Below are 113,807 nucleotides of genomic sequence, written 5' to 3'. Positions count from 1 at the left end.
ACCGAGACGAAGACGTTGTCGGCCGCCGATGTCCGGCGGGCGTCGGCCGGGTCGTGCCCGTCAGCCTGGCGACCGAGGCCGTGGTCGGCGTCGTGCGTGGGGTGCTGTTCGCCGCTGGCTACGTGCTCAGCGCGCTGTCCGCGGTTGGCGACATGCGGTCGGAGGTTGCGATGCGCCGGATCGTCACGGTGATCCTGGCCGGGTTCCGGCTGCCGGGTGGAGCCCGGTGATGACGGTGGGTGCAGCTGGGGTGAGCTGGGGCCGGCTGGGTAGACCAATCGCCAGCTGCCCGGGGCGTCGCCGGCGGCGGCCCGTTGCCGCGCCGCCGGGTAGGCATCGGAGGATGCGATGACCGTCGCCGCGCAGATGCTCGACACCTACCCGAAGGACCTCGGCGGGATCGACAAGGCCAAGCTGACCGCCTGCATCGAGGCGTGCTTCGAGTGCGCGCAGGCCTGCACCGCGTGCGCCGATGCGTGCCTCAGCGAGGACATGGTCGCCGAGCTGACCAAGTGCATCCGCAGCAACGCCGACTGCGCCGACGTCTGCGACGCCACCGGTCGGGTGCTGTCACGGCACACCGGCTACGACGCCAACCTCACCCGCGCGGTGCTCGAGGCGTGCGCTGCGGCGTGCAAGGCCTGCGGGGACGAGTGCGCTCAGCACGCCGAGATGCACGAGCACTGCCGGATCTGCGCCGACGCGTGCCGCCGGTGCGAAGCCGCCTGCCGCGAGTTGATCGGCTCCCTCGGCTGACCGCGGACGCCACGGTCGGCCGCCCCCGAGGTCCACCGTGGCGTCCCGGGTGTCCGCTCACGGTGGCTGGGGAAGGATGCGGTCGTCCGGATCGTGCGGGTCGACGGCTACTGCGCTGTGGGTCACCGTTGCGCCCGGCTCCACTCCCGCCTCCTCCAGCCGCCAGATGAGTGCCCCGACCTGCCGCTGCAGCTGTTGCCAGTCCTCATCCGGGTGGGTGCTCCCACCATCGAGATGGCGGTGCTCCCCGAACGCGTGCAGGTAGGCCTTCAACGCTGCCCGGAGCGTCATCAGGTCGCGTCCCGACAGTTCCACGGAGTGGGTCGCATCGAGGTCCACCTCCCGACCGTAGGGACGCAGTCCACCTTGCAACTCCCCGCCACCGCGCGGTGAGGGGTCAGCCGCTGAAGGCTTCGGTGAACGTGCGGCCGCCGTCGACCGACTCCAGGACGACGTCGACGGTGACCGCGGCGATCCGCAGCCCGTCGCCGGTCGCGGCTGCGGCCACCGCCTGCGGCGGGGAGCCGAGCTGCGTCCCGGGCTGCCAGGTGTCGGCGGCGTCGACCGACGTCCACAGGGTGCCAGCCGGGTCGACGCCGACCGCCGTGGTCCTGTCGGCCCAGGTGACGACCTGCAGCAGCGGTGCATCGGCGTCGAGAACCCAGGTAGCGCCATCGTCGGTCGAGCGCAGCAGGCCCTGCTCGGTGGTCGCCAGCACCTGGCCGCCATCGGGGGCGGCGGCGAGCGTGTGCGGCTCGGCCGGAATGGCCAGCGGCGCCCAGGTCTGTCCGTCGGGACTGGCGACCAGCGTGCCGTCGTAGCCGAGGACGCCCGTGTCGCTGACGGTGAGGGCGTGGAAGTCCGACTGGCCCTGCCGGGACAGCGGCGTCCAGGTGTGCCCGCCGTCGGTGGTCTCGATCAACCCGACCGGCTGGGGTAGGTCGACGTGCAGGCCGGGATGGCCCGAGGCCAGGTAGTGGCCGGGGCCGGCGACGGTGAACCCCATCAGGTCGAGCACCGGTCCGACCGTGGTGAGCCCCTGCTCTCCGACGGTGAGCAGGCGTGGTGGGTCGGCAGCCGCAAGCCGCCGTCGCCGGGGTCGAACGCGGCGCCGTGCACATGGGTCAGCTCCAGCGCCGCCGCGGCGGAAGTCGACGGACCGGCCGCCGGTGCTGGACCGGCGCTCGAGCAGCCGGCGAGTGCGGCGGCCAGGACGGCGGCGATCAGGACGCGGATCGCAGGGGCGCCGGCTGCGGGGCTGTAGGGCGTGAGGCGGATGGAGCGGGGCGGGAACATGCAGGCCTCCGAGGCTGCGCGAAATGGGGGGCGGGGCAGCGGCCGCGACGGGGCGGGGTAGGTCGGCTCCCGCCCCGCCGGGGTCCGGTTCAGCCGCCGAACTCCGCCAGCAGCTGCTCCATCTCGGCGATCTCGGCCGTCTGGGTGTCGCGGATGTCCTCGGCCATCGCGAGTGCGTCGCGGTTCCGCCCGTCGGCCAGTTCCGCCTCGGCCATCGCCGTTGCGCCGCGGTGGTGCTCGACCATCATCTGCAGGAACATCCGGTCGAACTCGGCGCCGGAGGCGTTGGCCAGGGACTCCATGTCCTCGCTGGACATCATCCCGCCCATGTCGCCGTGTTCCATGCTGCCGTGGTCCATCCCGCTGGAGCTGCTGGTCTCGACGCCCCAGTCCTCCAGCCAGCCGGTCAGGGTCTCGATCTCCGGTCCCTGCGCGTCCTCGATGCGGGCGGCGAGGTCCTGCACCCGGGGGTCGGCGGCCCGCTCGCCGGCCAGCTGCGCCATCTCCACGGCCTGCTGGTGATGGGGCAGCATGCCCTGGGCGAAGGCGACGTCGGCGTCGCTGAACTCCGCCGAGGCATCGGCGGACGCCCCGGCCGAGGAGCTGGCTGAGGCGCTGTCGGACATACCGGACATGCCCTCGTGGGCGGAGTCGCTCGAGCAGCCGGCGAGGACGAGCGCGCCGGCGAGCAGAGCGCCGGTCAGGCCGGTGACGCGTGCGGTGGTGCGGTTCATGAGGGTGTTCTCCTGCGGTCGTTGCTGGATGGAGGCGTGCGCGGACCGCCGCCGCGGCAGCTGTGCTGGGGCGGGACGGTCGAGCGGTCGGCCTAGATCCGCAGGACGCAGAGTGAAGACAGCTCCGGCGGCCGCAGCGGCGTGGGCCAGCGAGCGCCTCGCAGTTCCGGCAGGGCCGTGAGGAGCGATGCCAGCCCGACCAGCCGGGGTGCGAGGACGGCGAGCAGGACGGCCAGGCCGGCGGCGAGCACCGCCAGGCAGACCATCCACAGATGACCGGGCAGGCCGTGCCAGTGCCCGGGTGTGCTGTCGGCGGTGGTGGCGGCTGTCGCCGCGGTGTGTGCGGCCGGCGCAGCCATCGCCGGGCTCTCGGCGGCGTGGGCGGTGGGGTCGGTCCGGTGGGCGTCGGTGGCCGTGAGCGCCACCGACACGGTGGGGGAGCCCTGGCCGTGGACGGCGTTCGTGGGGTGGCCGGCTGCCGGGCTGCACTGCAACCCGTGCCCGAGGAAGACCGAGGCCAGCAGCAGCACCGCCGCCCAGCCGTGCACCACCGTCCTCACGCGCTCGAGGCTACGACGACGACATCGCAGTGACGCGCGCCGCGACGACGAGGCGACGAGGGCAGGACGTGACCCTGGCCGGCCGCCTTCGGCCTCGGCGTAGCGGTGCAGGCGTGCGCGAGACGAGCGCCACAGCCCCTTGCGGGATGTACCCCATGGGGGTACATCTTGTACCGCATACCGCTAGGGGGTACTAACCCTCGAGAGGAGGACCACCGTGAGCACCACCGACTACGCCGTCCGGGGGATGACCTGCGGCCACTGCGCCAGCGCGGTGACCGAGGAGGTCTCGAAGATCCCCGGTGTCACCGGGGTGCAGGTCGACGTGTCTGCCGGCCGGGTGACCGTCGAGGCCGACCAGCCGGTGCCCGCCGACGCGGTCGCCGCGGCGGTCGACGAGGCCGGCTACGAGGTCGTACCGGCCTGACCCGGTCCGGAGCGGGGCGCCGGCTGCCCGACGGACCCGGCGCTCCGCTCCACTTCCCGCTTCCCCACCGCACCTGCTGACTGCACGAGGAGACCGACATGGCCAGCTACACCCACGCGAAGGACGAGCACCTCAAGCGGCTGCGCCGCATCGAGGGCCAGATCCGCGGGTTGCAGCGCATGGTCGAGGACGACAAGTACTGCATCGACATCCTCACCCAGGTGTCGGCGGCGACCCGCGCGCTGCAGTCGTTCTCCCTCGGCCTGCTCGACGAGCACTTGGCCGGCTGCGTGGTCGACGCCGCGCAGAAGGGCGGCCCCGAAGCCGAGGAGAAGGTCCGCGAGGCCTCCGAGGCGATCGCCCGCCTCGTCCGCTCCTGACTGCCCGCCGGCCCGGCCCGGCTTCTCCCGGCTCTCCGGACGCCACTTGCAGGAAGGACCACGATGAACACCCCCACCCGGCTCGGCGCCTACGCGCTCGGCCTGGTCGCCGTCTTCGGCGCCGCCGCCGGCATCGGCTCGGTGGCCGGCCCCGTCGGCGCGGCCGCCGACGACACCGCCACCCACGACACCGCCTCCTCCACCGGGTCGCACACGCAGTCCCCGATGGACACCAGTGCACCGCAGGCATCCGCCGTCGACCACGTGCCCGGCGGCCTGCAGATCTCGGAGGGTGGCTACACCCTCGACGTGGCCGGCCAGCTCCCGGCCGGAGAGGCCACCCCGGTGTCCTTCCGGATCCTCGGTCCCGACGGGCGCCCGGTGACCGCCTACGACACCGCCCACGACGAGGACCTGCACCTGATCGCCGTGCGCCGGGACCTGACCGGGTACCAGCACGTGCACCCCGACCTGGCCGCCGACGGCACCTGGTCGATCCCGCTGGAGCTGACCGCCGGCACCTGGCGGCTGTTCGCCGACTTCGACCCCGCCGGCGAGGACGCCGCGCTCGTCCTGGGCGCCGACGTCGCCGTCGCCGGCGACCTCGTCCCGCAGCCGCTGCCCGAGCCGTCGACCACGGCCGAGGTCGACGGGTACACCGTGACCCTCGACGGGCAGCTGACCCCCGGCGCCGAGTCCGAGCTGACCCTGTCGGTCAGCCGGGACGGCCGGCCGGTCACCGACCTGCAGCCCTACCTGGCCGCCTACGGGCACCTGGTCGCCCTCCGCGACGGCGACCTGGCCTACCTGCACGTGCACCCGGCCGGCGAGCCCGGCGACGGCACCACCGCGCCCGGCCCGGACATCACCTTCTCCGCCACCGCCCCCTCGGCGGGGGACTACCGGCTGTTCCTGGACTTCCAGCACGGCGACGTCGTCCGCACCGCCGAGTTCACCGTCCGCGCTGGTGATCCCGTCACGGCACCGACCGGCGGCGGGACCCCGGCCACCGGCGACGGGGGTGGGCACGGCGACGACGGCCACGCCCACGGCTGACGCCCACTCCCTCACCACCGCGAGCGCGCTCCGAGGAGGAAGACGATGAGCTCCGCGACACAGAACACGACCCCCTCGGCCCGGGCCGGCGACGACCACGTCGAGCTGGCGATCGGCGGGATGACCTGCGCCTCCTGCGCGGCGCGCATCGAGAAGAAGCTCAACCGGCTCGACGGCGTCACCGCCACGGTCAACTACGCCACCGAGAAGGCGAGGGTCACCGTCACCGGCGACGTCACGCCCGCCGACCTCATCGCGACGGTGGAGAGGACCGGCTACACCGCCCACCTGCCCGAACCCCCGAAGGCCCAGACCGACGGCGGGCAGCCGGACGCCTCGGAGGGCGACGACCACGTCCGCACCCTGCGGCAGCGGCTGCTCATCTCGGCCGTCCTCACCGTCCCGGTGGTGACGACGGCGATGATCCCCGCGCTGCAGTTCACCTACTGGCAGTGGCTCTCGCTCACCCTCGCCGCGCCGGTGGTGGTGTGGGGGGCGTGGCCGTTCCACAAGGCAGCCTGGACCAACCTCCGCCACGGCGCGGCCACGATGGACACGCTCATCTCGATGGGCACCCTCGCCGCGCTGGCCTGGTCGGTGTACGCGCTCTTCTGGGGCACCGCCGGCGAGCCCGGCATGACCCACCCGTTCGAGCTGACCATCGCCCGCACCGACGGATCGGGGAACATCTACCTCGAGGTCGCCGCCGGGGTCACCACGTTCATCCTCGCCGGGCGCTACTTCGAGGCCCGCTCCAAGCGTCGCGCCGGCGCCGCTCTGCGTGCGCTGCTCGAGCTGGGCGCGAAGGAGGTCTCGGCCCTGCGCGGCGGGCGTGAGCAGCGGATCCCCGTCGACCAGCTGGCCGTGGGTGACCTGTTCGTCGTCCGCCCCGGCGAGAAGATCGGCACCGACGGCGTGATCACCGAGGGCTCCTCGGCGGTCGACGCCTCCATGCTCACCGGCGAGTCCGTGCCGGTCGAGGTCGGACCCGGCGACGCCCTCATCGGCGCCACCGTCAACGCCGGCGGCCGGCTCGTCGTCCGCGCCACCCGCATCGGCGCCGACACCCAGCTCGCCCAGACGGCCCGGCTGGTCGAGGACGCCCAGAACGGCAAGGCGCAGGTGCAGCGCCTCGCCGACCGCGTCTCGGGCGTCTTCGTCCCGATCGTCATCGCGCTCGCCGTCGGCACCCTCGGCTTCTGGCTCGGCACCGGCGGCGGACTGGCCGCCGCCTTCACCGCCGCGGTCGCCGTCCTGATCATCGCCTGCCCCTGCGCGCTGGGCCTGGCCACACCGACCGCACTCATGGTCGGCACCGGCCGCGGCGCCCAGCTCGGCATCCTCATCAAGGGCCCTGAGGTGCTGGAGAACACCCGCCGCGTGGACACCGTCGTCCTGGACAAGACCGGCACCGTCACCACCGGCCGGATGACCCTGCTCGACGTCGTCGCCGCTCCTGGCGAGGACCGCGCCCAGGTGCTGCGGCTGGCCGGTGCCCTGGAGGACGCCTCCGAGCACCCGATCGCCCGGGCCATCGCGACCGGCGCCGCCGAGGCCGTCGGCGACCTGCCGGCCGTGGAGGACTTCACCAACGTCGAGGGCCTCGGCGTACAGGGCATCGTCGACGGGCACGCGGTGCTCGTCGGACGCCCCCGGCTGCTGGCCGAGTGGTCCCAGCTCCTCGGCCCGGAACTGGAGCAGGCGAAGACCGCGGCCGAGGTCGAGGGCAGGACGGCCGTGGCCGTCGCCTGGGACGGCGCCGCCCGCGGCGTCCTCGTGGTCGCCGACGTCATCAAGGACACCTCCGCGGAGGCCATCCGCCAGTTCCGTGAGCTGGGCCTGACGCCGGTGCTGCTGACCGGTGACAACGCCACCGTCGCCCGGTCCGTCGCGGCTCAGGTGGGCATCGACGAGGTCATCGCCGAGGTGCTGCCCGCCGACAAGGTCGACGTCGTCCGCCGGCTGCAGGAGCAGGGCAAGGTCGTGGCGATGGTGGGCGACGGCGTCAACGACGCCGCCGCACTCGCCCAGGCCGACCTCGGCCTGGCGATGGGCACCGGCACCGACGTGGCCATCGAGGCCAGCGACCTCACGCTGGTCCGCGGCGACCTGCGCGCCGCTTCCGACGCCATCCGGCTGTCCCGCAGGACCCTGAGCACCATCAAGGGCAACCTGCTCTGGGCCTTCGCCTACAACGTCGCCGCACTCCCGCTGGCCGCCGCCGGGCTGCTCAACCCCATGCTCGCCGGCGCGGCGATGGCGTTCTCCTCGGTGTTCGTCGTCACCAACAGCCTGCGGCTGCGCCGCTTCCGCACCGCCAACGGTGCGGCCCCGGCCGGCGTGCGCCCGGAAGCGGCAGCCGACGCCACCAGTGACGCACCACGGGAGACCACCGCGGCACGCTGAGCGGCCGCACCCACAACCCACTCACCGACAGACCCGCGCGCCCACAGGCCCGCGGTGGACCGGGAGAGGAGAGGTCATGGCAGGAGACCAGACGACAACCGTGCTGGAGGTCGCCGGCGTGCACTGGGCGTCGGAGAAGGCGACCGTCGAGCGCGTGCTCGGCCGGCGCCCCGGCGTCCTGGGCGTCGAGGCCAACCCCGTGGGCCAGACCGCCACGGTCACCTACGACCCCACACGTACCTCGGTGGCCGACCTCACCGCGTGGATCCGCGACTGCGGCTACCACTGCGCCGGGCAGTCGGTACCCCGGCACGTGTGCGACCCCGCCGCAGAGCCGCACGCGCATGACCACCACGCCGGCCACCGGCCGACCGCGGACGCCGGGAGAGGCGACCACGGACAGGCTCCTCACGCCGGTCACGAGACGGGTCACGGCGGACACGGCGGGATGACGCCCCAGGACGCGATGGGCCACGGCGGCCACCACGCCGGCATGTCGATGGACGACATGGCCAGGGACATGCGCAACCGCTTCGTCGTCGCGGCGCTGCTGTCGGTACCGATCCTGCTGTGGTCGCCGATCGGCCGGGAGGTGCTCGGCTTCACCGCGCCGGCGCCGTTCGGCCTGCGCGACGACGTCTTCTCGCTCCTCCTGTCGCTGCCGGTGGTCTTCTGGTCAGCCTGGATCTTCTTCGACGGCGCCTGGCGGGCACTGCGCGCGAAGACGCTGGACATGATGGTGCTGGTCGCCGTCGCGGTCGGCGCGGGCTGGCTGTACAGCCTGGTCATCACGCTGACCGGGGGCGGGGAGGTCTTCTACGAGGCCGCCACGGTGCTCACCGCCTTCGTGCTGCTCGGCCACTGGTTCGAGATGCGCGCCCGCGGCGGCGCCAACGACGCCATCCGCACGCTGCTGGAACTGGCACCGCCGCGTGCCGTCGTGCTCCGCGACGGGCAGCCGGTGGAGGTGCCCACCGCCGAGGTCGTCGTCGGGGACCTGCTGCTCGTACGGCCGGGCGCGAAGATCCCGGTCGACGGGGTGGTCGAGGACGGCCACTCCGAGGTCGACGAGTCGATGGTCACCGGCGAGAGCCTGCCGGTGCACAAGGCGCCCGGCGACGCGGTCATCGGCGCCTCGGTCAACACCACCGGCACCCTGCGCGTCCGGGCGACGAAGGTCGGCGCCGACACCGCGTTGGCGCAGATCGTGCAGATGGTGCAGGAGGCGCAGAACTCGAAGGCCCCGGGCCAGCGGCTGGCCGACCGGGCGGCGTTCTGGCTGGTGCTCGTCGCGCTGATCGGTGGCGGCCTCACCCTCGCGGTCTGGCTGCTGGCCGGCGCCGCCCTCTCCATGGCCATGCTCTTCGCGATCACCGTCGTCGTGATCACCTGCCCGGACGCCCTGGGCCTGGCCACCCCGACGGCGATCATGGTCGGCACCGGTCTCGGCGCCCGGCGCGGCGTGCTGTTCAAGAACGCCACCGCGCTGGAGACCGCCGCCCGGATCGACACCGTGGTGATGGACAAGACCGGCACCCTGACGAAGGGGGAGCCCGAGGTCACCGACGTCGTCGTCGACGGGATGGCCGCCGAGGACGTCCTGGCGCTGGCCGCGGCGGTGGAGCGGGAGTCCGAGCACCCGCTGGCCGCCGCCGTCGCCGCGCACGCCGACGCCCTCGGCGTGCCGGCGCTGGCCGCCGGCGGCTTCCACAACGTCCCCGGCCGGGGCGCATCCGCCGAGGTCGCCGGCCACCGGGTGCTGGTGGGCAACGCCAAGCTCATGGCCGACGAGGGCGTCGACCTCGGCACGCTCGGCGCCCGCCGGGACGAGCTGGCCGGCAGCGGCCGCACCGCCGTCCTCGTCGCCGTCGACGGCCGTGCGGCCGGGGTGATCGCCCTGGCCGACGCCCCGCGGGAGACCTCGGCCGCCGCGGTGGCCGCGCTGCACGAGGCCGGTGTGGAGGTCGTCATGCTCAGCGGCGACAACGAGGCCACCGCCCGGCGGATCGCCGGCCAGCTGGGCATCGACACCGTGATCGCCGACGTCCTGCCCGGCGACAAGGCCGCCATGATCACCCAGCTGCAGCGGGCCGGCAAGCGGGTCGCGATGGTCGGTGACGGGGTGAACGACGCACCTGCCCTGGCGCAGGCCGACCTCGGCATCGCGATCGGTGCCGGCACCGACGTGGCCATCGAGACCGCCGACGTGGTCCTCATGCGCTCCGACCCGCTCGACGTCCCCACCGCGCTCACCATCGGCCGCGGCACGCTGCGCAAGATGCGGCAGAACCTCGGCTGGGCGATCGGCTACAACGCCATCGCCCTGCCGATCGCCGCCGGCGTGTTCGAACCGGCGTTCGGCCTGGTACTGCGGCCGGAGATCGCCGCCCTGTCGATGTCCGGGTCCAGCTTCCTCGTCGCGGTCAACGCCCTCCTGCTCAAGCGGCTCCGGTTGCCCGCCCCGGAGGCGCCTGCGGCGACCGCTGCCGCGGCGACCGCGCCGGAGCCGGTGTCCCGCTGACCGCGGCCGCGGCTGCAGTGCACCGTCGGTAGCGGATCCTGCCTGCTCACCGCCGAGTCCGGGTCCCGTCCTCGGCCAGCGAGGAGATCCGGGCCCGGCGGTGGCCGCACTCCCACGACCTGGGCGGGGTCGCTTCCGGGCAGGCTCGAGGAGCTCGCGGACCCGGATGTCGACTTGCGGATGATCCGACGCACGGTGCGTCAGCCCGGGGAAGCGGCGTCCCGGCCCGTACTGCCTGGACGACGTCGGCGATGGCGCGCACGGAGGTGCGACGCCGCGCTCCTCGTCCAGCAGGACGGGGTGCGTGGTGTCGGCGTGCCGGTGGCTGCTGTTGGTCGACAGCCCGGTCATGCGCTCCTGCGCGGACGACCAGGCCGGATCTGCCTCGTGCCCGGTGGCTCGATCCCGGTGCGCGGAGTGCCGGCCGGTGTCTCGGTGCGGCTGACCTTCTCGGGGTCAGCGGCGGACGCGGATGCGGTCGGGCGGCACGCTGGTGAGGTGCCGGCCCGCGGCCGTAGTCGTGCTCCCGGACCCAGGTGACTGCCGCACGCCGCCAAAGCCGTCGTCGCACAGTCGCCAGGCGCTCTGCTCACCGAGCCACCACTGGCCGTCGTTGTGGACCTACACATGGCGGGGTGGGTCGAAGCGGCGCTCGTCGAGCAGTCGGATGGAGACGGTCACCGCAGCGAGATGGCCGCTCAGCGGGCGGCGCCACGCACGGCAACCCACGGGAGTGACGCCGGTGATCACTGTGTTCCTGGGTGGGGAGCCGGGGGAGAGCATGGCGTGTGGCCCTCCATGAGGCGTCGACCGCGCCGCCGTTCGAGCAGCTGGCGCGGGCGACGGCCGGCCTGCGCGCCTAGCTGCGCCACGCGGTGCTCGACGCCAAGGGGGCTGGTGTGCTGCCTGATTGGTCGACCCTGCAGATCATCGGGGCCGACCGCGGATCCGGACGGGCGCCGGGTGTGGTCCCACTACACGGCCACCATCCGCACCGACGCCTCGACTGCGACGCGGAATGGCACCGGACAGCCCAGCGGCGAGCCGGTGCGCCGCTGGGAGCCCGGCCGACCCGGCGAGCGCCGCACATCGCCGCGAACGAGCCCGGGCGGCTGTGCGGGCGGCGGTCGGCGCACTCCAGGAGAGGCGCGCTTGCTCGGGACTCAGTGCCCTAGAGTCCGCCTGCCCGACTGCCTGCTCCCGGCCATCTGCAGAGGTGACGATGCCCATCGACCTGGAGGCGCTCGAGCCGGCGCCCGCGGGTCTCGACGCCTGCGCCTCGTGTGCCTACCGGGTGGCGGGGACCCCGGCGGTGTGCTTCGCGTGCACTGTCGCCGGCGGTGCGGCACCCGACAGGCCGGCCTGCGTGGTCTGCGGTCAGGTCGTCGATGACCACGGCTCGTGTCCCAACACGGTGTGCGGTGTCGACGACCGCTACTTCTCCCGCCTGTACACCGTGTCGGACAGGGCGGAGGAGATGTGGCGCGCCGTCTACCGGTTCAAGTACGGGGAGGAGCGCGACCTGGCCGAGGTGCTGGGGCGCATCCTCGTCGGCTTCCTCGAGGACAACCGGGAGGAGCTGGCCGGCTACGACCTGATCACGACCGGCGCCATCTACGTCGGTCCGCGGGCGCACCGGCTGTGGGACTACCTGCAGGTGATCGTCGAAGAGGCCCGGCGTCACGGGCCGGGGTGGCCGTTCGCCCCGGGCCTGATCGCGAAGTCGGGTCCCACCGGGCGGTTCCTCGGCATCAGCCCGGCGGAGCGCCGGAGGATCGCCGAGGGCGAGTTGCGATCCGCGCTGTCGGTTCCGGAGCCCGAGCGGGTCGTGGGACGGCGGATCCTGGTCTTCGACGACGTGTACTCGGAGGGATTCTCCCTGCGGGAGATGGCACGGGTGCTGCTGGAAGCCGGCGCCGCCGAGGTGGCCGGTGTGGTGTTCGCCCGCCGCAAGGGCGGCTGAAGGGCCCGGCCGCGGCAGTGCACCGCGCGGTGGGACACGCTGTCCCGGCGGAGCCGCGGGGGCTCCCGGGGGAGGTCCGGGTGGCGACGGAGTTGTACCTGGTGCGGCACGGCGAGGCCGTGGCGAACGTCGAGCCGGTGATCGGCGGGATGCACGGCGACGCGGGCCTCACTGCGCGAGGGCGCGAGCAGGCCCGCCTGCTACAGGAGCGACTGCTGGACCGGCCGGTGCACGCCGACCGGCTGGTCTCCAGCACCCTGCCGCGGGCGCTGGAGACCGCCGAGTACGTCGCGCGGGCGCTGGGACTGCCCGTGCAGCACGACGACGGGCTGCACGAGTTGCGTCCCGGGGAGGCAGACGGGCTGACGGTGGAGCAGTGGCGGACGCGGTACCGCGTCGGTGAGGAGCCGCCGGCGACGCGGGACCCCTACCGGGAGTTCTCCCCGGGCGGCGAGAGCTGGGCGACGTTCCTGGCCCGAGCGGGCGGCGCGCTGTCCCGGCTGGTCGCCCGGCACCGGGACGAGACGGTGGTGGCGGTGTGTCACGCGGGGGTCGTGGAGGCGTCGTTCGCGCTGGCGTTCGGCCTGGGCGCGAGCGGCAACCGGGTGGACTGCGCGCCGCGGAACACCAGCCTCACCCACTGGCGGCACCGGCCCTCCTCCGCCGGTGAGCCGGAGTGGACGCTGGTCTCGTTCAACGACGCCGAGCACCTGGCAGGCAGCGACCTCGCCGCGACGCCGCCGCACGACGCCGTGCCGCTCCCCGGCGAGGACCCGGCCGCGCAGACGTGAGCAGCCGCCCGCCGCGTGCGGCGCGTCCGGTCGGCCATCTGCTGTGATCGAGCGCGCGCTGTGATGGCCGGGGCGGGGGAGCGTCCCTAAACTGGTGTTCGTCGCTGGCGCGGGCCGTCGTGCACCGGCGGTGCCGCAGCGCCGGGGGGCTGAGCAGAGACCGTGGCCGGGTGATGGCAGTGCACGGCTCCCCGTGGGGCGGCGTCGAGGTCGTGGCCCATCGTGGGGCCTCCGCGGACGAACCGGAACACACCTTGGCGGCCTACCGGCACGCCGTCCGGCTCGGTGCGGACGCCGTGGAGTGCGACGTGCGGATGACTCGCGACGGCGAACTGGTGTGCGTTCACGACCGGCGCGTCGACCGCACCTCGACCGGCCGCGGCGTGATCTCGGCTCTGGACCTGGCCGAGCTGGAGAGGTTCGACTTCGGACGCGCTGCGGCGGCGTCCCGGCGGCGGCGGATCCGGCATGTCGCGGAGGAGTCCGACGAGGAGCCGTCGGTGGAGGACCCGGGGCGCCTGCTGACGCTGGAGCGGCTGCTGGAGTACGTGACGAGTACGCCCAGCGGTGTCCGGTTGGCCATCGAGACCAAGCACCCCACCCGGCACTCGATCCGGGTGGAGTCCGCGCTCGTGGCCGCGCTGCGCCGGTTCGGTCTGCTCGGCGGTGACCGGCCCGTCGAGTGGGCGGGCCGCCCGGCGGTGCGGGTCATGAGCTTCTCGCCGGCGGCGCTGCGCCGGGTGCGCGCCCTCGCCCGCGGCGTGCCCACCGTCCAGTTGGTGGGGCCGATGACGCCGTGGACGCGCTTCACCGGGCTGCCGCCGGCGAACACCGCGGTTGGACCCTCCGTGGGCCTGCTCCGCCGGGTGCCGTCCTACGTCGGCGCGGCGCACAGGGCAGGTGCGGAGGTCCACGTCTGGACGGTGAACCGGCCGCAGGACGTGGAGTTCGTGCTGTCGCTCGGGGTCGACGCGGTGATCACGGACCATCCGGGCACGCTCCTGGCTCGGCTGGGTCGTGGCCACCCCGGCCCTCGTGAGGAGTCCGGGTGACCGCGGTGGGTCAGGCCCGCCCGTCCGTGGGGCGCACCGGCGTCCCCTCCCAGGCGGAGCGGTCCGCGGCGCAGGCCAGGGCGTGCGAGCGCAGCGCCTCGGAGTACGGGACGCGGGTCCGCGGCGCCCGGCCGAGCAGGACGTCGACGAACTCGCGGTCCTCGGCGGCGATCGGGTCCTGCTCGGACCGCAGCACCTCCACGCCGTCCGCCGTCCCCACGTGCAGCTCGTGGTCGGTCAGGCCGCGCTCGGACACCTCGATCACGAGACCGTCCGCGACGACGTGCAGCGCGACCCGGTGCCGCCCGCCCAGGACGCGCGCCGAGGAGATGCTCCCGACCGCGCCGGAGACGAACCGCAGGAGCGACGACGAAGCCGTGGGCACGTCCTCCACGCCGTCGGGGGCGGCCCGCTCGGCCGCGGTCACCGTCTCGACCTCCCCGGCGAGGTGGCGGGCCAGGTCGAAGATGTGCGTCGTCTGCTCGACCACCTGCCCGCCGGAGTACTCCCGCCGGGGCCACCACGGCACGCGCGGTGTCCTGTCCCACCAGTAGCCGGTCACCAGCTGGGCGGGCGTCCCGGCGAGCAGCTCGCGCGCCCGCTCGACGACGTCGAGGTGCCGCCAGTGGTAGCCGACGGCGGTGGTCAGCCCGCTGCCGGCCAGCCGGTCGGCGATCCCCTGCGCCGTCGGCAGGTCCAGCGCCAGGGGCTTCTCCACGAAGAACGGCAGCCCGCGGGCGATCACGGCCGCCTCCAGGGCGCCGTGCGCGAACGGCGGCACGCACAGCCAGACCGCGTCGAGCTCTTCGGTCTCCAGCAGGGTCAGGCCGTCGTCGTAGGAGCGGGCGTCGTAGGAGCTCGCGACCTGCTCCGCGCGCTCGGGCTGCGTGTCGGCGACCGCCACGATCTCGACGTCGGTCATCCCGGAGAGCGCGCGGAGGTGCTGCCCGGCGATGAACCCGGTGCCCACGCAGGCCACCCGCAGCCGCGTCACGACCGGCTCCCGGTCAGCGCCGGCCGCAGCGCCGCCTCGAGCAGTTCCTCGTAGACCACCGCCGTCTCCCGCGCCATCCGGTCCCGGGTGAAACCGGCCAGGTACCGGCACCGCCCGGCGGCGCCCTGCCGGCGGCGCAGCCCCGGGTCGGCGAGCAGCCGCGCCAGCGCGGCGGCGAGCTCGGCCGGGCGTCCGAACCGCACGAGCGCTCCGGTCACGCCGTCCACGACCATCTCCTCACTGCCGACCACACGGGTGGCCACCACCGGCAGCCCGGCCTCCATCGCCTCCAGCGCGGCCAGGGACATCCCCTCGTACCTCGACGGCAGGACGAACACGTCGGCTGCGGCCAGCAGCAGCCGGGCGTCGGGACGGTGCCCGGCGAACCGCACGGCGGAGGCCACACCGAGTGCACCCGCCTGCTCGACGAGCGCCTCCCGCAGCGGCCCGTCGCCGAGCAGGACGACCGCCAGCCGCGGGAAGCGGGCGACCAGATCCGGCACCGCGTCGACCAGCTGCCATTGGGCCTTCATGTGGGTGAGCCTGCCCACGGTCAGCACCACCGGCTGCTCGGCGTCCAGCCCCAGGGCGCGCCGTGCCTCCGCCCGCGGCATCCGCCGGGCCAGCGGGGCGATCCCGTTCGCCACCGTGGTGAAGAGCTCAGCGGGCACCCCGATCCGCTCGTACGTCCGGCGCAGCCCGGCGGAGACCGCGACGAGCCGGTCCACCGGCGCGATCGCGGAGAAGTAGGCCTGCCGCCTGCGCGGGGAGGAGAGCGCGTAGGGCAGGTGCTGGGTCTGCACCACCACCGGGCACCCGGCGCTCCGGCCCAGCCGGACCCCGTCCCAGTTCTCACTGCCGGTCCCGACGTGGCAGTGGAAGACGTCGGCCGGGTGCGCCGCGAGGAACCCGGTGACCCGGGGCCCGAACCGCGGGTCGCGCGGAGACGGCAGCGACAGCGTCCTCGCGCCCAGTTCCTCGGCCCGGTCCAGCAGCCACTGCGTCCTGGGGACCGCGCGCGCCATCACCGACACATCCACCGTGCCGGCGAACGCGGCGACGAGGTCGAGCATGTGCGCCCCCATGCCCGAGGGGTCCATCGAGGGCGTGTAGAAGCAGATGGAACGAGGTTCGGCCATCCACGCCTCCATGACGTACCGCTGGAGGCGTGGAAACTATCGGCTGACCTCGTCGGACGCATGCCGGAGCGCCGACGGACCGCTCCCTCCGACTCCGCCGCCGCCCGGGTCGTGGACCGCGATCCCGGTGGCCACGGTCGCCGGACCGGACGCTGACGCGTGTCGTGCAGGCCTGCCCGGTCCGCGGTGAGCGGCGACCGCGCGAAGCCACGAGTGCCCGATCGTCCACCGATCGATTCGACGTCCACCACGTCGTCGTGGGGCCTCGCTCCTGTCGGCGGACTGCAGTTCAGGATCGTCGTCCACGGCGACGCGCTGCAGTCGTGTCAACGGACCGGCGCCCGTTGAGGTCATGCCTCAACCGTGCCACAGGCACCGGTCGAAGGTGACGTCTCACCCGGTGGTCAGCGGTCAACAGGGGTCGGCACCACTGACAAGACGTTGCGGAAGTAGGTCCTCACTCTCTGGTCGGGGCACTCCGGGGAGTCGGGGTCAGCGAAGGAGGGCACAGTCTCGGAGCCTCCTCGAGGCCAGGCATCGGACACGGTGCCCCCCTCGGGGACTGGGCGCGCCGACGACGCTTTGTGCCGCCCGTTACATCGGAAGCCAGTGAGACCGCCCAGGCGCGTATCGGTCGAGGATCAGGTCGCTGGCAAGGTGATGGGCGTCCCCTGTCAGCGGAGGTGGACCGTGGACACCCGGCAGCTGCGGTACTTCCTCGCCGTGGTCGACGCCGGCAGCGTGCACCGGGCGGCCGAGCAGCTCTACGTCGCCCAGCCCTCGGTCTCCCAGGCGCTGCGGGTGCTGGAGCGGGACCTGGGCAGCCAGCTGTTCCACCGCACCGGACGGCGTCTGGTGCTCACCGCTGCCGGACGGGCACTGATCGGTCCTGCCCGCGAGGTGATGCGCGGACTGGACCTGGGCCGGGCGACCGTGGAGGCCGTCGAGGGCCTGCTGGGCGGTGAGTTGATCATCGCGACGATGCCCTCGCAGTCGGTCAGCCCGCTCACCGGCATGATCGCCGCCTTCGCTGGCCGCCATCCGTTGGTGCAGCTCACCGTCCGCGGAGCGAGCACGCCCACCGACGTGCAGGAGATGCTCGCCACCGGCGCCGCCGAACTCGGGCTGGTGGCCACCGCTCCCTCCGCGCCGGCGTCGCCGGAGCTGAAGGTCCTGCACCTGGAGACCCAGCGCTTCGCCCTCCTGGCGAAGGACGCGGCGGCACTGCCGGCCGGGGACCCCGTGCGCCCGGCCGATCTCGCCGGCCGCGCGCTCATCGTCGGCCAGCAGGGGACCGGGATGCGCCGGGTGGCTGACACGGTGCGCCTGCAGGCCTCCGACATCCGGTTCGCGGTCGAGGTGGAGCACCGGGAGGCGGTGTTGCCGCTTGTGTTGACAGGGGTCGGGATCGCCATCGTCCCTGACTCGTGGCAGGCACTCGCCCGGTCGGCCGGTGCAGCCGTCCGCGCGCTGGACTGCCCCGACGTCCTGCAGGTGTCGCTGGTGTACCGGTCAGGCCGGCTCAGCCCGGCCGCCGCGGCCTTCCTCGAGCTGACGCAGGCGCTCGGCGACCCGTCCGGCTGATAGGCGCAGCCTGTCGAGGAGCGAAGATCCATGTCTTGGACCTGTGAAGCGGAGCCCGGTCCACTGGACCCATGACGCGCTACCGCATCGCCCTCATCCCCGGTGATGGCATCGGCGCCGAGGTGTTGCCGCCCGCTGAGGCGCTGCTCGACGCCGTCGGCCGCCGCCACGGCATCGAGTTCGCCTACGACTCCTGCGACTGGTCCTGCGAGCGGTACCTGGCCGAAGGCGCGATGGTGCCCGACGACGGCCTGGACCGGATCCGCCACCACGACGCGGTGCTGTTGGGTGCGGTCGGCTGGCCTGGCGTGCCCGACCACGTGTCCCCGTGGGGGCTGCTCATCCCGATCCGGCGCACCTTCCAGCAGTACGTCAACCTGCGCCCGGTCAAAGCGCTCGCCGGCGTACCCAGCCCGCTGCGCTCTGCCGGCGCGGGGGGCGTCGACCTCGTCGTGGTTCGGGGGAACGTCGAGGGCGAGTACTCCGAGATCGGCGGCCGGCTGGGCCGCGGCACCGCCGACGAACTGGCGGTGCAGGAGGCGGTCATCACCCGCAAGGGCGTCACCCGCGTCGTCGAGTACGCCTACGCGGTGGCCGGCAGCATCGGCGTCGCGCCGGCGGCCGACCTCGACCCCGAGCGCGAGTTCCCGTCGATGTTCGAGCCGGTCCACGGCTCGGCTCCCGACATCGCCGGGCGGGGCGAGGCCGACCCGCTGGGCGCCATCTGGTCGGCGGCCATGATGCTCGACCACCTGGGACACCCCGACGCCAGCGCCGAGCTGCTCGCCGCCGCCTTCGGCGCGCTGGCCGACGGCGTCAGCGCCGCCGACCTCGGCGGAACGGCGGACACCGCCGGCTACACGCGCGCGGTCCCGACCGGGTGGGCACCCCGGCCGGCGTGGGCGCATGAGCGGCGGAGCCGGACGTTCGGGCACTGGTCGCCACCGCCGACCGGGGCTGCAGCAGGTGTTCGCCCCGGCCGACATGGATGACGCCCACCCCAGCCGGAACCTCATCCTCTCGCGTCGTCTCGCTGAGGAGGCCGGTGCGCTCATCGGCCACCAGATGCTCGTCGAGACCTTGCGCGACCGCGAGGCTCACGAGTTGCAGGAGACGGTGGAGTGCCTCGCCGCCGAGCGGCCTACCGCAGCGCTCAGATCTCATCCCCGAACGGAGGACATGCAGTGAGGATCCAGTCAGTGCACGAAGGGGTCGTCCCCATCAGCTCCTCGATCCGCAACGCCTGGATCGACTTCAGCTCGATGGACTGCTCGATCGTGGCGATCGTCAGCGACGTGGTGCGCGACGGGAAGCCGGTGGTCGGCTACGGCTTCAACTCCAACGGCCGCTACAGCGCCGGGGAGATCCTCCGTCGGCGGATCCTGCCGCGTCTCACGGCGGCCGAACCGGACGCTCTGCTGGACGAGGCCGGGGAACTGGACCCCACCAGGGCCTGGTCGATCATGATGAACAACGAGAAGCCCGGTGGGCACGGTGAGCGTTCCGTCGCCGTCGGCGTCGTCGACATGGCTCTGTTCGACCTGGCCGCGAAGATCGCCGGCCAGCCGTTGTACCGGTACCTGTCGGACCGGTACGGCGACGGGCAGCCCGACGACAAGGTGTTCGTGTACGCCGCCGGTGGCTACTACGCCCCCGGCAAGGGTCTGAGCGACCTGCAGGACGAGATGCGCGCGTTCCTCGACCAGGGCTACCGCGTCGTGAAGATGAAGATCGGCGGCGCGGACCTGTCGGAGGACCTCAAGCGCATCGAGGCCGTCCTGGACGTCCTCGACGGCGACGGCTCCCGGCTGGCAGTCGACGTCAACGGCCGCTTCGACCTGGACAGCGCGCTGCGGTACGGCCGCGCGATCGAGCCCTACGGCCTCTTCTGGTACGAGGAGGTCGGCGACCCGCTGGACTACCGACTGAACGCGGTGTTGTCCGAGCACTACAGCGGCCCCATCGCGACCGGCGAGAACCTGTTCTCCGTCCAGGACGCACGCAACCTCATCCGCTACGGCGGCATGCGCCCGGACCGGGACTACCTGCAGTTCGACCCCGCCCTCAGCTACGGGCTCACCGAGTACCTGCGCACCCAGCAGATGCTCGCCCAGCACGGCTGGTCCTCCCGCCGGTGCATCCCGCACGGCGGCCACCAGTTCTCCCTGCACATCGCCGCCGCCCTCAAGCTCGGCGGTAACGAGTCCTATCCCGGGGAGTTCCAGCCCACCGGCGGCTTCGCCGACGATGCCGTGGTCCGCGACAGCCGAGTCGGACTCACCGAGATCCCGGGCATCGGCTTCGAGGGCAAGCAGGCCTTCTACGACGTGTTGCGCAGGCTCCACGAGTGACCGAGCCCTGTCCGCGGGTGCTGCCGCGCGTCGCCAGGTGGGGGCGAGGCGCCCGCGGACAGAGCAGCGTGCTCCGCGGCGAAGTCCCCCGCCGGGAGGGTCGCCGCGCTCGTGCCGCACCGTGCCTGCCGGTCGGATGACGTGGGGCCTGCGCGTTCCGGGTCACCACATCGTCGCTGGCTGCACCCCGGCGCGGTGACCCGCTCTTGGCGGACCGGTCTCGTCGTCGGGCAGCACTGCATCACCGCCTCGATCGTCCCGTCGAACTCCTCGGCCGCGAGGCCGAACATCTCCAGGAGTTGCTCGTCCCAGGAGAGCACTCCGGTCGTCAGGTCCCAGTCGAAGGTCCCGATGCCCGCAACGGAGATCGCGAGGTCGAGCAGGGCGGTCCGGGCTTCGTCCCCGTGCCGCAGATCCTGCTCGGCGTCGTCCACGGCCGACGTCCCCCTACTCGGTTCCACGCGCGGTGCCTCGCGCGCCTGCATTCTCGCCGACGCGTCCTGTCGGTGGTCACACGGCTTACGACGTAGAGCGCGAGTCGTGGATCGCGCTCAGCGCAGACGGGCGAGGAGACGTACATCGGTGAGGGAGCAGTCGGCGTCTTCGCCGTCGCCCCTCCCGAGGGAACCTGCTGGTCTTCCTCTCTCGCCTGCGGGCACCCGCGGCGGGCTGAGCCGGGTCCCGCGGACGGCGGCTCGACCCCAGTACGCCTGGCCCTCGACCTCCGAGCGAGGGAGTCCGCGGACAGCGGCGGGCCTCCACCCGCTGCCCTCATCGTGCAGGAGCTGCACTGCCGCGCGCTAGCCTCGCGGCAAGGGCCGAGTCCGAGGACCGGAGGTCCGGTATGCGCTTCGTGTTCAGCCCGCCCGCCGAGGCGGCGGCCGACCTGCTGACCCTGCCCTGGGGCACCCCGCTGTCGCAGTGGACCGACGACCGGATCGTCGAGATCCCGCAGCACGGGCGCTCGCGCCACGTCGTCCGGTTCGTGGCCGAGGCCGGGCGTGTGGTCGCGGTCAAGGAGCTGCCCGAGCAACCCGCCCGCCGCGAGTACGAGGTGCTGCGACGACTGCACGAGCTCGGCATCCCGGCGGTCGAGGTCATCGGCGTCGTCGTCGACCGGCCCGGTGGCCAGGAGGCGCTGCTGGTCACCCGCTTCCTGGACTACTCGGCGTCCTTCCTCGCGCTGTTCGCCAACCCGCGGGGCGCGCACCTGATCGACCGGGTGATGAACGCCCAGGTCGAGCTGCTGGTCCGCCTGCACCTGGCCGGCATCGTGTGGGGCGACTGCTCCCTGGCCAACACCCTGTTCCGGTTCGACGCCGGGACGCTGGCCGCCTACCTCGTGGACGCCGAGACGGGGGAGGTGCACGAGCGCCTGACGCAGAGTCAGCGGGACCACGACACCGACGTCGCCTATGCGCGGGTCGTCGGCGAACTGACCGACCTGCGGGAGAGGGGCTCCCTGGCCGAGGACCTCGACCCGGCCCTGGCGGCGGCCGACCTGGTGGCGCGGTACGAGCAGCTGTGGGCCGAGCTGACCAGCGAGGAGGTGATGCCGCGCGACCAGCAGCAGTTCCGCGTCGCCGAGCGCATCCGCAGGCTCCAGGACCTGGGGTTCGACGTCGGTGAGATGGAGCTCGTCGACGACCCCGCCGGTGGGACCCGGCTGCGCCTCACCACCCGCGTCGCCGAACCCGGCAACTGCCGGCGGGCGCTGTTCACCCGGACCGGGCTGGACGTGCAGGAGAAGCAGGCCCGCCGCCTCCTCGCCGACATCGCGAGCTACCGGGCCGGGCTCGAGCAGGTGGAGGGCGGCCCGGTCTCCGAGACCGCGGCCGCCATCCGCTGGCTGACCGACAGGTACCAGCCCACGATCGCCGCCATCCCCGCGCACCTGTGCAGCCGGCTGGACGCCGCCGAGATCTTCCACGAGATCCTCGAGCACCGGTGGTTCCTGTCCGAGGCGGCCGGGCGGGACGTGGGCATGCATGCCGCGGTGCGGGACTACGTCGACGGTGTGCTGTCGGCGGTGCCCGGCGACCTGGTGACGCCGACGCCACGGATCGCCGACCAGGGTCCCGCGCCCCTGTGAGCGACCGCTCGCAGGGCCTGCTCCCACCTGCCCTCCGAGCCACGTCTCGGCTGCCCTGACCCCAGCTGGGCTGCGGCCCGCCTCCGACCTCCGCCGCCGTGCCGACTCCCAGCGCAGGACTGCAGACTCCGGCACGCCCGAGTGCGGAGGAGAACGACGGCCCCCGGTGCGGCGGGCGAGAAGCCGGTCGTCATGACGGCGACCACCGAGGAGCTGCCGCCGTCTGGACCTCTCCCGACGCCGGGGAGCATCCCGCTCTCCTGGCGGACGCCTGCGCTGAACACCGGCGCCGCCGTCTTCGACGACATGCGCGTGGTCGTGCGCAGCCACACGCCGACCGGCGATGTCGCGGCGGCGGTGCCGTTCGCCTGGCACTCGACGATCGAGTGCGTTCTCGACTTCCTCCCGCAGGGCTGACGGGTTCCAGCGGCCCATGCGGTGCTCGAGGCGAGGGACCTGGTGTGCTGCCGGAGTGGTCGACGAGAGCTCTGACAACCCGCAGGTCCGCCGCTGTCTGCGCCACCGCGGGATCACCGCGCGGATCGCTCACATCGGCCGGGACTCCAGCGCTCGCCTGGGCCGGCACCGCTGGGTCGTCGAACGCACGCCGGGCTGGCTGCTGTCCTACGAACACCTCGCCCTGCGCTACGACCGCACCGCGGTCACGATCACTGCGCTGGCCCGCCTGGCGGTCACCCTCGTCTGCGCCCGCCACCTACCGACCGACTGATGCAACGTCTTCGTCAGTCGTCGATCGGCCGGGGTCAGGCACGACTTCGAGGCCAGGTCCCCTACGAGCGTGTCACCACCTGACACGACGCTCCCTGGTTCGGGCTCTGAGGGTCACGGCTGACGCCGTCGACGAGGCCTTGAGCGATGTCCCGCAGTTTCCGGTTGGACCGCTGCGAGGCGGCCGCAAGGAGGTTGAAGGCCTGAGCCGCATCGCAACGCCGCTGACTCATCAGGATGCCCTTGGCCTGCTCGATGACGGCCCGGGTCTGCATGGCGGTGTCCAGGTGCTGAGCCAGCTCCCGGGTGCTCTCGTAGAGGTGCATGTTGTGGACAGCGACAGCGGCGTAGGAGGCGAACGCCCGGGCGACGTCTCTGGCGTCGTCGTCGGGAGCATCGGGCTCGATTGCGTACAGGTTCACCGCCCCGTTGATGGTCTCCCGCACCGGGATAGGGACCGACAGGGAGCTCAGCGAGCCGCGTTCGACGCACGTCTCGGTGTAGCCGGGCCAGCGGGGCTCTGTACGGGCGTCGGTGATCTCCCGGATCTCCTCGCCGACAGCCGCGTCCAGGCACGGGCCGTAGCCGCGGCCGTACTGCGACTCGTCGAGATCGAGCGCCAGCTTGCCGGTGTAGGCGGCGGTGGTGGCCCTGTCGTTGACCACCAGGCTCACCGACGCCTCGGCCACGCCGGGGATGACCTGCTCGGCCAACTCAGCGACCCGCTGGAGCATGGCCTCCATCGAGATGTCGTCGAACGAGAGCCGGCCCAGCTCGGTGAACGCCGCGGTCACGTCCAGTGGCTCCGGAGACGTCTCTTCGGTGCTCATCGCGGTCCAGCCTCTGGGGTCCGGCTGACCGAGGGAGGCGCTCGGCCCCGAAGTGAGTCGCCCTGACAGGACCACCCGAGATCGACCAGGCCGCTGTATGACCCGTCGGAAGCCGCTGAGCGCGGCATGTACCCAACCTACTCGCCCCGGAGCCCGACGGAGAGCGCCTGCGGTCACCTACTGGCGGGCGGGGCGCATCCGGCCTGAGGGACAGCCGGTCCGGGGGCGGGCCTCCTCGGCGGCCACTGGTGCCCCGGGAAGCCGGCCGGGCGCGAGATGCTGGGCTCCTCGATCCAGGGGAGGCGTCACAGATGAGAACGGTCGCGATCGCCTGTCAGGGCGGCGGCAGTCACACCGCGTTCACCGGAGGAGCGCTGCAGCGTCTGCTGGCCGATCCCGACCACCGGGTCGTGGGCCTGTCCGGTACCTCGGGTGGCGCGGTCTGCGCTCTGCTGGCCTGGTACGGCCTGCTGACCGGTGGCGCGGCCGAGGCCGGCCGGCTGCTGGAGCGCTTCTGGGCAGCCAACGCGGCCACCACGCTGAGCGCGAAGGCGGCAAATGCCTGGCTGGTCGGTCTGGCCCGGCTCGAGGGGCGGGTGTCACTGCCGACGGTCAGCCCCTACGCCTATCCCGACATCGCCGGCGGCGCCTTCGTCGACCTGCTGACCCGCCACGTGGACGTCGATCGGCTGGCCCGGCTGCAGGAGTCCCCGCCGCAGGACCAGCCGCTGCTGCTCGTCGGCGCCGCCGACGTCCTCACCGGCGACTTCCAGGCCTTCTCCAGCCGGCGCGGGGAGATCACCGTCAACGCCCTGCTCGCCTCGGCCGCCGTTCCGCTGCTCTTCCGCGCCGTCGAGGAGCAGGGCCGGTACTACTGGGACGGGCTGTTCAGCCAGAACCCGCCGGTGCGCGAGCTGCCCGATGCCCGCCCGGAGGAGCTCTGGGTGATCCGGATCAACCCGCGCAGCCGGGCCACCGTGCCCAAGACGGTGGGCGACATCGCGGACCGGCGCAACGAGCTGGCCGGCAACCTCTCGCTGGAGCAGGAGCTCTACCTCATCGGCAAGGTCAACGAGTGGGCCGATCGGCTCGGGGACCCCTATCGGCGCATCGAGATCCGGGAGCTCACGCTCGATCTCGGCGTCGACCTCGACCTGGCCAGCAAGCTGGACCGCCGGCCGGCGTTCATCCGCCGGCTGTTCGACGGGGGGCGCGAGCAGGCGGAGGAGTTCCTGGCCGGGCTGCCCGACTGACAGCCGGGGCCAACGCCTCTGCGGTCCTGCGAAGGCCGCTCGTCCTCTCCGTTCACGAGGATCTCCAGACGTGCCGACAGAGCCGTGTGAAGAGCGTCTCGTCTCCGAGGCGACCCACGTGCGAGAGGCAGGAGATGGGGACTGCTGCACGGATCAGTGACAGGTCGGGTCAGGCCGCCTGAGCTGCAGGCGTGTGGGTGATGGTCTCGTACGCGTTGGGCGTCAGCCGACCGAGGGCGTCCTGTCGGCGTCGGCGGTGGTAGGTCCGTTGTGCGGTGCTCGGTGATGTCGGTCAGCCACAGCTGGTCGGGCGCGGCGGCGGTGAAGACGCGGTCGACCTGGTCGTCGTGGACCGGTGGGCCGGGACGCCCGCCCTCGCCCCGGCGGGGTCCGCCGAATGCGCTCCACCGGTGGTTGGCCGAGCAGATCGCCCAGGCGGTCCGGCCTGTCATCGGTTGCCCGTTCGCAGCGGCTTCATCGACGAGGAGCCGGTTACCGAACTCCGGGTCGTCGCGGTGGGCGTGGAACAGCGCGTCGGCCCGGTAGGCCCGGGTCAGTTCGCTGGCGGTGACTGTGCGGACCAGCCACCGGTAGTAGGGCTGGCGGGCGAGCTCGAGACCCCGGCACGTCACCGCGACGCCGCTCCGGGACCCGGGTGGCTGTCGCGCACCGGCTCAGGAAGACGTTGCGGACGTCGGCCTCCGGTCGCTGGCCGGTCGTGACCCGTTGTCGCACAGGGCAGTTCATGTCGTCGCCGCGGGGGAGGCGGGCGTGCTCACCGGGACCTCTGCTGGCCCCGGGCGATGAGGACGAGGCCGCCCACGACGACCACGATGGGCATCCACGACGGCAGCCCGAGCGGTCCGAGCAGCAGGCCCACGACGGGGAGCAGGAGCTGGAAGCCGAGGTAGAGGCCCAGCGCCACCAGCACCCAGAAGATGGCGGGCTGCTCGGCCCGCAGTCGGCGCAGGTGGTCCATGGCGTCTCCTCGGTCGTGTCAGTGGGCGCGGGTCGACGACACAGCCTGTCCGTGGACGGCCGGCTCGAGCTACCGGGGCACATCGGCAACCCGGGGTCGGGACTCGAGTCCACTGTGCACCGGAGACGTCCCTACACGAGGACGGCGTGGACTGTGGCCGCGGGCCGGAGGGTCAGGCGTCCGGGGCTCACCGAGGTCGCCAGCACCAGGCGCTCCGACTCCGGGCTGGGTCTCAGATCGGGTTGCGGCTGCTGTACCGGCGCGATCGAGGGTGCGCAGCGAAAGCAGCGGAGCGCCGAGGTCGCGGATCCGGGCGAGGACACCGTGCAGGTGCGCCTGGTCGACGACCGGCCCGGTCAGGCTGGTGGTGCCGTCGTCGAGGCGGACCAGGGCAAGGTCGTCGAGGGTGGCGGCCCAGTGATCGTCGAGGTGCCCCGCGACCCGGATCTCATGAGTCGCGGAGCCGGTCGCGGTCGGGCGGGTCCGGCCCGGGCCGGCGGGGCTCGTCGCGGGGCTGGTCATGTCGGTGCCCCCACTGGCGCGCCGTGGATCGTGGTGGCGCCGCGTGGGTGGCGGCGGGTGCGCCGGCGAGCGAGGCGGCGGATGGCCCATTCGGCGACGGCGAGGTTGACGACCCAACCGGCGCCCGTGGCCAGGTCCATGCGGAGCTCGCCGGAGCCGACGACGGCCTCGGCGATGCCCTCGGTGAACGCCTGGGTGCCGGCGGCCAGGCCGATCGCGTAGGCCCGGATCATCCAGGCCCGGTGGGCGCCGATGTCGCGGCGGCGGATCGCGCTGATCCCGAGCAGCAGGCTGGCGGCCATCGCGACGGCGAACACGAGCCGGAGGACGTGGAGCAGCTCCCCGGTGCCGGCCCGGGCCTCGTAGAAGAGGGTCAGCCACAGTGCCGACCCGGCGACCGCGAGCCCCGCCGCGATCACCAGACGGCCGGCGCGGCGGTGCCATGCAGGGTGGCGGCGCCGGATGCGGGGCACGAACTGGGACGCGCCCACCAGCGCGAACGCTGCGGCGCCGACGATGTGGACGACGAGGGCGGCCGGGAAGCCGGTGAGCCGGTCGTCGGCCGGCATCAGGTCGGTCCGCCGGCGAGCCGGACGAGCCGGAGCGAGCCGGCCGCGAGCGGGATGGCGGACAGCGCCACCAGCGCGGCCGGGGCCGGCCAGCCCCGAGGCTGGCCGGCCCGCTGGTCCCGCGGGAGCGGTGATCCCCCACCGGATGAGGTCAGGGAGGAGGTCGACCGGGCGGCACGTTGTCGCACGGTCATCGGACTGCGGGCTGCCCGGCCGGGCTGGCGGCCATGGTGGTCGAGGGGAACGTGGCGGGCCCGGTCCGACGTCCATCGCGGGGGTTGCGCCACAGGGACACGCCCAAGGCGATGAGCGCGATGCCCGCGGGGACGGCGAACGGCCGGTTGAACGACTCGGGCAGGACGGCGAGCGCGGCGGTGGCGGCGGCGCTGACGGCGAGCAGGGCGGCCGCCCACCGGGCGAGGACGCCGGTGCGGAGGAGGGCGATGCCGAAGACCAGACCGCCGACGATGTAACCGGCCCCGGCGACGTCGAGCAGGGTCTGCACTCCGCCGATGTCACCGTCCGGCGTTCCGCCGTTGGCGGCGACGACGACGTCGTCGACGAACCCGGGCTCGCTGTCGACCAGATTGGGCAGGACGGCGGCGGCGATGACCTCGACGGAGAGCAGGGCCAGGTACCCGACCGCGAACACGAGGTAGCCGACCAGGCCGAGGACGCCGGCCCTGCGGTGCTGGCGCAGGTACATGCCGGTGATGCCCGCGAGCGCCAGCGCCGCCATCGCGGACTTGGCGCCGCTGCGGGCCACCCACTGGGTGGTCTCGGTGGTGAAGGAGCCGGTGGAGGGGTGGCCGAGCTGGACGGTGACGAAGATGGCTCCGGCGACCGCGGCTGCGGCGCCCGCGGCCTTGGTGAGGCCGGTAGCGGTGATGGTCATGACGGAGCTCCTCGTCCCGGTGCCGGGCGGGTGTCCGGCGATGTCGGAGACGCTAGGAGCTCGGTGGGCGGGTCCACGTCACATGATCATGTGACTTCCTTGGTGATCTGGTCTCGGTGGCTCGACCTCGTGATCCCAGCTGCCGGGGCGGGCCTACAGCAGGCCGAGCTCACCTGCGCGGCTGACCGCAGCCCGCCGGGTGTTCACGTCGAGCTTGGTGAAGATGTGCCGGGTGTGGGTCCGGAACGTGTTGACCGACAGGAACAGCCGGTCGGCGATGTCGGGGCCGGTCAGGTCGGTCGCCAGCAGCCGGAGCACCTCGACCTCCCGCTCGCTCAGCGGCTCCCGGCTCCCGAGTGCCGGTGGGCGAGGACAGGAGGGGTCATCCTGCTGGCGCTCGGCCGCCTGGAGCAACGCCGCTGCCTCTGCCGAGCCGAGCAGGTCGGGGCGTCCCGCGGCCGCCCGGAGCAGCACGCCCATCGCGGGTCCTTCATCGAGGAACAGCCGGCAGTACCCGACCGGGACGCCGGCCCGCAGTGCGCGACCCAGGTCTGCCAGCGCGGCGTCCGGGTCGCTGTGGCGGTGCCCGAGGGACCGCACCAGCAGGGCCTCGATGAGGCTGCCGCCACGATCCGCTGCCTCGGCGGCGGCCACGATCCGGTCCAGCAGCGTGCGGGCGTCCTCGAGGGTCTTCGGTCGTGGGGCGGCGCGGTGCTGCGCGATGAGCAGACGGGCGAGCACGAGCTGGTCGTACTCGGCCGAGTAGTCCGACGGGCTGTCGGAGGTGACGTGGTGAGCGCGGGCCCACGTCGCCGCGTCCTCCAGCCGCCCCTGCGCGATGCGGACCCGCGCCCGGCTCGCGGGGATGGGACGCACGTCGGGGAAGTAGCCCGGCAGGTACAACGGCTGTGCCTGCTCCAGCATGCCGACGGCGCCGTCCAGGTCGCCGTGTGCCACCAGCAGTCCGGCCATGGCGGTGTACCAGCGGTGTCGGTTCTCCGGCAGCGACGCGCGTTCGCCGAGCTCTCTCGCCATCCGTAGGTGCTCGGCGGCGGCGTCGAGGTCGCCTTGTTCCCTCAGCACGTCCGCGAGGCCGACGTGCAGGTCCCCGGTCGTGGACAGCACCGGGCCCGGATGGGCCTCCGCCGTCCGGAGGGCGCGCTCGTAGAGTCGCCGCGCCTGGTCGGGCTGTCCGCGCGCGAGCCACATGGTGGCGAGGACGACGGTCGTGCCGAGCTCGTCGGTGACGTTGCCGGCGGCGTGCAAACTGCGCACGGCCTCGCCGAAGGTGTCCACCGCTGCGGGCAGGTCGCCGGCGGCCCATGCGGCCAGGCCGAGGAACCCGGCGCCGCCGGAGCGGGCGACGTGGTCGGCCGGCCCGGCCAGGTCCAGGGCGCGGCGGGCGTGCGCGATGGTCCCTGCGACGTCACCGCGGGCCTGGGCGACTGCGGCGCGGTACACGGCGGCCTGCGCCGGCAGGGCTCGCAGCTCCTTCTCCCGTGCGCGGGCTGCGTCAGCCAGGCGACCCGCGTGCGGCACGCCCGCCGCAGGTTCGCGCGTCGTCGTCCGGAGTGCCTCGTCGGCGTCGTCGAGCCAGCGCTCGGCCCCCTCCAGGTCGCCCACGGAGAGTCGCGCCGGCCCCATCTGCACGGCGAGGAGCGCGCGGCCGCGGAGGACGTCGTCGGGGAGGGCGTTGAGCCAGGCGCGCAGGGTCCGGTCCTGCCGCCGCTGGCGCGCCTCCGACAACGCCAGTTCCAGGAGGTCGGCTACGTGCTCGGCGTCGCCTGCGGCGAGGGCGTGGCTGATCGCGTCGCTCAGCGTCCCGTGTTCGGCGTGCCAGTCACTGGCTGCTCGGTGCAGGCTGCGGACCCGTCCGGGGCTCTCGGCCAGGAGCCGGGCGCGCAGCGCGTCGGCGAACAGGTGCTGGTAGCGGAACCACTGTCGCTGATCGTCGAGCGGGACCAGGAACAGGTTGCCGCGCTCCAGGGTCTCCAGCAGCCGTTGCCCGTCGCTGCCGCCGGTGAGCGCGTCGCACAGCGGCCCGGTGAGCTGATCGAGGACCGACGTGTCGAGGAGGAACGTGCGCACGTCCTCGGGGTGGGTGGCCAGGACCTCCTCGAGCAGGTAGTCGAGGACGAACCGATTGCTGCCGGTGAACGCCTCGACGAACGCGGCGATCCCATCGGATGCCGGGTCGCCGGAGCCGGCGGTGGTGTGGCCGCGGACCGAGAGGGCGGCGAGCTGGAGTCCGGCCGCCCAGCCCTCGGTCCGGTTCTCCAGGGCGGCCACCTGGGCGGGCTCGAGCCCGAGGCCCATGACCCGGTTGAGGAAGACATCGGCCTCCTCCGCGGTGAACCGCAGGTCGGCGGCGCGGACCTCGAGCAGCTCCCCACGGGCCCGCAGGCGGGACAGCGGCAGGGGCGGGTCCGCACGCGTCGTGATGACCACCGTGACCTGGGGCGGCAGGTGGTCGAGCAGGAAGGCGACCGCACGGTGGATCTCGGGGTCGTCGATGACGTGGTAGTCGTCGAGGGCGACGGCAGTGGAGCCGCCGAGTGCATCGAGGTCGTTGACGAGGCTGGCCACGACGTCCTCGACCGGGAGGGTGCGTTCGGTGTCCATCAGCGCCAGCGCCTCGGCCCCCACCTCGGGGCTGGCGGCCTGGAGTGCCGCCACGAGGTTGGTGAGGAAGACGTGCAGGTGCGCGTCGGTCGCGTCGAGGGACAGCCACGCCACCCGCAGGGCCTGCGGTCTCCGGCCCGCGTCGCGGTCCTCGGCCGGACCCGGCGACAGCCACTGGGTCAGCAGAGTCGTCTTCCCGTACCCGGCCGGGGCCGAGACGAGCACCAGCCGCGGCATCGTCGTCGAGTCCGCGCGGAACTCGACGTCCAGCCGCTCGCGGGGGACGAGCTGACGGCGCGGACTCGGGGCGCGCAGCTTGGTGCCCAGGAGCGGCATCGGGCCAGCGTAGGTGGGCGGTGTGCGGACGTCCCAGGCCCGCGGCCGGCCCACCGACCGCCCGGCTGGCGCTCCCGTGCGCTGAGCGGCACGGCCGCTGGGCGGCAGTCGGTCGGGCCGGTGTCCGGTCAGCTCGGAGACGACGCCCGACGTCTGCGCCGTGCGATCGGGACGGGGCGGCGGTGCCACACTGCGCCCATGCCGGATGAGGTCACCGAGACCAGCCGCCGGACGGTCACCGAGTTCGGCCGGCGTGTTGCGTCTGGTGACCTCAGCGCCTTCGACGATCTCGTGGCGCAGGACTTCGTCAACCACGCGGCGGGGCCTCAGGGGCGTGAGGGATGGCGGGCGACCTTCGCCCATCTCCGCCACGATCTCGGCGATTTCACCACCGAGGAACACCGCCTCCTCGCGGACGGCGACGAGGTGGCGGTCCACCTGACCATCCGCGGGCGGCACGTCGCGTCGACGATGCCCCTGCTCTTCGGCGTGCCGGTCACCGGAGCAGAGGTCGAGTGGACGTTCATGCACCGCTTCCGCATCGCGGACGGCCGGATCGCCGAGCACTGGGCGTGCCGGGACGACCTGGGCCTGCTCCGCCAGCTCGGGGCCTGGCCGCCGACCTGAGTGACACCTCGCGGCCCCGGCGTCCCCCACGAGCGATCGCGGCACGCGGCCCGACGCGGGTGTCGACGCCATCGGTACGCGCCCGTCCGGGAACTGGAGTCAGCGCCGGGCCAGCGCCGCCAGCGCGGCCTCGATGCGCAGCCGGGTGTCGTCGGAGGCCCAGCCGGCGAGGACGGCCGCGTCGTCCGGAGCGGTCTCCTCGATCGCCGCCTGCGCGGGGCGGTGCAGCTGGACCTTGGCGAGCCGGTAGGCCTCCGGTGACCGGGCGGCCAGCTCAGCCGCCAGGGTGAGCGCCCGGGGGAGCAGCTCGCCGGGCTCGGTGACTTCGTCGACCATCCCGAGGGTCAGTGCCTGCTCGCGGTCGACCGTCTGCGCGCCGAGGAGCACCTGGCCGGCCCGGGAGCCGAGCGCGTGCCGGACGATCTCCAGGGCGGCCGTCGGGAAGGGGACGCCGACCGTCAGCTCGGTCAACCCGATCCGTCCCCCCGACATCAGCCGCAGGTCGCAGGCCAGGGCCAGCACGCAGCCGCCGGCGATGGCGTGCCCGTTGACCGCCGCGACCGTCGGCCGCGGATGGTCGAACACGGCACGGAACGTGCGGGACAGTGCCGCCAGGAGCTCCTCGGTGTAGGGCCGGCCGCCGTCCAGGATCCGGCGCAGGTCCACCCCGGCGGAGAACGACGAGCCGCTGCCGGTGATGAGGAGCGCCCGGTCGGTCGCGGTGACGGCCTCGGTGAGGGCGTCGAGCAGTTCCACGTCGAGGGCGCCGACCCGGCCGTGCTCGATGCGCAGGACGGCGACGTCGTCTCGGTCCTCGGTGATCAGCATTGAGCCATCATCACGCGCCTGGCGTGACGCGACGGACCTGGTGCACAGCTGGTGGCTGCACGGGCAGTCGCCAGCTCGAGGTGGGCAGTACGGCGCGGGCGTGGTCGAAGAGGACGTGGTCGAAGAGGACGTGGGCAGCGGGGGTGAGGCACACGTTGCGGCCGACCCGCGTGTGCAGGCGCGTGCCGGCTTGGCGTTCCAGATGGCCGATCTGCTGGGAGACGGTGGAGCGACCACCGCGACCGTGCGTGTCTCGACGAATGACAGCACCGACGCCCCTCCCACGCCGGGGAGGTCCCAGTCCCCTGGCGGGCCGCCGAGCGGGTGAGCGCGACCTGACCGTCGACGATGATCTCCGGTCCGCCCTGCAGGGCGGACACCACCACGTCGGCTCCGGCGGTCGCCGCGTCCAATGACGTCGGGTCGGTGACGTCGCCGACGACCACCTCCGCGCCCTCGGCCACCAACGCGTCGACGGCACGAGCCCTGGCTGCGTCGGAGGGGGCGGCCTCCCGCAGCAGCAGTCGCACCGCGACGTCGGGCTGGTCGAGCAGGTGGGTGGCGATCCGGTTCCCGAGCATCCCGGTCGCACCGGCGAGCAGCACTGTGGTGGTCATGTGGCGTCCCTCTGTGGTGGGGGCCTGCTGATCGAGGAGGGCTTCGAGCGGCTGACGATGGACGCCGTCGCCAAGCGGTGCGGAGCGAGCAAGGCGACGATCTACCGGCGATGGCCTGGGAAGACCGCGCTGGTGGTCGCTGCGGCTGCGGCGCTGTTCGGCGCCCCGGAGGTGCCCGACACCGGCGACCTGCGCGAGGACCTGCTGGCCAGTGCGCGCGCCTACGTGCAGCAGGAGGGCCGCAACGCGCAGGTGCTCGCGAGCGTGGTCAGCGTCTCCCGGCACGACGCCGGGCTGCGGGAGGCCTCCCGGCGGGCACTCGGCGCGCCGTACGGCGGCCTGTTCGAGCGCGGGCTGTCCCGAGCCGTCGACCGCGGGCTCGTCCGGGAGGACGTGGACGTGGAGATTCTTGCCCAGGTGTTCCCCGCCTTCGCCTACCAGAAGGTCGCCGCACCGGGGCTGCTCGTCGGCGAGGACGACGTCCTGCGCGTGGTCGACGGTGTCCTGCTGCCCGCTCTGGGCAGGGCCTGAGTCGCAGGCGCCTCCCGCATCCTCCAGGCCCGGCGGTACGCCGACGCCGGAGGCGCGGTGATCCCGGTCCGAGCCCCTGAGCCGACCGTCGGGGTACAGCAGGCTGTACTCCCTGCCCGTTCCGGTGTCCCTGGTCCTCGCCGCGCCCCAGCGTCTGCAGTCGAGGAGGTGGCGGGTGCCGCACCGGGGGCAGGGGATGGTCCGGATCCGCGCCGTCGTGGCCGTGGTCGCCCTGGAGCTGCTGCCCGGCGCCCTCGGCACGGCGCCGTGGCGCTGCGTGACGACGATCCGGGCCGGCTGCTGGGCCGTCAGTATCGTCGAGGACGCGGCTTCGTGCGTCCGGGGAGTGCTCGACCTGTGGCAGCGCCGAACCACGTGGGCAGGTGGTCGATCAGGTCTCGCTGATCGCCGCCGACCCACGCCACGTGACCGTCCGGCCGCAGCAGCGCCGCAGGCACGTCCAGCTCCTCGCTGACGTCGACGACGTGGTCGACCCGGTCGGCCCAGCCGGCCACCGAGAGCCGGCCGGTCTGGTCCAGCAGGAGTCCGCGCCCCTCGTGCATCAGCGCGTAGAGCCGCCCGCGCTGCAGTCCCACGTCGCGCAGGCGCCGGCCGACGAGCCGGTGTCCCTCACCGACGTCGTAGCGGATCCCGATCGCGGTGGTCTTCTCGACCAGGAAGCGGTTGACCTCGTCGAAGTCCATGAGGTCCGAGACCAGCCGGCGCACCGCTCGGGGCCCCGGCTCGGTGGACAGCAGCTCGGCTACCGCCCGGGTGGTGTCCAGCACGTCGGCGGCCACCGGGTGCCGTTCGGTGTGGTAACTGTCCAGTAGTCCCTCCGGGGCCCAGCCGTTGACCTCGGCGGCCAGTTTCCAGCCCAGGTTGAACGCGTCCTGGAGCCCGAGGTCGAGGCCCTGGCCGCCGGTCGGCGGGTGGACGTGTGCGGCGTCGCCGGCCAGCAGCACCCGGCCGCTGCGGTACTGCTCGGCCTGCCGGGTGGCATCCCCGAAGCGGGTCAGCCAGCGCGGCGAGTGCACGCCGAAGTCGGTGCCCGCGACCACCTGCAGGCGCCGCCCGACCTCCTCGAGGGTCGGCGGGGTCGAGCGGTCCCCGGCCACCCCCCCGGCAGGCACGACGACGCGGTACAGGCCCTCTCCGGAGGGCCCGACACCGAACCCCTTCTGGGTCGTGCGGACCTCGGTCACCACGGCAGCCACCTCCTCCGGCGACGCGGTGAGCTCCACCTCGCCGGACAGCCACTCGCGCGTGGCCGGCTCGCCGGGGAAGCCGACGCCGAGCTGCTTGCGCACCGTGCTGCGGCCGCCGTCGCAGCCGACGAGGTAGCGCGAGCGCAGTCGTGTGCCGTCGGCCAGGTCGACGGTCACCCCGTGGTCGTCCTGGCTCAGCCCGACCAGTGCGCAGCCGCGCCGGATCTGGGCGCCCAGCTCGGTGGCGTGCTCGATGAGCAGCCGCTCAGTCGTGGGCTGCGGGATGCCGAGGACGTACGGATGTGCGGTGTCCAACCGGTCCGGCGCCGGCTTGCTGATGCCGGCGAAGCCACCGACCGGGTACTGCGTGCCGAAGGGGAGGAACCGGTCCAGCAGGCCCCGCTGGTCCAGCACCTCGATGCTGCGAGCGTGCAGGCCCAAGGCGCGGACGGCCCGGGTCGGCTCCGCGTCCCGCTCCAGCACGAGCACGCGCACGCCCTGCAGCCGCAACTCGCTGGCCAGCATCGCGCCGGTCGGCCCGCCACCGACGACGGTCACCTCGAAGTCCACAGCGGTGTCTCCTCGGTCGTTGCCCCCGGCCGGGGACTGTGCTGCACGACCCGGGGCTTGCCGCAAGCCCCCAGGTGCGTGAGAACCTGGGGTGGGAGGACCTCGCCGGGAACCGCCCCGGCCGGGAGCCGTGGGGTTCGACCCGGCGTCCGAGGGGCGACCCGGTCCGGCCGCACACGGCTCCGGCGCTGACGAGCGGGACCTCCCCTCAGCTGCTCGGGGCGCCTCGCCGGTCACCTCCGCGCATGCGCGGTCGGGCGGCGGCGACACGCGCGGTGTCATCGGCCGGAGGTGGGAAGGGGTTCACGACGCCGTCCTCCGAGGGTCCGGACCCAGCGGCGGTCTCGCCTGGTCGAGCACGGCCGCAGGGGACACCGTCCGGTGGAGGTCGGCCCGGAGCGTCCGATCTGCAGGTGCTGGGCTGTGGTGACCGTTTCGTGCTCGAGTCACTCCGTGAGCCGGCGAGCCTGGGTCGCCTCGCGGGCGACGGCCCAGGCGTCCGCCACCGGACCCAGGTGCCCGAGCTTGTCGGGGTTGATCAGCGAGTGGATCGTCTGGATCCGCCCGTCGAGTATGTCGAGCGTCCAGGTGTGGAGGACCTTGTCGTCCCGATCGCGGAAGATCGCGCCCGGCTGGCCGTTGATCTCGTGCGGCTCGAACGTCACGTGGATCCGGGCCATCGGCGGGACGATCGCGGCGAGCAGCCGGGCCACCTTCGCAGCGCCGACGACGGCCCTGGCCAGCTGTGGCGCCTTCCCGCCGCCGTCCCCGACCAGCTGGACGTCGGCGGCGAGCAGTTCCCGCAGCCGGTCGACGTCGCCGTCCCTGAAGGCGTCGAAGAACCGCTCGGCGAGCTGCTCGCGCTCCCTGCGGTCGGCCTCGAACCGAGGGCGCCCGGCGTCCATGTGGTGGCGCGCCCGCACCGCGAGCTGGCGGCACGCCGCCTCCGACCGGCCCACCGCCGATGCGACCTCGGGAAAGCCGAACCCGAACACCTCCCGCAGCACGAACACCGCCCGTTCCAGCGGGCTGAGCCGCTCGAGCAGCAACAGGGCCGCCATCGACACCGAGTCGGCCAGCTCCGCCGAGCGCGCCGGATCCTCATAGGGGTCGTCGAGCAGCGGCTCGGGGAGCCAGTGGCCGACGTACTCCTCCCGCCGCACGCGGGCCGAGCGCAGCACGTCGATCGAGATCCGGGTGACGACGGCCGAGAGGAAGGCCCTGGTCGACGTGGGTCGTGTCGGGGAGGCCTGGTAGCGCAGCCAGGTCTCCTGGACCGCGTCCTCGGCCTCGCTCACACTGCCGAGGATGCGATACGCGATCGCGAACAGCAGCGACCGCAGCTCCTCGAACTCCTCGGCCCGGGTCACGCCAACCCCTCCTCGAAGCCCTGCCGCCACGAGGGGTAGCGCAGCTCCCAGCCGAGCTCGCGCTTGGCCTTGGCGTTGGAGAAGCCGCGCCCCTCGGTCATCATCGTCACCGCCACGTCCCCGGCCAGCAGCCTGGCCAGCCACGTGGGGACCCGCACCGGCCGCTTCGCGCCCGTGCACGCAGCCAGGTGGGGCAGCCACTCGCTGGCCGGCGCCGGTTCGTCGTCGACGATGTTGAACACGCCCTTCGCCAGCTGCTCCACGGCCAGGACGGTCGCGCTCGCCGCGTCGTCGAGGTGTACCCACGAGCTGTAGCCGGTGCCGCCCCCGACCAGCGGGAACTGCCGCCTGCGCACCAGCCCGACCACGTCATCGGTGGCGCCCGGCCCGTAGAACCCGCCGTATCGCAGGACTGCGCCACCAGCCTCGACGACCACGTCCTCGATGTGGCGCATCGCCTCCATCCCCCTGCGCATGCTCGGCGGGCCCGGGTCCAGCGGGTCCTCCTCGGTCTTGACCCATCCGCCCTCGCGGATTCCGTTCCAACTGGCGTGGCCCTGGGCGACGACATGGGAGACGCCGGTCGCCTCGGCCGCTGCCAGCAGGTGGTCGGTCCCCTCGGTGCGCAGCCGGTTGGTGGCGGCGAAGAACCGATCCATGTGCTTCATGTCGGGCTTGCCGGCGTGCGCGGGGCTGATCGCGGTCATCTGGTGCATGATCGCGTCCGGCCGGGCGGCCGCCACTGCTCCACCGACCGACACCGCATCCAGCCCGTCCATCACGACACCGTCGGCGCCCAGCTGCTCCAGCAAGCCCAACTTGCCCGGGCCCGTCGTCGTAGCCGTCACCTGGTGGCCCCGGGCCACCAGCTGCGGCACCAGCCGCCGCCCCATGACCCCGGTGCCACCGGCCACGAACACCCGCATGATCGTCCCCTTCCTGATCCCAGGACTCGCTCCCAGTCCAGTGACGAGACAGCCCTGGCCATCTGTGACATCGAGGTCCCGGCGCACGTCTCCGCCGATGAGAACGCCCCTCAACCGTCAGGACGACCTCCTGCCGATCAAGGACGAGAGCTCGGGGCTGACCGTCCTCGGCGCGATCGGCCGCCCAGGCCCGTGCCTCCTGGACGAGGCGCTGCGCGGCCGCCCCGGTCTGCAGGGGCTCGATCAGCAGCGGCCGGTGCCCGACGCGAGCCCACGTCCGACACGGGGTTTCGCGTGCGCGGTGACCAGTACGAACGGACGTCGGCAGACGTGCGTGGACCCACGGCCGACGCCGGGGGTCAGGAGCGGGCGGAGCCGGCTCACCATCCTCGTGAGGCTGCGGGCGCTCGACGCACGGGCCGACGACCTCCGGGCCTCCCTCCGCCTGTCACAGACGGCGTAGCTGTCTCGTCCCAGGTGTGGAGACAGCCGCCGGGACCGAGAGGTGATGGTCGTGCGGATGTGGAGGCGTGAGGCGACGGCAGGGAGCGCAGCTCGAGGAAGAGCACCGCTGGTGGCACGCAGGGTCGCGGCGCCCGGGACCGGCGAGGCGGACGCGGAGATCGACGACCGGTCCGTCGCGTCGAACTGGCTGCGTCGGACGCTCAACAAGGTCTACCCCGACCACTGGTCGTTCCTGCTCGGGGAGATCGTCGTCTACTCGTTCATCGTCCTGCTGCTGTCGGGGATCTACCTGACGTTCTTCTTCGACGCCTCCATGCGCGAGGTCACGTACGAGGGGTCCTACGCGCCGCTGCGCGGCGTGGAGGTGTCGGCCGCCTACGACTCGGCGCTGCAGCTGTCGTTCGACGTCCGCGGCGGTCTGTTCGTGCGCCAGGTCCACCACTGGGCCGCGCTGCTGTTCATCGCCGCGATCGTCCTGCACCTGCTCCGGGTCTTCTTCACCGGCGCCTTCCGGCGGCCCCGGGAGACCAACTGGATCATCGGCGTCGGCCTGCTGGTCCTGGCGCTCCTCGACGGCGTGACCGGCTACACCGTGCTGGACGACCTGCTGTCCGGGAGCAGCCTCCGGATCATCAGCGCGATCATCCTGTCGATCCCCCTGATCGGGACGTGGGCGAACTTCGCGTTGTTCGGCGGCGAGTTCGCCGGGGAGCTCGTCATCGGCCGGCTGTACGTCCTCCACGTGCTGCTGATCCCGGGCATCCTGCTGGCCCTGATCGCGGTCCACCTGCTGATCCGGATCAAGCAGGAGCACACCCAGTTCCCCGGCTCGGGACGGACGGAGCACAACGTCGTCGGCACCCGACTCTTCCCGACGCACGCCGGCAAGGCCACCGGTCTGTGCTTCGTGGTGTCCGCCGTCTGCGCCGCCCTCGGCGGCCTGGTGCAGATCAACCCGGTGTGGCTGTGGGGCCCGTACGACCCGGCGCACGTATCGGCGGCCACCCAGCCCGACTGGTACACCGTGTTCCTGGAGGGAGCGAATCGGCTGTTCCCTGCCTGGGACATCGACCTCCCCGGCGGCTACACGATCCCCGCGATGTTCTGGCCCACCGTGGTCCTGCCCGGCGTCCTCTTCACCCTCCTCGCGCTGTACCCGGTCATCGAGCGGAGACTGACCGGCGACACCGCCTCGCACCACCTGCTGCAGCGCCCGCGGGACGTCCCCGTGCGGACCTCCCTGGGCATGGTGGCGATCGCGTTCTACGTCGTGCTCGTGCTCGCAGGCGCCGGCGACGTCATCGCGGACGAGTTCGACATCAGCCTGAACGCCATGATCTGGATCGGGCGCATCGGCTGCATCGTCCTGCCACCGATCGCCTACGTGACCACCTACCGGATCTGCCTGGGTCTCCAGCAGCACGACCGCGAGGTCCTCGAGCACGGCATCGGGACCGGCGTCATCCGACGGCGGCCGGACGGCGCGTTGATCGAGCTGCACCAGCCCCTCGGCCCGGTCGACGTGCACGGCCACGGTGTGCTGCAGTATGGCGGCGCCCCGGTGCCGAAGAAGACGAACCACGTCGGCGCCGCCCGCCGCGCCATCCGCGGGTTCTTCGCGCCGATCGAGACGGCGGCCCGGGTCGAGCTCGAGCAACACGCCGAGCGCCGTGGGCCGGCCGAGGCCCACGCCGTGGGAGGCCGCGAGCCCACCACCTGCGGACGGCCCTCGGAGGGCGGTCGCCCGTCCGACGGCGGCCGGCCGCAGGAGCCGCGCGACTGAGCCTTCCTGACGCGCAGAGCTCCCGGGTCGATCGAGTGACCGGACGACACCTCCACCCCCGCAAGAGGGCCCCAGTGCCTGAGACGCCGAAGATCACCACGGCCCCTGAGATCACTGACATCAGGCCGACCGTCGAGCCACGGCCGTTCACCCCGCCCGGCACGTTCGTGGTCGCAGTGGGCCTCCTCGTGGCGCTGTGGTGCGCCGGGTTCGCCGGGATCAGCGTCTGGTTCGAGCTCACGGAGCACTTCGCCACCGGGCAGTATGCCGACGACGCGACGGCGATCTCGGTGGTGAACCGGTTCGTCGCAGTTCTCAAGCTGGTGGGAGTGGCGGTGGCCCTCCTGGCGATCAGCCGTACACCCCGATTCCTGGCACCGCGGATCGTCGGCGCGTTGCTGTGGGCCGCCTTCGCCACTCTCGCGCTGTACGTCGTCGGCAGCATCATGCAGGCAGTGGTCGTGCTGACCGGCCTCGCCGGCGAGGCTGACCAGATCGACGCATCCGCTCTCGGCTACGGGCTCGCGTTCCTCCTGGCGGCCACCGGCTTCGGCATCCTGGCGGCCTCGTACGCCCGCCGGGCGAGGCTGAGCAGGCGCGGAATGTGGATCGGGGCCTGCGGCGCGCCCCTGGTACTGGGCAGCGTCCTCGTCATCCTGCCGGCGATCCTCAGAGCAGTGGGGCTGCTGTCCGTCTCCTGACCCGGACCGTCGGCGTCGAAGGCGGCGATGAGCACCGCGGCGAGGGGCGCGAGCAGAACGATGCCCGTCGCCGGACACCGGCCGGTCTCCGCGCCCGGGCCATCAGCCGGGGCAGGGAACCGTCGCGGGCCAGCAGCAGCTCGAGCACTCCAACGGTCCTGACGAAGCCGACACCGGCTCCGGAACCCGGTGAACGCTCGTCAGAGAACCGTGTCGGGGCCGAGGAGGGTGTGGCCGGGTCGGGGTGTGGTCACCGCTCACAGCCGTTCGGCTGCGTCGCCGGCGAGCACCAGCTTCGCGGCCGTCGTCGCCCCGTCGGTGCGGATCCCGCCGGCCACCGCGGTCGCTCGTGCGCGGGTCTCCGGGGTCAGCGCCGTCCTGAGCGCGGCTGACAGGGACTCGACGGTCGGCGTCGACCCGTCGTGAGCCGCGCCGATGCCGAGCTCGGTCACCCGACCGGCCCAGTAGACCTGGTCGCCCCCTTGGGGCACCACCACCTGCGGCGCGCCGGCGCGGGCTGCCGTGGTCGTGGTGCCCGCGCCACCGTGATGCACGACGGCAGCCACCCGGTCGAACAGTCTCTGCTGGTTGACCTCCCCGATGGCGAAGCAGTCAGCCCGGTCGTCGATCAGGGTCAGGCCCGCCCAGCCGCGACCGACGAGCACGCGGCGGCCATGCGCACGGATCGCCTCGATGACCGCCCGCGCGCTGTCCTCGTCGACGGTTCGCATGCTGCCGAACCCCGCGTACACCGGCTGTTCGCCGGCGTCGAGGAACGCTTGCAGCTCGGCCGGGAGTGGGCGTTCGTCGGTCAGGATCCGTGCACCGGTCTGCACGACGTCGAAGCCCTCCGGCCCACGCCACGGGCCCAGGGCCGGGTCGGCAGCCAGCAAGGGCCGGGCGGTGAACAGGAACTCACCGACGTCACCGACCGGGGGTAGACCGATCGAGGCCCGGTGGGAGTTGATCGGCTTCCCGAACAGCTCGTCGAAGCCCTGGCCATCCAGGCCGTCCAGCACGTCCGGGCAGAAGAGCACGTACCGGTACGGGATGCCCAGCTCCTCAGCCACCGACGGCCCGACGAACTGTGACATGGCGGTCGCGACGATCACGTCGCATCCTGCGGCGGTCTCGGCCACGGTCTCGTACTGCGCGGCGATGAAGTCGGCCACGCGCTGTTGGCGCTCCTCGGCAGTCGGCGGTCGCTCCCATGAGCGCCATGGTCTGTCGAACGGCACCAGTGGCACGCCTTCGCGGGTCAGCAGCTCCGTGAACTCCTCGTCCGGAGGTGCGCACATCCGCACCTCGGCGCCGAGTGCCTGCAACTGCACCGCGAGAGCCACGAGCGGTTCGACGTCCCCTCGTGACCCGTACGTCGACAACAACACGCGCATCCCGCACCTCCCTTCTCGTTCGTCTCGCTCAGGTCGGCGTTCCCGGGGCACGGGTCGGGCCGTGCTGCCTGGACTCGGCCGACCCCACACCGGGGGCGCAGCGCCAGGGCGGGAGGAGGACGCGGTGCAGCCAGTCCTGCGCCGGTTGCCGGAGCGCCGCTCTGACCACCGTCGTCCCCGTCCAGGGTGCTCCGACTCCGCCCGCGGTGGTATCGGCACGTCGACGCTCGCGGCCTGGCCCGTTCCACTGGGAGCAGTCGCCCACCCCGGGAAGCCGGTGGACGACCGCCTGGTCATTGCCTTGCGTCCACCGAGCGGCGTCGGTGGCCGGGAGACAGCCCGGGTGCGCCTCCGCGTCCGGCGAGGACGACGGCGCCCACCCTGGCGACCAGGAGACCGGCGATCACCTGCACGAGGTGCACACCGGCCACCAGCCCCGCGCCGGGGCTCGACGTCCCGGCTCCCGCCACCTCACCGATCCACAGGAGCAGGGGCCACCACCCACCGGCCCAGGTGGCGCCGCTGCCCACCCACGTGAGGGCGAGGGGCACCCACAGCGGAGTCCGCGCACGCCGTCGGCGCACCAGCACCAGCAGGCCTGCCGCCGCCATCAGCGCGAAGGCAGCGGCACCGGCGTCGGCGGCCCGCTCGGTGGTGCCGCGGGCGTCGGTGAGCCCGAACGAGGCTGCTGCCGCCGGATCGAGCGCCCAGAGCAGTCGGGCGGCCGCGACGGCCGCGAGCAGGACAGCGGCGATCCAGACAGCTGGGGTGAGGAGGGGGTGTGGTCCAGCGGATCGGCATCCTGCGCGACTCCGGAGCAACCGTGCCCAGCGAGCACGGGCGTAGAGGGCGAACGTCAGAGCGATGCCGAGGGCCTGCGCGCCGAAACTGGAGTAGACGACCGGGCCCACCCAGGGCTCGAACGAGCCGTCGCCGACCGGGGACGCCGCGGTCGCCACGGACAGCACGACCAGCGGACCGGCGACGACGAACGGCGCCAGCAGTCCCGTGCCCACCCACGCCGGCAGCAGCACCAGCCAGGCCGGAAGGCGCATGCCCCAGTCGTGTGTGAAGGCCAGCACCACCACGATCGCCACGAGTTCCATCCCCGCGGTCAGGATGTTGCCGCCGAGCAGGACGCCGGGATCCACCGACGACTCCGTGGCGAAGCCGATCGTGGAGCCGGCGATCCAGGCAGCCTTCAGCAGCAGATAGGGCAGGATCGCGGCCACCACGAGGTAGCCGATCACCACTCGGTGCCGCCCGCGGGGGCGGTGGGCACCGGACGGGTCGTCCTCGCCCCTGGCGTGGATGCCGTCCCGGTCGGCATCGGCGAGAGCGGACACGCTGAATTCCTCCCCGGAGTGTGACGGAGCCGGCATCTCCGGCTGCGTCGTCGGACGTGCCGGTGCGGCAGGCGCCGGCGGCTCGAGCGAACGCCCGAGTCGTGACCGGCACCTGCTGCTCACGTGGTGCTCGTCAGGCCACGAAGGGTTCAGGGCCGAAGCGGCCCCAGGCGATGAAGACCGCGAGCGCGAGGTAGACCGCGTTGAGCACCACGAGCTCGGATTGGCCGAGGCGGCCATGAGTGATCATCGCGCCGATCATCAGCAGGACCCAGCAGACGGCAGTCACCGGCACCATCACCGGTGCGATGCCGACGATCGCAGGCAGGATCAGGCCGACCGCAGCCAGCAGCTCGAGCACCCCGAGGGTCTTGACGAAGCCGACACTGGCGCCCGCGGTCCATTCCCCGCCATGCGCTGCAGCCAGCTTCGCCTTGGGCACGAACGTCTTGCTGATGCCGCCGGTCAGGGCGACTGCGGCCAGCAGTCCGGCAGCGATCCACAGGGCGAGGTCCATCGGTTCCCTCCTGTCGATGTCTCGGTGACTCGGTCGCCTCGCTCGGTGGGGGGACCGGGCCGAGACGTGTACGGCTCCAACCCCGGGACGAGCCGACCCGGTCCGTCTGTGACATCCGGGCGCCGGTGGACGGTTCGAAGGTGGCTCACGCACCGGACCTGAGGTCCTCCCTCCGGTCGGCGGAGCGCATGTCGCGTCGATGCACAGCGGCTGCCTCCCCCTCCTGATGTCACAGGCGGCCGGGGCGTCTCGTCTCCCTCTCGAGCGGAACGTCGCGGGGCGGGACGGTGAGCAGCGTGCGGGTGTTCGTGGCCGGCGGGTCAGGGGCTCCGGGCAGGCGGCTGGTGCTCGAGCACGTGGGTCCGCTCGGCGACGCCTGGAGAGCCAGACGCGAGATGAACCAGGCCCGCCGTCACTCCGGCGATCGGGACACGTTCGAGCGCTTCAGCCCACATCAGCACGCGGAGGGATCATGAGCACCCGGAACGGCAGCGAGCGGCGAACCCAGGTGGTGGTGATCGGGTCGGGTTTCGGCGGCCTGTTCGCCGCGCGGGCCCTGCGCAGGGCGGATGTCGATGTGACCCTGATCGCCAAGACCGGTCATCACCTGGTCCAGCCGCTGCTCCACCAGGTGGCGACCGGGATCCTGTCGGAGGGGGAGGTCGCCGCCCCCACGAGGGAGATCCTGCGCCGGCAGGAGAACGCACACGTGATCCTGGGCGAGGTCACCGACATCGACCTCGACTCCCGGATGGTCGTCTCGACCGTCCTCGGGCGGACCAGGGTGCACCTCTACGACGAACTGATCGTGGCCGCCGGTGCCGGCCAGTCGTACGTCGGCAACGACCGGTTCGCCGACTTCGCGCCCGGCCTCAAGAGCATCGACGACGCCCTCGAGCTGCGCGGCCGCATCTTCGGGGCCTTCGAGCAGGCCGAGCTGACGAGCGACCGAGCTGAGCTGGACCGGTTGCTGACCTTCGTCGTCGTCGGCGCCGGCCCGACCGGCGTGGAGATGGCCGGTCAGATCGCCGAACTCGCCCGGCGCACGCCGCGTCGTGACTTCCGCAGCATCGATCCGGCCACCGCCCGCGTCGTCCTGGTGGAAGCCGGCCCCGCGGTGTTGCCGTCCTTCGGCGAGGAGCTCGGCGGCTCGGCCCGCCAGCGGCTCGGCGAGGTCGGCGTGGAGGTGCAGCTGGGCGCCACGGTCACCGACGTGGACGCCGACGGCGTGGACATCGAGTACACCGACGGCCACGCGCAGCGCATCCCAGCCGCCACCAAGATCTGGGCCGCCGGCGTGCAGGCCAGCCCACTCGGCGGGGTGCTCGCCGGGCAGTCCGGTGCGGAGGTGGACCGCGCCGGCCGCGTGGCGGTGCTCCCCGACCTCACACTGCCCGGCCACCCGGAGGTGCACGTCGTCGGTGACATGGCGGCCCTCGACGACCTGCCGGGGGAGGCCCAGGTCGCCATCCAGGGGGGCAGGTACGCCGCAACGGCCATCAAGCGCCGGCTCGCCGGCAAGGCCCCCTGTGGGTTCTTCCGGTACGTCGACAAGGGCTCGATGGCGACCGTCTCGCGGTTCTCCGCGGTCGTCCGCATCGGCAGGCTCCGCTTCGAGGGTCTCATCGCCTGGACGATGTGCCTGGCCGTCCACCTGTACTACATCGTGGGCTTCTCCAGCCGGGTGACGACCGTGCTGCACTGGCTGCTCGGCTTCGTCGGCAGTGGTCGCGCGCAGCGGGTGGCCACCCAGCAGCAGGTGTACGGCCGACTGGCGCTGGCGCACCTGGACCCGCAGCTCGTGCCTTCCCTGACCGGCGGCCATCATGGCGCACCCCAGGAGGCTCGCGAGCTCCGGGAATCGCGGCCGATGCGGTGCAGCCCGCTGCTGGAGGCCCGCCAGATGACGTCTCAGACCGTTGATCGGGGTGAGTGACATGCCGTCGAGCGGGTCCCGACGAGTCCCCCTCCTGGACTCGCGCGCCGCCGCCACGGTGCAGTCGAGGTCACGTTGTCCTGGGACCGGAACACCTCCACGGCAACGGTCGTCGTCTGGAACTGGAGCACCGGCGCATGCCTCGCTCTGGACGCTGACGCCACCGAGGCCCAGTACGCCTTCGCCCATCCGTACGCACACGCCGCAGCCCGAGGTGTCCCCGACCGCGAGGTCCAGCGGGTCATCTGAGGGGCCACCGGCTGCCCGGCCGGAGGGACGAAACGCTCCCCGTCCCGTCCCTCACCGGGACGATCACCGACTGCACCGGGAGCTCGAGGAGACAGGCGATGAAGACCCATGACCCTCTCGGCGGGATCGTCTACGTCCACACGGTCCACGAGAGGGACCCCTACGCCATTCCGGCCACGAGCTCAGTCCGAGGGACGTCCGACGCAGCAGACCGCTGCGGGGCGAGCACGCGCCACGTCTCGAGCCGGACGACGCCACGCTGGGGACATCGCCGCGGTGGATGAAGGACCTCCCGACAAGCCGATGCTCACGAGACCGGATCAGAGAGGACGGCGTGCGATGCGGATCGCGGTGGTCGGCGCGACGGGTCTGGTCGGGACGCCGACGGTCAGTGCCTTGCAGCACGGAGGCCATGTCGTCGTCCCGGTGTCCCGCTCGACGGGCGTGGACCTCAGCACCGGAGAGGGCCTCGACGCAGCGCTGGACGGCATCGACGCAGTGGTGGACGTGACGAACACGGTCGCTGCCGACCCGACGGAGGCCGAGTCGTTCTTCGCGTCCGCCACCGGCAACCTCCTCGCGGCCGAGGAGCGTGCTGGGGTCCGACACCACGTGGTCGTGTCGATCGTGGGGCTCGACCGGATCCGAGGCAACGGCCACTACCACGGCAAGCGGCGCCAGGAGGCCCTGGTGGAGCGGGGGCCCGTGCCATGGACGATCCAGCGCGCCACGCAGTTCTTCGAGCTGCCGGCCATGGTCGTGGGCTGGACCGCCGCCCAGGGGGCCGCCACAATCCCGCCGCTGCTGGTGCAACCCGTCGCTGTCCAGGACGTCGCCGCCGTGCTCGCGGAGGTGGCCACGGGCCCGCCACGTGGCCGGACCCGGGATCTCGCGGGGCCGGAGCCGCACGACTTCGTCGACATGGCGCGGCGCATCCTCACCGCCCGGGGGGACCGCACCCGCCTGGTGCCGAGCTGGCGCGACGGTCCCTTCGGCGTGGAGGCTGCCGGCGAGGTGCTCCTCCCCGAGCCGACGGCGCGGCTGGGCGTCACGACGTTCGACTCCTGGCTCGCCGGCCAGTGACGGAGGAGATCGACATCGCCGACCACTCTCATCACCCCGCACGAGGCTCCACCGGCGACGTCGAAGCCGGCGTGCCCTTCGCCATCGTCGACGTGTTGAGCACCGATCCGCTCAGCGGCAACCCCGTGGCCGTCGTCGACATGGCCGGCGTCGACACCCCCGAGCCGCAGCAGGTGACGTGGATGCAGGCGGTCGCCCGAGAGTTCAACCAGGCCGAGACGACCTTCGTGCTCCTTCCCTACGGACGACCGCGCACCAGCGATCCGCACACGCAGGTTCCCGGTCGTCGGTGACGGCGGCGGGGTGTGGTCGTTCGTCCACATCGCCGACGCCGCCGAGGCCACGGTCGCAGCGGTGGAGAACGGCGGCCGCGGTGTCTACAACATCGTCGATGACGACCCCGCCCCGGTCGCCGAGTGGCTGCCGGCACTGGCAGCGATGCTGGGCGCCGAGAAGCCGATGCGCGTACCGCGGTCCATCGGACGGCTGGCCGCCGGACAGGCCGGCGTCGTGCTCATGACCGAACTGCGCGGCGCATCCAACGCCAAGGCAAAGCGCGAGCTGGGCCGGGTGTTGCGCTACCCGTCGTGGCGTCAAGGCTTCGAGGAAGCGCTGGCGTGACGGCGAAAGGGGGGATGTCGTGGGTCGCGCAACACGGACTGCGTCTCGGGTAGCAGCCCGAGGAACCGCGAGCAGCAGAGCCACCGACGGCGGCCCGGTGCTCGCTGCACGATGCTGTGCTACCACGGCGGTCGGGAACGGCCCGGTCCGCCTGCGCCCACCGTAAGGAGCCGGTCTTGGAGATCACTGCTGCGGTCGTCGAGGAACTGCACGGTCCCTTCGTGGTCCGGCCCGTCCAGATGGAGGAGCCCGGTCCGGGTGACGTGCTGGTCGAGGTCGCTGCGACCGGCTTCTGCCACACCGACGGGATCGCCCGCGACGGCGACCTGCCCTTCCCGCTGCCCGGGGTACTGGGCCACGAGGGTGCCGGCACGGTCGTCGCGGTCGGGGAGGGCGTCACGAGCGTCCGCGAGGGCCAGGACGTGGTGCTCGGCTGGCCGTACTGCGGGCACTGTCGCAACTGTTCGGCCGGTGAGCCGCGCTACTGCCTGAACCTGGGTGAACTCGTCGGCGCGGGGGAGCGCCCCGGCGGTCGCGGCTCGGCGCTGCGGACGCCCGACGGTGCCCCTCTGGGCAGTCACTTCTTCGGCCAGTCGTCGTTCGCCACCTACGCGATGACCTCGGCGTCGTCGCTCGTGCCCATCCCGGGAGGACTGCCGGTCGAGCTCATGGGCCCGCTGGCCTGTGGGTTCGCCACCGGCGCCGGCGCGGTCCTCAACACCCTCCGCCCCGAGCCCGGCTCCTCGATCGTGGTCTACGGCGTGGGCACGGTGGGGCTGGCCGCGGTGATGGCCGCCCGGTGCTCGCCGGCCACGACCATCATCGCCGTGGACCGGCACGCCTCGCGGCTGCGGCTGGCCACCGACCTGGGCGCCACTCACACGGTCGACGCCACGGCCACCGATCCGGTCGGCGCGGTCACCGACATCTGCGGTGGCCCTGCCGACGCCGCCCTCGACTGCACCGGGGTCATCCCGGTGGTGCGGCAGGCGATCGACTCGGTCGGCATGCTCGGGACCGCCCTGCTCATCGGCGGCGCGCCGGCGGGGGCGCAGTTCAGCGCCGATCACCTGAGCACGCTGTGGGGCAAGACCATCCGCGGCACGCTCGGCGGCAGTGGCCGTGGTCAGGCCCTGATCTCGGCGCTGATGGACCTGCACACGCAGGGCAGGTTCCCGTTCGACCGGCTGGTCCAGTACTTCCCGCTCGAGGAGATCGCGGACGCCGTCGAAGCCTCGCTCAGCGGGGAGGTCGTCAAGCCCATCATCCGCATGCCGCACTGATCGCCGGTGCCGGCACCGTGCCGAACCTGGGTCGCCGTGGTGACCGGTGTCGGTGCCCCGGCCGTCAGGGAGGTCGCGCTGCGCGCGAACCTCCCGTCCCGGCGGCGGGCTCGCCCGATGGTGGAACGGGCGGGGCCGCGGAGGCGGTCTCCCCGGCCTCGATCACCGGGCTCACCGGTGTCCGCACGCTCGCCGCCTCGGCCCCGGGTCCCTCCGAGCTCGGTCACGGCGGCTGCTCACCGACGACGAGGAGCCCGGGGCCGGTGAGCTGCTGCCGGTCGTCCTCTCCGAGAGCAGGGTCCTGGACCGGGCGTCCACACCGGCGAGCTGGGATCCCGCCGGTTCGGGCTGTCCCAGCCCGTCGGTCCGCGGCTCGTCGTCGCGTCCCGCCACACTGCGTGCCTGCGCACCGGAGGTCCCTCGCCGGTCCGGTCGTAGCCGAGGGAGGAGCCGTCGACGGGTGAGCTGCGCCCCGTCCGGTGCAGCGAGCCGTCCGCCTGGCACGGACACCGTCGGGGCCGGCGGGGGCGTGCCCGCCGGCCCCGACGGGGTGCGTCAGTGCGCGGCCTCGGCCGGCCTGGGGTGCGCGATCGAGCGGGTGTCCTGGAAGGCGCGGACGCCCTCGATGCCCTGCTCGCGGCCCATGCCCGAGTGCTTCATCCCACCGAAGGGGGCGCGCAGGTCGAGCCGCGCGGCGCCGTGGTCGTTGACCCAGACGTAGCCGCACTCCAGCTGCCCGCCGAGCCGGGTGGCGGAGTCGGGGTCCGCGGTCCAGACGGAGGCGCAGAGGCCGGCCCACGTGTCGTTCGCCAGCCGTACCGCCTCGACGTCGTCGTCGAACGGGATCACCGGGATCACCGGACCGAACTGCTCCTGGGTGACGACCCGGAGCGACGGGTCCGGGTCCACCACGATGGCCGGCCGCAGGAAGTTCCCCTCGGCGAACTCCCCGTCCGGCAGCTCGCCGAACTCCCGGACCTCGGCCCCGGAGTCCTTCGCCTCCTCGATGATCTCCGCGACGAAGGACTTCTGCGCGGGCTGGTGGAGGGGCCCCATCGTGGTGTCCTCGGCCAGCCCGTGGCCGAGGACGACCTTCTCCAGCCGCGCGGACAGCCCGGCCACGAGCTCGTCCATGCGCGACCGGTGCACGTACAGGCGCTTGGCGTTCATGCAGATCTGGCCCGTGGTGTCGTAGATCGCGCCGAACAGCCGGTCCAGGTGGTCGTCGTCGAGAACGGCGTCCTCGCGGATGATCGCGGGGTCGTTGCCGCCCAGCTCCAGGGTGACCCGGGTGAGGCTGCGGGAGGCCATCTCCATGATCCGCTTGCCGCCGTTGACGCTGCCGGTGAAGCAGACCTTCGCGACGTCGGGGTGGTCGATCAGACCGGCCATCTCGCTGTCCCGGCCGGTCACCACGTTGAGCACGCCCGGGGGGAGCTTCTCAGCGACCCGCTGCACCAGGCGCGTGGTCGCCAGCGGCGTCGACGGCGGCGGCTTGACGATCGCCGTGTCACCGGCCAGCAGGGCGTGCGGGAGCGACGCGGCGAGGATCGCGATCGGCCAGTTGAACGGCACGATCACGGTCACCACGCCGATCGGCTGGTAGGCGACCGTGGTCTCGACGGGGATCCCCGGAGCGGGGGCCAGCACCTTGCTCTGCTCCACCTCGTCGGCCAGCGAGAGGGCGAGCTGCCACCGGATCTCGAAGACCAGCGCGTCGATCCACGCCTCCATGCGGATCTTGCCGTTCTCCAGCGAGAGCACCCGCGCGTCCTCGTCGCGCTCATCGGCGATCCCCTCGATGGCGGCGGCCATCCGGGCGGCGCGCTCTGCGGCTGACAGAGCCGACCACGCCGGGTAGGCCGCCTTCGCTGCCGCGACGGCATCGGCCACGTCCTCCTTCGACGCCGCCGCCGCGTGCCCCACGACGACGCCCGGCCGAGCCGGGTCGACGACCTCGAGGACGTCATCCGTGGAACGCACTTCACCGCCGATGTACAGCCCCGTCGTCACCGGAGCCGTCGTGCCCAACGTGCTCGTCATGCGGATCGCCACCTCTCTGTGTGTCCGTTGCTGGTCGGGAGCCCGGCTGGTCTCCCGGTCCCGGTGCTCCGGGCGCCAGGTTCTCAGGTGCCGGTCAGGTCACGCATCGCCTCACCGCCCCGGGGCGGGGCGGGGACTTCGTGGCGACAGCGGCGACGACGCGGACCGTGTCGGCGCCACCGGCCACGTCGTGCACGCACTCGCACGCGCCTGCGCGTGCGGCCGGCCCCGAGGTGGTGAGGGGGGCGCTGTCGCGCTGGTGCGGTGGCCGTGGGTGCCCGTCCGCCGTCGCCGCCTCACCCGCGCGGCGGTCGTCGAACCGTGCCCACGGCCGGGTCATCAGTCCCCGATGCCCTGCTGGACCCTGGCCGTGGCGAGGACACGGTGGATGCCCACGTCGATGACGGTCGCCCCGGGCTCGACCGCGTCGGCGCCGACCAATCCGGCGATCCCGGCGGCGACGACCAGCACGGACCGGCCGACGACCACCGCCTCGGCGCCCGACAGAGGGACGTCGTACGCGTCCCGCAGCGCCACGACCCCGGCCGGCGTGCACGGCCGCAGCCCCGGCCGGCCCTGGGCGCGCAGACCGGCGTTCGCCGCGGTCAGCCCGTGGACGTCCTTCGCCGCCGGGATGCCGGCCATCAGGGCGTCGTAGTCCAGGTGGCGGGGCGCGGGCAGCTGCAGCAGGATGCCGGACACCGCGGGGTCGGTGGCGAGTTCGTCGACGAGCGCGGCCGCGGTCGCCTGATCGGCGTCACCCGGCAGGTGGCGGTGCAGGTCCTGCCCGTCCGCCTCGACGGAGAGACGGCGCTTGCTGCGGACGGGGACCTCCGACGCGGGGTCGTCGCCGATCAGCACCGTCGCCAGGCCCGGCGCGACCCCACCCGCGGCGACGAGCTCCTCCACGCCGCGGGGGACCTCCTCGCGCCCCCTCCGCGCCACGGCCGTGCCGTCGATCAGCCGTGCCGGCACGGCACGCTCCCCGGAGGACCCGGCCGGGCGGGGGCGCCGGCGCGGGCGGTGTCAGGCAAGGTCCCTCAGCATCCGCTGCCGCCAGGCCTCGGTCGGCCCGAGGTCGTTGAAGGTGAAGACGTGGAAGCCCTCGATGGTGTTGTCCGGCTTGCCGATGTGCGGGGCCAACCCCGTGATGATCTTGTTCGGGCTGTAGCCGCCCGGGACGAAGAACCGCCAGAACAGGCTCTGCTGCTTCTTGAGAAACTTCGCCGACTCGCCGATGCCGAGTCCTCCGGAGACCCGCAGGAGCTTCTGGCGGTGGACCGCGCCGGGGACGCCCACGTGCACCGGCAGGTCGATCCCGCGGTTCTTCACCTCTCGCGCCCACCTCAGGATGGCAGCCGGGTCGAAGACGATCTGGGTCGTGATGTGGGTGGCCAGGGGCGCCTTGTCCTTCAGCGCCTGGAAGAGCGTCTCCTCCGACGCGGTCGGATGGCCCTCCGGATGGCCTCCGATGCCGATGTCGGTGAAGCCGTGGTCGAGGTCGTGCAGTGCCACCAGCAGGTCGTGCGCGTGCCGGAACTCCGTGGGCTCGTCCGTCGGGTCGCCGCCCACCACGAAGACGTCGGTGATGCCGGCCTCGCGGCAGCGGGCCACGATGTCGGCCAGGTGGGCGCGGTCGCGGACCTGCTGGGCCGACAGGTGCGGGGTCACGGTGTAGCCGTGGCCGACGAGGGCGACGGTGAGGTCGATGGTGGCGTCCTGCCCCTTGGCCGGGGAGGCGGTCACCGTCAGGCGCACGTCCTTCGGCACGCACGACAGCACCGATCGCTCGGTCTTCTTGAACGGGATCACCTCGTAGCCGAGGTCGTCGAAGGCCTTCCTCAGTGAGCCCCGGGTGGCGGTGTCCCGGACGGTCAGCGCGCGCTTCACGTGGTGTCTCCCTCTGCACGGTCGGACGCGGGGTGCCCCCGCGGAGGAGGTCGTCGACGGTGGCGCCCCGGACGACCGCCCGGACGTGCCGGCTCCAGGCGGCTGTTCCCACTGCACCCCATGGTGACCTGTGCCACGCGTGGCCGGGACGGTGGTATGGCGGCACCTGGTGCGCCGGATCGGTCGTCGTCCGTACGTCAATCGTCGCGGTGGACCCGGGAACGGCCGTGGACGCGAGCCGGCCGTGTCAGGCTGCCGCCCATGACCTCCGCAGCCACCGGCACGATGCCCCGCCGGGATGCCGCGTCCGGGTGCGAGGAGGACTGACGTGCCCGCTGCGACGACCGGTGCGCCGGATGCCGTGCCGCCCGGCAGCAAGGAGCCGGCCGGCAGGCCGCTGCTCCCGACGGCGGTGTCCTCGGATCCGGGGGAGGGCGGGCAGTCCGCCTGGGCCCTGGCGCTCGCCGGCCCGGGGCGGCTCGTCAGGATCGGCGTCCCCCACCCCTCGCCCGATCGACTGCGTGCCGGTCAGGTGCTGCTCCGCGTGGCAGCGGGCGGCATCTGCGGCAGCGACGCCCCGTTCTTCCTCGGCGCCGCCAACCGGTGGGCGGCCGAGGGGGCCGGTCCTGGATCCGCACCGGGGTTCCCCCTGCACGAGGTGGTCGGGGAGGTCGTCGCGTCCACCGACCCGGACCTGGCCGTCGGCCAGATGGTCGTCGGCTGGGCCAGCTCCTTCGACGGCCTGGCCGAGTACGTGGTCACCGACTCGGCCGGCGTCTGGCCGTACGGTGGCCGGCTGCCGCCCGAGGAGGAGGTGCTCGTCCAGCCGCTGGCCTGCGTGCTGTCCGCGGTCGAACGTCTCGGCGACCTCGCCGGCGAGGACTGCGCGGTGATCGGCCAGGGCGCCATCGGGTTGCTGTTCGCCCACGCCCTCAAGACGCGGGGCGCCCGCTGGGTGACGACCGTCGACCGGGTCGACCGGTCGGCAGCGGCTGCGCACGTGGGCGTCGACGAGTTCGTGTGGGCCGGCAGCGGTGAGTGGTCGCGGACCGTGGCGGAGGACCGCCGTCCCGCCGTCGTCGTCGAGGCCGTCGGGCACCAGACCCAGACCCTGCAGCACGCGCTCGACGTCGTGAGGGAGTCCGGGCGGGTCTTCTACTTCGGGGTTCCGGACGACCCGGTGTACCCACTGGACATGGAGGCCATGATCCGCAAGAACCTCACGGTGATGTCGGGCGGCGCGGTGGAGCGTCGGCGGTTGCTCCTCGAGGCCGACGCCCACCTGCGCGCCCACCCGTGGCTGGTCGACGTCCTGATCAGCCACCGGTTCGCCGTGGCGCAGGCGCAGCAGGCCTTCGACCTCGCCTTCCGTTCGCCCGGTGACCGGCTGAAGGTCGTCCTCTCCATGTCCTGACCGCCCCGCCCGGGGATACCGGCTGGTCCGCTGCACGACGGGCGCCCCGGCATGCCAGCATCTCCCCAGGAGTGACCCGGACCACGGTCCACCTGGTCACCAGGGTGCGCGGAGAGGGGGTCGGGTGGAACTCGGAGGACGGGCCGCCGTGGCCACGTCGACCGCTCCGGCCACCTCGACGGACGAGGTGGTGCGGCACGCCCCGGACGGTCTGGCGGTCATCGACGCCGAGGGTCGCTTCGTCGACGCCAACCCCGCCGCCGTGGTCCTGTGCGGCCTGGATCCGGACGCCGTGGCGGGTGTTCCCTCCCCGTTCCCCGCACCGGGCGGCGCAGCCGGCGTCGCCAGGACGGGCGAGCTGACCGTCGTCTGGGAGCCGGTGACCGGTCAGCGGCGCGAGTTCGCCTACGTCCTCGCCCCGGTCCCCGGACGGCGGCGGTGGATCGTCTCCTTCCGCGACGTCACCCTGAGCCGGCTGCGCGAGCGGCGACTGGCCGCCATCGCCAAGGCCGCCTCCAACGTCGCGTCGAAGCGGTCGCTGGTCGGCACGCTCGAGGCGCTGGCCCGGGAGGTGGCGCGCACCGACGCCCTCGCCGGCGTCCAGGTCCTGACGGTGAACTCGTCGGGGGACCGGTTGCACGTGATGGGTGCCGCCGGCTTCGGACGCGAGGCGCACTTCTTCGACAAGCTCATGGAGTGCCGGGCCCGGGGGGCCCGCTTGATGATGCTGGAGGCTCTCGAGAGCCGGGAGCCGCTGGTCGTGCCGAGCCGGTACGAGGCAGTCATGCGGGACCCGGCGTGGGCCCCGCTGCACGAGGTCATGCGGCACCCTCGATGGGACTGGTTCGTCAGCGTGCCCCTCCTCGCCCGCGGGGAGCCGGTCGGCATCCTGAACGCGTTCTTCGCACCCGGTCAGGTCGTCGGGGACACCGAGCTGGAGTTCCTGCTGGCCATGGCCGAGCAGGCCGCGATGGCCGTGGACCAGGCCGCGGTCCTGGAGCGGGAACGGGACGTGGCCCGGCGGGAGGAGCGCCAGAAGCTGGCCCGCGACCTGCACGACTCGGTCGTGCAGCAGGTCTTCTCGATGATGATGCAGGCCCGGGCGCTCGGGGTGCTCGTCGCCCGTGGCCTGCCCCCCGCCCCCGACGAGGTGGCCCAGGTGGCGGACGACCTGAGCAGCAGCGCCGAGGCCGTCCTGGCGGACCTGCGGGGCATGGTGGTGGAGCTGCGGCCGGCGGCGACCACGGCGGGAGGGCTCGCCTCCGCGTTGCGGTCCCTGGTGGAGACGACCGCTGCCCGCACCGGCGTGGACGTGTCGCTCGCCATCGACGACCCCGCCGCCGAACTGCGCGCACTCGATGCCGACCTGCTCGAGGACGTCTACCGCGTCGTCGCGGAGGCGTTGCACAACAGCGTCAAGCACGCGGACGCGGCGAGGATCCACGTCCGGCTCGCGGTGACCTCCCACGGCCGTCGACGGCGGCTGGTCGCCGAGGTCACCGACGACGGCCGCGGGCTCAGCGCCGAGAGCGTCGCCCCTCGCGCCGGTGGCTCTGCGTCGAGCGGGTTCGGGATGACCGTGATGCGCGAGCGCGCGGCCCGGTGGGGCGGCGCCGTCCGGGTGCGGCAGCCGGCCACCGGCGGGACGAGCGTGCGTCTGAGCCTGCCGCTGCCGACCTCGCTGCCCGCGGCGCCGACGACGGACCTCGAGGTCGCGCCGTGACCGCGCCGGATCCGATCCGGGTCCTCGTCGTGGACGACCACGCGGTCGTGCGCCGTGGCGTGGTCGCCTACCTCGAGGCGCTCGAGGACGTCGCAGTGGCCGACGAGGCCGGCGACGGGCAGGAGGCACTGGACCGGCTGGCCCGGGCAGCCGCGCACGGCGAGCTGCCCGACGTCGTCCTGATGGACCTGCAGATGCCCGGGATGGACGGGGTGACGGCGACCGCGGAGGTGCTGCGCCGGTTCCCGCAGCTCAAGGTGGTCATCCTCACCAGCTTCGGGGAGGCCGAGCGGGTGCACGCGGCGCTGGAGAGCGGGGCCTCCGGGTACCTGCTCAAGGACGCCGGACCGGCCGAGGTGGACGCCGCGCTGCGGGCAGCGGTCCACGACGAGGTCTTCCTCGACGCGGCCGTGACCCGCCGACTCACCCAGGACATGCGTGCGCCGCGCACGGGTCTCGGTGTGCTCACCGCGCGGGAGAAGGAGGTGCTGATCCTCGTCGCGGAGGGCAGGTCGAACAAGGACATCGCCAACCACCTCCTCATCAGCGAGCGGACGGCCCGCTCGCACGTCAGCCACCTGCTCACCAAGATGGGCCTCACCTCCCGGACGCAGGCGGCCCTGCTGGCCGTCAAGGAAGGTCTCGTCCGGCCGCGGTGAGGGCGGGCGCCGTCATTTGTCGCACCCCCAGCGCGACAGGGGCGACGCCCACCTCGGTCAACCGGGCGATCCGCTGGTGCGCCCGTCCGCCTAGCGTGGTCGGCGTCCGGCACCGGCGCCCGCGTCCGGGGCCCGACCGCAGGACGGGAGGAGGGCCGTGGCCGCTCCTGATCGCGCCGGGGACGTCAGCCACCTCGAGGTCGTGTGCGCCGCCGCCGGGGTGACCCTCGTCGTCCCCGCGGACACCTCGATCCTGGATGCCGTGCGACGGGCGGGGCTCGAGGTCCCGGCCGCGTGCGCCGACGGCCGCTGCGGTGCCTGCGAGACGAGGGTCCTCGAGGGCGAGCCCGACCACCGGGACGGCGTCCTGACCGGGGAGGAGCGCGCGTTCGGCGAGACCATGATGATCTGCGTCTCCCGGGCGACGCCCCCGTGGCTGGTGCTGGACCTCTGACCGGGCGCCTCCCGCGGGACGGCCGGACGTGCGACGGATGACGTAGGCGGTTCGTGTCGCAGCGGTGGCCACGTCGTGACATCGGGCCGATCCGGTCCGTCGTCGCCGTACCTACCGTGAGGGGGTGGGTGGACCCACGTGCGTCCACCCGTTCCCGAGGTCGTCCGAGGAGTCGAGAGCATGACCACGTTCGTGCTCGTGCACGGGGCCTGGCACGGCGGGTGGTGCTGGGACCGCGTCGCCACCCGGTTGCGCGCGGTGGGCCACGAGGTCCACGCGCCCACCCTCACGGGACTGTCGGAGAGAGCGCACCTGCTCTCGCCGCTCGTCGGGCTGGACACGCACGTCGAGGACGTGGTCCGGGTGATCGACGTCATGGGCCTCACGGACGTCGTCCTGGTCGGACACAGCTACGCCGGGCAGATCGTGACCGCCGTCGCGGACCGCCGCCCCCGGGTCGTCGCCCTGCGCGTCTATCTCGACGCGTTCGTCGGCTCCGACGGCGAGGCGGCGCGCGATCTCCTGCCCGAGACGGTGGAGCACCACTGGGCGGAGTCGGCGGCCGAGCAGGGGTTCGGCTGGCTGGTGCCGGTGCGCACGCTGTCCGTGCTCGGCGTGACCGAGCGGGCCGACGTCGACTGGCTGAGCCCGAGGCTCACCCCCCACCCGTGGAAGACCTACACCGACCCGTTGCGGCTGACCGGTGCGGTCGACGACGTGCCCGCGACGTTCGTCGAGTGCGTCAGCTGGATGCGCGTCTTCGCCGGCCAGGCCGATCGCGCCCGTGCGCGGGGGTGGACGGTGCACGAGCTCGAGACCGGTCACGAGGCGATGGTCACCGCGCCCGAGCAGCTGGCCGCCGTGTTGATCGAGGTCGCCGACCGGCAGCCGACCTCGTCCGAGAGAGAGGGGGTCTGACGTGGAGTTCCTCGTCCGGTCCGAGAACCGGCTGCCGGCCGACACCCCGGCCGAGCAGCGGGAGGAGTTACGGGCAGCCGAGCGCGTGAGGGCGATGGAGTTGCGGGCCGCCGGGGTACTGAAGCGGCTGTGGCGGGTGCCCGGCCGCAACGCGACCATCGGCCTCTACGAGGCCGAGGACCCGGCCGCGCTGCACGACGCGCTGATGTCGCTCCCCATGGCCCGGTGGCTCGACGTCCACGTCGAGGCGCTCGCCACCCATCCCCAGGAACGCGTGTGAGCACGGGAGAGGAACACGACAGCCATGAGCACGGACACCGGGGCCGGCCGCCTGGACCTGCCGGGCACACCCGTCTTCGACGGGGACACCAGCCGGCGGGGACTGCGCATGAACAAGCTCTTCATGAGCCTGCGCGACGCCGGCAACCGCGAGCGGTTCCTCGCGGACGAGGCCGCCTACTGCCGGGAGTTCGGAGTGACCGCCGAGCAGGAGAAGGCCGTGCTGGACCGCGACTGGCAGGCGATGATCGACCTCGGGGGCAGCATCTTCTACGTTTACAAGCTGGCGATGCTGGACGGGCGGTCCATGCAGTACCTCGGCGGTGTGTTCACCGGCATGGGCGAGGAGGACTTCCTCGCGGCGATGCGGGCGGGAGGTCGCCGCGATGGCTGAGGTGATCTGGGGTCTGGCGACCTCGCACGTGCCGTCCATCGGCGCGGCGATGGACCGCGGCAAGACCGAGGACCCGGCGTGGAAGGCGCTCTTCGACGGCTACGCCCCGGCGCGGGCGTGGCTGGCCGAGCACCGGCCGGACGTGGCGATCGTCGTCTACAACGACCACGCCAACGGGATCGATCTCGACTTCGTCCCGACCTTCGGGCTGGGCACCGCCGAGCGCTACGAGATCGCCGACGAGGGTTTCGGCCGCCGACCGGTGCCCGACGTGATCGGTGACCCCGAGCTCTCCCTGCACCTGGTGGAGAGCCTGGTCGACGAGGACTTCGACCTGACCGTCTTCCAGGAGCTGCACGTCGACCACGGGTTCACCGTGCCGCTGTCGGTCTGGACCCCGGACCCCGGGGATGCGTGGCCCTGCCCCGTGATCCCGCTGCTCGTCAACGTCATCCAGTACCCCCAGCCCAGGGCGGCGCGGTGTTACGCGCTCGGCCAGGCCCTCGGCCGCGCCATCACGAGCTACCCGAAGGACATCACGGTCGGCGTGCTCGGCACCGGTGGTATGTCGCACCAGCTGGCCGGGGCCCGGGCGGGGTTCATCAACCCCGAGTTCGACGCGATGTGGATGCAGGCGATCGAGAACGACCCGGCCGAGCTCGCCGCGCTGTCCCGTGAGGAGCTGATCCGCCAGGCCGGCTCGGAGGGCATCGAGCTGATCATGTGGCTGGTCATGCGGGGGGCGATGAACGACCGGGTCACCAAGGTGCACTCGGACTACTTCGTGCCGGCGTCCAACACCGCGGCCGGTATCGCGTTGTTCGACAACCGGGTCGCGCGGCCCGCCTGAGCGCCACACCGGGGAGGCCTCCGGGGCGCCCCGCCCCCGAGGCCTCGACGTGCCGCCGCGGTCACGCACGTACCGCGACCCGTTGGGGAGCGTGGCGGGTCTGCGGCTGCGACCAGGGGAGCAGCCGCGGTTGGCCCGGCCGGGTGGAGGACCGCCCGGGCCACCGCGGTCGCCGTGTCACACGGTCGCCGCGCTGCGCCAGCCCGCGTGGTAGCTCTCCCGCGCGGTCGCCGCGTACGGGGCGGGACTCACCACGGCCCGCAGGGCGACCGGCTCGTGCGGCTCGACGGTGGTCTTGCGGGTACCGCCCTCCGGCTCACCCCACAGCACGCGCACCTCCGCGCCGAGCGGCACGTCGGCGTTCACCGTGGCCAGCGACAGACCCTTGCGCTCGTTGGCGCTGTAGCCGGTGAACAGGGACAGGCCGACGACGTTGTCATCGGCGTCCAGGACCGCGTCGAAGTTCGACGACCCGTAGTTCGCGTTCGGCAGGTCGAAGAACTGGTATCCGGGAGCGGGGGCCACGAGTGCGCCCAGGACCTTCGCCAGGTCCTCGTCGTCCCACGCCAGCGTCACCTTGCGGCGCTGCGTCGCCGGGTCGATGGCCTGCAGGGCGTCGCGCCCGATGAAGTCGTGGTCGAACTTCACGAACGACCCGTAGCCGAGCTCCCAGGGGTTGAGGTAGTAGTCCTCGATGTTGGGCGAGATGAAGCTGCCGGCCAGCGCGTTGGTCGCCTCGTAGCCGTCGGCCGGGAGGGACTCGCGGTAGGCGCGCAGGTCCTCGGCCGTGTAGACGGCCGGCAGCGGGGAGGGGATCCAGCCCGACTCGAGCGTGTTCGAGGAGTAGGCGCGCGAGCCGCACGGCTCGAGCCCGAACTCGCGGCCCACCTCGAGGATCGTGTCGCGGATCTTCTCGTAGGACTCGTACGGGCCCCAGATCTCCAGGCCCGGGGCGCCGGCCATGCCGTGCCGCAGCGTGCGCACCTGCTCGCCGGCGATGTTCATGGTCGCCATGCGGAAGAACTTCAGCTGCTCGACGTCACCGCCGTGGAGCTTCTCGATCACCTGCCACGCGTTCGGGCCCTGGATCTGGAACCGCCACAGGTCGCGGGTCACCGCCTTGCCGTACGGCCGCGACGGCGACCGGGGGTCGTTGCGGATGTCGACGTCGTAGCCCGAGGACCCCTTGAACTGCAGCCAGTTGGCCACCGGTGCGCGGCCGACGAAGACGTACTCCTCCTCGTCGAGGTGGAACAGGATGCCGTCACCGATGACGCCGCCCTCGGGGCCGACGGGCACGAACTGCTTGGCCATGTTCACCGGGAAGTTGGCCACGCTGTTGATGCCCGTGTCCGAGATCAGCTTCAGCGCGTCGGGTCCGGAGATGAACGTGTTGAACATGTGGTGTGACTGGTCGAACAGCACCGCGGTCTCCCGCCATGCCTTCTGCTCCCGCCGCCAGTTGGTGAACTCCGAGGGGACCACCGGGTAGATGTAGGCGCCGAGCTGGGAGTTGCGGAGCAGCCCGACGGTGTCACCGGTCTGGTCGAGCAGTTCCTGCAGGTTCTTCGCGGTCATGTGCATCCGTCCTCGTGTGATCTGTCGTGGCACCGCCCCCGTCGGGGACGGCTCGTGGCCGGGCAGCCGGCCGGCTGGTGGTTGTCCCGGGCGGGGATCCGTCGCTCCCCGGCGCCGTCGTCAGTGCGCCGGTTCGTCCCGGCCGGCGTCGTCTGCACGTTCGGTCGCGAAGGAGTGCGCGATCATCCAGGAGGCGAAGGACGTGATCCGCGCGTCGATCACGAGCGGCCGCCGGCGCGGCCCGTCCACCCAGTCCCGCACGGCCTTGAGGTCCTCCACGGTCCGCACGGTGACCGCCTCGCAGCCGTGACCGCGCGCGATCGCGGCGATGTCGGTCTCCGGGAACTCGACGATGCCCAGGGGATGACCCGCGGGACCGAAGTGGTGCACCTCGGCGCTGTAGGCGTGGTCGTTGTAGACGACCACCACCAGGGGGACCCCGACGCGGACGGCGGTGTCCAGCTCGACGTGGCTCATCATGAAGCCCCCGTCACCCACGCCGGCGACCGCGACCCGTCCCGGGGAGGCCAGCCCCGCACCGATCGCGGTGGACAGACCCAGGCCGATGGACTGGAACGCCAGGGTGAGGCAGAACCCGCTCGCGTCGGGGACGTCGAGGAACATCGCCGGGTAGCCGTTGAAGTTCCCGCCGTCGGGGGCGACCACCCGCTGCCCGGGCAGGATGTCGTCGAGCGCGGCGGTGAGCGTGCGCGGGTCGATCAGTTCGTCGGTGCTGGTGTCGGAGTACGGCTCGTCGCGCCAGCGCAGCCCGGCCCGGATCCGCTCCCGCACCTGCGGCGTCCGCCACGACGGGGCGGTCCGGGGCCGGGCGCGCAGGTCCTCGACGGCCGCCGCGGCGGTCGCGCGGACGTCGCCGACGACCCCGTGGTCGACCCGGACGTGCGTGCCGATCGCGGCGGGGTCCTCGTCCACCTGGACCACCGTGGCGCCGGGGTCCAGCAGCTCACCGGCCCGCAGGGTCCAGACGTTGAGCGACGCACCCCACGAGACGACGAGGTCGGCGGAGCTGATGAGGTCGGCGGCCATCGGGGTGGCGAAACCGCCGGAGACGTCCACGGACCACTCGAGCCCGGCGAACAGCCCGCGCGCCACGGCCGACGTCGCCAGGAGGGCCCCGCTGAGCTCGCCCAGCTCCGCGAGCACGTCGCGGGCACCGGACAGGCGAGCGCCGCGGCCGGCGATGAACACCGGTCGCGCGGCGGAGCGCAGCAGGTCGGCCAGCTGCTCGACCGACCGGGGACCGGCGACGGCTGCCTCGAGCACCGGGGGCGCCAGCGGCGGGAGGGCGTCGGCAGGGACCTCGGCCTCCTGGACGTCCAGGGGCAGGTTGAGCACGACGGTCCGGCGGTCCACCGCTGCGCGGCGGAAGGCCCGCACGGCCTCCTGCACCGCGGTGCGCGGGGAGGTGATCGTCTCGGAGTGGATCCCCAGCCCCCGCAGCACGGCCGGCTGGTCGATGTTGAAGTTGGACAGCACGTTCCAGCCCGCCGTGTCGGCGGCGAGCGCGAGCAGCGGGGTGCGGCTCTTGGCGGCCTCGGTGAGACCGGTGAGTGCGTTGGTCAGGCCGCAGCCCTGGTGGACGGTCACCGCGGCCACCCGCTGGGTGGTGCGTGCGTACGCGTCGGCCATGGTGGCCGCGCCCGCCTCGTGACGGGTGGCCACGAACCGGGCACCGGCGCCGACGAGGGCATTGGTCACGTGGAAGTTGCCGCTGCCGACCACGCCGAACACCTGATCCAGGCCCTGGCGGGCCAGTTCTCGGCCGATTGCTTCCGCCACTCGCACGGTGCTGTTCCTCTCGACAGGGGCCGGTGGTCGTGGGACGGGCCGCCGCGCCCGGGGGCCACCCGGGCGCGGCGGGACCGGTCAGCCGCAGATGAGGTCGTCGGCGGAGGGAGCTTCCTCGACGATCTCGTACTCCTCGAGGAAGCCCATCTGCTCGTCGATCTCGTCCACCTTCAGCTCGGGCTGGTAGACCGGCAGACGCATCCGGTTGGCGACGTCAGCGGGGATCTGCGTGTAGGTCGGGATGATCTCGCGGATCGCGTCGGGGTTGTCGCGCGCGTACTCCAGCGACCTGGTCATCGCCGCCTCGAACCGCTCCATCAGGTCGGCCTCCTCCTGGTAGAGCTGCAGACTGGTCGAGTACGACCCGTTCGGGTACTCGGGGGCGATGGCCGACTGGGGGGCGAAGACCACCTTGCCGCCCTGGTCGAGCACGGTGGTGACGAACGGCTCGGACGTGTAGCCGGCGTCGATCCGGCCGGCCTGGATGGCGGCGGGCACCTCGGGGAAGGGGACCTCGATCATCTCGACGGACCGCCAGTCGACGCCTTCCTGGTCGAGCGCCGCCTTGATCATCACCTCGGCGACACCGCCCAGCGCGTTGACGCTCACGGTCTTGCCCACGAAGTCCTGCGGTGTCTGGATGGGGCTGTCGCCGGCGGCGACCATGACCTGCCAGTCGTCCTCGGGGGTGGTGCCCGTGGCGTCGCTGGCGGTGAGCACGCAGACCGGGACGTTGCGCGCGGCCGCGATCCCGGCGGAGATGTAACCGACGAAGCCGACGTCGTAGTCGCCGGCCACCATGCCGGTGATGATCTCGTTGCCGCTCTGCAGCACGGTCTCCTCGACCTCGAGGCCCTCCTCCTCGAAGAAGCCCTCCTGGATGCCCAGGTACATGGGGGCGGCGTTGGCGATGGGGAGGGTGCCGATCTGGATCGTCGTCATCTCGCCCGTGCCGCCCTCGCCCCCTCCTCCTCCGCCGGTGTCTGCGTCGTCGCCGCCGCAGCCGGTGGCCGCGAGAGCGACCACGGCCAGGCCGGCGACCGCAGAGGTCGCGCGACGGGTGAACGGACGGTGGCTCATCGGCTCTCCTTCTCCAGGGATCGTGCGAGGGGGGACACCCGGGCGGTCATCCGTGGTCCGTGACCGTCCGACTGGTCTAGGCGTGGACCTCGGCGGTCTCCGGACGCTTGATGGAGCGCCACACGTAGGCCCGTAGGTGCGCGAACTCGGGGAGTTCCTTGGTCTCCACCTGGTCGCGCGGACGAGGGAGCGGGACGTCGACGATCTCCTGGACCCGGGTCGGGGACGGCGTCAGGACGACGACGCGGTCGCTGAGGTACACCGACTCGTCGATGTCGTGGGTGACGAAGACGACCGTGACGCCGTACCGGGCCCGCAGCTGCAGCACGAGGTCCTCGAGGTCGGCACGGGTCTGCGCGTCGACCGAGGCGAAGGGCTCGTCCATCAGCAGGATCTCGGGTTGGTAGGCCAGCGCCCGGGCGATCGCCACCCGCTGCTGCATGCCGCCGGACAGCTGCCAGGGGTACTTCTTCCCGGCTCCGGCCAGGCCGACCGACTGCAGGGTGTCCCGGATCAGCTCGGTCGTCTCGCCCTTGCCCAGCTTGCGGTGCTTGAGCGGGAAGGCGACGTTCTGGTCGACGGTCATCCACGGGTAGAGGGACCGGGAGTAGTCCTGGAAGACCAGAGCCATCTTCTCGGGGGGGCCGGTCACCTTCTCGTCGTCCAGGTAGACCGCACCGGCGGTGGGCGGGAGCAGCCCGGCGATCATCTTGAGCAGCGTCGTCTTGCCGGCTCCGGAAGGACCGACGATGCACACCAGCTCCCGCTCCTGGACGGTGAAGGTGAGGTCGGCCACCGCCTCGAACGCACGCTTGGTGCCCTCCTGGTAGACCTTCCTGAGGTGCTCGACGCGCAACATGGTGGGGATGCCTCCGCGGGTCAGCCGGCGCCGGCGCGGGCACCGCGGTGCCACCGGAGCGCTCGGCGCTCGACGAGCAGGAACAGGGCGTTGAGCACGTAGCCGAGGATGGCCAGCAGGAAGATGCCGGCCCACATCTCGGTGATGGCGTACGTGCGCTGGGACTGCAGGACGAAGTAGCCGATGCCGTTGGTGCTGGCCACCATCTCGGAGACGACCATCATGATCACGGCCAGTGAGAGGCTCACCCGCGCGCCGGCGAAGATCTGCGGCGCCGCCGAGGGCAGCACGACGCGGAAGAGCCGCTCACGCCACGGGATCTGGAAGCTGCGCGCGGTCTCGCGCAGCGCGGGGTCCACGCCGGCCACGCCGTCGATGGTGTTGAGCAGCACCGGGAACAGGCAGACGAAGGCGATGAGCGCCACCTTCATCTCCGAGCCGACGCCGAGGATCAGGATGCCGGCGGGGATGAGCACCGGTGCGGGGATGGCGCGCAGGAACTGGACGACGGGGTCGACCATCCGGCCCAGCGTCCGGGACGACCCCAGGGCCACCCCGATCACCACGGCGGCGATCACGGCGATCACGTAGCCGCTGAACAGGCGGCCCAGGCTGGGGAGCACGTCGGTGCCGACCCGCTCGAACAGCCAGGTGTCGGCGAACGCCCCGAAGATGTCGAGCAGCGGGGGGAAGTAGAACGACGTGCTGTTCGCCGACACCAGTGCCCACACCGCCAGCACGGCGACGGGGACGGCGATCTCCAGGCCGACACCGAGCACCCGGGTCGGCCGGCTGGGTTCGCTCACCGGTTGCGCTCCCGCTGGGATGCGTGCCAGTGCAGCAGACGCCGCTCGGCGGCGGACAGGGCGATGTTGAGCACCCAGCCGATGAGACCGGTCACGATGATCAGGGCGTACATCGCCTCCACGGCGCCGCTCTGCCGGGCGATGTTGATCTGCTGCCCGAGCCCGGGTGCGCCGAGGACCAACTCCGCGGTGACCGACAGGATCAGCGCCACCGCGGAGGAGATGCGCACGCCGGTGACGATGTAGGGGAGTGCACTGGGCAGCACCACGCGCAGCAGCCGCTCGGGCGTCTTGATGCCGAAGGAGCGCGCGGTCTCCATGCCGACCGGGTCGACGTCCCGGACGCCGTAGAGCGTCTGCAGGAGGATCGGCCAGGTCGCGGCGAAGGCGGCGAGGAACCACTTGCTCTCGATGCCGGCCCCGAAGACGAGGACGGCCAGCGGGATCAGCGCCACGGACGGGACCGGGCGGAGGAACTCCACGATCGTCCGGGTGGACATGAAGAGCAGGAAGACCGAGCCGATCAGGATGCCGAGCGGCAGCGCGATGAGCAGCGCCGTCCCCAGGCCCAGGGCCCAGCCCTGCAGCGTCTGACCCACCGGCTCCCAGAGCGAGCCGTCGGACAGCTGCTCGAACAGGGCGCCGAACATCTCGGACGACGGGGGGAGGAAGCGCCGGTCGACCAGGCCGATGCGAGGGACGACCTCGAAGACCAGGATCGCCGCCGCGACGCCCAGCAGGGGCAGCCCCCGGTCCCGCCCGCGGCGGCCACCGGTCCGTGACGCCTCCGCCGAGCGGGCCGCCGGCGGCCCCGGAGCCCAGGCGTTCTCGGTCCCCTGGTCGTCGGACGCAGGGCGGAGCGGGGCCTCCTGCCCTCCCGCTGCCGCGTCGCCGGGAGGCGACGCGCCGCGGGAGCTCGCGTGCCGGCTCGACCTGGTCACGTTCCTCCCCTTCGAGACCTGGCTGGTACTGCACGACCGACCGGTGGGTCCGTGCTCGGTCGGGACGTCGGCCGTGGTTCCGGCGACGACCTGTCGTACCTGCCCGGACGTGCCGGTCCAGGGAGTCGCGTTCGCCACGTCCCTCGAGAACCGTAGGGCCCGGATGTGGCCTCCGACACAGCGAGATGGTGGCACCTGGTTGGCCCATCTGGCACGCGGTGGCGCGCCGGATGACTCGCCTCTCGGGTCATTTGACGTACGTCCGTCCGACGTCCTCCGTCGTGCGCTCCGGCCCCGGGAACCGGGCCGACTCCGTGTCGGCGGTGGCCGCCGAACGCCCAGGCGTCGCCTCGACGCGGTGCCCCGGGCCGTGGGGTCTGCCGGCAGCGGGCACCCGCGCGCGGACCGGTGGACGGCACCACTCGTCCCCTCGTCGAGGCCCTGCACGGGGGTCGGCACGCGGCGGCTCGTGACCGAGCACGGGGAGGGTGGCGTCGTGGTGCCTCCGTCGGCGGCTCCGCCGTCGGCTCGTGGACCGGGCGCCCCCGCCGCCCTGAGCTGCACGGCGGCACCGGTCCTCGTCGGCGGGCTGCTGTACCGGCGCCTGGAGGAGCCGCTCCTCCCTCTGCCGGGCGGCGGCCGGCCCCGGAGCCCGGAGGAGGTCCGAGCCCGGCGGAGGATCGTTGACAGTCCTGTTGACACGCTCCTAGCGTCACGGCGCACGAGGGCGGGCAGAGGGGGCGGAGCGTGGGAGCAGCGGCGCGCGACTCCGCCGAGCAGGCGCTCCGGGCGGCGATCTCCCGTGGTGACCTGCTCCCCGGGCACCGTCTGGTCGAGGCCGACCTGGCCGGGCTCATCGGCGTCAACCGCAGCAGCGTCCGCTCGGCGATCGACGCGCTGATCGCCGAAGGCCTCGTGGAGCGGATCCCACACCGGGGCGCGCGTGTCCGCGTCGTGTCCACCGCCGAGGCGGTCGCGATCACCGAGTGCCGGATGCCGCTCGAGGGCCTCCTGGCCGGCAAGGCCGCAGAGCGCATCACCGACGCCGAGATCGCCCGTCTGCGCGCGCACCTGCACGCCATGGGAGAAGCGGTCGACTCGGAGGACCTGCTCGAGTACTCGGAGCTCATCCAGCAGCTGCACGCCATGGTCCACGACGCCGCGCGCCACCCCATCGCGGCAGGACTCGTCGGTCGGCTGCAGGCCCAGCTGGTGCGCCACCAGTTCCGGCTCTCGCTGCGACCCGGGCGGCCCCGCGTGAGCCTGCGGGAACTGAGCGACCTGGTGGACGCCGTCGCCGCCCGCGACCCCGATCGGGCCGAAGTGGCCGCCGTCGCCCACGTCCGCAGCATCATCGACGCGCTGACCGAGCCCGTCGAGCAGACCGGAGGTCTCGTATGAGGACCGTCGTCGTCACCGATCCGCCGCGCGCCGACGCGGGGCACGCCGAGCAGCTCGGGGGCTTCGGCGTCGCCACCGTGCACGAGGCGGTGGGCCGGATCGGCTACCTGGGACCGGAGTTCCGCCCGGCCTGGCCCGGTGCGCGGATCGGCGGCAGCGCCGTCACCGTGCTGTGCTGGCCGGGGGACAACCTGATGATCCACGTCGCCGTCGAGCAGTGCCGGGCCGGTGACGTGCTCGTCGTCGCGACCAACTCGCCGTCCACCGACGGGCTGTTCGGGGAGCTGTTCGCCACCGCCCTGGCGCACCGCGGCGTCCGGGGCGTGGTGCTGGGCAGCGGCGTGCGCGACGTCGCCGAGCTCCAGGAGATGGGGTTCCCGGCCTGGTCCCGCGCGGTGAGCGCGCAGGGCTCGGTCAAGGCGACGGCCGGTGCCGTGAACGTCCCGATCGTGCTCGGCGGCCAGACCATCCACCCGGGGGACGTCGTGGTCGCCGACGACGACGGCGTGATGGTGGTGCCGCGGGTCGACGTGCCGCGCGCGCTCACCGCGTCGCAGGCGCGGACCGACAAGGAGGCCGCCAGCCGCGCCGCCTTCCAGCAGGGGGAGCTCGGCCTGGACCGGTACGGCCTGCGCGACCGCCTCGGCGAGTTCGGCATCGAGTACGTCCCCTACGAGGAGTACGCGGAGGGCGAGCGGTGAACCGGCCCGCGACCTACGACGACACCGGCGTCCGCTGCACGATGCTGCGCGCCGGCACCTCCCGCGGCCTGTACTTCGAGGCGAAGGACCTGCCCGCCGACCCCGCACCGCGCGACGACCTGCTGTTGCGGCTCGTGGGCACCCCGGACCCGCGGCAGATCGACGGGCTCGGCGGTGCCACCTCCCTGACCAGCAAGGTGGCGGTCGTCTCGCCGTCGGACGACCCGGAAGTCGACGTCGACTACCTGTTCCTCCAGCTCGGCGTCGACGAGGCGACGGTCAGCGACCGGCAGAACTGCGGGAACATCCTGGCCGGCGTCGGTGCCTTCGCCGTGGAGCGCGGCCTGGTGCCCGCCGGCGCGGACGAGACCAGCGTGCGGATCCGGATGGTGAACTCCGACAGCGTCGCCATCGCCACCTTCCCGACCCCGGGGGGCCGGGTGGAGTACCGCGGCGACGTGGCGATCGCGGGCGTGCCGGGAACCGCCGCCCCGGTGGTCCTCGCGTTCACCGACACGGAAGGGTCCGCGACCGGCGCCCTCCTGCCCACAGGCCACGTCCGCGACACGGTGGAGGGCATCGAGGTGACCTGCGTCGACAACGGCATGCCGGTCGTCCTCGCCCTGGCCGGGTCCTTCGGGCTCACCGGCTACGAGTCCCACGAGCAGCTCGCCGCCGACGCCCCGCTCCTCGAGCGCGTCGATGCCTTCCGCCGCAAGGCCGCCCAGATCATGGGCCTCGGGGACGTCGCCGCCGCCTCGGTGCCGAAGACGGTCCTGATCGCCGCGCCCCGCGACGGCGGGCAGGTGTGCACCCGGTCGTTCATCCCGGTGCAGCCGCACTCCTCGATCGGTGTGCTCGGCGCGGTCAGCGTGGCCACCGGGCTGCTGCTCCCGGGCGCGGTCGGCCACGAGCTGACCGCCGCGTGGCCGCGGGAGACCTCGCAGATCGACGTCGAGCACCCGACCGGTCACCTCCTCGTCGACGTCGTCGTCGACAGCTCGGCGACCCCGCCGCGCGCCGTCCGATCGGGGGTCGTCCGGACCGCCCGCAAGCTCTTCGACGGCACCGCCTTCCCTCGGGCCTGAGGGAGGACCCTGCTGCCCCACCGTCCGCCCCCGCACGACGCCCGACCCGAAGGAGAGCCCCGTGCCGCCGCTCCACGACATCGCGCACCTCGCCCACGTCGAGCTGCTCACCGACAAGCCGGAGGAGAGCCTCGACTTCTTCGTGCGCTACCTCGGCATGACCGAGAACGGCTCGTCCGGGGACTCGGTGTTCCTGCGCGCGTGGGACGACTACGAGAACACCACCGTCAAGCTCACCGCGGCCCCGCAGCCCGGCGTGGGCCGGACGAACTTCCGGGCGAGCACCCCGGCGGCCCTCCAGCGACGGGTGGCCGCCATCGAGGCGACCGGTCTGGGCCGGGGCTGGCAGGACGGCGATCCCGGTTACGGGCCGGTGTACGTCTTCACCGACCCCGACGGGCACGAGATGGGCGTCTACTACGAGACGGAGTGGTACCGGCCGACGGGCGACCTCGTGCCGGCGCTGAAGAACCAGGCACAGGCCTATCCCGGCCGCGGGGTGAGCGTCCGGCGGATCGACCACGTCAACTTCCTGGGCGTCGACGTCGTGGCCAACCGCGACTTCGCGCGGGACACCCTCGGCGGGATGGTCACCGAGCAGATCGTGCTGGACGACGGCGTCGCCGGCAGTTGGACGACGTTCACCAACAAGGGCTACGACGCGGTCTGGACCCGGGACAACACCGGCACCTCCGGCCGACTGCACCACGTGTCCTTCGCCGTCGACAGCCGCGACGACGTCATCCGGGCGGCGGACCTGGCGCTGGAGCACGGCGTCCACATCGAGACCGGGCCGCACAAGCACACCATCCAGCAGAGCTTCTTCCTCTACGTCTGGGAGCCGGCCGGCAACCGGATCGAGCTGGACAACCCGGCCGCCCGGCTCGTGTTCGCGCCCGACTGGCAGCCCATCGACTGGTCCGAGGCCGAGCGCGCCAAGGGCCAGGCCTGGGGCCTGAAGACCATCGACACCTTCCACACGCACGGCACGCCGCCGGTCCGGGCGGTGCCGTGAGCACGCGCATCGCCGTCCTGGGGCTCGGCGAGGCCGGGTCGGAGATCGCGCGCGACCTGGCCGCGGCCGGGGCCGACGTCCGCGGCTACGACCCCCTGGCCATCCCCGTCGACGGGGTCCGGTCGCGCGGCAGCGAGGCCGAAGCAGTGGCCGACGCCGACCTGGTGCTCAGCGTCAACAGCGCGCACGACGCGATGACGGCACTGGAGAACGCGCTGCCCGTGGTGCGCGCCGGCACCCTGTGGGCCGACCTCAACACCGCCAGCCCCGGACTGAAGGTCGCTCTGGCCGAGCGGGCGAGGGAGCACGGCGTCCCGGTCGTCGACGTGGCGCTGATGTCGCCGGTACCGGGCAAGGGCCTGCGCACGCCGATGCTGGTGTCGGGCGAGGCGGCCGACCGGTACGCCCAGCTCCTCGCCGGCCTGGGTGCCGACATCGACGTCCAGCCGGGCCCGGTGGGCACCGCCATCTCGCGCAAGCTGCTGCGCAGCGTCTTCTACAAGGGGCTCGCCGCCGCCGTCGTGGAGGCCCTGCGCGGTGCCGAGGCGGCCGGCTGTGAGGCCTGGCTCCGCGCGAACATCGCCGCGGAGCTCGCGGGCTTCGACGAGCGCACGGTCGACCGGTTGGTCGAGGGCACGCGGACCCACGCCCGGCGCCGGGCCGACGAGATGGCGGCCGCCACCGAGCAGCTCCGGGAGCTGGGCGTCCCGGCCCGCGTCGCCCCTGCCGCGCGCGACCTCCTGGTGGAGCTGCGCGACGCGCCGACGGGTGGCCTGGTGGCGACGGCCGAGGTCACCACGGACGCGCCGGCCAGGTACGCGAAGCAGCTGATCAGCCACACCAGCCGGCGGCTCACCTGGCGGACCGACGGTGCGGTGTCGTCGGCGGCCATCGGCAACGGAGTCGGCACCGTCGCCGTCGGCGACGGGGTGCTCACGCTCCGGGCCGAGGCGCCGGACGAGGAGACCATGGCCCGCATCCAGCACGTCCTCGGCGACCACCTCGAGCGCTTCGGCCGGCGGAACGAGCTGGCCGTCGGCTGGGAGACGGAGATCCCGTGATCGTCGACTGTCACGGCCACTACACGACGGCGCCGGCCGCACACACCGCATGGCGCGAGCAGCAGGTGACGGCCTGGGGGGCGGGGACGACGCCGCCGGCCTACCCGGCCATCAGCGACGACGAGATCCGGGAGACGATCGAGTCGAGCCAGCTCCGGCTGATGGACGAGCGGGGCATCGACGTCACGCTGTTCTCGCCGCGTGCCTCCGCGATGGCGCACCACGTCGGCGACGCGGCGGTGAGCCTGGAGTGGTCGCGCCGGTGCAACGACCTCGTGCACCGCGTGGCGACCCTCCACCCCGGCCGGTTCGTCCCCGTCTGCCAGCTGCCGCAGTCGCCGGGCGCGGACCTGCAGGCGTCGATCGCCGAGCTGCGCCGGTGCGTGGAGGAACTCGGCTTCGTCGGCTGCAACCTCAACCCCGACCCCAGCGGTGGCTTCTGGACCTCTCCGCCCCTGACCGACCGCTACTGGTACCCGTTCTACGAGGCGATGGTCGAGCTCGACGTGCCGGCCATGGTGCACGTCTCGGCCTCGGCGACCCCGGTGTTCCACGCGACGGGCGCGTACTACATCAACGCCGACACGACGGCCTTCATGCAGCTCGTCCAGGGTGACCTGTTCACCGACCTGCCGGACCTGCGGCTGGTGATCCCGCACGGCGGGGGAGCGGTGCCCTACCACTGGGGCCGGTATCGCGGGCTGGCCGACATGCTCGGACAGCCGCCGGTGGAGTCCAACGTCATGGGCAACGTCTTCTTCGACACCTGCGTCTACCACCAGCCGGGGATCGACCTGCTGCTGGACGTGGTGGACACCTCGAACGTCCTCTTCGGGTCCGAGATGGTGGGCGCGGTGCGTGGTGTCGACCCGCGGACCAGCCACCACTACGACGACACCCGACGCTACGTCGAGGCGTCAGCCCTCGACGACGAGGCGCGCACCGCGGTCTTCGAGGGCAACGTCAGGCGCGTCTACCCCCGGCTCGACGCGGCGCTGCAGGCCCTGGGGCGGTGACCGCACGCCCCGCGGGACCGACGTGGGTGTCGTCGATCGGCACGTCACGGGCCGGGAGACGGTCTCCGTCGCGTCCCGGTCGGACCGGGGGCCGGTCGTCGCCCACCGGACGGTCAGATCGTCTCGGGTACCCGCAGGTGCGCGATCGCGACGTCGAACTCGGCGGTGGCGACGACCTCGATGCCCATGGCGGGGGCGAACTCCTCCCGGAACTCCCGCGCCCCCTCGCTCGCCTGCTCGACGTGCGCCCGGCTGTCGTAGGAGACGGCCGCCACGGTGAGCCCGTCAGCACGGCGCACCATGATGCTGACACTGCAGAACCCGGGTAGGTCGTCGAGCTTCGGCATCAGTGACAGACGGACGGCGTCCACGGCACGGTTGACGGCGTCGGGCTCGGTGCGGAGCCAGGTGACGCGGGATCGGGACCCTTGCTGGGCCTCGCGCACCCGGTGCATCGCGGCGATCTCCCACTCCTGCACCTCCGGCCGGCCACCGAGGATCTCGGCGGTGCGCTCCGCGGACGACCGGACGCCCTCCCGGCTGGAGCGCATCGCCGCCTCGTCCCGCCAGGACGTCGTGACGATGCAGTGGCCCGAGTCGCGGTCGGCGAGCATCGACAGGCCCACGCAGCCATCCATCCCCCCGACCGCCGGCATGACCTCGTCACCGACGTAGGCGATCACGGCGTCCACCGACCGCGGGTCGCCGTGGATCGTGGTCGATCGGGCGTACATCTCGGTCACTCGTCCTCCGGGTGCTCGCGCGGGTCGGCAGTGCCCCAGCGGCAGCGCTGATCGGCACAGGGTGCCCACGTCCTCGTGCGAGGAGCAACACGGTCGCGGAGACGCCGGGGCCATCGGAGGGGAGGCGTCGCCGACTGCCGGGCCGTCCACCGGTCGACCCGCCGACGGCGCACCTCGTCGCCGCCTCGGCCGCCGGCGCCTCCACCGTGCCGCCAGGTCGTGAGTGCCGGCACGGAGCCCCGGCTCGCCGGCCGGCAACCCCCCGACTGCTGCGGGGCGCCCGGATGGCGACGGCTCGCCGACCGCAGGACGCCGCGCCCACGTCGATTGTCGCGGCCGAGACGACACGTCCTGCCATCCGGGAGAGGTCATCTGCGGCATCCGTCACACCCCTCCGGTGACTAGGTTCGGGGAGCACCGGTCCTCGACGACCCGGCTCAGTGGTCCCACCGGGTCGCCGGGGTCGACCCGGATGCGGCGGGCCGATCGGCTCCGGGGAACGGATCCTTGGGAGGAGGCGTGATGACGAGGCCCGCCGACGCTCAGCACGGCGTCCTGGTGCTGTCCTGCGAGGATGCCCCGGGCATCGTGCACGCGGTGTCCGGACTGCTCGTGCAGGAGCGGTGCACCATCGTCGAGAGCCACCAGTTCGACAGTGCCGCGAGCGGCATGTTCTACATGCGCGTCGAGTTCGCGCACGTCGACGGCGCTCCACTCGACTTCGCCCGTCTGTGCCGGGCCTTCGAGGAGACGGCCCAGCACTTCCGGATGACCTGGCGGATGGCCGACGCGGCCGAGCGGCAGCGCGTGCTGATCATGGTCAGCCAGTACGCGCACTGCCTCAACGACCTCCTCTTCCGCAACTCGATCGGCGAGCTCAACCTCGACGTCGTCGCGATCGTGTCCAACCACCCCGACCTGAACGGCATCGCCGACTTCTACGGCGTCCCCTTCCGGCACATCCCGGTGACCCGCGAGACGAAACCCGAGGCCGAAGCGGCGCTCCTCGACATCGTGCGTGGGGAGCGGGTCGACCTCGTGGTCCTGGCTCGCTACATGCAGATCCTCTCCGACGGCCTGTGCCACCAGCTCGAGGGCCGGGCGATCAACATCCACCACTCGATGCTGCCGAGCTTCAAGGGCGCCCGTCCGTACCACCAGGCGCATGCCCGCGGTGTCAAGTTCATCGGTGCGACGGCGCACTACGTCACCGCGGACCTGGACGAGGGCCCGATCATCGAGCAGGAGATGATCCGCGTCGACCACTCGCTGAGCCCGGAGGAGCTCGCCGCCCGGGGTCGGGAGGCCGAGACCCGGGCCCTCTCGCACGCTGTGCGTTGGCACACCGAGAACCGCGTCATCATCCACGGGAACCGGACCGTCGTCTTCGAGTGAGCGCCGGACGCGACAGCGCCGGTCGAGGGCGCTCCCGGATGCGGACCGGGCCCGGCTGGAGCCGTCGCTGCCCGCTCGGACGGCGTGCGCGGGCGACCGTTCCCACATCACCGGCAAGTCTCGAGCCGGCCACGGCCGACGACGGACGGCGGAGGACGGACGGCGGAGCATGACCGATCTGGTCACGGTGGAGGACTACCGGCGGAAGTCGCGCCGGGTCCTGCCCGCCGTGCTCTACGACCACCTCGAAGGGGGCGCCGGTGATGAGTCCCTGCTGGCGCGCAACCGCGACAGTCTGACCGCGGTCCGGCTCCGCCCCCGCTACCTGCGCGACGTGTCCGTGCGCGACCAGCGGACGACGCTGTTCGGGCGCCAGCACTCCGCACCGCTGGCCATCGCCCCGACGGGGCTCAACGGTGCGATCCGCCCCGGCGGCGACGTCTTCCTCGCGCGAGCAGCGGCACGCGCGGGCATCCCCTTCGTGCTCTCCACCCCCGCGCAGAACACCATCGAAGAGGTCTCTCGCGAGGCGGACGGGGATCTGTGGTTCCAGCTCTACGTGGTCGAACGGGGTCTGGCCGAGGAGCTGGTCGCTCGGGCACTCGCCGCCGGATACAGCACGCTGGTCCTCACCGTGGACGTGCCCGTCAACGGCCTGCGTCACCGCGATCGTCGCAACGGCTTCGGCCTCCCGTTGCGGATGACCCCACGCATCCTCCTCGATGGCGCCAGGCATCCTGGGTGGAGCACACGCTTCCTCCGCTCGGGCATGCCCGAGCTCGCGAACCTCACGGCCTCGGCGGCAACCGGTACCGATGCCGCGCACGCGCTGCTGCGTCGGCAGCTGGACGCGAGCTTCACCTGGCGAGATCTCGCCTGGCTACGGAGGCTCTGGCCGCACGACCTCCTCGTCAAGGGCGTTCTCCATCCCGACGACGCCGCGCGTGCGGTCGATTGCGGTGCTGACGGCATCATCGTGTCCAACCACGGCGGCCGTCAGTTGGGCGAGGGCCCGAGCACCATGGAGGTGTTGCCGGGCGTTCTCGCGAAGGTGGACAGCCCTGTCCTCGTCGACAGCGGATTCCGAACCGGGGCCGACATCGTCAAGGCCGTCTGTCTGGGGGCCTCCGCCGTCCTGATCGGACGCGCGGCGCTGTACGGACTGGCTGCCGGGGGTGAAGCGGGCGTCGACGCCGTGCTGGACATCCTGAGGACCGAGATCGACACCACGATGTCCTTGATCGGTGCCACTCGGATCGCGGACCTGGACCGCACCTACGTCCAGCTCCCCGCATCGTGGCACTGATCGCCGTGGACCCTCTGCTCGGGCTCCGGCACATCTGCGTCTCACAGTCCCCGACTCCCGTCCCGGCACGCACCTCGACGTGCCCCGGCGCACTGGTCGAGCCCGTCCGGTCCCGTCACCGGGCGGTCCAGTGAGGCGTGCGCGCCGCCGGTGAGGTCCCCGTACCAGTACGAGTGCCCGCGCCGGGGCGGGCAGCAGGGCTGCAGGGCCGGCTGCGACAGCCGACTGTCCTGCGGTCGGGCTACCTGCGCGGGCGTCCTGAGGGCGGCCTGTGAGACGACGACGGCCCGGACGAGGACGGCGATGACTGCGGCGACAGCGGGCTCGAGTGGGGAGGGCCGTCGTCGATCCCGGGTGCGACGGTGGCCGAGCTGACGAGCCCCGCGTGCGTCTGCGGCGAGCTACCCGGCGCGCTGGTCGGCGTGGACGTCGTCATCGGCCTGAGCGCGGACCGAGGCTCCGTTCACGTGAGGACACGGATCGGGCGTCCGGCGATGAAGGCGGCCACATCCTCCACGGCCTCGCGGAAGAAGATGTCGTACGTCTTCTCCGTGACGTATCCGAGGTGCGGCGTGAGGACGGTCCTCGGGGCGCTGCGGAGCGGATGGCTCAGCTCCAGCGGCTCCGTGTCGAACACGTCGAGTCCGGCACCAGCGATGCCGGAGCTGCCCAGTGCACCCAGGAGAGCCGCCTCGTCGACGATCGGCCCGCGAGCGGTGTTGATCAGGATCGCGGAGCGCTTCATCTGCTCCAGCTCCTCGCGGCCGACGATCCCACGAGTGCGGTCGGACAGCACGAGGTGGATGGTGAGGACGTCGGCGGTCGCGAACAGTTCGTCCTTGTCGACCCGGCGGACGCCGACCTCGGCGCTCCGTTCGTCGCTGAGGTTCTGGCTCCAGGCGATGACGTCCATGTCGAACGCCTGGCCGATCCTGGCGACACGCTCCCCCAGCCGGCCGAGACCGAGGACGCCCAGAGTTGCTCCGGCCAGGTCGGTACCGACGGTCCCCTGCCAGCCGCCGGCGCGGATCGAGGCGTGCTCCTGCGGAACGTGGCGGGCGACCGCGAGGACCAGTGCCCACGTCAGCTCGACCGGGCCTGCCGCATGCGAGGCCGTGCCACAGACGGTGATCCCGCGTTCGGCCGCCGCGGTGACGTCGATGGAGGCGTTGCGCCTGCCGGTGGTGACGAGCAGACGGAGGTTGGGGAGCCTGTCGATCAGGGCGCGGGGGAACGGCGTCCGCTCGCGCATGGCGACGACGACGTCGAAGGGGGTCAGCCGATCGACCAGGGCGTCCTCGTCGCCGAGATGGTCGGAGAACTCGACCGCGTCGACCGGCCCCGGTACCAGGGACCAGTCGGCGAAGCGGGCGGCGGCCGACTGGTAGTCGTCGAGCACGGCGACGTGATGCATGCGCCGGTTCTACACGGAGGCGCTCCGCGCGGCTCGCGATCACTGCGAAGGGCGGGATCGCCCTCGCCGCGGCCTCAGAAGCGGTACGTCGTCTGGCCGTGCCCGTCGCCGAAGGCGATGACCTTGTGCGGAGCCACCCGGTACACCCGTGCGCCGCCCTCGGTGCTCGCCCCGGAGTCGCTGATCTCCACGAACTCCTGGCCGCGGACGGCGAACTCCCAGTCGTCGCCGTACTTGGCGAACCACGCGGTCGCCAGTGTCCGCAGCGCCTCGGCATCCGTCACGCGCACCGCGGTGCCCTCGACCACGACGTCCTTCCCCCTGTTCCAGCCGTTGGCGCCCGTGCTCCCGGTCGTCACCGCCACGTGCGGGTTGGCGTCGAGGTTGCGCTGCTTCTGCTCGTCAGGGCCCGTGCAGAACGCAAAGGCGCCGTCCTGCCAGACGCCCACGAGCGGTACCGCATGCGGACGCCCGTCCGCACGGACGGTGATGATCCAGTAGAGCTGCGCGTCCATCAGGAAGCGCTCGATGACGCCCCACGGGGGCGGGGTCGCCGACGGATCGCCGTACCTGGGGTCGATCACTCCGGTCGTCATGCCTCATTCGACCGGGTGCGAGGCCGCGACTCATCGCCAGTGGCGTGCCACTGGCAGCGGGAGGACGACATCGGCTGCGCCGAAGGCCCGCTACGTCCTCGCCTCGTCGGTCAGCGGTGGGTCACGTCGACGACGCGATCAGGGTCGCCGGCCCGGTCCACGAACCTCCCCGCCGTCGACGAGTTGATCCGCCGGATCGTGACGGAGGCGGACAGCTCGATCAGGTCGTTGGTGGCTCGCTCGACCAGCCTCGCCGTGGAGGCGGCCGTCCGGTCGCTGCATCGCCGGCTGCAGGTGCGGTCACGCGACGACATGACCAGGCGGCGGCGGGGCCATCGCGACGACGACCTTGCCGCGCAGCTGTCCGGAGCCGGCGTGCTCGAGACCGGAGGCGACGTCCTCCAGCGTCACGACGCGGTCGAGAGGGACGCGCAGGCGGCCGGTGTCGACGAGGTGGGCGAGGTGGGCGAGGTCGACCGGTGACCGCCGCGTCGCGACGGCCGTTGCGCGCGGTCCGCCGCCCGGGCGCAGGCCGCGCACCGTGTCGGGAGACAGCGGCCGGGTGGACACCAGGACACCGTGGGACGTCAGTGCGGTCCGCACCGCGGTGAACCGCAGCGCTCCGGGTGCGTCGAGCACGACGTCCCACCGCTGCCTCCCGGCGAGGACGTCGTCCCGACGGCGGTCGAGGACGACGTGGGCGCCGAGGTCGCGGACGAAGTCCGCACGGTCGTCGTCGGCGACGGCGGTGACGTGGGCCCCGGCGAGCCGGGCGAGCTGTACGGCGTAGGCACCGATCCCCCCGGCCGCCCCGACGACGAGGACCCGCGGGGCGGACCGTGCGGGCAGCGCGGCCCGGCCGTGCAGCGCTTGCAGCGCGGTCAGTCCGGCGAGGGGGATCCCCGCCGCCTGCCGGAGATCGACCGTGCGGGGTGCCCGGGCGATGCGGTGCTGGGGGAGGAGGACCAGCTCGGCCATCCCGCCGCCGGTGTGACCGATGAGAGCCATGACGCGGTCACCGACGCTGAAGCCGGTGACCGTCGGCCCGCACGCCAGGACCTCACCGGCGACGTCGAAGCCAGGGGCGGCGCGGCCGCCGCTCGACGCCCGGAACAGCCGACCTCCGTGCAGCAGTCCGAGGTCGGTGCCGTTGATGCTCGACGCGGCGACCCGTACGAGCACCTGGCTGCCGGCCGGTGGCGCAGGCGCGGGCACCTCGGCGACGCGGGGTGCCACCGTCTGGCCGGTGCGGACGAGTCGCACGGCCCGCATCGGGCGGGGGCCGGTCACCGCCCGGCGACCAGCGGCGCCTGCCCGACGTAGTCGGGCCGGTCCAGCAGGTCGGCGAGGAAGGCGGCGAGGTCGGCCCGGGTGATCGACGTGCGGCGCGGGGAGTGGGTGGCGGAGTGCTCGACCCTCCCCGTCGGCGGTCCGTCGACCAGGCGCGGTGCCCGTACGAGTGTCCAGTCCAGGCCGCTGGCCGCCCACGTCTCCTGCTCGAGTGCCTTGTCCTCGACGGTCCGTCCGCCGAGCCGTTGCAGCAAGGCGGAGATGGCGCGATCGCGCCGGGACTTGTGGTCGCCGGGGACGTCGATGCCCGCTCCACTGACGCCGACGAACCGCCGGACGCCCGCCTTCCGCATCGCGGCGACGAGCAGTGGTGCGACGTCGCGGTGCAACGTGTGGTCGCCTCGGTGCGGCCCGAGTGCGGACACCACCGCGTCACCACCGCTGACCACGGCGCTCAGGGCGTCGGGGTCGCGGGCGTCTCCTGCCACCCAGGTCGCGGCGTCGGGTCCAGCTGCCCGGCGGGTCCTGGTCAGCGCGACGACGGTGTGGCCGCGCCGCAGGAGTTCCTCGACCAGCAGCCGGCCGGTCGCCCCCGTCGCTCCGAGCACGGCGATCCGCACGACCGCAGCTCCTCTCCGTGATCCTGATCCGTCATGTGTACCCTACACATGTGGAGGGGGTGGAGCGAGTGGACCTGGAGCTGCTCGACGACGCGCTCGTCCGACTCCGCCGGCTGTGGACGGCCTCGCGCGCCCATGTCACCGACGACCTCGGCCGGCGCGTGGAGATGTCCAGCGTGCTGGTGGTGGAGGCCTGTGCCCGAGCGGAGGCGGACGCCGTCGAGGTGACGGTCGGTGACGTGGCTGCCTTCCTCGACGTGGAACCGTCCACCGCGAGCCGTCTGGTCGAACGGACGGCGGCCGCGGGGCTGGTCCGTCGCGATGCCTCGACGGTGAACGGGCGCCGGGCCGCGCTCCGTCTCACCGACGCCGGCCGCGCACTGCGCGCCCGGGCGACGGCCGCCCGCCTCGGCTGGCTGAGCGGGGTGGTCGCGGACTGGTCGGCCGCGGACCTGTACCTCCTCGGCTCGGCGCTGGCGCGCTTCGCCGATGCGGTCGCTGCGAGCCCGCCCGCCGCAGGGCGTGGACGGGGGACGTCGTCACAGCCCGGGCAGGACAGCACGTCTGGGAGGACCGTGCAGGAGTAGGGCCCGGTCCACGGGTCGAGCGCTACCGGTGCCGGCGCCCGGCCGTCTGGCGGTGGGTCCGCCTACCACGGGATGCGGTGGCCGTCGCGGAAGAAGCCCCCGGTCGGTCCGTCGTCGGGTAGGTCGAGGGCGTGCAGGACGCTCGCCGCACCCTGTTCGACCGGTCGCCCACCTGGGCCGCCCATGTCGGTGGCCACCCAGCCGGGACAGACGGCGTTGACCGGGACGCCGCGCCCGCGGAGGTCGGCGGCGAGCTTGACGGTGAGCACGTCCAGCGCGGCCTCGGACACCGAGTACGCCCGGACGCCGCCGCTGCCGCCGGTCTCCCCGAAGGACCCCGCGCCGCTGGAGACGTTGACGATCCGCCCGCCTCGGCGCAGCAGGGGGCCAGTGCGATCGCCGTCCGCCACGGCCCGACGGTGTTGACGGCCAGCGCCTCCTGCACCACCCGCAGGTCCGCCCCCACGGCCGACTGCCCGGTGTCGTAGTGAGCGCCGGCGTCGTTGACCAGGGCGTCCCGGGAGCCGAGCACGGTGCGCACTCCACGCCGGGCCAGCACGCGGACCACCTCCAGGCCGATGCCCCGGTCGGCACCGGTGACGACGACGAGGCTGCCCGCGCCCGGCGCGCTCACGAGTGGCTGTCCGGGACCAGCGCGCCCAGTAGCCGTGACCACTCGACGGGCCGCTCGCGGTCGCCGTCGAAGACGTCGACGGTCATGCGCAGGGCCTGCTCACCTCGGCCGCGTGCCCGGGTCACCGGCCGTCTCGGGACGGGCCTGAGCGGCTCACGGCTTGACGCCGAAGCGATCGGCGAGATCCGCAACGCGGTCCCAGTGGAAGGTCACGCCGTACCGGGCGTGGTGCGCTTCGAGGGCCTCACGTCGCTCCCGTTCGCTCATCGCGGAGTCCGCGAAGATGGCGCCGGCCTCGTCGTAGTAGCGGGCGAACGTCGCCGGCACGTGCAGTTCCATCACCCGTGCGGGCTCCGTACCGGAGTTCCAGAAGGCGTGCGGCACGCCGCGAGGCTTGATCACGTAGCTGCCGGCCGCAGCTGTGACGATGTCCTCACCCACCTGGAACACCACCTCTCCGGAGACGACGTAGGAGCACTCGTCTTCACGGGTGTGGGTGTGCGGCGGAACGAGCTCACCCGGGGAGACGCGGCCCTCCATGATGAGCAGACGACCGTCGAAACACCCGTCGTCGACCTTGTGGACCAGGTCCATCCCGTGCACTCGTGCGCCCTCGTCGGGCCGGATGATGATCCGGCAGCCAGGGTCCTGGCTCATCGTCGCCCCCGTCCCGGGCTCGTCCCCGTCCCGACGGGATGGGAGCCGAGATCGTGGGACTCGGCCTCTCCGCCGGTGACCGCACACCGTCCCAGACGACCAGCGGCCACGCCGGCACCGACGTCCACGCCATGGGCCCCACGAGCCCGTCGACCGCGCCGTGTAGACGTCCGTGCACCTGCCGTGGCCGGTTCTCCAGCGCGGACACATGACGGCGAACCGCAACGGTCGTGCTGTTCCTCCAGTTGCCGGGTCCAGTGGGCGCGGAGCGCCTCGATGGCCGAGCGGGGGAGGCGCACGTCCGGCGGGAGCCGTCGCTCTCGGTTTCGTCGGGCTGCAGCCCTCTGGAGGTCCGGGAGAGGGTCCAGCGGATCCGCAGCAGCCCGGCGTCGTCGAGGGTCCGGGTCGGCTCCTGGGAGGCACGTGGCGCTGTACTCCCTTGTCCCAGATCCCCGACACGATGAGTCTGGGGGTATGCGGGCGCTGTTCGTCGCGTCTCCGATGGTGGGCCACGTGCTGCCACTGGTCCCGCTCGCTCTGGCGTTCCGGGATGCCGGTCACGACGTCCTCTTCGCCACTGCCGAGGACGGCGTCGACGCGGCACGCAAGGTGGGTGTTGCGGTCCAGGACGTCGCCCCGGGCCTGAACGTGCAGCGGACCTTCCTGCGTGCTCTGCTGCCGCACCCGCTGCGGATGCGGCGCGTCTTGGCCGGGCAGGACGGCACGTCCTCACTCGGCTACACGTTCGCCCCTCTGGCCGAGCGCATGACCGAACGCACGGTGGCCCTCGTCGATGGTTGGCGGCCGGAGCTGGTGCTGCACGAGGGGCTGGCGCCGCTGGGTGCGCTGGTGGCGGCGCGCCTCGGGGTGCCGTCGGTCTTCGTCGACGCGCTGCTCTTCGACTGCCGCGAGCTCTTCTCCGCGGTCACACCTCGCCTGGGCGGACTGGCCCGCCGGTACGGCCTCGACACGATCCCCGAACCAGCAGACGCGGTGGTCGCCATCCCACCGAGCGTGGTCGGCGAGCGGCGTGGCCGGTCCATGCGGTACGTGCCCGCAACGGTGCGGGGCGACGGGACCACGAGTCTTCCCACGTCCGGCAGACGGCCCGTCGTGCTGGTCAGCCGGTCCACGGTGGCCGACCCCCGACCCGACCGGATGATGGCCCGCGTGGTGGCGGCGGCCAGGGGCACCGAGGTCGACGTCGTCCTCGTGCGCCCCGATCGTGGCGTCGCCCGTGGTCCCCTGCCGGCGAACGTCACGATCACGGGCTGGGTGCCGTTCGCCGACGTCCTCCCTGGCGTCGCGGGCCTGGTCCACCACGGGGGTGCGGGCTCGGTGATGAGCGCACTGGCCGCCGGCGTGCCGCAGGTCGTGGTGCCCGGCGCCGGTGACCGCACCGTGCACGCACGGCTGATCGCCGCTCGGGGCGCCGGGCTCGCCGTGCCCGCGAAGGAGATCACCACCGCGACGCTCGAACAGTTGGTCGGCGATCCCGTCCTGAGATGGAAGGCGCAGGAGGTGGCGGCGGAGATCGCAGCGATGCCCCCACCCGCCGACCTGGTCGAGCCGCTCGTCGCGCTGGCCTGCCGGCAGCCGCCGTGAAGCAGGTCTGACTGCGAAGGGGGAGGGGGCAAGCCGCCAGCAGCCGACCACGTCCGCCGAGAACGCCAGGACGTGGATCCCGTTCCGGTGGACGCCGCCTCGTCGAGATGCGGAGCGAGTCCGGTCGATGTCCGCAGCCGGTCCGCAGGACGGTGTGCCATCTGGAGGCGGACCAGGGCCGTCCAGAGATCCGGAACGGCCCCTGAGGGCTCCCGGAACGGGTCGACGCCAGGAAGCCGCCCGTCGCCTGCCGCTTCCAGCACCAGTCCGCTCACGCGCCGGACGTGGGCCGTGAGCGGCCCCGGGAACCCGGCGGGTCGAGTTCTTCGAGGCGGTCGTGCGCCGACGGTTCAGCGAGACGGTGGGTGCAGTGCCTGGAACTCCTCGATCAGGGCGGACATCTGTGGTCCCAACTCGACCTGGGTGAGGAGGATGCCGACCGTTCCGTCCGGATCGACGAAGAAGTCGGTCCCCTGGCCGCCGGACCAGCCATACCGGCCGCGCTGTGGTCCCTGTGTTCGCACTCCGACGCCGAACCCCCAGCCCATCCCCTCCCAGAAGCCGGGGAAGAAGCTCTCCGGCGTCTTGTTCCCGGCCGGCACCTGATCGCTGGTCATCTGCCGCAGGTGGTCCGCCGAGACCATCGGCTCTCCGTCGACCCGGCCGCCGGCGGCGAGCATCCGGGCGAAGCGGTGGAAGTCACGCGCGGTGCAGACCAGCTCGCCGTGGCTGACGTCGAAGGGTGCTGGTCCGGCGTAGAAGCCACCGCCGGCAGGCTCGGTCTCGACCAGACCGTCCTCGCCGTGGCGGTAGGCCGCGGGCAACCGGTGGAGCTCGTCCTCGGGCACCCACGAGGCGGTGTCGGTCATCCCGAGCGGTCCGACGAGGTCCTCGGCCAGGTGCTGCCCGAGCGACCGACCGGTCAGTCGGGTGATGAGGATCCCGAGCAGGCCGAACGAGTGGTGGTACCGCCACCCTTCTCCCGGTTGGAAGGCGAGCGGGAGCTCGGTGAGTCGAGCGAGCCACTCCTCGGCACCCAGGATCACGGGCTCCGGACCGGCTTCGGTGCCGTTGTCGGCCATCGCTCGCTGCAGCGGGGAGTCGACGAGCGCCATCCCGTAGCCCGAGGCATTCGTCAGCAGGTGGCGCAGGGTGATGGAGCGGTGGGCCGGCACGGTGTCGCCGAGCTCGGCCGTGGGGCTGGACAGGACGCAGCGGTCCGCGAGCTCGGGCAGCCACTCCTCCAGCCCCTGGTCGAGCCCGAGTCGGCCCGTCTCCACCAGGCGCAGCGCAGCGACCGAGGTGATCGGCTTGGTCATCGACTGGATGCGCATGATCGCGTCCTCGCGCATCGGACCGCCCCCCACGGCGGCCACGCCGGCGGTCACCACCGGCGCGTCATCGGAGCCGAGCAGCGCAACCGCGCCCGGTACGGTGCCGGCCTCGACGTGACGCCCCAGCAGCTCCTCCACGGTGGTCCCCACCCCGACGACCCTGCCACGGGCAGATCCGACAGCCCAGGGGTGCAGGGAGGTCAGCGTGGGACGGCGTCGGCGCGGTCGAACCCGTGGTGCGCGGCGGTGCCGCGGCAGCGCTGCCGACGCCGGACTCGACACGCCCGCGGCTTGCGACGGGCGATGAGCGCGAGACCGCGTCCAGCCTGTTGCGCGACCGCGGCGGGGATCGTCGGCGTTGCGGGCTGTCGCGCGGTCAGGAGCTGGGGGCTGCTCCGCCGGGGCGGATGGGGGTGTTCTGTCCCGCGGCCAACCACCACTCCTCGCCCCGGCGCACCAGCACGTACAGCGCCATCTCCGAGAAGGGCTGGGCGTCGGCGGCCGACGGTGGGAGGGGCGCTCCGTCGTCGTCCAGGGTCCGGCGGGCCACGTGCGCGAGGACGAGGTCGGCGGAGGGCGCGAGGACGCTGACGACCTCGTAGCGCGACGCCGGCCCACCGACGCCGGCGGCCTGCAGCCGCCGGTGGATGGCGTGCAGCGGCTCGTAGCCGTGGACGGCGGCGCCGAACGGGCCGCCCCAGGCGACGTCCTCGGCGAAGTGCCGGTTGTAGACGACGGCGTCGTGCTGGTCGATGCCCTGCTGGAGCTCGGCGACGAAGCCGTCGACGACGCGCAGGGCCTCGGCGTCGGGGAGGGCAGGTGGCGAGCCGAGCGTGGGACGGCGCTCGGGAGATCGGGTGTCGGACACGGTGACTCCTCTGTGGTGGTGGGGATGGTTCAGCGCCGGAACGGGCGCTCGCGCCGCGCGGTGCGCAGGGTCTCCGCCCACCAGGTCAGCTCGCGCACCGCCTCGTCGAACGCCGGTGTGACACCGTCCGGCGGCGCGAAGGCCCCGCTGTCGACGTCGTTCCACGGCGCTCGCAGGCCGACGACGCGCCGGGTGGTGACCACGGACAACTCGGCGAGGACGCCGCGCAGGTGCTCGGTGGCCAGCAGCCCGCCCTGGACGCCGTAGGACAGCACGGTCGCCGTCTTGAACATCCACTCGGCGTAGTGCCAGTCGATCGCGCGTTTGAGGGCCGCGGGGTAGCTGTGGTTGTGCTCGGGGGTGACGACGACGTAGGCGTCGGCGCGGTCGATGCGGTCGGCCAGGGGGGAGCGAGGCCCGCCGCCGGGCTGCAGCAGCGCGTCGTCGGGCAGGACGACGTCGGCGAGGTCGACGAGGGCGGCCTCCGCACCGGTGGACGCGACCCGCTCCGCCGCCCACTCGCCCAGGGTCAGGCCGACGCGCTCGGTGCGCGTGCTGGCGACGAGGACGGCGATCCGGAGGGGCTGGTCGCGCTCGGCGGCCCGGCTCACCGTGGGTGGAGTGGTCATGCGGCCACCCTCCGCGTTGAACGTATGTTGAGGTCAAGCGGAGACTGGTGTGGTGACCACCACCGCCACTCCCACCGCCTCCCGTGACAGCCCGTTCACCGTCAGCGACGTCGCCACCGCCAGCGGGGTCGCGCCCTCGGCGGTGCGCTTCTACGAGAAGCACGGCCTGGTCACCGCCGTCCGCACGGCCGGCGATCAGCGGCGCTTCGACGACAGTGCGGCGTGCCGCATCAAGGTGGCGAAGGTGGCGCAGCGGGTCGGGCTGACCGTGCGGGAGATCGCCGACGTCTTCGCCGCGCTGCCGGCCGACCCGCAGCCGGAGGACTGGGGGCGTGTCGCGGACGTCCTGGTCGCCGAGGCCGAGGCGCGCACCGCGGCACTGCGGAGCCACCTCGGCGAGATGCGGTCGGGTGCCAAGCTGTGCGACATCGACGAGCGCCGGGAGAGCCCGGCCCGCTGACGACGTCGACCACCCGTCGGACTCGGCCTTCCCCGGAGGGGTCCGGGCAGCTCGTCGGGAGCGTTCCCGGCCAGCACCGCCCGCGACGCGGAGCCGGCCGGCGCGGGTGCGGCCAGCCGCAACGAGCCGCCGGCGTCGGCGACGACGATGGCCGGCAGAAGTGGGCGTGGTCGGAGCCGGAGTCGACGAGGACACGATCCCAGGCCTGGCCACACACGTCCTCGCGGCGGCTGACGAGATCCCGCACCGCCACGGCCACCCCGAGCGCGGCTGGCGGGGCGGCGCGGAGCCCGTCGCGTGCTCAGCCGTCGCTGAGGCCGGCGATGGGCTGCCCGCCTGCGTCGCACGGTCCTCCTGCGGACGGCGAACCCGAGGCCGCCCTCGGGCCGGGGTGGCGGGCGCTGAGCCGGTGAACCGGCGTGGACGGGCGAGTCAGGCGTCGATCCGGAGGTCGCTGAGCGGCTTCGAGCAGCAGATGAGCAGCTTGTCCTGCGCGATCTCGCGCGGCCGGATCCCGCCCTGGTGCTGCATGTCCACGGTGCCGGAGAGGATGGTCGTCTTGCAGGTGCCACACATGCCCTGGCCGCAGGACGAGGCAGGGGTCAACCCGGCCTCGCACGCCGCGTCCAGGACGTTCTCGTCGGCACCGCAGCGGAACGTGCGACCGCTACGGACGAACTCGACGGTGAAGGCGACGGTCCGCCCTCCAGCGCTCGGCGGTCGGGACTCGTCCGCGCCATCGGTGTCCACGCGCGCCGGCGGCTCCTCGACCGGGAGGTCCTCGAAGGAGAAGGACTCCTCGTGGTAACGCGCCATGTCGAAGCCCGCCGCGACGAGCATCCGGCGGACCGCGGCCATGTACGGGGCGGGTCCGCAGCAGAACACGGCGCGCTCGTGGAGGTCGGGCGCGAGCACCCGCAGCATCTCGCCGCTCAGGAAGCCGCGCAGCCCGACCCACGGCTCCCGGGGGGAGTCCCGTTCGCAGACGTGGGCGACGCGGATGGTCGGCGCCGCGCTCGCCATCACGTCGAGCTCACGCCGGAAGATGATGTCGGACGGCGTCCGCGCACTGTGCACGAACAGGACGTCGGTGTGCGAGCCGAGGTCGAACAGCGTGCGCGTCATGGACATGAGCGGGGTGATGCCGCTGCCTGCCGACAGGAACAGGTACTTGCCGGCCGGATGGCGGGCGGCCGAGAAGAGCCCGAACGGTCCGTCGGCCGAGATGCGCCGGCCGGGGCCCATGGTGTCGTGCAGCCAGGTGGAGACGAGCCCTCCGGGCTGTCGTTTGACCGTGATCCCGATCAGATGGGGCCGCGTCGGTGGCGTGGAGATCGTGTAGCACCGGTCGATCGCGCGGCCGCCGATCTGCAGTCGCAGGGTGATGAACTGGCCGGGGTCGTAGTGGAACAGCGCGGGGTGCTCCGACTCGAAGAGGAACGTCTTGACGTCGTGGGTGACGTCGAGGACCTGCCGGCACACCAGCGCGGAGTTGTCCGTCTCCCCCCAGACCGGCAGCGCGGACGGGTGGGCGGTCAGGCCGACGTGCCCACCAGCGGGGGACGGCGCCGGCGGGACGGCGGCCGGTACCGCCACGGGGCTGGGGGGCGCGGTCATCGTGGAGCCTCTCGACGTACTGGCTCGGCCACCGGTCTGCCGGCCGGCCACGGGCTGGGTGGGGAGGGTCGGGCGCAGGCCCGGGTCGGGCCGCCGCGTGGCAGGCACCGCACGGCGTCGGGCTCACAGGGCCCGGGCGTGTTCCCGCCGCCGGTGGAGTGCTGACTCGATGCGGCCGGCCGCGCGCGCCAGGTGGTCGGCCGCGTGTCGCGCCCGGCGCCCGTCGAGTCGCTGCGTGGGGCCGCTGACGGTGAGCACGCCGACGAGCTCGTCCGCCGCTCCGTGGATGCCCGTCGCGACGCCCGACAGGCCTTCTTCCGCCTCGTCGACGGAGAGGGCGTGCCCCTGCTCGCGGACGCGGCCGAGGTCGGCGCGCAGCTCGCCGGCCGTCGCGATCGTCGAGGGGGTGAGACGCACGAGCGGCTCGCCGAGGAAGCGCTCGAGCTGCTCCTCGTCGAACGTGGCGAGCAGCACCTTCCCGCTCGCGCTGGCGTGCAGCGGGAACCGTTGTCCGACCCAGGATCGCGGCCGCAGATGGTGCGGTGCGTCGACCTGGTGCACCAGGTCCAGCCCCCCGTCGGGGGCCACCACGCTCAGCGTCCCGGTCTCCCTGACCGCGGCCACCAGCTCACCGATGACCGGGCGGGCTGCTTCCAGGAGGAGCAGCCCTTCGTCGGTGTTCCGGGCGAGGCGCAGCAGTTCCGGCCCCAGCAGCACCCGGTCGTCACCCGCGACCCGGAGGAGGAAGCCCTCCTGCTCCAGCGTCTGGATCATCCGGAGCGCCGTGGCCCGCGGGAGCCCGGCAGCCCGGGCCAGCGACGAGACGTTCGCCCTGTCGTCGTCGGCGGTCGCGCGGAGCAGCGTGATCGCCTTCCTGACCGACTGGTTGAGCTTGGCTCCCTCGTCACCGGTCTTCGTGCGGCCACGAGGTCCCGGGCCCGGCAGGCCCGATGGCCTCGTCCGGCCTTCCGTCCCGTCCATGTCCCACCTCTGCGGTTCTGCGGCCTCGACGTCGATGTCCCTAGCGGGACAGGTGAGCGGCCAGCCGGGAGACGTACCAGGTGACGAAGGCCTCGACGTCCCCTTCGACCGTCGAGTACGGGCCCGGCCGGTAGCCGGGGTCCTCGACGCCCCTCTGGGTGCGGGCCACCAGGGTCCCGTCCTGCTGGTTCGTCGCCTGCCACACCCTGGTCAGGGTGGCCACGTCGTAGTCCACGCCCTCCTCCGCGCCCGGGTGGACCAGCCAGGTCGTCCGCAGGAGGGTCCGGTCCGGCGCGAGCGGCAGCACGGAGAACAGGACCGCGTGGTCGGCCAGCAGGTGGAACCACGAGTTCGGCTGCACGTGCAGGGACAGGTCACCGAACCGGTCCGTGGTCATGGACCCCATGAGCCTGGTGCACACCGACTCGCCGTTCGTGTTGAACGACTTGCCGGCACCGTCGAGCGGGGCGTGGGAGAGCTGGAACCCCGTGGCGCGGGTGTCGAGTTCCCGAGCTCCCTCGACGGGGAAGCCCTGCCGGACGCACGCCGACTGGAGCGTGGCAGCGGCCTCGTCGTAGCGCTGGTAGGCCGGCCGCAGCCGCGGCGGGACGTCCTCGGCCGAGTAGCCGAACAGGGGGAAGTAGGCGCTCACCAGCTCGGGGTGGCCGTCGCAGTGGTAGCACTCACGGTTGTTCTCCATGACGAGCTTCCAGTTGCCGGTCTCGACGATGTCGACCTGGTGCGCGACTTTCGCCTGGCGCAGCCCGTACGGGGCCAGGAAGGGCTCGACGCGCGCGGCGACCTCGTCGAAGTCGGCCGGTGGGTCATCGGCGAGGCACAGGAACACGAGACCGCCGATGCTGCGCACGTGGACCGGCCTGAGGCTGAAGCAGCTGCGGTCGAACGAGGCCGACTGGTTGTCGGCGTGGATCAGGCGACCGTCGACGCCGTAGGTCCAGTGGTGGTACGGGCAGACGAGGTTCCCCACGCTGCCCCGCGGCTCGTCGAGCAGCCGCGATCCCCGGTGCCGGCACACGTTGTGGAAGGCCCGCAGCTCTTCGTCGTCGTCCCGCACGACGATCACGGAGTAGCTGCCCACCGCGACGGTGAGGAAGTCGCCCGGTTCGGGGAGCTCCGCCTCTGCGGCCACGAAGAGCCAGTGCCCGGCGAAGATCGCGCTCACGTCCAGGTCGAAGACCTCCTGGCTCGTGTAGAAGGGCGCCTCCAGGCTGTAGCCGGGAACACGACTCTCCACCAGGTCGACCAGGTCGTGTCCGGTGGGGCGCTCGAGGTGCAAGGTCATGGTGCCTCTCCTGGACGGAGGGAGCGGGCTCGCTGATCGGTGCTGGTGCGTCGTCGACCTGCTCGGTCGTCGACCCGCCTGGTGACCACTGAGTGGATGGGCATGTCCACTGTGTGAGTGGTACCACGCTGTCCCGACGAGGGTCAAGGGCCCGGGGAGCCCGTCAGGCGCCGGACAGCTGCTCGTCGTCCGCTGCGTGGCTGAGCACCGCCACGCCGCCCTCCGTCACCGGGACCTGCGCCTCCAGCTCGACCCCGGACGCAGCGCGTCCCGGGTGCGGACGAGCCCGTGTTCGATGGGCATTGCGTCGACGAGACGACGGGCTCGGAGCCGCCGGCGGTCCACCCGCGCAGGCTGCGCGCCGTGGTCGTCCAACCGGACAGGAGGAGGCGCGGCCCTGTCGACGCACGCCGGTGGCTGGACTCGTCAGGTCGGTGTGTGTGACGCCGTCGGTTCGCGGGTGGGAGCGGCGACGCCGTTCTCGGGACCGGTCGGGGTCGGCTGCTGGGCCGAGTCCGGTTGCTGGACCGTGCCCGGTCGCATCTGCGCGACCACCGTGCGGACACCAGGCGGGACCGTGGTGACCACTGGCTCACTGCGCAGTTGCTTGAGCAGGCTGTAGCAGACACCGAGCATGACGACCAGGAACGGGACGCCGAACACGATGACCGTGGTCTGGATCGCGTCCAGACCTCCGGCGAGCAGCAGGGCGATCGCGACCGCGCCGATCATCGATCCCCACGTCACCACCAGCCAGGTCCGGGGGTGGAGCGAGCCGCCCTGGGAGAGCATCCCGAGCACCAGGGACGCCGCGTCGGCTCCGGCGACGTAGAACAGCATGATCAGGACGACGACGAGCACCGCGGTGAGAGTCGAGAAGGGCAACGCGTCGAGCATCGTGAACAGGGTGTTCTCGACTCCCGTGCCCAGCGACGCGGCCATGTCGGTGACGCCGGTGAGCTGGAACCGGATGGCGGTGCCGCCCATCACGACGAACCAGACGGTGCTGACGAGCGTCGGGACGATCAACACGCAGATCACGAACTCGCGGATGGTCCGCCCTCGAGAGATCCGGGCCATGAAGGTGCCCACGAACGGCGCCCACGACATCCACCACGCCCAGTAGAAGATGGTCCAGCCGGCGAGCCACTCGCGGCCACCGGAGGCGCCTGTGCGGAACGACATGGGCACGAACTGGGCCAGGTAACCGCCGAAGGACTCGACGAACGTGTTCATCAGGAAGATCGTCGGCCCGAAGGCGAACACGAAGACCAGTACCCCGACGGCCAACCCGGCGTTGATGTTCGCCATCCACTTGACGCCCCGCTCGGTCCCGCTGACCGCGGAGACCACGAACAGGGCGGTCAGCACGACGATGACCACGATGGAGACGGTGTTGCTCTTGGGGGCGTCGAAGACCCGCGTCAGCCCGCTGTTGATCTGGAGGGCGCCCAACCCCAGGGACGTGGCTGCCCCGAAGGTGGTGATGAACAGACCGAAGACGTCGACGGCCCGGCGGGCAGGGTGCGAGGGGTCCTTCCGCGGGAAGACGATCGAGCTGAGCAGGTTGGGCATGCCCTTGCGGAACGTCGCGTAGGCCAGGGCGAGCCCGACGACGCCGTACAGCGCCCACGGGTGCAGCCCCCAGTGGAAGATCGTGTACTCCATGCCCAGTTGGCTCGACTCCGCCGTCTCGGCTTCGGCGAGTCCCAGCGGCGGGGTGAGCAGGTGCGACAGCGGCTCGGCGACGCCCCAGAAGATCAGCCCGATGCCCATGCCGGTGGCGAACATCATCGAGATCCAGGAGACGGTGCTGAACTCCGGGCGCTCGTCGTCGCGACCCAACCGGATCCGCCCGTAGCGCGAGAGCGCGAGCAGCAGCATCAGCGCGACGAAGCCGACGGTCACGAGCACGTACACCCAGCCGGTGGCGTCGATCATCTTCGCCAGGACCGTCGAGGCCGCGGTGGCCAGCGAGGTCGGCGAGATCACACCCCACAGCACGAACGCCAGGGTCAGGGCGAGGCCGGCGATGAAGACGGTCCGGTCGACCGGCTGGTCCACGTCGGCGGCTCGCGGGTGCGTCCGGTCGTCATCGGGCGCGGCGTGGACGAAGTGCTGGGTGACGACGACCGTCTCCTCGACCGCCATGTCGCCCTCGGACGCTCGGGCGCCCATCCGGTGTTCGGGGTCGTCGGGGCTCATGAGACACCATCCGTTCCGCAGAGCGCTTCGGTCGCGCCAAACGAAACAGTGTGACCCAGACCACTGTCAACACTCGGCCGCTCTGCCCGGGCGGAGGCTCCGGCGCCCCCGCGCGCCGGGGCGCCGCATCGGTCGGCGACGGCCGCCCGGGTCGTCCTCGACCGCTCACGACCTCCCGGTCGGCCGCGACCTGCCGGCGGAGAGCTGTCCGAGCATGTAGGTGGCGGCCTCGTCGATCTTGACCCGCCACCGTTCCGCCGCGACCTCGCCGTCCCCGGCGTCGATGGCCTCGAAGATGGCGCGATCGTCACGCAGCATCGCATCGATCGGGTACGCGTAGTCCAGCCCCATCACAGCGATGAACATGCGCAGGTGGTCGGCCAGGATCTCGAGCATGGGCGCGATGCGCACCAGGCCCGAGGCCTCGGCAAGGGCGTTCTGGAAGGCGATGTCCGCCTCGCCGGTCCGGTGGGCGTCACCGGTCGAGGCACATCGTTCGAGCGCGTCCAGCGCGTCCTCGACCGACTGCCGCTCCTGCGGGGACCACCGGACGGCGGCTCGGATGACCAGGGTCCCGAGCGCACGCCGAGCGGCGTACGTCTCGACGACGTCGTTCGTCGTCAGGACGGGGACCACCGCCGCGTGCCCGGTCGTGATCGTGAGCAGGCCGTCCCTCTCCAGGAGCCGCATCGCCGTCCTGACCTGGGCTCGTGTCGTTCGCAGCCGACCCGCCAGGTACCGCTCGGTGACGCGGTCACCGGCGGCGAGCCGGCCCTCCGCGATGCCCTGGCGGATCGTCACGACGATCTCGTCGGCGAGCGCTCGTTCCGGTCCCAGGTGACGCACCGCGGCCCTGGCCGCAGGCCCGCGGCTCTCCCCTGCCGGGGTGGTGGGACGCACCCAGGTGAACGCGCGACGGGGCGTCCGCGCCCACGTGCGCAGTTCGTTCTCCAGCTGCAGTGCCGCAGCGGGGGAGAGGAGTGGCCCCCACTCGACGAAGAGGGGGAAGAGGGCCAGCCACTCGCCGACGTCCCGGCACACCCCCTGAACCGACACCTCGGCCGGCATGGGCGCCGCGTCGGACCCGATGGCCATCAGGGTCGCGTCCGGGTCGGCCGCGTCCAGCACCTCGTCCCAGAACGGCGTCACGTCGGCGGGGCGAGTCGCCGGGACCTCACGGCGGACCAGGTCGGACGCCAGGACCGTGCGCAGCACCCGTTGCACCGCAGGGCCGACGCGTGCCGGTGGGGCAGGGTCCTCCCGTCGGGTGACGGGCGTCAGCTGGAAGGCCAGGACGGCGTGCTCCGACGTCACCAGGAGGCCGAGCACCGCCGGCTGCCGCCCGGTCATCGCGCCGGTCAGGTCGTCGCTCAACGCGGTGCCGGACCGCATGGCCTCCCACGCACGCGCCACGAAGGACTGGCTGACGCCCAGGGCGTCAGCGATCGAGCGAGTGGACCACTTGGTGGTGGGCATCCAGAGCGGCGCGGTGAGGGCGGCGCGCCGCAACTCCTGTGTCGTCCGGCGTCGGCCGGCGGGCCGGCTCAGCTGGGCCGCCCCGCCGGTGCGGTAGCGCTGCGCCCACTTCGCGGCGGTCTGCCTGGTGACGCCGTGTTCCCGGGCAGCGCGTGCGGGCCCGGACGACAGCACGTCCTGCACCAGTCGTGCGCGCCGTCGCACCGCCTCGTCGACGTCCCGCGACAGGTCCTCGAGCTGTGGATCGCTCACCCGGCTCCTCGAAGGTCAGTGCACAGTATGACTCGGTGACTCACGGCCGGTCCGAGTCCGGGCACGGTACTACCGGGCCGAGGGACGCCGCTGCACGCTTCGTCCCGACGTGACCGAGGCCGCTGACAGCCTGTGCGACGGGCACCGTTCGTCGAGCAGGAACCGCGCGAGGGGCCGTCGACGTCGCGACCGTGCTGCCTCCTCCGATGAGGCAGGGAGCACGGAGCCAGGCCCGGAAGACGCCGTCGGCCGCCGCTGCTCCTGGAGGCACCCGTGCAGTCCGCAGACCCGTTGATGAGCCCCTTCACCCTCAAGCACGTCACGCTGCGCAACCGGATCGTGAGCACGTCCCACGAGCCCGCGTACAGCGAGGACGGGCTCCCGGGGGACCGGTACCGGGCCTACCACGTCGAGAAGGCGCGAGGTGGGGTCGGGCTCACGATGATCGGTGGCAGCGCCGTCGTCAGCCCGGAGAGTGCACCGGCGTTCGGCAACCTGCAGCTGTTCAAGGACGAAGCGGTCCCGCTGCTGCGTCGTCTCGCGGACGAGGTCCACGAGCACGGCGCCGCGGTCATGACCCAGCTGACCCACCTCGGCCACCGGACCAGCAACTACACCCACGACTGGCTCCCGGCGCTGTCGGTCAGTGCGCTTCGGGAATCGGCGCACCGGGCGTTCACGCGGCCGGCGGACAGGTGGGATCTCGACCGCATCGTCCGTGACTTCGCCGACGCGGCCGTGCGCTGCAAGGAGGGAGGACTGGACGGCATCGAGCTCATGGCGTACGGGCACCTGCTGGACGCCTTCTGGACACCGGCCCGCAACCGCCGCGACGACGAGTACGGGGGGTCGTTCGAGAACCGCATGCGCTTCCCGCTCCAGGTCGTCCGTGCCGTCCGCGCCGCCGTCGCTGAGGACTTCGTCGTCGGCGTGCGCATGACCTTCGACGAGGGACGCAGCGACCGTCTCCGGACCGACGAGGCCCTGCGGATCGCGCACGCACTGACCGGCGCGGGCATCGACTTCTTCAGCGTGATCAAGGGGTTCATCGACACGGACGCGGAGCTGGCACAGATGATCCCGCCGATGGGCACGCCGGCGGCGCCGCACCTCGCGTTCACCGGCTGGGTGAAGCAGAACGTCGACGTCCCGGTGATGCACGCCGCCAAGATCGGAGACGTGGCGACTGCGCGGTACGCCGTCACCGAGGGTCTCGTGGACCTGGTCGGGATGACCCGGGCGTTGATCGCGGACCCTCATCTGCCGAACAAGGTCGCAGCCCGGCAGACGGACCGGATCCGCCCGTGTGTGGGCGCCAACATGTGCATCGACGGCATCTACAGCTCCGGGGCGGCCTACTGCGCCCACAACCCGTCGACCGGCCGGGAACTACGCCTCCCGCACACGGTCCGCAGAGCGGCCGAGCAGAAGAGCGTCGCTGTCGTCGGCGGTGGACCCGCGGGACTGGAAGCTGCTCGGACCCTCGCCGAGCGGGGACACGCGGTCGTCCTCTTCGAGGCGAACCCGAGTCCGGGTGGCCAGATCGCACTCGCGGCGAAGTCCCCGCGGCGACGTGACCTGATCGGGATCGTCGACTGGCGGATCGAGGAGTGCAAGCGGCTCGGTGTCCACCTCGAGCTCAACCACCTCGTGGAACCGGACGAGCTCGCCAACGGGGACTTCGACGTCGTCGTGGTCGCGACCGGGGGTCTGCCCGACGTCGAGGTCGCCGAGGGCAGCCACCTCGCGATGGACTCCTGGGACGTCGTGTCGGGAGCGGTCAGGCCCACCGGCGACGTGGTCGTCTACGACGACCACGGAGGGCACCAGGCGCTCGACGCCGTCGAGATCATCGCGCCTGCCGCGGCCTCGGTGGAACTGGTCACCCCGGAGCGGACCATCTCACCCGACGTCGGTTCGCTGACGATGGCCGGCTACCTGCAGATGCTCGCGGAGCACGACGTGACGATGACGCCGGCCCACCGCCTGGTCCGTGTCGAACGATCCGACGGACGACTCAAGGCGACGTTCGCCGTGGACGGTGCCCGGCGGTCGATCGAGCGGTACGCCGACACGATCGTGATCGAGCACGGGACGCTGCCCGTCACCGACCTCTACGACGCACTGGTGGACGTGTCGATCAACGGCGGCGAGATCGACACCCGGGAGCTCCTGGCGTTGTCGCCCCAGTCGCCGACCCACGAGCCCGACGGCCGGTTCCGCATCTACCGGGTGGGCGATGCGGTGAGCAGTCGCAACATCCACGCGGCCGTGCTCGACTCCTTCCGCCTGTGCAGTGCGATCTGACCCTCCCTGTCAGCTCACCCGTCGGTCCGGGTAGGGAGGACGGAGGGCGCCAGGTCCCTCGGACGTGGGGCGCACGCCCCCCGTTGGTCGTCCGGGACGAGCCGGACGCCCGGCCTGGTGCCGCGTCGGGCCTGGCGCACCGCTGCGCTCCCCGGAACGGTCGTCCACAGGCCCCCGCGGACGTCCAGCGGGAACACTGCGTCGACTCGCCACGCGGCTCCCCGCGGCTCTGTGCCGAGCGATGCCCCGTGTTGTGCCTGGTGGGGTGTCGCGGCTTAGGTGAACGCGCTGTCCGCTCCCACCGGGCTGCTCCATGATCGCCACGAGACGGAGGAGAGCGCCTGTGAACAAGTCCGACCTCATCGCCAGGATGACCGAGCGGCTCAGCGGGGATCGCGCGACGGCCGTGGCTGCCGTCAACGGAGTGCTGGAGGAGATCGAGGGCAGCGTCGCCCGCGGTGAGCGGGTGTCGTTGAGCGGGTTCGGGACCTTCGACCGCCGCGAGCGGGCGCCACGTCTGGGTCGCAACCCGCGGACCGGGGAGGCGATCCGGGTGGGCGCGTCGGTGGTTCCTGTCTTCCGCGCCGGCACCGGGTTCAAGACCCTGCTCAGCCGAGCCGACGGCGTGTCGATGTCACCAGGGTCGGCTGCCGTCGAGGGCGGCCCGAGGGCCGAGGGCGAGAAGTCGCGGGCCGCCGCGTCCGGATCCCCTGCGGGGACGGTCGTGGTCGCCGCGGACGCAGCTGCGGACGGCAGGAAGAAGGCCGGCAAGAAGGCAGGCAAGAAGGCACGGGACCGGGCCGGCGAGAAGGGCGGCAAGAGCGCGCGCAAGGCGGCGAAGGGCAAGGCGGGGAAGAAGGCGGCCAAAGGCCTCCGCCGACCGCGAAGGCGCACCTCCTGCCGTTGCCCGGCAAGGTGCCGGCCATCGCCACCTGCAGCGCTCGGAGCGGTCCCAGCAGACAGCGGCATGATCGAGCGTTCCGCGCGACCGGGAACCCGTGGCGCTGAGGCGGGACCACGCGGCGGTGCGGCCGGCGGCGCTACTCCGGCATGGTGCCTGCGTTCCGCCGTGGGCGCTGGTCCGGGCAGGCCGTCGACGACGAGCTGCCCGAGGTCGTGGCCGTCGGCCGGCCACGTCCGCCACTCCTCGTCGTCGAGGGCGGCGTCCCAGGAGTGGATCAGCACGGCCGGCCTCCGTCGGTGCGGTCGGGGCGGGCGAGCAGCCGCCGGTGGACGGTGGCGTCGGGGCTGAGGGCGAGCAGGGCGTCGGCGAGGGCGTCGGCGGCAGCGGGGACCGCGTCGTCGGCGAGCGGGTCCAGGGCGTCGAGGATGAACACCGTGCTGGTGGTGGCGGTCGTGATGCGGGTGGGGGTGCACTGCCGCCAGTTCCAGCGGCGGCAGGTGACGCCGGCGTCGTCGCGCCAGACCACCTCGCCGGGCTCGGGGTGCTCGACGACGGGCTCGCCGCCGGCGGTGGTGTCGAAGGGCTCGGTGCCCTCGGCGCGCACCAGCCGCGGCGGCCCGGCGTAGGCGGCGCGGTCCTCCCCGCCGATGGGCAGCAGGTGGGCGACGGAGACGGCGTTGTAGACGTCGGTGATCCGGTCGATGCGCGGCAGCCCGTCCGGGTAGAGGCGGCGCAGGAGGGCCTCGACGCTGGGCCGGGTGCGCTGCGGTCTGGCGCCGAAGGCCCGGTAGGCGTCCCGCCAGGCGGCCAGCTCCGGCAGCTCCTCGGGCTTCCGCCCGCCGAGCCGCTCGCGCGCGGTGGCCTCCGCGGCGGCGAGGACCCGCTCGCTGGCCTCGTCGCTCTGACCGCCGCGCAGGCCGTCGGCGGTCAGCAGCACCGCGCGGTAGTCCGGCCGCAGCGCGACCACGGCGTCGTCGACGGTCGCCGCGGCCAGCCACCCCCGGGTATCGGTCACGCACGGCCTCCGGTGACGTGGGGCTGGAACACGGTGAGCGCGAAGCGGGCAGGCGTGGTCGCGTCGGCCGGGGAGGCGTAGCCGTGGGCGACGTCGCCGGCGAAGGCGGCGGAGTCGCCGGCCTGCAGCTGTTCGGTGCGGTCGCCGACGCGGAGGCCCACCACGCCGTCGAGGACGAGCAGGAGCTCACGGGTGCCGGCGCTGTGCGCCTCGCTGGTGTGCGCCTCGCCGGGCTGCAGGGTCCACTCCCACAGCTCGACGACGTCGGGCGGCTCGGTGCCGGCGACCAGCAGGGCCTGCCCGCCGTGCGGGCCGCGCCACAGCACCGGTGCCTGCCCGGCCGCGGTGACGGTCACCGCGCGGGGGCGCTCGACGTCGACGAGGACGGGCAGTCCGACGCCGAGCGCGTCGCTGATCCGCAGCAGGGTCGCGATGCTCGGGTTGCCCTCGCCGTGTTCGATGGTGATGAGCATCCGGCGGCTGACACCGGAGCGGTCGGCCAGCTCGTCGAGGGTCCAGCCCCGGGTGGTCCGGTGGTGCCGGACCCGCTGACCGATCAGCTCGTTGACCGCGACCACCTCGACCGTCATCCCCGCCGTCTCCCTTGCGTCGTCCCCGGATCCCCGGTCTACGCTGCCTCGGGCAGTGCAGCATAGTGCATCCGTACCTGGGAGTGGGGCTCGTGCAGGAGGACGACATGGCCGCCGGAGGGCTGCGGGTGGAGACCCGGTTGGCGGTGCTGGGCCGTCCTCGTGAGCCGGGACAGCCGCTCAACGTCCCGATCGTCCCGGCGTCGAACTTCCGGGCCGGAGCCAGCGGAACGGCCGGGCGGGAGTACTCCCGCGACGACGGGACGCCCGGCTGGGAGGCGCTCGAGGAGCTGATCGGCGACCTCGAGGGCGGTCCGGCGGTGTGCTTCTCCTCGGGGATGGCCGCCATCGCCGCCGTCCTGGAGCTGCTGCCCGTCGGCGCCCGCGTGGTCGCCCCCCGGGACAGCTACACCGGCCTGCGCGCCCTGCTCGGGGACGGCGCCGCGGCCGGTGGTCGCTGGGCCGTGCGGACCGTGGACGTGACCGACGCCGGTGCACTCCTCGCCGCGGTCGCCGACGCGGACCTGGTGTGGCTGGAGACCCCGAGCAACCCGCTGCTGGACGTCGTCGACATCGCCGCGGTCGCCACGGCGGCCCGTGCGGCCGGCGCGCTGGTCGCCGTCGACAACACCTTCGCCACCCCGCTGCTGCAGAACCCGCTGGCCCTCGGCGCGGACTTCGCGGTGCACAGCGCGACCAAGGCCATCGGCGGCCACTCCGACCTGCTCCTCGGCGCGGTGGTGGTCCGCCGCCCCGACGACAGCGCACGGCTGGTCCGCCGCCGCGAGGTCGCCGGCGCCACCCCGGGTGCGCTGGAGGCCTTCCTGGCGCTGCGCGGCGCCCGCACGCTCGCCGTGCGGCTGCGCCAGGCCCAGGAGTCCGCCGGCGAGCTCGCCCGCCGGCTGGCGGCGCACCCCGCGGTGGACCGGGTGCGCTACCCGGGCCTGCCCGGCGACCCGCACCACGCCCTCGCCGCCCGGCAGATGCGCGGGTCCGGGGCGGTGCTGAGCTTCGAGGTCGCCGACGCCGACGCCGACGCGGTCTGCGCGGGCGTCGGGGTCATCGCCTCCGCGACCAGCCTCGGGGGAGTGGAGTCCACCATCGAGCGGCGGGCGAAGCTGCCCGGCCAGGAGCACGTCCAGGCCGGCCTGGTCCGGCTCGGCGTCGGCTGCGAGCACGTCGAGGACCTGTGGGCCGACCTCGTCGCCGCGCTCGACACCGGAGCCACCGACCCCACCATCCGTTCGGACGTGCCCGTCAGGAGCCACCTGTGATCGACACCGACCTGCCCACCGCACCCGGGGTCAGCGCGCTGACCCGCGGCCTCGCCGCCTGCCTGGCCTCGGTCACCGAGGTGCCGGTCGCCGAGCTGCCACTCCCTCCGGGCAACCTGTCCTCGGCCGTCGGCGCCCTCCGCACCTGGCTGGCCGGGCGGGACTCCGGCCTGGTCCCCATCGCCGACCCCACGCGCTTCCAGTGGCCCGGCTGGTGGATCGCCGTCGTGCGGACCGCCGACACCGAGGTCGCCACGGTCGCCTTCGGTACGCCGCCGGGCATCGTGCTCAGCCCGCAGGACCCGGCCCTCCTGGGTCGGGCCACCGCCGACCTGGCCATCCCCGCCGCCTACGCCGTCGCCTCCCTGGACCCGGTCCTCCGGTCCGTCGCGGCCACGCCGGACCTGCACGGCACGGTGGAGGCGCTCGCGATCGCACCCGCCGCCGAAGCCGGGATGCAGGTGCTCGAGGTCGCCCGGGCGGCCGCCGGGCGCGGCCTCGAGGGTGACCGGTACGCCGCCCGAGCCGGCACCTTCACACCGCGCGGCGACACACGCCCCGGCTACGACCTGACCCTCATGGCCGCCGAGGTCCTCGACGAGCTCACCGCCGCCGGTGTCGCGATCGACTTCGCCACCACCCGGCGCAACGTCCTCACCCGTGGCATCGACGTCAACGCCCTGGTCGGCCGCACCTTCCGCATCGGCGACGTCGTGTGCGAGGGCCTCCGGCTGTGCGAGCCCTGCGTCCACCTCGACCGGCTCAGCGGGCCCGGCCTGCTGCGGCCACTCATCCACAGGGGCGGCCTGCGCGCCGACGTCCTCACCGACGGGGAGATCCGACTCGGAGCGCCGATCCACCTCGTGTGATCGCCGCTCGTGTGATCGCCGCGATCCGGGCGGGCCGTCATCGGTCTCGCCGCACTGCACGCGCAGGTCACCGGAGGAGTACGGGAGGACGGCGAGCGAGCCTCCCTCACGGTGCTCGCGGCGCCTGCTCCGCCGTACAGCTGCGCGTGCTCTGGCGGTCGCACGCCAGCCCGGCCACGACCGACCAGCAGACGACGGCGGATCGTGGCTGCGCCGGCGCTGGGGAGCGGTCCGTTGACGCGCTCGTCCACTCTTCACACACTCGTGTGCGCGGACCAGCCGCTCGACCGTGCACACCTGCGGCAGCACGTCCGTCAGCCCGGCCGACTCGCCTGCCGGTGCTCGCCCCGAGACGGCGGAGGAGAGCAGATGACCGTGATGACCGGCGTCCGGCTGCCCGGTGACAGCACCGTCGAGCACGTCACGGTCGGCGTGCCGGAGCCGGGGCACGGTCAGGTGCTGCTGCGGATGAAGGCGTCCTCGATCTGCGGGAGCGACATCCGGGCCATCTACCGCGAGCACCTGGGCGCCGGGCCGGAGGCCTATCAGGGCGTCATCGCCGGCCACGAGCCGTGCGGCCAGGTCGTCGCGGTCGGCCCCGGCGCCCGGCGGCTGCAGCCCGGCGACCGCGTGGTCGTCTACCACATCGCCGGCTGCGGCGTCTGCGAGGAGTGCCGCGCCGGCTACCTGATCGGCTGCACCTCACCGCTGCGCGCGGCGCACGGCTGGCAGCGCGACGGCGGGCACGCCGAGTACCTGCTGGCCGAGGAGGCGACCTGCATCCTGCTGCCCGAGCCGCTGTCCTACGTCGACGGCGCGCTCGTCTCGTGCGGCTTCGGCACCGCCTACGAGGGTCTGCTGCGGTTGGCGCTGTCCGGGCGGGACCGGCTGCTGATCACCGGGCTCGGGCCGGTCGGGCTGGCGGCCGCGATGCTCGGCCGGGCGCTGGGTGCGGGGCCGATCATCGCCACCGACGTCGCACCCGAGCGGCTGCGGATGGCCGAGGAGCTGGGCCTGGTCGACCACGCCGTCCCGGCCGACGAGCGGGCCACCGCCACCATCCGGGAGCTCACCGACGGCCGCGGCTGCGCGGCGAGCATCGACTGCTCCGGCAGCGGCGCGGCACGCCTGGTGGCCCTGGAGAACACCCGGACCTGGGGGCGCTGCGCGTTCGTCGGCGAGGGTGGGCAGATCTCCTTCCCGGTCTCCGAGCTGCTGATCCACAAGCAGATCACGCTGCACGGCTCCTGGGTGACGTCCCTGCGGCACATGGAGGAGCTGCTCGAGCACCTGGTGCGCTGGGACCTGCACCCCGAGCGCATCGTCACCCACCGGTTCACCCTCGACCAGGCGGACGAGGCCTACCGCGTCGCCGACCGAGGTACGGCGGGCAAGGTCTGCATCGTCTTCGCGTGACCCGATCCGTCCCGGGCAGGTCGCGTCGCGGGGATCACGCCCCCGACCCGGACGCCGGCCGTGCGTGGGCGCCGTCGGCGCGTCCGTGTGGACGAGGCCGCTCGGTCGGTGACCGGGTGCGCGACGGCAACGGGTCGTCGGCCCGGATGTGCAGGGACTCCGGCCGGGGACGGGGTGGTCCCCGGCCGGAGCCCGGGCGCTCAGTCCGGCTGCGCCTGCAGACCGGCCGCCTCGATGCCGGCGACGGCGGCGGCCTCGTCGTTGTCGGAGGTGTCCCCGGAGACGCCCACGGCGCCGAGCAGCGTCCCGGACTGGTCCCGGACGAGCACGCCGCCCGGGACCGGGACCAGGGAGCCCCCGACCGCCGCCGTCGCGGCGGCGATGAAGTACGGCTGCTGCTCGGCCCGCGCCATGAGGGCCCGGGAACCCAGGCCGAGCGCGATGGCTCCGTGGGCCTTGCCGAACGCGATCTCGAACCGCTTGGTGGACGAGCCGTCCTCACGCTCGGCGGCCACCACGTGGCCACCGGCGTCGAGGACGACGACGGTCAGCGGCTTGAAGCCCTCGTCGCGGGCGGCTGCCCGCGCTCCCTCGACGACGGTGCGGGCGGTCTGCAGGTCGATGGCCATGGCGGCTCCTCCTGGTCGGGTGCGGATGGTGGCGTCGGCGGACGGGACCCGGCTCAGGGTGCCGGGCTCGGTGCACGGTCCGCGACGACGGCCTCGCGGGCCTGTGACTCGTCGTCGCCGTCGGTCGCCTTGGCCCGCTGCCGCCACGTGGTCAGTGCCCGCTCGGTGTAGCCGTTCGGTTCCTGCCGCCCGGAGAAGACGAGGTCCAGTGCGGCCTGGAACGACGGGCTGCCGTCGAGGTCGGCACTCATCGGCCGGTAGCCCGGCTCGTCGGCGTTCTGCTCGTCGACCACCGCCGCCATCCGGGCGAAGGTCTCGCGCACCTGGCCCTCCTCGACGAGCCCGTGGTGCAGCCAGTTCGCGATCTGCTGACTGGAGATCCGCAGCGTCGCACGGTCCTCCATCAGGCCGACCCCCTCGAGGGTCGGGACGGTCGAGCAGCCGATCCCCAGCCCGACCCAGCGGACGACGTAGCCCAGGATGGACTGCGCGTTGGTCTCCAGCTCGTGGCGCTTCTCCTCCTCGGACAGGTCGGCGCCACCGTTCGGGAGCACGGGCGGCACGAGCAGGCCGCGCCGGTCGGCCAGCGGGCGGTTCCGGAGCTCCTCCTGCACCGCGAGCACGTCCGTCTCGAGGTAGTGCAGCGCGTGCAGCGTCGCCGCGGTCGGCGAGGGCACCCAGGCGGTGTTCGCCCCGGCCCTCGGGTGCCCGCCCTTCGTGTCGAGCATCTCGCGCATGGCCGCGGGCTTGGCCCACATGCCCTTGCCGATCTGCGCCTGCCCGGCGAACCCGGCACGCAGCGCCACGTCGACGTTGCGGTCCTCGTAGGTCGTCAGCCAGGTCTGCGAGCGCTGGTCGTCCTTGCGGACCACCGGGCCGGCCTCGAAGTCGGTGTGGATCTCGTCGCCGGTGCGGTCGAGGAAGCCGGTGTTGACGAAGATGACCCGGTCGGCCGCGCGGGCGATGCAGGCCTCGAGGTTGGTGGAGGTCCGCTTCTCCTCGTCCATGATCCCGATCTTGAGGGTCGTCGGCTCGAGGCCGAGCGCCTGCTCGACGGCGGCGAGCAGTTCCACCGACAGGGACACCTCGTCCGGGCCGTGCATCTTGGGCTTGACGATGTAGACGCTGCCGGTCCGGGTGTTGGTGAACCGGGACCGGCCGCGCAGGTCGTACAGCGCGGCCACCGCGGAGACGAGGGCGTCGAGGACCTCCTCGAGCAGCGGCTCCCCGTCCGCGGTGCGGACCGCGTCCAGGCGCATGTGGTGTCCCACGTTGCGCACGAGCAGCAGCGACCGGCCGGGCAGGGTCAGTTCCTCGCCGTCGGCCCCGACGTAGGTGCGGTCGCCGTGGACCTCGCGGGTCACGGTCCGCCCGCCCTTGCCGAACGTCGCCGTCAGCTCCCCGGTGCGCAGCCCCAGCCACGTCCGGTAGGCGCCGACCTTGTCCGGGCCGTCCACCGTGGCGACCGAGTCCTCCAGGTCCACGATGGTGCTCACCGCGGACTCCAGCACGGCGTCGGACACCCCGGCGTGGTGCTGGGCCCCCACCCGCGTCGACGGGTCGATCGTCAGCTCCAGGTGCAGGCCGTTCCGGCGCAGCAGCACCGCGGCCGGACGGTCGCCGTCCCCGGGTCGATGCCCGGCGAACTGCGCCGGGTCGGCCAGCCCGGTCCGCCCCGCGGACGTCTCGACGGCGAGCTCACCGGGCGAGGGCACCCGGTAGGCGACGACGTCGGCGTGGCTCCCCTCGGCCAGCGGGAAGAAGCGGTCGAGCAGGCGGTCGGCCTCGGCGATGACCTGCGCGCCGCGGCGCTCGTCGTAGCCCGGCGCCGGCTCGTGGTCCGACGGGAGGGCGTCGGTGCCGTAGAGGGCGTCGAACAGCGAGCCCCAGCGGGCGTTCGCGGCGTTCAGGGCGTACCGCGGCACGGTCGCCGGCACCACCAGCTGAGGGCCGGGCACCTCGGCGATCTCCCGGTCCACGCGCGTCACCCGGACCGTCGGGTCCTCCACCGGGAGCAGGTACCCGATCTCGGTGAGGAACGTCTCCAGTGCCCCGACGTCACCGGCCCCGTGCTCACGGTGCCAGTCGTCGATCTGCTGCTGCAGCTCGTCGCGGCGGCGCAGCAGCTGCCCGACCCGCCCGGCGAACCGCTCGTTCAGCTCGGCGAGGGTCGACCAGAACCACGCAGGCTCCCGGTCGAGCCCGGCCAGCAGCTCGTCGGCCACGAAATCGCGCAGTGCGGGGTCGACCTGCAGTCCACCGGTAGCGGTTGCGTCACTCACGATCTCCACCCTCGTCCTCGTCGTGTGCCGGGACCTCGTCCCGCTGTCGACGTACCCTGCCCGGCGCAGAGCGCGGTTGCACCTCCCCCAGGACGTCAACCCCTGGGACGACGACCACGACCGGAGCTGCTCGACGCCGGACACCCCTGAGGTCGTCCCTGTCGTCGCCGGCAGGCACTGCACACCAGGAGGATCGGACACCTGGTCGTGCACCGGAGGAGGACCGGAGGTCGTCGACAGAGGTCGCCGTCGCTGTCGTGGTACCCGATCCCTCCGCGGGTCGATCCCCACTCGTGCCGGATGGCGTCCCGTGAGGCCGGCGAGTCGGCCGGCTGAGCGTGACCCACCTGTCCGCCTCGTCACGCAACCGTGACGCAGAGTCCTGTCACGGGCTGACTGTGCGGAGAATCACTTTCGGCCCTTGTTCTGCGGCGGGAGCTCTGGTTCCCTCATGCGAAGTCGGTCTCGGATGACGCAACAGGATTGGGGAGTGTCATGGAGCAACCGCACGACGAGCAAGCCTCGCCCTCCCGCCGGATGAGCCAGTCGGAAGCCGGTGGGGCCGATCGGACGGCTCACAGCGGAGCCGCCGGGCCGGGGGAGGGGCCCTCGGTCGTCAAGGTCAAGGACGTGTCGGTGACGGGAACCCACCCGGCCATCGCGGAGCCGCCACCCTGCGTCGCCGATCGGCACTGGGCCGTGGACAGGGTGCTGTTCGCCGTCGCCGCGGTCATGGCGCTGGGCTTCGTCGTCTGGGGCTTCGCCACTCCCACGGGCCTGGGTACCGTCAGCGGTTCGGTCCTCAGCTGGGTCACCGGCAACCTCGGCTGGCTGTTCGTGCTCCTGGCGTCGGCGTTGGTGGTCTACGTCATCTGGCTGGCGGCCGGCAAGTACGGGCGCATCCCGCTGGGCCGCGACGACGAGCGCCCGGAGTTCCGCACGATCTCGTGGATCGCGATGATGTTCAGCGCCGGCATGGGCATCGGGCTGATGTTCTACGGCGTCGCCGAGCCGCTGTCGCACTACGTCTCCCCGCCGCCGATGACGGCCGAGGCCGGGTCGTCCCAGGCCATCGAGACGGCGATGGCGACCACGTTGTTCCACTGGACGCTGCACCCGTGGGCGATGTACGCCGTCGTCGGGCTGGCGATCGCCTACGGCACCTTCCGCCGGGGACGCCGTCAGCTGATCAGTTCCGCCTTCGTCCCCCTGCTCGGCGAGCGGCGGGCCGCCGGCCCGGCCGGCCGGGTCATCGACGTCCTGGCCATCTTCGCGACGCTGTTCGGCTCGGCGGCCTCCCTCGGCCTGGGTGCCCTGCAGATCGGCAGCGGGGTCGAGATCCTCGGCTGGGCGGGGGACGTCGGCAACGGCGTCCTCGTCGCGATCATCGCGGTGCTGACGGCGGCCTTCGTCGCCTCGGCGGTCTCCGGCATCGCCCGGGGCATCCAGTGGCTGTCCAACACCAACATGGTGCTCGCCCTGCTGCTCGCGGTGTTCGTCTTCGTGGCCGGCCCGACGGTCTTCATCCTCAACCTGGTCCCCGACGCGGTCGGCAGCTACTTCTCCGACCTCGGTGCGATGGCCGCGCGCACGGAGGCCACCGGCGGTGACCCGATGGCCGCGTGGCTGCGCGGCTGGACCGTCTTCTACTGGGCCTGGTGGATCAGCTGGACGCCGTTCGTCGGGCTGTTCATCGCGCGGATCAGCCGCGGCCGCACCATCCGCCAGTTCGTCACCGGCGTGCTGCTGGTGCCCAGCATGGTCAGCCTGCTGTGGTTCGCCGTGTTCGGCGGTGCCGGGATCGCCGCGCAGCGCGATGGCCTCGACGTCGCCGGCCAGGGCACCACGGAGGGGCAGCTGTTCGCCGTCCTGGAGCAGTACCCCCTGACCACCGCCGCGACCGTGCTCGTGATGCTCCTCGTGGCCATCTTCTTCGTCTCCGGCGCGGACGCGGCCTCGATCGTCATGGGGTCGCTCTCCCAGCGCGGCACCCTGGAGCCCAGCCGGGGTGTCGTCGTCTTCTGGGGCGTGGTGATGGGCTCCGTCGCAGCGATCATGCTGCTCCTGGGCGACGAGGGAGCGGCCCTGACCGGGCTGCAGAACCTCACGATCATCGCGGCACTGCCCTTCGTCCTGGTGATGGCGGCGATGGCCGTCAGCCTGGTCAAGGACCTCCGCCGCGATCCCATCGTGCTGCGGGGCAACTACGCCAGCGTGGCGATCGAGCAGGCCGTCGTCGACGGGATCAGCCGCCACGGCGACGACTTCGTCCTCGTCGTGGAGAGGACCCCGAGCCCCTCACCGGACGCTGCAGCCGTGGCGGCGCAGACGTCGTCCTCGGCGAGCCCGGAGGTGAGTGGCCTGCCGTCGGTCAGTCCGGGCGGCAACTTCGTGTCGGTGGCGGGGGACACCTCCGTCCCTGCACAGGAGCAGCCCAGGGCGGAGGCCGTTGGTCGTCCGCAGGATCCGCGCGGGTAGGGGCTCGGCCGACGGGTCGACGCCTCCTGGCGGTGGAGCTGCGTGCCGCTCCACCGCCAGGAGGTCGTTCCGAGTCCAGGAGTCGTGCCGACCGGGACACGTGCGGAGCCGGCCGTCCGGGTCGCGGTGTGTGACATCGAGGCGAGACGTATCCGTCAGCTGTCCCGAGGGCTGCCGCGGCAGGGCTGTCACGGCAGCCCTCGACTCACCTGTCGACTTCGGGCGGCGGACTCGGCGAGCACAGGCGATGTGACGAAACCCGTCACGGGGTCCCCGCGGGGTCAGGGTGGGTGGTCTTCTCCGGCCGCACCCGGTGGCCCGCCGGACGGACGCGAGGGACCCGTCACCCGTCGGGCGACGGTGGGTCCTGGATCGCTCGGCACGGTGCGCACCGGCCGACCCGGACGGTGAGGGGCGTCCACAGGACGCGGTCGAGCACCCGTGGACCGCCGTCATCACGTCGACGGCGGTCCAGGGGTGTGCAGCGACGGCTGTGGGCCGCCCAGCCGCTGCGGGTGCGGGCGGCCGGGGTCAGGACGCGGTCGGCACGGCCGCGCGCAGCTGCCGGCGCCAGCGGGTGAACAGGCGGGGCTGGTTCATCCCGAGGACGGCGGCGGGTGCGCCGTGGCGCTCGTAGACCACCAGGAAGCTGCGGTCGGCGCAACTGCCCTCCACGACGCGGACGACGTCGCCCTCGCGGCGCGAGCCCGCGAACTGGATGCGGGCTCCGTACTGATCGGACCAGAAGTAGGGCACCGGCGTCGGGACCGGTTCCCCGGCGCCCAGCAGGGTGGCGACCGCGGTGGCCGGTTGCTCGAGTGCGCTGGTCCAGTGCTCGGTGCGGACGTGCCGCGCCGCGGAGGCCGACCACGCCGCGGCGCAGTCGCCGACCGCGACCACGCCCGGGATGTTCGTGGCCCCCCGCGCGTCGGTGAGGACGCCGTTGCCGAGGGCCACGCCGGAGTGGGCCAGCCACTCGATGTTCGGTGTGGCGCCGATCCCGACGACCACCACGTCGGCGGGCAGGCGGGTCCCGTCGGTCAGTTCCACGGCCTCGACCCTGCCGGTGCCGAGGAGTCCGGCGACCCCGGTGCCGGTCAGCAGGCGCGTGCCGTGGTCGGCGTGCAACCCGGCGCAGACCGCGCCCATGTCGGCGCCCAGCGGGCCGGCGAGCGGGACGGGCTGGGTCTCGACGACGGTGACGTCCAGCCCGAGCGCGCGGGCCGTGGAGGCGACCTCCGCCCCGATGAAGCCGGCGCCGATCACGACGAGACGTTCGGCGGCGGCCAGGTCCTCGCGCAAGGAGATGGCGTCGTCGACGGAGCGCAGCACGTGCACGCCGTCGAGCCCGTCGCTGCCGGGCAGGCGTCGGGCGCGGGCGCCGGTGGCGAGGACGACGCCGTCGGCGCGGATCTCGCTGCCGTCGTCCAGCAGCACCGAGCGGCTGAGGTGGTCCACGCCGACCGCCGTCGTGCCCAGCCGCCACTCGAGTCCGAGGTCCTCGTCGTCGGGCGCGCACAGGGCGATGTCGTCCAGCGAGGCCGTGCCGGCCAGGAAGTCCTTGGACAGAGGCGGACGGTCGTACGGGGCATGCGCCTCGTCGCCGATGATGACGACGCGGCCGTCGTAGGACTGGTCCCGAAGCGCGCGTGCAGCCGAGAGGCCGGCCAGCGAGGCCCCGACCACGGCGACCGTGGGGCTCATGCGGCACCGTCCGCGGCGGCCCCCGGCTGCACGTAGATCACGCCGTCCTCCACGACGACCCGGTGCGTGCGGACCGGTGTCTTGGCGGGCGGGCCGGACACCTTCCCGGTGCGCAGGTCGAAGCAGGAGGCGTGCAGGGGGCACTCCACGGCGCAGCCGTCCAGCCAGCCGTCGGCCAGCGAGGCGTCCTGGTGGGTGCACGTGTCGTCGATCGCGTAGAAGTCGCCGTCGACGTTGAACACCGCGATGGGCTCGTCGGCTTCCACTCTGGTCGCCTCGCCGGGCGGCAACGCGGTCGTGGGGCAGACCGGGATCATGGGTGCTCCAGGGATCGTCAGTGTTGCGACTACCGCAACTCTTCGCCTCTGACGCAACAGCATGGTCCGCCCTCCCCCCAGACGTCAAGAGGCGCGGCGCTGCACCATCGGCCACCTACGCTCGAGTCATGAGGGCATCGCAGGTTCAGAGCGCGGAGCGGGGCTCGGTCGCCGTCGTGCAGTCGGTCGATCGGGCCCTGAGCGTCCTGGAGATCCTCGCGACCCACGGTGAGGCCGGCGTCACGGAGGTGGCCGCCGAGCTCGGGGTGCACAAGTCCACGGCCTTCCGGCTGGTCGCGGCGCTGGAGAGCCGGGGCTTCGTCGAGCAGTTGGCTGATCGTGGCAAGTACCGGCTGGGCTTCGGCGTCGTCCGCCTGGCCGGCGCGGCCGCCGCGCAGCTGGACATCGGCCGGGAGGGGCAGCCGATCTGCGACGCAGTGGCCGCCGACCTCGAGGAGACGGTCAACATCGCCATCCTGGACGGCGACCGGGCGGTGAACGTCAGTCAGGCCCGGGGGCCGGGGGCGCTCAGCATCCACAACTGGGTGGGGCAGGGCACCCCCCTGCACGCGACGTCGAGCGGCAAGGTGCTCCTGGCCTACGCCCCCGATGCCGTCCGCAAGGACCTGCTCTCCCGGGAGCTGCAGCGCTTCACCCCTGCCACGATCACCGATCCCGAGGTGCTGCACCAGCACTTCGACCAGATCGTCGAGCAGGGGTGGGGTTCCACGGTCGAGGAGTTCGAGATCGGGCTCGCTGCCGTCGCCGCGCCCGTCCGCGGCGCGGACGGCGGCGTGATCGCGGCCCTCAGCGTCTCGGGGCCGTCCTTCCGCATGGACTCCGAGGACTTCGCGAGGCTCGCCCGGCGTATGGTGTCCGGCGCTGAGGAGCTGAGCAGGAGGCTGGGCTTCTTCGGCCGGGCCCGCTGACCCGGCGAGGCGCTGCTGTCGCTCAGGGTCGGGACGCCGGTCCGACCTCGCCGCGCCCCCTCGTCCGCGGTGCGCCCATCCGGATGGTGCCGGGTCGGGAGGGTCCACCGACCGGCGGTCGGTCACGGCGTGAGCCGCAGGGATCCGTGTGCACGGGGGCGTGGTCGGGTCCACCTGGCCACCCGGTGGTGGCGGTGTAGGCGGGCGGTGACCCCGTCGGTTCGGAGCCGTCCGCTCGGCTTCGAGATGCCGTGAGCCGCCCGACTGTTGCGCTATGCGCGAGTCGCTGAGTAATGTGCAACACAGCGGTCGTCCTGAGCTCGCTGGTGGACGACGGCCGTGTCCTGTCGCAGACCTGCCTTGTCCGACTTCCGGCGTCCCAGATCGCCCGACGGAACCCCGAGGTGCCGTATGACCACCACCGACCTGCCCGCGAGCCTCATCTCCACGCTGTCGGGCCACTACTACACCGACCCGGCCGTCTTCGCCCTCGAGCAGTCCCGCATCTTCGAGAACATGTGGTTCTGCGCGGTGCGGTCTGCCGACCTGCCGACACCCGGGACGTTCCGGAAGGTCCAGGTCGGCCGGGAGAGCGTGCTGGTCGTCCGTGGCCGCGACGGGCAGCTGCGGGCGTTCCTCAACATCTGCCGGCACCGCGGCGCGCAGATCTGCACCGAGGACGCCGGTGAGGTCAAGCGGGCCTTCCAGTGCCCGTACCACGCCTGGACCTACGACCTGTCCGGCAAGCTGATCGCGGCCCCGAACCTGACGAAGATGCCCGACATCGACCGCGTGGAGTACGGCCTGGTGCCGGTGCACCTGCGCGAGTGGCTGGGCTACGCCTGGGTCTCCCTGGCCGAGGAGCCCCCGTCCTTCGAGCACGACGTCATGGGCGGCATCACCGAGCGCCTCGGTGACCTGGAGTCCATCGATCGCTACGAGCTGGACTCGCTCACGGTGGGCCGTCGCATCACCTACGACGTGAAGGCGAACTGGAAGCTCATCGTCGAGAACTTCATGGAGTGCTACCACTGCGCGACCATCCACCCCGAGCTCACCGAGGTGCTCCCGGAGTTCGCCGACGGCTACGCCGCGCAGTTCTTCGTCGGGCACGGCGCGGAGTTCGGGGAGGACGTCGAGGGCTTCACCGTCGACGGCAGCGAGGGCTTCGGCAAGCTCCCCGGCGTCGCCGAGGACCAGGACCGCCGCTACTACGCCATCACCGTCCGGCCGACGGTCTTCGTCAACCTGGTGCCCGACCACGTGATCTTCCACCGCATGTTCCCGGTGTCGGTCGACCGGACGATCGTGGAGTGCGACTGGCTGTACACCCGCGAGGTGGTGGAGTCGGGGAAGGACGTGTCCCGGTCGGTGGAGCTGTTCCACCGGGTCAACGAGCAGGACTTCGAGGCCTGCGAGCGGACGCAGCCGGCCATGTCGTCCCGGGCCTATGTCAACGGCGGTGTCCTGGTCCCCTCCGAGCACCACATCGGGGAGTTCCACGACTGGCTGACGCAGCGCCTGTCGGACTGAGCCGGTACCCACCCCCTGTGGGGCCGAGGACGTCGTCCTCGGCCCCACAGGGGCGTCCGTGGCCGAGCGGTACGGCGCCACGGAGCTGTGTCCGTCGCGCCGCGAGGTGACCACCGTCGGTGGGGACGTCCCGTACCAGCGAGCCTCGATGTCCTCCAGGCTGCTCGACAGGTCGCCGTGGTACGGGCCGACGGACGTGAGGTCGATGTCCGCGAGGAGCAAGAAGCCGTCGGGCTCGACCAGCGAGCCGCAGTGACCCGCAGTGACCCGCAGTGTGCCCCGGCAGGTGCAGGACGGTCAGGGTCCGGCCACCGAGGTCCACCACGCCGCCCCTGCAGGTCGCGCTCGGGCCGGCCGAGCGTGGGCGCGAGGCCTTGCACGAGACGGTCCGGCCGGTGACCGTGGGGCAGTGAAGAGCGCCAGGACGAGCTCTGCTGCTTCACCGTCACCGCGCCGGGACCTCGTGACTCGTGTCGAGCAGCGCCCGTTCCGGCGCGAAGCGGGAACGTCACCGCGTCGGCCGGCCGTCGACCGCGGGCAGTCATCCCGCTCGCATCGGCCCACCGGTCCCACCCGGGACCTCATCGGACACGGTCCACCTCCGCGGCGATGGTGGTGTCGTCGCCGTGGCCGGTCCTGACCACGGTGTCCCCGGGCAGGGTGAGCAACCGCGACCGGATGGACCGCACGATCGTCGGGTGGTCGCTGAAGGAGCGG

105 protein-coding genes, 2 pseudogenes and 1 riboswitch (1 of these 108 running past the window's edge) are annotated in these 113,807 nt (G+C 72.9%); of the genes and pseudogenes, 54 read left to right on the top strand and 53 right to left on the bottom strand.

Annotated features, from left to right (window positions below):
* Positions 1-230, top strand: the 3' portion of a protein-coding gene (locus ABQ292_RS03245) for a hypothetical protein (protein ID WP_369203154.1). Its footprint begins 16 nt before the window's first position; the window shows 230 of its 246 coding nt (coding positions 17-246); its start codon lies off the left edge, out of view; it ends in the stop codon at positions 228-230.
* A 118-nt stretch (positions 231-348) separates the two neighbouring features.
* A complete protein-coding gene (locus ABQ292_RS03240; protein WP_369203152.1) occupies positions 349-756 on the top strand; it encodes a four-helix bundle copper-binding protein in 408 nt (135 codons plus the stop codon).
* Between the two features lie 57 nt (positions 757-813).
* Here the strand turns inward: ABQ292_RS03240 and ABQ292_RS03235 are convergent, their stop codons facing one another.
* The 5 genes from ABQ292_RS03235 to ABQ292_RS03215 all read right to left on the bottom strand — a co-directional run bounded on the left by ABQ292_RS03235 (position 814) and on the right by ABQ292_RS03215 (position 3,346).
* Complete coding sequence (locus ABQ292_RS03235) at positions 814-1,095, bottom strand: hypothetical protein (RefSeq protein WP_369203150.1); 282 nt, start codon at positions 1,093-1,095, stop codon at positions 814-816.
* A gap of 58 nt (positions 1,096-1,153) precedes the next feature.
* On the bottom strand, positions 1,154-1,816 hold the full coding sequence (locus ABQ292_RS03230; protein ID WP_369203167.1) for a F510_1955 family glycosylhydrolase: 663 nt from the start codon (positions 1,814-1,816) through the stop codon (positions 1,154-1,156).
* Positions 1,762-2,052 carry a hypothetical protein gene (locus tag ABQ292_RS03225; RefSeq protein ID WP_369203148.1) on the bottom strand — a complete coding sequence of 97 codons (291 nt, stop codon included), beginning with the start codon at positions 2,050-2,052 and terminating at the stop codon, positions 1,762-1,764. Before ABQ292_RS03225 ends, ABQ292_RS03230 begins: the two co-directional genes overlap by 55 nt.
* Before the next feature lie 89 nt (positions 2,053-2,141).
* On the bottom strand, positions 2,142-2,786 hold the full coding sequence (locus ABQ292_RS03220) for a DUF305 domain-containing protein (RefSeq protein WP_369203146.1): 645 nt from the start codon (positions 2,784-2,786) through the stop codon (positions 2,142-2,144).
* Between the two features lie 92 nt (positions 2,787-2,878).
* Positions 2,879-3,346 carry a hypothetical protein gene (locus ABQ292_RS03215; protein ID WP_369203144.1) on the bottom strand — a complete coding sequence of 156 codons (468 nt, stop codon included), beginning with the start codon at positions 3,344-3,346 and terminating at the stop codon, positions 2,879-2,881.
* Positions 3,347-3,563: 217 nt separating this feature from the next.
* Here ABQ292_RS03215 and ABQ292_RS03210 point away from each other — a divergent pair, with 217 nt between their 5' ends.
* The 8 genes from ABQ292_RS03210 to ABQ292_RS03175 all read left to right on the top strand — a co-directional run bounded on the left by ABQ292_RS03210 (position 3,564) and on the right by ABQ292_RS03175 (position 13,942).
* Positions 3,564-3,773, top strand: coding sequence for a heavy-metal-associated domain-containing protein (locus ABQ292_RS03210; protein ID WP_369203142.1), 210 nt, complete (start codon positions 3,564-3,566; stop codon positions 3,771-3,773).
* A gap of 98 nt (positions 3,774-3,871) precedes the next feature.
* The gene (locus ABQ292_RS03205) at positions 3,872-4,153 is read left to right on the top strand and encodes a metal-sensitive transcriptional regulator (protein WP_093578989.1); all 282 of its coding nucleotides are present in this window, start codon (positions 3,872-3,874) and stop codon (positions 4,151-4,153) included.
* Positions 4,154-4,216: 63 nt separating this feature from the next.
* On the top strand, positions 4,217-5,209 hold the full coding sequence (locus ABQ292_RS03200) for a DUF8832 domain-containing protein (RefSeq protein WP_369203140.1): 993 nt from the start codon (positions 4,217-4,219) through the stop codon (positions 5,207-5,209).
* Between the two features lie 45 nt (positions 5,210-5,254).
* Positions 5,255-7,615 carry a heavy metal translocating P-type ATPase gene (locus ABQ292_RS03195; RefSeq protein ID WP_369203138.1) on the top strand — a complete coding sequence of 787 codons (2,361 nt, stop codon included), beginning with the start codon at positions 5,255-5,257 and terminating at the stop codon, positions 7,613-7,615.
* A 76-nt stretch (positions 7,616-7,691) separates the two neighbouring features.
* Positions 7,692-10,136: a heavy metal translocating P-type ATPase gene (locus tag ABQ292_RS03190; RefSeq protein ID WP_369203136.1), complete on the top strand. Its 2,445-nt coding sequence runs from the start codon at positions 7,692-7,694 to the stop codon at positions 10,134-10,136.
* A 1,222-nt stretch (positions 10,137-11,358) separates the two neighbouring features.
* Complete coding sequence (locus tag ABQ292_RS03185) at positions 11,359-12,099, top strand: ComF family protein (RefSeq protein ID WP_369203134.1); 741 nt, start codon at positions 11,359-11,361, stop codon at positions 12,097-12,099.
* Between the two features lie 80 nt (positions 12,100-12,179).
* Entirely contained in the window at positions 12,180-12,890 is a 711-nt protein-coding gene (locus tag ABQ292_RS03180) for a histidine phosphatase family protein (RefSeq protein WP_369203132.1), read from the top strand.
* Between the two features lie 173 nt (positions 12,891-13,063).
* Positions 13,064-13,942, top strand: coding sequence for a glycerophosphodiester phosphodiesterase (locus ABQ292_RS03175; protein ID WP_369203165.1), 879 nt, complete (start codon positions 13,064-13,066; stop codon positions 13,940-13,942).
* Between the two features lie 10 nt (positions 13,943-13,952).
* On the opposite strand, the gene ABQ292_RS03170 is transcribed toward ABQ292_RS03175, so the two are convergent.
* Together ABQ292_RS03170 and ABQ292_RS03165 are read right to left on the bottom strand one after the other, a co-directional pair.
* On the bottom strand, positions 13,953-14,936 hold the full coding sequence (locus ABQ292_RS03170) for a Gfo/Idh/MocA family protein (RefSeq protein WP_369203130.1): 984 nt from the start codon (positions 14,934-14,936) through the stop codon (positions 13,953-13,955).
* Positions 14,933-16,075 (bottom strand): glycosyltransferase family 4 protein, encoded by a 1,143-nt coding sequence (locus ABQ292_RS03165; RefSeq protein ID WP_369203128.1) that lies wholly within the window; start codon positions 16,073-16,075, stop codon positions 14,933-14,935. Before ABQ292_RS03165 ends, ABQ292_RS03170 begins: the two co-directional genes overlap by 4 nt.
* A 690-nt stretch (positions 16,076-16,765) precedes the next feature.
* Here ABQ292_RS03165 and ABQ292_RS03160 point away from each other — a divergent pair.
* The 4 genes from ABQ292_RS03160 (at position 16,766) to ABQ292_RS03145 (ending at position 20,010) form a co-directional block, all read left to right on the top strand.
* Positions 16,766-17,659, top strand: coding sequence for a LysR family transcriptional regulator (locus tag ABQ292_RS03160; RefSeq protein ID WP_369203126.1), 894 nt, complete (start codon positions 16,766-16,768; stop codon positions 17,657-17,659).
* A 71-nt stretch (positions 17,660-17,730) separates the two neighbouring features.
* A complete protein-coding gene (locus tag ABQ292_RS03155; RefSeq protein WP_369203124.1) occupies positions 17,731-18,651 on the top strand; it encodes an isocitrate/isopropylmalate family dehydrogenase in 921 nt (306 codons plus the stop codon).
* Positions 18,626-18,847, top strand: a complete 222-nt coding sequence (locus ABQ292_RS03150; protein ID WP_369203122.1) for a hypothetical protein — start codon at positions 18,626-18,628, stop codon at positions 18,845-18,847. Before ABQ292_RS03155 ends, ABQ292_RS03150 begins: the two co-directional genes overlap by 26 nt.
* Positions 18,844-20,010, top strand: coding sequence for a mandelate racemase/muconate lactonizing enzyme family protein (locus ABQ292_RS03145; protein WP_369203120.1), 1,167 nt, complete (start codon positions 18,844-18,846; stop codon positions 20,008-20,010). The genes ABQ292_RS03150 and ABQ292_RS03145 overlap by 4 nt, the downstream gene beginning before the upstream one ends.
* Here the strand turns inward: ABQ292_RS03145 and ABQ292_RS03140 are convergent.
* The gene (locus tag ABQ292_RS03140; RefSeq protein ID WP_369203118.1) at positions 19,980-20,444 is read right to left on the bottom strand and encodes a hypothetical protein; all 465 of its coding nucleotides are present in this window, start codon (positions 20,442-20,444) and stop codon (positions 19,980-19,982) included. The genes ABQ292_RS03145 and ABQ292_RS03140 overlap by 31 nt on opposite strands.
* A gap of 410 nt (positions 20,445-20,854) precedes the next feature.
* On the opposite strand from ABQ292_RS03140, the gene ABQ292_RS03135 reads away from it, so the two are divergent.
* The 3 genes and pseudogenes from ABQ292_RS03135 to ABQ292_RS03125 form a co-directional block, all read left to right on the top strand.
* Positions 20,855-22,102, top strand: a complete 1,248-nt coding sequence (locus ABQ292_RS03135) for a DUF4032 domain-containing protein (RefSeq protein WP_369203116.1) — start codon at positions 20,855-20,857, stop codon at positions 22,100-22,102.
* A gap of 192 nt (positions 22,103-22,294) precedes the next feature.
* Entirely contained in the window at positions 22,295-22,519 is a 225-nt protein-coding gene (locus tag ABQ292_RS03130; RefSeq protein WP_369203114.1) for a hypothetical protein, read from the top strand.
* A gap of 61 nt (positions 22,520-22,580) precedes the next feature.
* Positions 22,581-22,832 (top strand): annotated as a pseudogene (locus ABQ292_RS03125) (transposase); the annotation flags it as partial.
* Positions 22,833-22,893: 61 nt separating this feature from the next.
* Here ABQ292_RS03125 and ABQ292_RS03120 read toward each other — a convergent pair.
* On the bottom strand, positions 22,894-23,661 hold the full coding sequence (locus ABQ292_RS03120) for a GAF and ANTAR domain-containing protein (RefSeq protein WP_369203112.1): 768 nt from the start codon (positions 23,659-23,661) through the stop codon (positions 22,894-22,896).
* Between the two features lie 311 nt (positions 23,662-23,972).
* Between ABQ292_RS03120 and ABQ292_RS03115 the strand changes: the two genes are divergently transcribed.
* Complete coding sequence (locus ABQ292_RS03115; protein WP_369203110.1) at positions 23,973-24,914, top strand: patatin-like phospholipase family protein; 942 nt, start codon at positions 23,973-23,975, stop codon at positions 24,912-24,914.
* Between the two features lie 775 nt (positions 24,915-25,689).
* On the opposite strand, the gene ABQ292_RS03110 is transcribed toward ABQ292_RS03115, so the two are convergent.
* The 5 genes from ABQ292_RS03110 to ABQ292_RS03095 all read right to left on the bottom strand — a co-directional run bounded on the left by ABQ292_RS03110 (position 25,690) and on the right by ABQ292_RS03095 (position 30,837).
* Positions 25,690-25,893, bottom strand: coding sequence for a hypothetical protein (locus ABQ292_RS03110; RefSeq protein WP_369203108.1), 204 nt, complete (start codon positions 25,891-25,893; stop codon positions 25,690-25,692).
* Positions 25,894-25,962: 69 nt separating this feature from the next.
* A complete protein-coding gene (locus ABQ292_RS26730) occupies positions 25,963-26,415 on the bottom strand; it encodes a DUF8691 family protein (protein ID WP_499802700.1) in 453 nt (150 codons plus the stop codon).
* Positions 26,412-26,984 (bottom strand): DUF2306 domain-containing protein, encoded by a 573-nt coding sequence (locus ABQ292_RS03105; RefSeq protein ID WP_369203106.1) that lies wholly within the window; start codon positions 26,982-26,984, stop codon positions 26,412-26,414. The genes ABQ292_RS26730 and ABQ292_RS03105 overlap by 4 nt, the downstream gene beginning before the upstream one ends.
* Positions 26,985-27,174: 190 nt before the next feature.
* Positions 27,175-27,879, bottom strand: a complete 705-nt coding sequence (locus ABQ292_RS03100) for a hypothetical protein (RefSeq protein WP_369203104.1) — start codon at positions 27,877-27,879, stop codon at positions 27,175-27,177.
* Between the two features lie 153 nt (positions 27,880-28,032).
* Complete coding sequence (locus tag ABQ292_RS03095) at positions 28,033-30,837, bottom strand: winged helix-turn-helix domain-containing protein (protein WP_369203102.1); 2,805 nt, start codon at positions 30,835-30,837, stop codon at positions 28,033-28,035.
* Positions 30,838-31,035: 198 nt separating this feature from the next.
* Between ABQ292_RS03095 and ABQ292_RS03090 the strand changes: the two genes are divergently transcribed.
* Positions 31,036-31,464, top strand: a complete 429-nt coding sequence (locus ABQ292_RS03090) for an ester cyclase (RefSeq protein ID WP_369203100.1) — start codon at positions 31,036-31,038, stop codon at positions 31,462-31,464.
* 99 nt (positions 31,465-31,563) lie between these two features.
* On the opposite strand, the gene ABQ292_RS03085 is transcribed toward ABQ292_RS03090, so the two are convergent.
* From ABQ292_RS03085 to ABQ292_RS03075, 3 genes and pseudogenes are all read right to left on the bottom strand, one after another.
* Entirely contained in the window at positions 31,564-32,292 is a 729-nt protein-coding gene (locus tag ABQ292_RS03085; protein WP_369203098.1) for an enoyl-CoA hydratase/isomerase family protein, read from the bottom strand.
* A 10-nt stretch (positions 32,293-32,302) separates the two neighbouring features.
* Complete coding sequence (locus ABQ292_RS03080; protein WP_369203163.1) at positions 32,303-32,554, bottom strand: LysR family transcriptional regulator; 252 nt, start codon at positions 32,552-32,554, stop codon at positions 32,303-32,305.
* 52 nt (positions 32,555-32,606) lie between these two features.
* Positions 32,607-32,909, bottom strand: a pseudogene (locus ABQ292_RS03075) (NAD(P)H-binding protein); the annotation flags it as partial.
* Here ABQ292_RS03075 and ABQ292_RS03070 point away from each other — a divergent pair.
* The gene (locus ABQ292_RS03070) at positions 32,910-33,440 is read left to right on the top strand and encodes a TetR/AcrR family transcriptional regulator (RefSeq protein WP_369203096.1); all 531 of its coding nucleotides are present in this window, start codon (positions 32,910-32,912) and stop codon (positions 33,438-33,440) included.
* Between the two features lie 308 nt (positions 33,441-33,748).
* Here ABQ292_RS03070 and rox read toward each other — a convergent pair whose 3' ends face one another.
* The 3 genes from rox to ABQ292_RS03055 all read right to left on the bottom strand — a co-directional run bounded on the left by rox (position 33,749) and on the right by ABQ292_RS03055 (position 37,514).
* Positions 33,749-35,218: a rifampin monooxygenase gene (gene rox / locus ABQ292_RS03065; protein ID WP_369203094.1), complete on the bottom strand. Its 1,470-nt coding sequence runs from the start codon at positions 35,216-35,218 to the stop codon at positions 33,749-33,751.
* A gap of 446 nt (positions 35,219-35,664) precedes the next feature.
* Positions 35,665-36,588: an RNA polymerase sigma-70 factor gene (locus ABQ292_RS03060; protein WP_369203092.1), complete on the bottom strand. Its 924-nt coding sequence runs from the start codon at positions 36,586-36,588 to the stop codon at positions 35,665-35,667.
* Positions 36,585-37,514 (bottom strand): NAD-dependent epimerase/dehydratase family protein, encoded by a 930-nt coding sequence (locus ABQ292_RS03055; protein ID WP_369203090.1) that lies wholly within the window; start codon positions 37,512-37,514, stop codon positions 36,585-36,587. Before ABQ292_RS03055 ends, ABQ292_RS03060 begins: the two co-directional genes overlap by 4 nt.
* Before the next feature lie 574 nt (positions 37,515-38,088).
* Between ABQ292_RS03055 and qcrB the strand changes: the two genes are divergently transcribed.
* On the top strand, positions 38,089-39,762 hold the full coding sequence (gene qcrB / locus ABQ292_RS03050; RefSeq protein ID WP_369203088.1) for a cytochrome bc1 complex cytochrome b subunit: 1,674 nt from the start codon (positions 38,089-38,091) through the stop codon (positions 39,760-39,762).
* A 74-nt stretch (positions 39,763-39,836) separates the two neighbouring features.
* Complete coding sequence (locus ABQ292_RS03045) at positions 39,837-40,463, top strand: hypothetical protein (protein WP_369203086.1); 627 nt, start codon at positions 39,837-39,839, stop codon at positions 40,461-40,463.
* Positions 40,464-40,720: 257 nt separating this feature from the next.
* On the opposite strand, the gene ABQ292_RS03040 is transcribed toward ABQ292_RS03045, so the two are convergent.
* From ABQ292_RS03040 to ABQ292_RS03030, 3 genes are all read right to left on the bottom strand, one after another.
* Entirely contained in the window at positions 40,721-41,908 is a 1,188-nt protein-coding gene (locus ABQ292_RS03040) for a glycosyltransferase (RefSeq protein ID WP_369203084.1), read from the bottom strand.
* 242 nt (positions 41,909-42,150) lie between these two features.
* On the bottom strand, positions 42,151-43,203 hold the full coding sequence (locus ABQ292_RS03035; RefSeq protein WP_369203082.1) for a hypothetical protein: 1,053 nt from the start codon (positions 43,201-43,203) through the stop codon (positions 42,151-42,153).
* 133 nt (positions 43,204-43,336) lie between these two features.
* Positions 43,337-43,720 carry a DoxX family protein gene (locus tag ABQ292_RS03030; RefSeq protein WP_369203080.1) on the bottom strand — a complete coding sequence of 128 codons (384 nt, stop codon included), beginning with the start codon at positions 43,718-43,720 and terminating at the stop codon, positions 43,337-43,339.
* Positions 43,721-44,192: 472 nt separating this feature from the next.
* Between ABQ292_RS03030 and ABQ292_RS03025 the strand changes: the two genes are divergently transcribed.
* The 5 genes from ABQ292_RS03025 to ABQ292_RS03005 all read left to right on the top strand — a co-directional run bounded on the left by ABQ292_RS03025 (position 44,193) and on the right by ABQ292_RS03005 (position 48,892).
* On the top strand, positions 44,193-45,656 hold the full coding sequence (locus tag ABQ292_RS03025) for an NAD(P)/FAD-dependent oxidoreductase (RefSeq protein ID WP_369203078.1): 1,464 nt from the start codon (positions 44,193-44,195) through the stop codon (positions 45,654-45,656).
* A gap of 588 nt (positions 45,657-46,244) precedes the next feature.
* Positions 46,245-46,988 (top strand): SDR family oxidoreductase, encoded by a 744-nt coding sequence (locus ABQ292_RS03020; protein WP_369203076.1) that lies wholly within the window; start codon positions 46,245-46,247, stop codon positions 46,986-46,988.
* Complete coding sequence (locus tag ABQ292_RS03015; RefSeq protein WP_369203074.1) at positions 46,985-47,281, top strand: PhzF family phenazine biosynthesis protein; 297 nt, start codon at positions 46,985-46,987, stop codon at positions 47,279-47,281. Before ABQ292_RS03020 ends, ABQ292_RS03015 begins: the two co-directional genes overlap by 4 nt.
* 10 nt (positions 47,282-47,291) lie before the next feature.
* Positions 47,292-47,609 (top strand): NAD-dependent epimerase/dehydratase family protein, encoded by a 318-nt coding sequence (locus ABQ292_RS03010; RefSeq protein ID WP_369203072.1) that lies wholly within the window; start codon positions 47,292-47,294, stop codon positions 47,607-47,609.
* 176 nt (positions 47,610-47,785) lie between these two features.
* Positions 47,786-48,892, top strand: a complete 1,107-nt coding sequence (locus ABQ292_RS03005) for an NAD(P)-dependent alcohol dehydrogenase (protein WP_369203070.1) — start codon at positions 47,786-47,788, stop codon at positions 48,890-48,892.
* Between the two features lie 555 nt (positions 48,893-49,447).
* Here ABQ292_RS03005 and ABQ292_RS03000 read toward each other — a convergent pair.
* The 3 genes from ABQ292_RS03000 to ABQ292_RS02990 form a co-directional block, all read right to left on the bottom strand.
* Positions 49,448-50,935 carry an aldehyde dehydrogenase family protein gene (locus ABQ292_RS03000; RefSeq protein WP_369203068.1) on the bottom strand — a complete coding sequence of 496 codons (1,488 nt, stop codon included), beginning with the start codon at positions 50,933-50,935 and terminating at the stop codon, positions 49,448-49,450.
* A 339-nt stretch (positions 50,936-51,274) separates the two neighbouring features.
* Entirely contained in the window at positions 51,275-51,910 is a 636-nt protein-coding gene (locus ABQ292_RS02995; protein ID WP_369203066.1) for a tetrahydrofolate dehydrogenase/cyclohydrolase catalytic domain-containing protein, read from the bottom strand.
* A 51-nt stretch (positions 51,911-51,961) separates the two neighbouring features.
* A complete protein-coding gene (locus ABQ292_RS02990) occupies positions 51,962-52,825 on the bottom strand; it encodes a methylenetetrahydrofolate reductase (protein ID WP_369203064.1) in 864 nt (287 codons plus the stop codon).
* Positions 52,826-53,153: 328 nt separating this feature from the next.
* Here ABQ292_RS02990 and ABQ292_RS02985 point away from each other — a divergent pair, with 328 nt between their 5' ends.
* The 8 genes from ABQ292_RS02985 (at position 53,154) to ABQ292_RS02950 (ending at position 59,516) form a co-directional block, all read left to right on the top strand.
* On the top strand, positions 53,154-54,239 hold the full coding sequence (locus ABQ292_RS02985; RefSeq protein WP_369203062.1) for a zinc-binding dehydrogenase: 1,086 nt from the start codon (positions 53,154-53,156) through the stop codon (positions 54,237-54,239).
* 148 nt (positions 54,240-54,387) lie between these two features.
* On the top strand, positions 54,388-55,962 hold the full coding sequence (locus tag ABQ292_RS02980; protein WP_369203060.1) for a sensor histidine kinase: 1,575 nt from the start codon (positions 54,388-54,390) through the stop codon (positions 55,960-55,962).
* The gene (locus ABQ292_RS02975) at positions 55,959-56,621 is read left to right on the top strand and encodes a response regulator (RefSeq protein WP_369203058.1); all 663 of its coding nucleotides are present in this window, start codon (positions 55,959-55,961) and stop codon (positions 56,619-56,621) included. Before ABQ292_RS02980 ends, ABQ292_RS02975 begins: the two co-directional genes overlap by 4 nt.
* Before the next feature lie 157 nt (positions 56,622-56,778).
* Positions 56,779-57,075, top strand: a complete 297-nt coding sequence (locus tag ABQ292_RS02970; protein WP_369203056.1) for a 2Fe-2S iron-sulfur cluster-binding protein — start codon at positions 56,779-56,781, stop codon at positions 57,073-57,075.
* Positions 57,076-57,255: 180 nt separating this feature from the next.
* Positions 57,256-57,993 (top strand): alpha/beta fold hydrolase, encoded by a 738-nt coding sequence (locus ABQ292_RS02965; protein WP_369203054.1) that lies wholly within the window; start codon positions 57,256-57,258, stop codon positions 57,991-57,993.
* A gap of 1 nt (position 57,994) precedes the next feature.
* A complete protein-coding gene (locus ABQ292_RS02960) occupies positions 57,995-58,273 on the top strand; it encodes a muconolactone Delta-isomerase family protein (protein WP_369203052.1) in 279 nt (92 codons plus the stop codon).
* Positions 58,274-58,297: 24 nt separating this feature from the next.
* The gene (ligA, locus tag ABQ292_RS02955; protein WP_369203051.1) at positions 58,298-58,666 is read left to right on the top strand and encodes a protocatechuate 4,5-dioxygenase subunit alpha; all 369 of its coding nucleotides are present in this window, start codon (positions 58,298-58,300) and stop codon (positions 58,664-58,666) included.
* Positions 58,659-59,516: a class III extradiol dioxygenase family protein gene (locus ABQ292_RS02950; protein WP_369203049.1), complete on the top strand. Its 858-nt coding sequence runs from the start codon at positions 58,659-58,661 to the stop codon at positions 59,514-59,516. Before ligA ends, ABQ292_RS02950 begins: the two co-directional genes overlap by 8 nt.
* Positions 59,517-59,693: 177 nt before the next feature.
* On the opposite strand, the gene ligM is transcribed toward ABQ292_RS02950, so the two are convergent.
* The 6 genes from ligM to ABQ292_RS02920 all read right to left on the bottom strand — a co-directional run bounded on the left by ligM (position 59,694) and on the right by ABQ292_RS02920 (position 66,589).
* Entirely contained in the window at positions 59,694-61,094 is a 1,401-nt protein-coding gene (gene ligM, locus ABQ292_RS02945) for a vanillate/3-O-methylgallate O-demethylase (RefSeq protein ID WP_369203047.1), read from the bottom strand.
* A gap of 120 nt (positions 61,095-61,214) precedes the next feature.
* Positions 61,215-62,894, bottom strand: a complete 1,680-nt coding sequence (locus ABQ292_RS02940) for a thiamine pyrophosphate-binding protein (RefSeq protein ID WP_369203045.1) — start codon at positions 62,892-62,894, stop codon at positions 61,215-61,217.
* An 87-nt stretch (positions 62,895-62,981) separates the two neighbouring features.
* Positions 62,982-63,983 (bottom strand): ABC transporter substrate-binding protein, encoded by a 1,002-nt coding sequence (locus tag ABQ292_RS02935; RefSeq protein ID WP_369203043.1) that lies wholly within the window; start codon positions 63,981-63,983, stop codon positions 62,982-62,984.
* A 76-nt stretch (positions 63,984-64,059) separates the two neighbouring features.
* Positions 64,060-64,842, bottom strand: a complete 783-nt coding sequence (locus ABQ292_RS02930) for an ABC transporter ATP-binding protein (RefSeq protein ID WP_369203041.1) — start codon at positions 64,840-64,842, stop codon at positions 64,060-64,062.
* 20 nt (positions 64,843-64,862) lie between these two features.
* A complete protein-coding gene (locus tag ABQ292_RS02925) occupies positions 64,863-65,648 on the bottom strand; it encodes an ABC transporter permease (protein ID WP_369203039.1) in 786 nt (261 codons plus the stop codon).
* On the bottom strand, positions 65,645-66,589 hold the full coding sequence (locus ABQ292_RS02920) for an ABC transporter permease (RefSeq protein WP_369203037.1): 945 nt from the start codon (positions 66,587-66,589) through the stop codon (positions 65,645-65,647). The genes ABQ292_RS02925 and ABQ292_RS02920 overlap by 4 nt, the downstream gene beginning before the upstream one ends.
* Positions 66,590-67,336: 747 nt before the next feature.
* Here ABQ292_RS02920 and ABQ292_RS02915 point away from each other — a divergent pair.
* From ABQ292_RS02915 to ABQ292_RS02890, 6 genes are all read left to right on the top strand, one after another.
* Entirely contained in the window at positions 67,337-67,990 is a 654-nt protein-coding gene (locus tag ABQ292_RS02915; protein WP_369203035.1) for a GntR family transcriptional regulator, read from the top strand.
* Positions 67,987-68,691: a 4-carboxy-4-hydroxy-2-oxoadipate aldolase/oxaloacetate decarboxylase gene (locus ABQ292_RS02910; RefSeq protein ID WP_369203033.1), complete on the top strand. Its 705-nt coding sequence runs from the start codon at positions 67,987-67,989 to the stop codon at positions 68,689-68,691. The genes ABQ292_RS02915 and ABQ292_RS02910 overlap by 4 nt, the downstream gene beginning before the upstream one ends.
* Positions 68,688-69,779 carry a 4-oxalomesaconate tautomerase gene (locus ABQ292_RS02905; RefSeq protein ID WP_369203031.1) on the top strand — a complete coding sequence of 364 codons (1,092 nt, stop codon included), beginning with the start codon at positions 68,688-68,690 and terminating at the stop codon, positions 69,777-69,779. Before ABQ292_RS02910 ends, ABQ292_RS02905 begins: the two co-directional genes overlap by 4 nt.
* Before the next feature lie 61 nt (positions 69,780-69,840).
* The gene (locus tag ABQ292_RS02900; RefSeq protein ID WP_369203029.1) at positions 69,841-70,794 is read left to right on the top strand and encodes a VOC family protein; all 954 of its coding nucleotides are present in this window, start codon (positions 69,841-69,843) and stop codon (positions 70,792-70,794) included.
* Entirely contained in the window at positions 70,791-71,855 is a 1,065-nt protein-coding gene (locus ABQ292_RS02895) for a DUF2218 domain-containing protein (RefSeq protein WP_369203027.1), read from the top strand. The genes ABQ292_RS02900 and ABQ292_RS02895 overlap by 4 nt, the downstream gene beginning before the upstream one ends.
* Positions 71,852-72,871 carry an amidohydrolase family protein gene (locus ABQ292_RS02890; RefSeq protein WP_369203025.1) on the top strand — a complete coding sequence of 340 codons (1,020 nt, stop codon included), beginning with the start codon at positions 71,852-71,854 and terminating at the stop codon, positions 72,869-72,871. Before ABQ292_RS02895 ends, ABQ292_RS02890 begins: the two co-directional genes overlap by 4 nt.
* Before the next feature lie 113 nt (positions 72,872-72,984).
* Here ABQ292_RS02890 and ABQ292_RS02885 read toward each other — a convergent pair whose 3' ends face one another.
* Entirely contained in the window at positions 72,985-73,605 is a 621-nt protein-coding gene (locus ABQ292_RS02885; RefSeq protein WP_369203162.1) for an antibiotic biosynthesis monooxygenase, read from the bottom strand.
* Between the two features lie 225 nt (positions 73,606-73,830).
* A riboswitch (SAM riboswitch) is annotated at positions 73,831-73,906 on the top strand.
* A 230-nt stretch (positions 73,907-74,136) separates the two neighbouring features.
* Between ABQ292_RS02885 and purU the strand changes: the two genes are divergently transcribed.
* Entirely contained in the window at positions 74,137-75,009 is an 873-nt protein-coding gene (purU, locus tag ABQ292_RS02880) for a formyltetrahydrofolate deformylase (protein ID WP_369203023.1), read from the top strand.
* A gap of 169 nt (positions 75,010-75,178) precedes the next feature.
* Entirely contained in the window at positions 75,179-76,315 is a 1,137-nt protein-coding gene (locus ABQ292_RS02875) for an alpha-hydroxy-acid oxidizing protein (RefSeq protein ID WP_369203021.1), read from the top strand.
* 463 nt (positions 76,316-76,778) lie between these two features.
* Here the strand turns inward: ABQ292_RS02875 and ABQ292_RS02870 are convergent, their stop codons facing one another.
* From ABQ292_RS02870 to ABQ292_RS02855, 4 genes are all read right to left on the bottom strand, one after another.
* Complete coding sequence (locus ABQ292_RS02870) at positions 76,779-77,729, bottom strand: D-2-hydroxyacid dehydrogenase family protein (RefSeq protein WP_369203019.1); 951 nt, start codon at positions 77,727-77,729, stop codon at positions 76,779-76,781.
* Positions 77,730-77,803: 74 nt separating this feature from the next.
* Positions 77,804-78,325: a pyridoxamine 5'-phosphate oxidase family protein gene (locus tag ABQ292_RS02865; RefSeq protein WP_369203018.1), complete on the bottom strand. Its 522-nt coding sequence runs from the start codon at positions 78,323-78,325 to the stop codon at positions 77,804-77,806.
* 300 nt (positions 78,326-78,625) lie between these two features.
* Positions 78,626-79,588 carry an NAD(P)-dependent alcohol dehydrogenase gene (locus ABQ292_RS02860; protein ID WP_369203016.1) on the bottom strand — a complete coding sequence of 321 codons (963 nt, stop codon included), beginning with the start codon at positions 79,586-79,588 and terminating at the stop codon, positions 78,626-78,628.
* A gap of 23 nt (positions 79,589-79,611) precedes the next feature.
* Positions 79,612-80,235 (bottom strand): NAD(P)-dependent oxidoreductase, encoded by a 624-nt coding sequence (locus ABQ292_RS02855; protein ID WP_369203014.1) that lies wholly within the window; start codon positions 80,233-80,235, stop codon positions 79,612-79,614.
* Between the two features lie 50 nt (positions 80,236-80,285).
* Between ABQ292_RS02855 and ABQ292_RS02850 the strand changes: the two genes are divergently transcribed.
* Positions 80,286-80,822: a MarR family winged helix-turn-helix transcriptional regulator gene (locus ABQ292_RS02850; protein WP_369203012.1), complete on the top strand. Its 537-nt coding sequence runs from the start codon at positions 80,286-80,288 to the stop codon at positions 80,820-80,822.
* Between the two features lie 62 nt (positions 80,823-80,884).
* Here ABQ292_RS02850 and ABQ292_RS02845 read toward each other — a convergent pair whose 3' ends face one another.
* Both ABQ292_RS02845 and ABQ292_RS02840 read right to left on the bottom strand, forming a co-directional pair.
* Positions 80,885-81,232 carry an SDR family NAD(P)-dependent oxidoreductase gene (locus ABQ292_RS02845; RefSeq protein ID WP_369203010.1) on the bottom strand — a complete coding sequence of 116 codons (348 nt, stop codon included), beginning with the start codon at positions 81,230-81,232 and terminating at the stop codon, positions 80,885-80,887.
* Positions 81,233-81,609: 377 nt separating this feature from the next.
* Entirely contained in the window at positions 81,610-82,050 is a 441-nt protein-coding gene (locus ABQ292_RS02840; RefSeq protein ID WP_369203008.1) for a cupin domain-containing protein, read from the bottom strand.
* A gap of 576 nt (positions 82,051-82,626) precedes the next feature.
* On the opposite strand from ABQ292_RS02840, the gene ABQ292_RS02835 reads away from it, so the two are divergent.
* Positions 82,627-83,718, top strand: a complete 1,092-nt coding sequence (locus ABQ292_RS02835; RefSeq protein WP_369203006.1) for a glycosyltransferase — start codon at positions 82,627-82,629, stop codon at positions 83,716-83,718.
* 350 nt (positions 83,719-84,068) lie between these two features.
* Here the strand turns inward: ABQ292_RS02835 and ABQ292_RS02830 are convergent, their stop codons facing one another.
* The 3 genes from ABQ292_RS02830 to ABQ292_RS02820 all read right to left on the bottom strand — a co-directional run bounded on the left by ABQ292_RS02830 (position 84,069) and on the right by ABQ292_RS02820 (position 86,549).
* Positions 84,069-85,202, bottom strand: coding sequence for a serine hydrolase domain-containing protein (locus tag ABQ292_RS02830; RefSeq protein WP_369203004.1), 1,134 nt, complete (start codon positions 85,200-85,202; stop codon positions 84,069-84,071).
* 226 nt (positions 85,203-85,428) lie between these two features.
* Entirely contained in the window at positions 85,429-85,920 is a 492-nt protein-coding gene (locus ABQ292_RS02825; protein ID WP_369203002.1) for a Cif family virulence factor, read from the bottom strand.
* A gap of 29 nt (positions 85,921-85,949) precedes the next feature.
* The gene (locus ABQ292_RS02820; RefSeq protein ID WP_369203000.1) at positions 85,950-86,549 is read right to left on the bottom strand and encodes an NADPH-dependent FMN reductase; all 600 of its coding nucleotides are present in this window, start codon (positions 86,547-86,549) and stop codon (positions 85,950-85,952) included.
* A 52-nt stretch (positions 86,550-86,601) separates the two neighbouring features.
* On the opposite strand from ABQ292_RS02820, the gene ABQ292_RS02815 reads away from it, so the two are divergent.
* A complete protein-coding gene (locus tag ABQ292_RS02815; protein ID WP_369202998.1) occupies positions 86,602-87,009 on the top strand; it encodes a MerR family transcriptional regulator in 408 nt (135 codons plus the stop codon).
* Between the two features lie 432 nt (positions 87,010-87,441).
* Here the strand turns inward: ABQ292_RS02815 and ABQ292_RS02810 are convergent, their stop codons facing one another.
* From ABQ292_RS02810 to ABQ292_RS02790, 5 genes are all read right to left on the bottom strand, one after another.
* A complete protein-coding gene (locus tag ABQ292_RS02810; RefSeq protein WP_369202996.1) occupies positions 87,442-88,626 on the bottom strand; it encodes an FAD-binding oxidoreductase in 1,185 nt (394 codons plus the stop codon).
* A 123-nt stretch (positions 88,627-88,749) separates the two neighbouring features.
* Positions 88,750-89,607 (bottom strand): IclR family transcriptional regulator, encoded by an 858-nt coding sequence (locus ABQ292_RS02805; RefSeq protein ID WP_369202994.1) that lies wholly within the window; start codon positions 89,605-89,607, stop codon positions 88,750-88,752.
* A gap of 40 nt (positions 89,608-89,647) precedes the next feature.
* Complete coding sequence (locus ABQ292_RS02800; protein ID WP_369202992.1) at positions 89,648-90,910, bottom strand: aromatic ring-hydroxylating oxygenase subunit alpha; 1,263 nt, start codon at positions 90,908-90,910, stop codon at positions 89,648-89,650.
* A gap of 426 nt (positions 90,911-91,336) precedes the next feature.
* A complete protein-coding gene (locus ABQ292_RS02795; protein ID WP_369202990.1) occupies positions 91,337-93,115 on the bottom strand; it encodes a BCCT family transporter in 1,779 nt (592 codons plus the stop codon).
* Positions 93,116-93,280: 165 nt separating this feature from the next.
* Complete coding sequence (locus ABQ292_RS02790; protein WP_369202988.1) at positions 93,281-94,843, bottom strand: FCD domain-containing protein; 1,563 nt, start codon at positions 94,841-94,843, stop codon at positions 93,281-93,283.
* A gap of 273 nt (positions 94,844-95,116) precedes the next feature.
* On the opposite strand from ABQ292_RS02790, the gene ABQ292_RS02785 reads away from it, so the two are divergent.
* Positions 95,117-97,150: an oxidoreductase gene (locus ABQ292_RS02785; RefSeq protein WP_369202986.1), complete on the top strand. Its 2,034-nt coding sequence runs from the start codon at positions 95,117-95,119 to the stop codon at positions 97,148-97,150.
* A gap of 313 nt (positions 97,151-97,463) precedes the next feature.
* A complete protein-coding gene (locus tag ABQ292_RS02780) occupies positions 97,464-98,402 on the top strand; it encodes an HU family DNA-binding protein (RefSeq protein ID WP_369202984.1) in 939 nt (312 codons plus the stop codon).
* On the opposite strand, the gene ABQ292_RS02775 is transcribed toward ABQ292_RS02780, so the two are convergent.
* Together ABQ292_RS02775 and ABQ292_RS02770 are read right to left on the bottom strand one after the other, a co-directional pair.
* Positions 98,329-99,069 (bottom strand): B3/B4 domain-containing protein, encoded by a 741-nt coding sequence (locus ABQ292_RS02775; RefSeq protein ID WP_369202982.1) that lies wholly within the window; start codon positions 99,067-99,069, stop codon positions 98,329-98,331. The genes ABQ292_RS02780 and ABQ292_RS02775 overlap by 74 nt on opposite strands.
* Positions 99,066-99,659, bottom strand: coding sequence for a helix-turn-helix domain-containing protein (locus ABQ292_RS02770; RefSeq protein WP_369202980.1), 594 nt, complete (start codon positions 99,657-99,659; stop codon positions 99,066-99,068). The genes ABQ292_RS02775 and ABQ292_RS02770 overlap by 4 nt, the downstream gene beginning before the upstream one ends.
* 107 nt (positions 99,660-99,766) lie before the next feature.
* Here ABQ292_RS02770 and ABQ292_RS02765 point away from each other — a divergent pair, with 107 nt between their 5' ends.
* The 3 genes from ABQ292_RS02765 (at position 99,767) to ABQ292_RS02755 (ending at position 103,218) form a co-directional block, all read left to right on the top strand.
* Positions 99,767-100,933 (top strand): trans-sulfuration enzyme family protein, encoded by a 1,167-nt coding sequence (locus ABQ292_RS02765; RefSeq protein ID WP_369202978.1) that lies wholly within the window; start codon positions 99,767-99,769, stop codon positions 100,931-100,933.
* Entirely contained in the window at positions 100,930-101,802 is an 873-nt protein-coding gene (locus tag ABQ292_RS02760) for an MOSC domain-containing protein (protein WP_369202976.1), read from the top strand. The genes ABQ292_RS02765 and ABQ292_RS02760 overlap by 4 nt, the downstream gene beginning before the upstream one ends.
* 369 nt (positions 101,803-102,171) lie before the next feature.
* On the top strand, positions 102,172-103,218 hold the full coding sequence (locus ABQ292_RS02755; RefSeq protein WP_369202974.1) for a zinc-dependent alcohol dehydrogenase family protein: 1,047 nt from the start codon (positions 102,172-102,174) through the stop codon (positions 103,216-103,218).
* Positions 103,219-103,418: 200 nt separating this feature from the next.
* Here the strand turns inward: ABQ292_RS02755 and ABQ292_RS02750 are convergent, their stop codons facing one another.
* Together ABQ292_RS02750 and ABQ292_RS02745 are read right to left on the bottom strand one after the other, a co-directional pair.
* Positions 103,419-103,847 (bottom strand): GlcG/HbpS family heme-binding protein, encoded by a 429-nt coding sequence (locus ABQ292_RS02750; RefSeq protein WP_369202972.1) that lies wholly within the window; start codon positions 103,845-103,847, stop codon positions 103,419-103,421.
* A 53-nt stretch (positions 103,848-103,900) separates the two neighbouring features.
* Entirely contained in the window at positions 103,901-106,129 is a 2,229-nt protein-coding gene (locus ABQ292_RS02745; protein ID WP_369202970.1) for a malate synthase G, read from the bottom strand.
* A 636-nt stretch (positions 106,130-106,765) separates the two neighbouring features.
* On the opposite strand from ABQ292_RS02745, the gene ABQ292_RS02740 reads away from it, so the two are divergent.
* Entirely contained in the window at positions 106,766-108,607 is a 1,842-nt protein-coding gene (locus tag ABQ292_RS02740; protein ID WP_369202968.1) for a BCCT family transporter, read from the top strand.
* A 531-nt stretch (positions 108,608-109,138) separates the two neighbouring features.
* On the opposite strand, the gene ABQ292_RS02735 is transcribed toward ABQ292_RS02740, so the two are convergent.
* A complete protein-coding gene (locus ABQ292_RS02735) occupies positions 109,139-110,311 on the bottom strand; it encodes an NAD(P)/FAD-dependent oxidoreductase (protein WP_369202966.1) in 1,173 nt (390 codons plus the stop codon).
* Positions 110,308-110,628 (bottom strand): bifunctional 3-phenylpropionate/cinnamic acid dioxygenase ferredoxin subunit, encoded by a 321-nt coding sequence (locus ABQ292_RS02730; protein WP_369202964.1) that lies wholly within the window; start codon positions 110,626-110,628, stop codon positions 110,308-110,310. The genes ABQ292_RS02735 and ABQ292_RS02730 overlap by 4 nt, the downstream gene beginning before the upstream one ends.
* 128 nt (positions 110,629-110,756) lie before the next feature.
* On the opposite strand from ABQ292_RS02730, the gene ABQ292_RS02725 reads away from it, so the two are divergent.
* The gene (locus ABQ292_RS02725; protein ID WP_369202962.1) at positions 110,757-111,557 is read left to right on the top strand and encodes an IclR family transcriptional regulator; all 801 of its coding nucleotides are present in this window, start codon (positions 110,757-110,759) and stop codon (positions 111,555-111,557) included.
* 411 nt (positions 111,558-111,968) lie between these two features.
* Entirely contained in the window at positions 111,969-113,090 is a 1,122-nt protein-coding gene (locus ABQ292_RS02720; protein WP_369202960.1) for an aromatic ring-hydroxylating oxygenase subunit alpha, read from the top strand.
* Positions 113,091-113,807: the final 717 nt, after the last annotated feature.

Source organism: Geodermatophilus maliterrae (genome assembly GCF_041018925.1).
GTDB classification, from domain to species: Bacteria; Actinomycetota; Actinomycetes; order Mycobacteriales; family Geodermatophilaceae; genus Geodermatophilus; species Geodermatophilus maliterrae.
This window is presented reverse-complemented; position numbering and strand designations above follow the sequence as displayed.

Bases quoted from the DNA above. Each gene is read 5' to 3' on its own strand.
- ABQ292_RS03240 (WP_369203152.1), top strand. From the start codon at position 349: ATGACCGTCGCCGCGCAGATGCTCGACACCTACCCGAAGGACCTCGGC.
- ABQ292_RS03225 (WP_369203148.1), bottom strand. From the start codon at position 2,052: ATGTTCCCGCCCCGCTCCATCCGCCTCACGCCCTACAGCCCCGCAGCC.
- ABQ292_RS03220 (WP_369203146.1), bottom strand. From the start codon at position 2,786: ATGAACCGCACCACCGCACGCGTCACCGGCCTGACCGGCGCTCTGCTC.
- ABQ292_RS03205 (WP_093578989.1), top strand. From the start codon at position 3,872: ATGGCCAGCTACACCCACGCGAAGGACGAGCACCTCAAGCGGCTGCGC.
- ABQ292_RS03200 (WP_369203140.1), top strand. From the start codon at position 4,217: ATGAACACCCCCACCCGGCTCGGCGCCTACGCGCTCGGCCTGGTCGCC.
- ABQ292_RS03195 (WP_369203138.1), top strand. From the start codon at position 5,255: ATGAGCTCCGCGACACAGAACACGACCCCCTCGGCCCGGGCCGGCGAC.
- ABQ292_RS03190 (WP_369203136.1), top strand. From the start codon at position 7,692: ATGGCAGGAGACCAGACGACAACCGTGCTGGAGGTCGCCGGCGTGCAC.
- ABQ292_RS03185 (WP_369203134.1), top strand. From the start codon at position 11,359: ATGCCCATCGACCTGGAGGCGCTCGAGCCGGCGCCCGCGGGTCTCGAC.
- ABQ292_RS03175 (WP_369203165.1), top strand. From the start codon at position 13,064: ATGGCAGTGCACGGCTCCCCGTGGGGCGGCGTCGAGGTCGTGGCCCAT.
- ABQ292_RS03165 (WP_369203128.1), bottom strand. From the start codon at position 16,075: ATGGCCGAACCTCGTTCCATCTGCTTCTACACGCCCTCGATGGACCCC.
- ABQ292_RS03155 (WP_369203124.1), top strand. From the start codon at position 17,731: ATGACGCGCTACCGCATCGCCCTCATCCCCGGTGATGGCATCGGCGCC.
- ABQ292_RS03135 (WP_369203116.1), top strand. From the start codon at position 20,855: ATGCGCTTCGTGTTCAGCCCGCCCGCCGAGGCGGCGGCCGACCTGCTG.
- ABQ292_RS03130 (WP_369203114.1), top strand. From the start codon at position 22,295: ATGACGGCGACCACCGAGGAGCTGCCGCCGTCTGGACCTCTCCCGACG.
- ABQ292_RS03120 (WP_369203112.1), bottom strand. From the start codon at position 23,661: ATGAGCACCGAAGAGACGTCTCCGGAGCCACTGGACGTGACCGCGGCG.
- ABQ292_RS03115 (WP_369203110.1), top strand. From the start codon at position 23,973: ATGAGAACGGTCGCGATCGCCTGTCAGGGCGGCGGCAGTCACACCGCG.
- ABQ292_RS03110 (WP_369203108.1), bottom strand. From the start codon at position 25,893: ATGGACCACCTGCGCCGACTGCGGGCCGAGCAGCCCGCCATCTTCTGG.
- ABQ292_RS26730 (WP_499802700.1), bottom strand. From the start codon at position 26,415: ATGACCAGCCCCGCGACGAGCCCCGCCGGCCCGGGCCGGACCCGCCCG.
- ABQ292_RS03105 (WP_369203106.1), bottom strand. From the start codon at position 26,984: ATGCCGGCCGACGACCGGCTCACCGGCTTCCCGGCCGCCCTCGTCGTC.
- ABQ292_RS03100 (WP_369203104.1), bottom strand. From the start codon at position 27,879: ATGACCATCACCGCTACCGGCCTCACCAAGGCCGCGGGCGCCGCAGCC.
- ABQ292_RS03095 (WP_369203102.1), bottom strand. From the start codon at position 30,837: ATGCCGCTCCTGGGCACCAAGCTGCGCGCCCCGAGTCCGCGCCGTCAG.
- ABQ292_RS03090 (WP_369203100.1), top strand. From the start codon at position 31,036: ATGCCGGATGAGGTCACCGAGACCAGCCGCCGGACGGTCACCGAGTTC.
- ABQ292_RS03085 (WP_369203098.1), bottom strand. From the start codon at position 32,292: ATGCTGATCACCGAGGACCGAGACGACGTCGCCGTCCTGCGCATCGAG.
- ABQ292_RS03055 (WP_369203090.1), bottom strand. From the start codon at position 37,514: ATGCGGGTGTTCGTGGCCGGTGGCACCGGGGTCATGGGGCGGCGGCTG.
- ABQ292_RS03030 (WP_369203080.1), bottom strand. From the start codon at position 43,720: ATGGACCTCGCCCTGTGGATCGCTGCCGGACTGCTGGCCGCAGTCGCC.
- ABQ292_RS03025 (WP_369203078.1), top strand. From the start codon at position 44,193: ATGAGCACCCGGAACGGCAGCGAGCGGCGAACCCAGGTGGTGGTGATC.
- ABQ292_RS03020 (WP_369203076.1), top strand. From the start codon at position 46,245: ATGCGGATCGCGGTGGTCGGCGCGACGGGTCTGGTCGGGACGCCGACG.
- ABQ292_RS03000 (WP_369203068.1), bottom strand. From the start codon at position 50,935: ATGACGAGCACGTTGGGCACGACGGCTCCGGTGACGACGGGGCTGTAC.
- ABQ292_RS02965 (WP_369203054.1), top strand. From the start codon at position 57,256: ATGACCACGTTCGTGCTCGTGCACGGGGCCTGGCACGGCGGGTGGTGC.
- ligA (WP_369203051.1), top strand. From the start codon at position 58,298: ATGAGCACGGACACCGGGGCCGGCCGCCTGGACCTGCCGGGCACACCC.
- ABQ292_RS02950 (WP_369203049.1), top strand. From the start codon at position 58,659: ATGGCTGAGGTGATCTGGGGTCTGGCGACCTCGCACGTGCCGTCCATC.
- ligM (WP_369203047.1), bottom strand. From the start codon at position 61,094: ATGACCGCGAAGAACCTGCAGGAACTGCTCGACCAGACCGGTGACACC.
- ABQ292_RS02935 (WP_369203043.1), bottom strand. From the start codon at position 63,983: ATGAGCCACCGTCCGTTCACCCGTCGCGCGACCTCTGCGGTCGCCGGC.
- ABQ292_RS02930 (WP_369203041.1), bottom strand. From the start codon at position 64,842: ATGTTGCGCGTCGAGCACCTCAGGAAGGTCTACCAGGAGGGCACCAAG.
- ABQ292_RS02910 (WP_369203033.1), top strand. From the start codon at position 67,987: ATGAGGACCGTCGTCGTCACCGATCCGCCGCGCGCCGACGCGGGGCAC.
- ABQ292_RS02885 (WP_369203162.1), bottom strand. From the start codon at position 73,605: ATGTACGCCCGATCGACCACGATCCACGGCGACCCGCGGTCGGTGGAC.
- purU (WP_369203023.1), top strand. From the start codon at position 74,137: ATGACGAGGCCCGCCGACGCTCAGCACGGCGTCCTGGTGCTGTCCTGC.
- ABQ292_RS02875 (WP_369203021.1), top strand. From the start codon at position 75,179: ATGACCGATCTGGTCACGGTGGAGGACTACCGGCGGAAGTCGCGCCGG.
- ABQ292_RS02870 (WP_369203019.1), bottom strand. From the start codon at position 77,729: ATGCATCACGTCGCCGTGCTCGACGACTACCAGTCGGCCGCCGCCCGC.
- ABQ292_RS02865 (WP_369203018.1), bottom strand. From the start codon at position 78,325: ATGACGACCGGAGTGATCGACCCCAGGTACGGCGATCCGTCGGCGACC.
- ABQ292_RS02840 (WP_369203008.1), bottom strand. From the start codon at position 82,050: ATGGACCTGGTCCACAAGGTCGACGACGGGTGTTTCGACGGTCGTCTG.
- ABQ292_RS02820 (WP_369203000.1), bottom strand. From the start codon at position 86,549: ATGACCACTCCACCCACGGTGAGCCGGGCCGCCGAGCGCGACCAGCCC.
- ABQ292_RS02810 (WP_369202996.1), bottom strand. From the start codon at position 88,626: ATGACCGCGCCCCCCAGCCCCGTGGCGGTACCGGCCGCCGTCCCGCCG.
- ABQ292_RS02805 (WP_369202994.1), bottom strand. From the start codon at position 89,607: ATGGACGGGACGGAAGGCCGGACGAGGCCATCGGGCCTGCCGGGCCCG.
- ABQ292_RS02800 (WP_369202992.1), bottom strand. From the start codon at position 90,910: ATGACCTTGCACCTCGAGCGCCCCACCGGACACGACCTGGTCGACCTG.
- ABQ292_RS02795 (WP_369202990.1), bottom strand. From the start codon at position 93,115: ATGAGCCCCGACGACCCCGAACACCGGATGGGCGCCCGAGCGTCCGAG.
- ABQ292_RS02780 (WP_369202984.1), top strand. From the start codon at position 97,464: ATGATCGCCACGAGACGGAGGAGAGCGCCTGTGAACAAGTCCGACCTC.
- ABQ292_RS02770 (WP_369202980.1), bottom strand. From the start codon at position 99,659: ATGACGGTCGAGGTGGTCGCGGTCAACGAGCTGATCGGTCAGCGGGTC.
- ABQ292_RS02765 (WP_369202978.1), top strand. From the start codon at position 99,767: ATGGCCGCCGGAGGGCTGCGGGTGGAGACCCGGTTGGCGGTGCTGGGC.
- ABQ292_RS02755 (WP_369202974.1), top strand. From the start codon at position 102,172: ATGACCGTGATGACCGGCGTCCGGCTGCCCGGTGACAGCACCGTCGAG.
- ABQ292_RS02750 (WP_369202972.1), bottom strand. From the start codon at position 103,847: ATGGCCATCGACCTGCAGACCGCCCGCACCGTCGTCGAGGGAGCGCGG.
- ABQ292_RS02735 (WP_369202966.1), bottom strand. From the start codon at position 110,311: ATGAGCCCCACGGTCGCCGTGGTCGGGGCCTCGCTGGCCGGCCTCTCG.
- ABQ292_RS02730 (WP_369202964.1), bottom strand. From the start codon at position 110,628: ATGATCCCGGTCTGCCCCACGACCGCGTTGCCGCCCGGCGAGGCGACC.
- ABQ292_RS02725 (WP_369202962.1), top strand. From the start codon at position 110,757: ATGAGGGCATCGCAGGTTCAGAGCGCGGAGCGGGGCTCGGTCGCCGTC.
- ABQ292_RS02720 (WP_369202960.1), top strand. From the start codon at position 111,969: ATGACCACCACCGACCTGCCCGCGAGCCTCATCTCCACGCTGTCGGGC.